Source organism: Variovorax sp. ZS18.2.2 (assembly GCF_024701975.1).
In the GTDB taxonomy this organism is placed as follows: Bacteria; Pseudomonadota; Gammaproteobacteria; order Burkholderiales; family Burkholderiaceae_C; genus Variovorax.
In genome coordinates this window covers 396,979-491,840 of the sequence record NZ_JANLNM010000005.1, presented here as the reverse complement: position 1 = coordinate 491,840, position 94,862 = coordinate 396,979, and the positions used below count along the sequence as shown (strand labels likewise).

Genomic DNA, 94,862 nt, shown 5'->3' with positions numbered 1-94,862 from the left:
ACACCACAGGCGTCTACGAGAGCGACTTCCAGGCCCCTCCGGCGGCGGTGCTGCCGCCGGTGATCCAGTTCATCCCAGATCGCGTGACCAAGGTCGGCCAGCAGGTGTCGTTCCTGGTGGAAGCGTCTAGTCCGCAGGGCACGCCGGTCACGCTGGTGGCGGCCCCCCTGCCCACGGGTGCGAGCTTCACGGCGCAGCCGGCCGATCCAAAGAGTCCGACGGTGGCGCGCGCCTCGTTCAGCTGGACGCCGGGCACGGGTTCGGTGGGCAACTATCTCATCAACTACACGGCCACAGACGGCACGCTGAGCGCCAGCCGCGCGGCGAGCATCAGGGTGGAGAGCGACGAACCGCCGCCAGGGCCGGGCACGCCGACGATCGACAGCCCGCTCTCGGGCGCCTCCGTCACCGGCCTGCGGCCGCTGTTGAAGGTCATGACCTCGGCCGATGCGAGGGACCCGACGACCAAGCTGCAGTTCGAGGTGTATGCCGACGAGGCGATGACGCAAAAGATCGCTTCGGCCGTGGTCGACAAGGCGCCATCCGCGCCGGGCAACGGCGCGGGCACTGTGGTGCAACCCACCGGCTGGCAGGTGCCGGTCGACCTCGGCGACAACACCAAGTACTGGTGGCGCGCCCGCGCCTTCGACGGCAAGACGATCTACAGCCCGTGGGTGAACGGCCGCTTCTTCGTCAACACGGTCAACGATCCGCCGAACAACTTCAATCTGGCGACTCCCGCTGCAGGCTCGGAGGTGATCACGCTCACGCCAACCCTCAGTTGGGCCAACAGCCTCGACAAAGACGGCGATGCGATCACCTACAGCGTTGCCATCTACAAGGACGCCGCGTTGGCCGACATCGTGGTGCAGGTGGAAAACCTGACGGAAACGCCGGGCGGCTCCACGAGCTGGACCGTGTCGAAGCCGCTGACGAACGGCAGCCGTTATTACTGGCGCGTCGTTGCCAAGGACGCAATCGGCGCCCAGACCCCCACACCGGCCCGTCAGTTCACGGTCGTCGTCGGCAATCGGGCCCCTTCGGTGCCCACCATCGTTTCGCCTGCCGTCGGCGGCCAGAGCGCAAGCTCCAACACGGCGCTGACGGTGAGCGGCAGCACCGATCCGGAGAAAGACCCGATCACCTACGTGTTCGAGATCGACACGGTCAACACCTTCAATTCGTCGGCCAAGCAGGCCTCCGGAAAGATCAAGGCGAACAGCGCGGGCGGCGCGAGCTGGACCACCGCGATGTTGGTGGAAAACAAGCGCTACTGGTGGCGTGCGAAGGCGCAGGACGGAAAAACCGAATCGGACTGGGTGGTGGGCGACTTCTTGATGAACGCAGCCAATGATCCGCCGCCCACGCCTACGGTGAAGAACCCGGGCAACGGTGCGTGGGTCGGCTCGACGCAGCCGAGTCTTGAGGTCAACCCCGCGGTCGATCCCGAGGGGGATGCCGTGCACTATGAGTTCTACGGGCAGTACTTCAACTTCGGTTACCCCTTCCGACCGGTAAAGCCGGGCACGCCGACAACGAACCAGACCTGGACGGCGACGTCGTCCACGACCGCTTCGATCGTGCCGATCGAGCTGATCGACAAGAGGGACTATGTCTGGCAGGTCCGTGCGATCGACGCACAGGGTGCCTCCAGTGCGTGGAGCGAGCAGGTGCATCTCTATGTGAGCACCTCCCCATACCAGAACCCGAGCATTGCCGTCACTGCGCCGGCGACGACGATGCCGCCCGACATCCAGAACAGCAACGGCCAGGTAAAGAGCAGCGTGACGATTCGGTGGGAAGGCACGAACCCGAACATGGAACATACCGTGGCGCTCTACTACGGCACCAGCAAGGCCGACTTCAACGGCAACCTGATCCTCGATGGCATTCATGCGCCGGCCGGCACGACGACCGGCGAGTACGTCGTGAACGTGGGCTCCTTGGCGGCGGGGACCTACTATTTCTATGCGGTGATCTATGACGGCAAAGGGATCGGCAAAGCTTATGCGCCCGGAGCGGTGGTGATTTCGGAGGCCCAACCGACCGGTGGCGTTTACGCTGTACAGGGCGGTGTTCCCGACGGATACGTGACAACCGAAAACGGGATGGTTACGCCCCTGCGTCCGGTGCGCGGGATCGCCACTTCCGAAAGCGGAACCAGTGCGGTGGTCGATTTCACATTGGCGAGCAAGCCGACCGCGGAGGTGGTCGTTCCGTTGTCGACGAGCAGCCGAAGCGCCTTGGTATCGCCCGGCAGCCTGGTTTTCACGCCGGAGAACTACTACAAGTACCAACGCGCAACGCTGACAGGGCGCAACAACTGCATTCCCGATGGCGGAACCCGGTATGAGTTGCTGGTGGGCAAGACGAAATCCACCGATCCGAACTACAACGGGATTGTCGGTGCCAAGTCGGTCGTCAGCCCGGACATGAGCGTGCTCAACGCGGACGACAGCAATCTGCCTCCCACGACCGACAACGACAAGCTGCATATCTGCGGATGGACGTTGGTGAGCGAACGCGAGACCGATCAGAAAGCGTGGGAATACACGCTCCGCGCCGAGCTGACCAACACGGGGGAGTCGTTGAAAGGGGTGACTGCTTATCTGGCCGTCAGCAACATGCCCGACGTGAAGATCACGAAGCAATCGCTGGTCTTTGGCGCGGTGGCCGAAGGCGAGACCGTCACGACCACCGACACGGTTGTCTTGCAGTCGAAAACCGCGGTGTCCAAGGAGTCGCTTGTGCAAGGGGGAAATTTCAAATGGCGCGTGGAGCCCAAAAAGCAATGAACTACCAGAGCGTTTCCAGGACGAGTGCCGCTGCAGGCAGGCGCGCTCGGCAAGGTGCAGGGGGCTTCACCCTGCTCGAACTCCTCGTGGTGATCGTGATCATCGGCCTGCTCACCGCCATCGTCGGCCCGCGCTACTTCTCGCAGATCGGAAAGTCCGAGCAGAGCACGGCCAAGGCGCAGATCGATGCGCTGTCGAAAGCGCTCGATGCCTACCGCCTCGACACCGGTCGCTACCCGACCACCGAGCAGGGCCTTCAGGCCCTGGTGGTCAAGCCGAACGGCGAGGCCAAGTGGAACGGCCCCTACATGCAGAAGAAGATTCCGCCCGATCCGTGGGGCAAGGAATACATCTACCGCACGCCGGGGCAGACGGCGGAGTTCGACCTGCTCTCGTACGGCAAGGACGGGCAGGCCGGCGGTGAGAAGGAGAACGCCGATGTGTCCTTTCATTGAGCCGGCAGGTTGTCGATGACGGCTACGGGTGTGCGGCTCCGGGTTCAGGGCCGCGACGGGCAAAGCAGCTGGATGCGCTTTGCCGGGTTGGATGCTGCGGCAGCCACCCGGCAGGCGCGCCGCGACGGCTTGCGCGTGCTCGAGGTCGAAGCCTCGTCCGATGCGGGCGAACCGGCTGGCGATGGATCGAGACACCAGGCCGGCAAGACGGCCGCAGCGACGCGCGGCGCCGTCTTCGACCTGCTGCTGTTCAGCCAGGAAATGCATTCGCTGCTGCAGGCGGGCCTGAATCTGGGCGAGGCGCTCAACACGCTGGTCGAGAAGTCGCAGGGGCCCACGCGTGCGCTGTTGTCCGGCGTCGAGGCGAGCCTGCGCGAGGGCAAGAATTTTTCGGATGTGCTCGAAGCCCATCCACTCCAGTTTCCCGCGGTGTACGTGGCAACGGTCCGCTCCAGCGAGCGCACCGGCAACCTGCCCGAAGCGATGGAGCGTTTCATCGCCTACCAGCAGCAGTTCGACGTGCTGCGCAAGAAGCTGGTGTCGGCGGCCATCTATCCGGCGCTCCTGGTCACGGTGGGCGGGTTCGTCACGCTGTTCCTGCTGGGCTACGTGGTGCCGCGGTTCGCCGCCGTGTATGAAAGCTCGGGCCGTCCGATGCCCTGGGCTTCGGGCGTGCTGCTGTCGATCGGGCACCTGGTCTACGACCACGCGGTGATCGCGATCAGCCTGGTGGCCGCGGTGATCGTGCTGGCGGTGTGGCAATTGCGCCAGGCCGCGACGCGGCAGAAGCTGGTCGAGCTGGCGCTGCGGCTGCCGGGCCTGGCGCCGCGGGCCGACCTGTTCCGGCTGAGCCGCTTCTATCGCGCGCTGAGCCTGCTGCTGTCTTCCGGCATTGCGCTGCCCCGCGCGATGGGCATGGTGGGCGGCTTGCTGAGTTCCGCCCAGCGCAAGGCGCTGGCGGGTGCGCGCGAGCGCATCGAGGAGGGCGGCAGCGTGTCGCAGGCGCTGGTCCAGTTCGGCCTTGCCACGCCGGTCGCGAAGTCGCTGGTCCAGGTGGGTGAGCGTTCGGGCCAGCTCGCGCCGATGTTCGATCGCACGGCGCGCTTTCACGACGAGGAAATGACGCGCTGGATCGACGCCACCTCCAAGCTGCTGGAGCCGGTGCTGATGCTGGCCATCGGCCTGGTCATCGGCCTGGTGGTGGTGCTGATGTACATGCCGATCTTCGAGCTCGCGGGGAGCCTGCAATGAGCACGCCCAACACGGTCGAGCTCGCGCATTCGCTGGGCCTGGTGTGGATGGACATGGCGCGCCTGCGCGAGCTGCGCACGCGCTGGGACGCGGTCGGCTACACCGATGCGGTGGCGCGCAAGATCGCGGTGCTGCAGTCGCCGGTGGACGATCCTGCAGGTGCCAATCAGGTCTACCTTGCGCTGACCGATCACCGCGATGCCGCCGCCGAAACCTGGGGGCTCAACCAATGCCGCCGCCTGGGTATCCGCAACGTGGCGGTCGGGCTCGTCGATGCCGACGACTTCGACGGCCTGCTGGCGCAGCAGGAGCGCCAGATGCGCGCGATGGACGGCTTCCAGGCGGTCGAGTCCGAAGCCGACGACGGCGAACTGGCAGCGCTCATCAGCATGGTCTCGATCCAGCAGGAAACGAGCCCGGTGATCAAGCTGGTCAACTCGACGCTGTACGACGCGCTGAAGCTCAACGCGAGCGACATCCACCTGGAGTGCGATGCGCAAGGGCTGCGCGTGCAGTACCGGCTCGATGGCGTGCTGGTCTCCATCACCGAAGTGTCCGGCGCCGACATGGCCGAGCAGGTGATCCAGCGCGTCAAGGTGATGGCCGAGCTCGACATCGCCGAGCGCCGCATTCCGCAGGACGGACGCTTCAAGGTGCGCGTGAGCGATCGCGACATCGACTTCCGGGTGTCGGTGATGCCGAGCATCTTCGGCGAAGACGCGGTGCTGCGGCTCTTGGATCGCAAGGCCCTGACCGAGCAGGCGCAGAGCCTCACGCTCGAAAGCCTGGGGCTGCGCGAGCAGACCAAGGCCTCGATCCGGCGGCTGGCCAGCAAGCCGCACGGCATGCTGCTGGTGACGGGGCCCACGGGCTCGGGCAAGACGACCACGCTGTACGGAACCATCACCGAGATCCACACCGGCCGCGACAAGATCATCACCATCGAAGACCCGGTCGAGTACCGCCTGCCGCATGTGCTGCAGATCCCGGTGAACGAGAAAAAGGGGCTGACCTTCGCGCGCGGGCTGCGCTCGATCCTCCGCCACGACCCCGACAAGATCATGGTGGGCGAGATCCGCGACGACGAGACCGCGCAGATCGCCGTGCAGGCCGCGCTGACGGGCCACCTGGTGTTCACGACGGTCCACGCCAACAACGTGTTCGACGTGCTCGGGCGCTTCCTTCACATGGGGGTGGACGCCTACAGCTTCTCGGCGGCGCTCAACGGCATCGTGGCGCAGCGGCTGGTGCGCGTGAACTGCCCCGTGTGTTCGGAGCCCGTGGTGCCGACGCCCGAGGCCATGCAGGCCGTGGGTGTCGATGACGCCGCCATCCGCGCCTGGACCCTGCGGGCCGGCAAGGGCTGCGGCCATTGCCGTGGCACCGGATACAAGGGGCGACGGGCCGTGGCCGAGGTGCTGGTGATGAACGACAAGCTGCGCGAGCTGATTGCCGCGCAGGCCTCGATCTCTGTCGTGAAGGAAGAAGCACGGCTGGCCGGCTGGATACCGCTGGCCGACATGGCGCTCGAACTGGTGGCCTCCGGCGAAACGACGCTCGACGAAGTCGCGCGCGTGGCGGGCTAAGTTCATGCCGAAGCCCGTTCTCTACATCTACATCGGCGCCCAACGGCTGCAGGCGGCCTGGGCCGTGCGGCGCGGCGCCGAGTTGCGCATGCTGTTCGACGCGACCTATGAGCAGCCGATCGCCGACGAGCCCCTGGCTTCGATCGACGCATGGCCCGCGGCCGTGTCGAAGGCCATGGAAGCGCTGGGCCGCGGTTGCCAGGCCGAACTCGCATTGCAGCGCGGCGCCGAGCTGCGCGTGCTGGTGTCCGATCAGTGGGTGCCCAGCGCCTCCGTGCCATGGAACGCGGCGCAGTACCGCTCGGGCGCCGCCGTCGCGGCCGCGCGCAGCGAACTTCGCGAAGCGGGGCACGAGGTCCTGTCCGGCGATCTGCTGCGGCTGGACGATGCGCCGCTTCGCCAGCCCCGGCTCGCGGTCTGCTATCCGGCATCGCTGCTCGAACACGTGGACCGGCTGGCTGCGGCGCTGAAGACGCGCCCGCACTCGGTCACGACCTTGTCCGCGCTGGCCTGGCGCGGCAACGATGCGCCCGGGCAGGCGCCCGCGCATTCCGAGCGCGTGTTCGCCATCCTCGAGCCGGGCGACGCATCGGCGCGGCAGGTGATCCTCGTGCGGGGCCAACGGGCCTCGGCATGCATCGACGAGGTGCTGATCCGTCCCTTGCATGCCGGACTTCATCCGGATGGCGCCGGACGGTCCGCGGCGCGCGAGCTGGCCGCGTCCGTCGCGGCCATCGTCCAGCGGCTCGGGTGGAATGCCGTGCCCTCGGCTGCGTCGCCCGAAGTCGCCACGCTGTTTTCCGTGACCGACCTGACGCCGAACGATCCGCTCTCCGGTGCCACCGGCCCGATGGCGTGGTGGGTCACGCCGCAAGGCCGGCGCGATCTGGTGTCGGCGCATGCGCTCGATGCGGTGGCGCGCGCCGCCCGTCCTTCCGCCGTCAAGCTGCTGCTGCTCGCGTGTGTTCTCGGCGGCATCGGCTTGTCGGGTGTGACGCTCTGGCGCAACGAAGCCCGGCTGCAGGAGGCCCTCGACGCGGCCTCGGCGGCCCGTCGCGCGGCCGTGGTGCCCGAAGCGCCGCCGCCGTCCGCGGAGCAGGCCAAGCGGATCGCGGCCGTCAACGCCGTGGTCTCCGAACTCAACATCCCCTTGCCGCGCCTGCTGCGTGCGCTCCAGCCGCCGAAGGACATCCGCGTCGGGCTGCTGGGCCTCGAACTGGTGGCAGGGCGGGAGCGCGGCGCCGGGCCCGGAGGCGCCGTGGATGCGCGCGTGTTGCGCCCAACGCTCAAGGTCCATGCCGAAGCGCCCGCGAGCACCGACATGACGCGCTACGTTGCCTTTCTGTCGGACCGCAAGCCGCTGAATCACGCCTACCTCGTCAGGCACGAGGTGCCGGACAACGCCGCTGCCCAGGCGGGCAGCCCGCGGGCCGCCTACCGTTTCACCGTGGAGGTCGCATGGAAGGACTGACACGCTGGACGCGCCACGCGATGGCCGATGGCTGGTGGCAATGCCGGCGCAGCGCGCATCGGCTCTACCGCATGGCCGGGCCGGACGGCCTTGCGATCCTGCTGGGCCTGCTCGTGATCTGCGGGCTCGCCGCGGCCGTGGTGCAGGTGAGAGAGCAGCGCATCAGTCTGCGAACCGCGGGTGCGGCGGCCGAGACGGGCGAGTCGTTGCCGCGGCCGGTGGCGGAGATGTCCAACCTGCAGAAGTTCGAGCAGGTGCTGCCCGCGCACGACGACATTCCCGAGGTGCTGGAGCGCCTGTTCGAGCTCGGCGTGGAAGAGAAGCTGGTGCTGTCGCGCGGCGAATACCGCGCGCAGAACGACGAGGTCGGCCAGTTCGTGCGCTACAAGATGACCATGCCGATCAAGGGCAACGCGCCCGCGGTCCAGCGCTTCCAGGAGCGTGCGCTGGCCGGCAATCGCAGCCTGGTGTTCGAGTCGGTTCAGTTCAAGCGCGACCGCATCCAGGCCGAGCAGATCGAGGCGATCGTGCAATGGACCCTGATCACCGGCTTGCCCGGCGTGTCCGCTGCGCAGGCGCGCGAGCCGTCCGGCAAGCCGCTGCCGCTGCAAACACCGGAAGGAGGCGCGCCATGACGCAGCGCAGGGTGATGCTGGTGCTGGCCCTCGCGGCCACCCTGCTCGCGGTGTACTTTGCGCCGGCCAAGGAAGATGCCGTGGTGCAGGTCGTCGAACGGCCCGCCGTGTCCGATGCGGCACCGCGTCCGGTGTCGGTGCCGGTTCAGCCTGAAGGCCGACGTTCGGTGGGTGCCGCCGAAGTGCTCGGATTGCGTTCGCGCGACGACCTCGACGGCGACGATTCGAACCTGTTCGCGGCGCTGAGCTGGGAGCCGCCGCCCGCCAGGGTCGAGGCGCCGCCGCCGCCCACGGCCGAATCCGTGGCACCGCGGGCGCCGCCCGCGCCGCTGCAACTGCTGGGCCGCTACCAGGAAGGGGACAGGACAGCCATGTTCGCCACGTTCAATGGCGACAGCGTGGTGCTGTGGCCCGGTGAAAACATCAACCCCGAATGGCGCGTCGACGCCATCGAGGCCGGGCAGGTCGTGCTGACCTATCTGCCGCTCGGGCAGAAGCAAAGCCTGCCGTGGACCGCCTCCCAATGAAAGAAGAAATGACGATGTTCATGCACCCGCGCCCGGAGAAGCGCTGGGCCCGTGTGGTGGGCGCGTGTGCGCCGGCCTGTTTCGTGTTGGCCTGTTTGGTGCTGGCCGGCTGTGCGAGCCAGGTGGCCTTTCGCGACGCCAACCGGCTGCTCACGGAAAACAAGCCCGCCGAAGGAATCGCGAAGCTGGAAGAAGCGGTCAAGCTCGATCCCAAGAACGCCGAGTACCGGGTGGCCTTGTCGACCACCCGTGCCAGCCTGGTCAACCGCTATCTCACGGCGGGCGAGGCCAACCGGCGCGACGGGCGGCTCACCGAGGCGGAGAAGTGGTACCGGCAGGTCATGGTCTACGAACCCGAGAACGCCATGGCGCGCCAGGGCCTGGAGCTGCTGGTCGTCGAGCGCAAGCACCGGCTCGTGGTGGTCGAGGGCGAAGCCCTGCTGAAGAAGGGCAAGCCCGAAGACCTGGTCATGGCGCTGGACATGCTGCGCCCGGTGCTGAACGAGAACCCGCGGCAGCGCGAGGCGCTGAACCTCAAGGAGCGCATCGACGAAGCCCAGAACAAGCTGGCCAAGCCCGAGGCCAAGCTCGCCGAGAGCTTCCGCAAGACGATCACGCTGGAGTTCCGCGACGCGCCGCTGCGCACGGTGTTCGACGTGATCGCCAAGGTGTCGAGCCTGAACTTCTTCTTCGACAAGGACATCCGTCCCGACCTGAAGGCGAACATCATGGCGCGCAACACCACCATCGAGGATGCGGTGCGCCTGCTGATGGTGACGAACCAGCTCGAGCAGAAGATCCTGAACGAGAACTCGGTGCTCATCTACCCGAGCACGCCGCAGAAGCTGAAGGACTACCAGACGCTGTCGGTGCGCACCTTCTACCTGGCCAACGCCGATGTGAAGGCGGTGTCGAACACCATCAAGACCATCGTCAAGACCAAGGACCTGGTGATCGACGAGCGGCTCGGCCTGATCATCATGCGCGACACGCCCGACGCCATCCGCATGGCCGAGCGCATCGTGGCCCTGCAGGACCTGACCGATCCGGAAGTGATGCTCGAAGTGGAGGTGGTCGAGATGAAGCGCTCGCGCCTGCTCGAGCTGGGCATCGACTGGCCCGGCCAGTTGTCGCTGTCGCCGCTGCAGATCGACGGCGCGCCGCTGGTGCTCAGGGACCTGGGCAATCTCAACCGCAGGAACCTCAAGGTGGGAGGGACCCCGAGCGTCTCGATCAATGCGAACAAGGACGACGCGGACGTGAGCATCCTTGCGAACCCCAGGATCCGTGTGCGCAACAAGGAGAAGGCCAAGATCCTGATCGGCGACCGGGTGCCGGTGATCACGACGACATCGAACGTGACCGGCTTCGTGTCGGAGTCGATCAACTACCTGGACGTGGGCCTCAAGCTGGAGGTCGAGCCCACCATCTACCTGGACGAAGAGGTGGCGATCAAGGTCAACCTCGAAGTCTCCAGCCTCGTGAAGGAAATCGTCAGCAAGTCGGGCTCGCAGGCCTACCAGATCGGCACGCGCGGCGCGAGCACCGTGCTGCGGCTGAAGGACGGCGAGACGCAGATCCTGGCGGGCCTGATCAGCGACGAAGACCGTTCCAGCTCGAACAAGATCCCCGGGCTGGGCGAGATGCCGGTGGCTGGGCGCCTGTTCGGAAGCCAGAAGGACGACACGCTGCGCAGCGAGATCCTGCTGTCCATCACGCCGCGCGTGGTGCGCTCGATTCGCCGGCCCGATCTGCAGTCGGCCGAGTTCGAGTCCGGTACCGAAAGCAACATCGGTGCGAGGCCGCTTCAGTTCACGGGCGGAGCGCCCGATGCACCGAAGGCTGTCGCTGCGCCGCCGGCGGCTGCAGCTCCTGTCGGTGCGGGCGCCGCCGCTGGCGCCGTGGCGCCGGGTGCCGGCGCGGCAAGCGCAGTGGCGCCCGTGAACGCTGCGCCGCAGCAGCCCAACAAGGCGGCGCCTGCGCCGCAAGGCGCGCCCGCAACCGGTGCCGTCAGCCTGAGCTGGCAGGCGCCCGCGCAGGTGAAGGTGGGCGAGCAGTTCAGCGCAGTGCTGCGCGTCAACAGCCAGCAGGCCCTGCGCGGCCTGCCGCTGCTCGTGGGCTTCGATCCGCAGCTGATGCAGGTCGTGAGCGCGCAGGAGGGCGACTTCTTCCGGCAGGCCGGCGGCAAGAGCACCTTCAACCAGCGCGTCGACGGCGTGCTGGGCAAGGTGTTCATCGCGGCCCTGCGCGAGAACCCGGCCGGCGGCGAGGCCGGCATCAATGGCACCGGCAGCGTGGCCACGCTCACCTTCAAGGCCGTCAAGGCCAGTGCCGGCGCGAAGCTCCAGTTGCTGTCGGCCACGCCGGAGCCGGCATCGGCATCGCCGGTGGCCGTGCCGGTGGAACAGGTGTTCAAAATTGTTCCGTAGCGCCCATCCTGCGCGTGGCTTCACCTTCGTGGAGCTGCTCGTGACGCTCGCCATCATGGCCGTGCTGGCGACCGTGGCGGTGCCGCTGGCGCAGGTGAGCGTGCAGCGCCAGAAGGAGCAGGAACTGCGGGCCTCGCTGATGCAGATCCGCGAAGCGCTGGACGCCTACAAGCGCGCGTCCGACCAGGGGCGCATTCAGATGAAGCTCGGCGAGAGCGGCTTTCCGAAGTCGCTCGACGACCTCTGGCAGGGCGTGCCCGACCAGCGCAGCCCGAACCAGCAGAAGCTCTACTTCCTGCGGTCGCTGCCGCGCGACCCGACCTTCGCGGACGCCCGGACACCCGCCGCGCAGACCTGGGGCCTGCGCAGCTACAGCTCGCCGCCGGATGCGCCGGCCGAAGGAGACGATGTGTTCGATGTTTATTCCAAGTCGAAGAAGACCGGCCTCAACGGGGTTGAGTACGCGTTGTGGTGATCGTCCGCATCGCCTGGAGACGGAGCGTGCCCGCCCGAATGAAAACTCGATAGGCAACAAACATGTCAAAAACCATTCAAATTTCCGAAGCCCCTTACCTCTGGAGCGTGATCATTGCGACGGCCATCTGCTTGTTGCAGAGCTATTGGAAGGGCAGCGAAAAGCTACTGATATGCGCAGTGCTTATTGCGCCCCTGAGCCTGCTTTTCCTAGGAAAAACGAGCATCGGTCCGCGTTTCATTGCACGTTCTTCTCCCTGGGGGCGGCGGATCATCAGCTGGGGAGAGGTCACCCATATCGAGGTGTTGCCGGGTTGGTACTGGATCGTTTTGCACGGGGAGAACAAGCGACTCGGAATCGTTGGGCCGAGCTTGTTCGAGTGGCAAACACAAAATGAAGACGACGAACTGCCAGCTTGGTATCTGGAGGAGCTTGCGCTGGAAAGGGATATTCCAATCTCGGTCAATTGGTTCGCGTTGTTCAAGCGGTCTCGCGGGACATGACAGTTGCCAAATGCCGGGTGCGTTGTTCGCGCGCGTGCGCGTCCACCGCAAGAAAAGTCGCGCGCCGCGCGGGCTTCACCCTGATCGAACTGCTCGTGGTGTTGTCGATCGTCGCGCTGCTTCTGACCATCGCCGCGCCGCGCTACTTCGGATCGATCGACAAGTCCAAGGACCAGGTGCTGCAGGAGAACCTGCGCGTCGTGCGCATCACGCTGGACAAGTTCTATGCGGACAAGGGGCGCTGGCCGAAGACGCTCGACGAACTGGTCGAGCAGCGCTACCTGCACGCGGTGCCCACGGACCCGGTGACCGAGTCGCGCACCAGCTGGATCCTGCTGCCCTCGCAGAACACCGAGGAAACCGGGATCGCCGGCATCAAGAGCGGGGCGTCCGGCGCCACCAAGGACGGCCGTTCGTATGAGAGCTTCTGACGGTCGATCCCGTGGGACGCCCGCATCCGCGCAGCGGGGGTTCACCTACATCTGGATGCTGCTGCTGATCGCGCTCATGGGTGTCGGCATGACCGTGGCCGCCGATGTGCAGACGACCGTCAGCCAGCGCGACAGAGAGAAAGAGCTGCTCGCCATCGGGCGCCAGTTCCGCACCGCGCTCGCCAGTTACTACGCGGCCCGGCTGCCGACGGCCGGTGCTGCCGGCGGCCTGCCGCTGCCCTCGGGCATGGGGCCTGGCCAACCCGTTTCAGGGCTGCCGCCTGCCGCCGGTGGTGGCGGCGGCGCGAATTTTCCTGGCGCAGGCGGCCAGCCCGCGCTGCCGCCGCAGAACGATCCGAGCGGCTATCCCGCCAGCCTCGAGGCCCTGCTGAAGGACGAACGCTTTCCCGGCATCCGCCGCCATCTGCGCAAGGTGTTCGTCGATCCGATGACCGGCAAGGCCGAATGGGGACTGGTCCAGGTGTCGGGCCGCATCGTCGGCATTCATTCGCTCTCGACGGCCATGCCGATCAAGCAAGCGGGCTTCGAAGGCGACGAGCAGGCCTTCACGGGCGCGCAAAGCTATGCCGAATGGATCTTCGGTCCGCTCGCCCAGATGCCAACGCCGGCCGGAGGCAAGACGATCGGGTCGACCTCCGCCACATCGCTTCCCTCTTTTTCGACGACGCCTTTCTCCGCGTCCCCACGACCTTGAACCGAGCCGAGGTGCCCATGCACAACAGGAAGATTTCTCTCACCCTCACCGTGTCGTTCGCCGCTGCCTTGTCGGCGATGTTGCTTTGCGTGCCTGCGAGCGCGCAGACGGATTCGGGGCTGCCGTCCATCCTGCGGGACATGCCCCAGTCGGGTTCGATGTGCAAGAACGAGCGGCTGCCCGGTGCCGCGTTGTCCGGTAGTGGGCGAGCCGACGGCGGCCTGGAGGCGGGCTGCGCGCTGCCGGCCTCGGCAGCCACCGCCTTCCTGCAAAAGAACGGCGCCACGGTCATCGACACGCGCCACGAGAGCGACTTCCTGCAGTTCCATATCGCGAACGCCATGAGCGTCGACGCGGCAAGCATCCGGCTCAAGACGCACCTGCGCGACAAGCCCTTGCTGCTGGTGGGCGATGGCAAGTCCGACCGCGAGCTCTACGGGGCCTGCGGGCGGCTGCGGGCCCAGGGCTTCAAGTCGGTCCAGGTGCTGATGGGCGGCATGGCCGGCTACCTCGCGAAGGAGCTGCCCGTGAGCGGCCACGGCGCGCCCGATGCCTTCGAGTCCGCGCAACTCGACCCCGCGCAACTGTGGGCGCAGAGCCAGTTTCCCGAAAGCCTGGTCGTCGTCATGAACAGCCCGGCATCGGCCGAACTCCTGCCGCTGGCGCCGCGGGTGTCCATCTCCTCGGACACAGCGCTGCGAGCCCTCGCCGGCGCCGTGGAGCGACGCCGCAAGGAGCAGAAGACGGTGCTTGCCAATGTGACGGTGGTGGTCGACGGTGCGATGTCCGAGGCCACGTTCCGCCAGTACAGCCAGGTGGTGGCTCCCACGCCGCTGCTGGTGTACACGGGCGGCGCCCCCGCGTTGAAGGGCTTCCTGCGCTCGCAGGAGGCCGCATGGGCCGCACATGCCCGCGGACCCAAGCAACCGCGCTGCGGTTGAAGTGGCCATGCAGCGGCGTGCGTGGATCAGGGCGGCCGGCGTACTGGCCGGCGGCGCCCTCATGCCAATGTGCAGCAGCCTTGCCGCGCAGGGGGAGTTGCAGCTTCGCTTCAACTTCGGCATGAACAACCCCGGCGCGACCGACCTGCCGGTCCAGCGGCTCTGGATGTACCTGCCCGTGCGCCGGAACGCCTGGTGGACGCTGGACGGCGTCGAGACCGGCCTGCCGCACGAACTGCAGAGCGATCCGCTGGGGCACACCATCCTCTTCGTTGCCATCGACAGGCTCGGCGCGTACGCGCGACGCGTGGCGGCGCTGACGGTCAACCTGAAGCAAAGCGCGGCGCCGTTGCCCGCGGCCAGGGATGCGCGGGACTGGCTGGCGCCGGAGCGCTACATCGAATCGGACCACGAAGCGATCGCCGCGCAGGCACTGGCGCTGAAGTCCGCGACCGATGCGCAAACCCTGCGCAACATCTACGACTTCGTTGCCGCGAGCATGGATTACGCGGGCTACATGCCGGAGGACTTCGGCGCCCTCTATGCGCTGCGCCAACGGCGCGGAGATTGTTCCGAATACGCCTGCCTCGTCGTGGCCCTGTGCCGTGCATCGGGCATCCCGGCCCGCATGGTCGAAGGCTATGTCACGGACCGCAGCTTCGCGCCCCGGCCGATGGATTTCCACGATTGGGCCGAAGTGCTGGTCGACGGGCAGTGGCGGGTCGTCGATGCGCAGAAGAGAGCCCTGATGGAGCGGGACGCCCACTACATCGCGTTCCGCTACTACCGCGACAAGGCACTGAACGGCGTGGGGCTGGCGCATCGCTACCGCATCGACGGCGAGATGGAATTCAGCGTCTAGCAACGCCGATCCGCAGGGCAAACAGGAGCCCCGCAAAAAAGCGGGGAAAATCCCGCCAGCACTGTCGTTCGGGCACTTCTGCCCGCGACAACTTCATTCTTCTGAAGAACACCAGTTTCATGTTCCCGCACCGGCTGCATGCGTGGCTGCTCGGACACCTCTCGAAATACCGCGCCGCCCCGCTGTGGGCGAACGTGGTGCTGGCCGCTTCCCTCGCCCTCCTGGCGGTCATGATCGTCTTCTTCGGCGGCTCGTCCGCCGCGCCGGGCGTGCCGGCAACGCAGATCACCCATGCCGACTGGCAGGTCACCGAAGCACCGGGCTTTCGAGAACCCTCGATCGTCATGGACAGCCGGGCCTTGCCCGACACCTGGCAGCCCATCGAGCTGCCCCTGTCCCTGCCCATCGCGCTGCTGCGCCAGGCCGACGGCCGCTTCATCGCCAGCGCGACCCGCACCACCTGGCTGCGCGTGTCCGTGCGCGACCTGCCCGTTTCCACCGGCCCGCTTGCGCTGTACGGCGTGCGCATCAAGACCGACGGCACCATCGCGGTGTATGCCGACGGCCGGCTGGTTCATCGCGCGCAGGAAAAAGGGCCGCTGTGGAACAGCACCCGCACCCCGCTGTGGGTGGTGATCGAGAAGACGCCCGATGCGGTGCCGCTCAAGGAAATCCTCATCCGCCTGGAGCACACGCGCAATGCGCAGGTGGCGGTGTCCTCGCTGTGGCTGGGCCCGGTCGATTCGCTGAAGGACCGCTACAACAAGCGCCTGTGGTTCCAGCAGGACCTGCCCGCCATGCTCGGCGCTGCCTTCATGGCCGTGGGCCTGTTCGCGCTGTTCGTGTGGTTCAGGCGCCGGCATGAAACCGGCTACCTGCTTTTCTTCAACCTCGCGACCACCTCGTTCCTGCGGAGCCTGCATTTCTACGTGGGCCTGCCGGTGGCCAACGACTGGTTCGCCTGGTTGACGGTCAACTCGCTGTTCTGGCTGGTCGCGGTGGTGCACTTCGCGCTGCGCCAGTTGCATGGCCATCCGCTCAAGTGGCTGACGTACGGGGTCGTCGGCTGGACCGTGCTGATCGGCGTGCTGACCCTGCCGGGTCTTTCGATACTGAGGAACACGCCGCAGGTCACGCCGCTCATCTACGTCGGCGCGGCCCTCATGGGCAGTGCCGTCGCGCTGGTGGGCGGCGTCAGTGCCTGGCGGCGCTCGAACGAGGGCCGGCTGGTGGCCGTCGGCATCGGCATGTGCGTGCTGCTGGGCCTGTCCGACTGGCTGCTGCAGAACAACTTCGTGAGCCCCGAGGGCTGGTACCTGGGTGCCTACACCAACGCCGTCACCTTCACGGTCTTCGGCGCGCTGATGTACCGGCGCTACGTCAACGCCATCGCGGAGGTGGAGCTGGTCAACGCCAGCCTGGCCGAGCGCCTGCAGGTCCGCGAGGCCGAGCTCGAACAGAGCCACCGCCGGCTGCGCGAGGTGGAGAAGCGCCAGACCATCGGCGACGAGCGCCAGCGCCTGATGCAGGACATGCACGACGGCCTGGGCTCATCGCTCATCAGCGCGATCCGCTCGGTGGAGAACGGGCGCCTCAGCGACGAGAAGGTGTCGCACATCCTCAGAAGCTGCCTGGACGACCTGAAGCTCACCATCGATTCGATGGAGCCGCTCGAGGACGACCTGCTGCTCCTGCTGGCCACGCTGCGCTACCGCCTCGGCCCCCGGCTCGAGGGGTCCGGCGTCACGCTGCGGTGGGAGGTGCAGGAGATTCCCCCGATCGACTGGCTCGACCCGACCAGCGCGCTGCACATCCTGCGCATCGTGCAGGAGAGCATCGCCAACATCCTGCGCCACACCCGCGCCACCGAGATCCGCGTGGGCACCGTGCCCGAGGCCGAGGGTGTGCGCGTGACCATCGAGGACAACGGCCAGGGCGGCTTCGATGTCGACAAGGCGATGGCCGAGGCCGGCGGGCGCGGCATGCAGAACCAGCTGCGCCGCGCGCAGGCCGTCGGCGGGGGCGTCAGCTGGCGCTCGGGGCCGAGCGGCACGCTGTTCACGCTGTGGCTGCCGTTGCAGCGCAAGCCGCGGAAGGCTTGAAGCCCGCGCTCAGTCGGCGCCCGCGTGCCCCTGGTGCTGGGGCAGGTCGTCGTTGATGGTGAACCACGGCGCCTTCGAGCCGACGAAGATGTGCGCGCTGGGGCGGATGGACGGATCGTCCACCAGCGTGCCCAGGGTGACGTGCACGAACATGCCCTCGCGCACCACTGAATACAGGAACGAGCCGCACTTGCCGCAGTGGATGTCGCCGGCGTTTTCCTCGCCGTGGATCAACAGCGTGTCGCCGCCCTGCGTGATCGCCAGCTTGTGCCGCTCGATGCCGGCGAAGGGCTTGAAGGCCGAGCCCGTCGCACGTCGGCAGTCCGCGCAGTGGCAGTTGAGGGCGTAGGTGAACGCGTCGGCCACCGCGTAGTGGACGGCGCCGCACAGGCACTTGCCGGCGAGCGTGCGGACGGTGGTTGTCCCGGGGCTTGTCACCGGTGTCTCTCGTAAGCGAAGAAGGCTTCAGCCCGCCAGGCCCACGTACACGTTCTGCACATCGTCGTTCGCGTCGATGGCCGCCAGGAAGACTTCGACTTCCTCCAGGTCCGCGGCGCTCAGGCTGGCCGGATCGACCGGGTTCTTCGGCTTGTAGCCGAGCTTGGCCGAGAGCACGGTGAAGCCCTGCGCCGGCAGCGCGCGGCTCACGAGGTCCAGGTCGGTCGGGTCGGTCAGGAACACGGTGGCATTGCTTTCGCCGGCCGGCTCGAAGTCCTGCGCGCCGGCTTCGATGGCGGCGACCTCGGGGTCGGCCGTGGCATTCGCGGGCTCGGCTTCGATCATGCCGACGTGGTCGAAGTCCCACGACACCGAGCCCGAGGTGCCCAGTTGGCCCTTGCGGAACAGCACGCGCATTTCAGGCGCGGTGCGGTTCACGTTGTCGGTCAGGCACTCGACCATCACCGGCACGCGGTGCGGCGCGAAGCCTTCGTAGATCACATGCTCGAAATGCACCGCCTCGCCCGTGAGGCCTGCGCCCTTCTTGATGGCGCGGTCCAGCGTGTCCTTGGGCATCGAGACCTTGCGGGCCTGCTCCACCACCAGCCGCAGGCGCGAATTGGAGGCCGGGTCGGCGCCGTTGCGCGCGGCCATCATGATTTCCTTGGCCAGTTTTCCGAACAGGCGGCCCTTGGCATTGGCGGCCAGGTCCTTGTGCTTTGCTTTCCACTGTGCGCCCATGGCGGATGTTCCTTGTATGTTGTGTACGGTGCCTTGCCTGGCGCTCGGGCCTGAACGGCGGGATGACCGGTTTGGGGCGACAACTGTAGCCGGAGCGCGCCAGGGGTGGAACCACAGGCTGCGGACTCCCTGGCGACAGCCGCCGGCCGGGCGCAACCAGATACTTGGTGCATGCACACACAGCCCCTGTTTTCGGTGGAGGCACGGCACGAGCTTCTGCGGCTCATGAGCGCCTATCCCCTGGCGACCCTGGTCACCGTGGCAGACGGCGCTGCAGAGGCCAACCTGCTCCCGCTGGAGGTCTGCGACATCGGCGTTCACGGAACGCTCCGGGGCCATGTTGCAAGAAGCCACGCGCTGTTCACAGGCGTTCCGGACGGCAGCCGGGTGACGGCCGTGTTCCAGAGTCCGAACGCCTACATCTCGCCGCGCTGGTACGTCAACGGACAGCGCAGCGGCCGGCTGGCGCCCAGCTGGAACTATGCGGCAGTCCAGGCACAGGGCGTCCTGCGGTTCGTCGACGACCCGGCCTGGGTGCTGGCCCACCTGGCCTCGCTCACCGCGTCGCAGGAGGCAGGGCGCGCCGAACCCTGGTCGCTGGACGATGCATCGCAGGAATTCGTGCAGGACGCGTCGCAACGGCTGGTGGGCTTCGAGATCGACATCCAGTCGTTGACCGGCAAGCGGTTCCTGTCGCAGCAACGCACCGAGGCCGACCGGCGCAGCCTGATCGAACACCTGGCCCTCGAAAACGCTCCCTCGGCACGCGCCGTGGCGTCGTTGATCGTGCCCTGACGACGCGCAAGCGGTTCACGCCTGGACCGCAGTTTTCTCCAAGTCCTGGATGCAAGGCGCCACTACGCTTGCCTCATTCCTCCACGCATCCAGGTCAATCCGCCATGCCATCCATCGACACACGACAACAGCAGACAGAACACTTCCATCGACTCCACGCCGGCCCCGATCCGCTGGTGCTCGTGAACGCGTGGGACGCGGTCAGCGCGCGCATCGTCGAGCGCGCCGGGGCCAAAGCCATCGCCACCACCAGCGCGGGCATCGCCTGGGCGCTCGGTTATGCGGACGGCGAGCGCGTGCCGGTGGGCGAACTGCTGGCGGCCACCGCGCGCATCTGCCGCGTGACTAGCGTGCCGGTCACGGTCGACATCGAACGCGGCTTCGGCGACAGCACCGAGGCCGTGCGCGACGTGGTGCGCGCGTTCATCGACATGGGCGCGGTGGGCATCAACATCGAAGACGGCACGCTGCCCGGCACGCGGGAGCTCGCGCCGCCGGAAATCCTGTGCGAGCGGATCGAGGCGCTGCGCCGGCTCGATGCGCGCTTCTTCATCAACGCCCGCACCGACACCTACTTCGTCGCCAACGACGACCCCGCCGCGCGCTACGAAGACACGCTGCGGCGCGCCCGTCTCTACGCATCGGCCGGCGCCGATGGCATCTTCGTGCCGGGCATGTCGAAGCTGGAGGAAATCGCGGGTCTCGCTGCGGCGGCGCCCTTGCCGGTGAACGTCTATGCGGGCCACACCCAGGCGCCGCCGGTCGCGGTGCTCGCAGGCGCGGGTGCGCGCCGCATCAGCCTGGGCTGCGGCCCGCTGCAGGCGGCGCTCGGACTGCTCGACCGAATCGCCGCCGAGGCCTTCGACGGCAGCGACGCCGGCTTTCGCGTGATGGGCGCCGGGATGCTGTCCGCAGGCGAGATCAACGCACTTTTTTCCGGCGGGTCCTGAGAAAAAGGCCGCAGGAAAGGCTTGGGGTACAGTGGCGACCCCTTGCCGCAGCCGACCTCCACCGACCCCCTCGTCCCGTACAGCATTCGCCTCGAATCGGTCACGCTGGTTCGCGGCGAACAGCGCGTTTTCGACGGGCTGACGCTCAGCCTCGACGAAGCGCGCATCGGCCTCGTCGGCGACAACGGCGCGGGCAAGAGCAGCCTGTTTCGCCTCATCAGCGGGCTCGACCAGCCGCAGCAGGGGCGCGTCGTGGTGCATGGCTGCGATACGCAGGGGACGCAGGCCGACCGCCGCCAGCTCTCGCAGCACGTGGGGCTGATGTTCCAGAACCCCGACGACCAGATCATCTTTCCCACCGTGGCCGAGGAGCTTGCGTTCAGCCTCACGGCGCGCGGCGAAACACGGCAGGCGGCGCGCGAGCGGGCGCGCGAATTCCTGGCCGAACGCGGACTCGCGGCGTGGGCCGGGCGCGCCATCGGCGAACTGAGCCAGGGGCAGCGGCAGCAGGTGTGCCTGCTCGCGCTGCAGATCGGCCAGCCCGCCACGCTGCTGCTCGACGAACCGTTTGCAAGCCTCGACCTGCTGAGCCAGTCGCGGCTCGCGGCGCAGCTCGAAGCCACCGGCCAGCAGATCGTCGTCTCCACGCACCTGCTCGAGCATGTGTACGACTTCGAGCGCGTGCTGTGGCTCGAACAGGGCAGGGTGCGCGCCGACGGGCCGGGCCGCGAAGTCTGCGAGGCCTATGCCGAGAACGTGCGCCAGCGCGCCGAGGCCGAGCGGGGCGCGCGGCATGCGTAGCCTTTACTCGTCGCATCCGACCTGGATGCATGCGCTGCCGGCGTGGGTCAAGCTCGCGGCGCTTTCGGTGTGCGGCACGCTGCTGGTGCTGGTCGAGCGGCCCGTTCACCTGGGCATCGCCTGCATCGTGGTGCTGCTGCTCTTCGCTTCGCTCGGCCGCACGGCGTGGCTGCGCGTGCGGATGCTGGTGGGCATCGCGATCGGCTGCGCGCTGATCGTCGGCTTTCACTGGTTCCTGGGCACGACCTTGCTTGGCGTGGCGAGCGCGCTGCGCCTGGCCAGCGCGGCCGTGCTCGCGCTGATGCTCACGCTCACCACGCGCTTCGAAGACCTGCTGGCCGTGCTCGAGACCGTGATGCAGCCGCTGCAGCGTTTCGGCGTGCCGACCGAGCGGATCGCGCTCGGCATCGGCCTGATGCTGCGCTTTGCCGAGAACTTCTACGTGCAATGGCAGCGCCTGGACGACGCCTACCGCGCCCGCGCCGGCCATGGCGGCGGGCTGCGCCTCTTGGCGCCGCTGACCATCCGCACGCTGCAGACTGCCGAGCGGGTGGCCGATGCGCTGGCCGCGCGGCTGGGGCGCTAGTGCGCGCGGCGCAGAATCCGACGAACACCCCTCTCCCGAATCCCGACATGACCACCACCGGCTCCATCACCTCGTCCCGCTCGCTCTCGTACATCGCGCTGTTCGCCGCGCTGATGGCGGTGTTCGGCCTGATCCCGAAGGTCGATCTGCCGTTCGGCGTGCCGATCACGCTGCAGTCGCTGGGCGTGATGCTGGCCGGCTGCCTGCTGGGGCCGCGGCGCGGCTTCTTCGCGATTGCGCTGTTCCTGCTGGCGGTGGCGCTCGGGCTGCCGCTGCTGCCGGGCGGGCGCGGCGGGCTGGCGGTGTTCGTCGCGCCGGCCGGGGGCTTTCTGTTCGGCTGGATGTTCGGCGCTTTCGCCTGCGGCCTCCTGATGCGCCGCATGGCGGGCGCGACCGGCAAGGGGTTGCTAGCAGCGGCTTTTCTCGCGTCCGTGGTCGGCGGGATCGTCGTGGTCTATGCCTTCGGCATCGTCGGGCTCTCGCTGATCGCCCACATGTCGCTCACGCAGGCGGCGCTGGCGATGCTGGTCTTCATTCCGGGCGACCTCATCAAGTGCGGCATCTGCGCGATGCTCGTGCAGACGGTGATGCGCGGCATGCCGAGCTGGCGGCTCGACCGCGACTGACCAGCGCTACAGCCCGCGCCGCTTGAACACGGTGCGCGAGAGGTAGTCCTTGCGCGGGCCCTTCACCAGGTGCTCGATGGCGAACGAGCCGTCCGCGCGGAACCGGTAGACGCTGTCGTACTGGTCGGCAACGCAGAGGTGGCCGGCCGATCCGACGAGTTCGTCGCCTTCGCGCGCGATGGCGATGTCATGAAAGAGCCGCAGCGGGACTTCGGCAAAGAAGACCGAGAAGCCGTCGGGGCTGCGTTCGAAGACGTACTCGCGGTGCCCGTCGAACGCCTGCCCGTCGGGCAGCTGGATCCGGCCCTCTTCGCGGTATTTCAGCGGGCCGGCGTCGAGCCGCACGAATCGGGCGGCCCCGACCATCGTGGCCTTGCCCTCGATGAGGCGGTCCAGGTCCCAGGCGCCTTCCAGCAGATCGAAGACCGTGTCCGGCGTGCCCCAGGAAGCAAGGGGCGGGAGAGGCGTCGTTTCCATGCGCGAACTGTAGGTCAAGCCAAAGTTCTCTGACGTTTGAGCATTGATTGTTTCCGTTCTGTGAACGCCGCGGTTCCTTTCGCTAAGGGTTTTTACGTAGATGGCGCCGCACAATACATCCACAGACCGGCCCCCAAGCCGATCTGGGTGAACAGGGCCCCGAGCGAGGTGGCCGCCCCCGGAGGGACGGTGACCCACCCAAGACCGGTTCGAAATCATCCGAAGCAAAAACTGAACTGAATTGAAGGAAATCCAAATGACTGCCTCGAAGATCCTCTCCGCCGTTGCTGTTGCCCTGATGGCTGTTGCCGGTGCCGCCCACGCTGAAAGCTATGACGGCGTGCATCAACTGACCTCGGCCGCCGCCCGCGCCGACGTCGCCGGCCAGGCCGTGGTTGCCGCGCACAGCGCCAACCCGTACGCCACCGGTGCCAATGCAGGCCCTGCGCAAGTGTTCGTCTCGTCGACCAGCCGCGCTGCCGTCCGTTCGGAAGCCGTTGCCGCCGCACACAGCGCCGATCCGTACGCCGAAGGCGCATCGGCTGGCGTGGCCCCGCTGGTCGCCAGCACCGTGGATCGCAATGCCGTCCGCGCCGCAGCCCGCGCTGCCGCCCGTGGCGACGCACTGCCGCTGTAATCCTCGGCGAGCGCAAGCTCCGAAAGCCGGCCATGCGAAAGCATGGGCCGGCTTTTTCTTTGTTGTCTTGTCTTCGGCCGCCCGCGCCATGCAGCGCGACGGATGGATGAAGGCGTGGCCATGAAAAGGGAGCCCGCGGGGCATGCCATGCCGCGCACGGCCGTCTGATAAGCTGCCTTCGCCTCCCACCGACCCGTTCCTTCCACACCCTGTCTGTCCTTGCGAACGCATCGCGCATGTCGTCCGAAGAAACCCTGCGCCGCTGGCGCCTGATCCTCGGCCGCTACGCGGCGCAACCGCTCTCGCAGGCGGAGTTCTCGTCGGGCGACTGGAAGCTCGACCAGGCCCTCGAATACCTCTACGGCCGGGAGTACGAAGGCCGTGGCCTCGCCAGGCCCAGCGGCGGCGGCGGTCCGGGGTCGCTCGACCCCAGCCAGCTGCGTGCGGTCGACTGGCTCAACCGCTCGCGCAAGCTCTTTCCGCAGGACGTGTTCGAGCGCATGCAGACGCAGGCCATCGACCGCTACCAGCTCACCGACCTGCTCAACGACCCCGCTGTGCTGCGCTCGCTCGACGCCACGCCCGGTCTCGCCAAGGCGCTGCTGGGCATGCGCGGGCGGCTCTCCAGCCAGATGCGCGACGCGGTGCGCGAGGTGATCCAGAAGACCGTCGACGAGATCACCCGCAAGCTCAAGAACGATTTCGTCAACGCGCTGGTCGGCCGGCGCAACCGCATGCGCCGCTCGCACATCAAGAGCGCGCAGAACTTCGACGCGCGCGCCACCATCGCGGCCAACCTGAAGCACTACGACGTGGAGCGCAAGCAGATCGTCATCGAGCAGCCGCGCTTCAACGCGCGCGTGAAGCGCAACCTGCCCTGGGACGTGGTGCTGTGCGTGGACCAGAGCGGCTCGATGATGGATTCGGTGATCTACAGCGCGGTCATCGCCGGCATCATGAGTTCGCTGCCCGCGGTGCGCGTGAAGCTGGTGGTGTTCGACACCGCGGTGGTCGACCTCACCCACATGGCGCACGACCCGGTCGAGGTGCTGCTCACCGTGCAGCTGGGCGGCGGCACCGACATCGGCCGCGCGGTGGCGTACTGCGAGTCGCTGGTGGGCAACCCGCAGCGCACGGTGTTCGCGCTCATCAGCGACTTCATGGAAGGCGCGGCGCCGGGGCCGCTGCTGGCTGCGGTGCAGCGCATGGCGCAATCGCGCGTCACGTTGCTCGGGCTGGCGGCGCTCGACGAATCGGCCAACCCGGTGTACGACCGGCAGATGGCGCAGCGCCTTGCCGACAAGGGCATGCACGTGGCGGCGCTCACGCCGACGCACTTCGCGCAATGGCTCGCGGAGGTGATGAACTGATGGCCTGGTACGACGGCTACCGCGCCTACGACGACGACACGCTCGCCACGCTCGCGAACCCCGGCCTGCTGCGCCGCGCCGCGAAGGATGTGGAGGCCGGCAAGGTCGCATGGGCCGAGCAAGGCGAAGCCGGGGGCGTGGCCGGCGTGGCCGGCGTGGTTATGGCCGACGGCCAGCGCGTGCAGCTCGATGCGCGCGGCCCGCAGCAGGCGCGTTGCGACTGCCCGGCGCCGGGCATCTGCAAGCACATCCTCGGCGCGGCGCTGTGGCTGCGCGCGCTGGAGCCGGCTGCAGCGGGAGCGGGCGATGCGATCGCGGCGCAGCAAGAAAACGCAACGCCCGCCGGCCCCGATCCGCTCGCGGAAATCCTCGCGCTCGACGCCGCGGCGCTCTTCAAGGCCGCGGGCGTCGCCGCCGTGCGCCGTGCCGCGGCTGCGGCCAGCGGCGCCGTCGAATGGCGCGTGCAGGGCGGCGCGCTCGTCATGGACCTGCCCGAACTCGGTGCCTCGTGCCGCTGGGTCGCGGGCGCGGGCTATGCGGGCATGGTCTCCGAGGTGCCGGCCGCCGAGCGCAAGGCGGTGCACCTCATCGCCATCGCCGCGCTGCGCAGCGCGCACGGCCAGCCCTTCGCGTGGCCCGAAGGCGCGCAGCCCGCACCGGTCGAAGACACCGCGCGACTGGGCGACCGCGAGCGCGCCTTTCTGCGGCAGGTCGAATCGATGCTGCAGGAGCTGCTGACCGGCGGCCTCTCGCATGTGAGCGAGCTGACCTCGGCGCGCCTGCTCGCGCTCAACATGTCGGCGCGCGGCGAAGGCCTGCCGCGCCTCGCGGCGCTGCTGCGCAACCTTGGCGGCACGGTCGACCTGCTGGTGCGGCGCGACCACCGCGCGGAGGAGCGCGATGCCTTCGCGCTCATGGCGCGCATCCATGCGCTGTGCGCGGCGCTGGCGCGGGCCGAGGGCGATCTGGCCGCGGCCCTGCGCGGCCGGCTGCGCCGCGACTTCGACGAAACCGCCGCGCTCGACCTGCTGCCGCTCGGTGCCCACTGGTGGCAGACGCGCGGCGGCGCGCGCGGCCTCACGGTGGCGTTCTGGGACCTGGCCGGCGCGCGCCTGCTGCAGGCCTCGCTGGCGCGACCCGACGGCACCGACACCGCCTTCACCCGCAGCGGCGCATGGTCCGCGAACGCGCTGTGGCCGGGCGCCGGCGCGGCACAGAGCGTATGCCAGACCGCCGTGCGGCTCGAACAGCCACGCCTGGCCGAAGACGGCCGCCTCGCGCTCGGCGGCGCCACGCGCGCCCAGCCTCTGCCGGCCTGGGACGCCGACGATCCGCGCCTTGCGGCCATCGGCTGCGGCAACTGGGCCGAACTCGGCGACCGCCTGCGCGCCGCCACCGGCCTTGCGGCCGAGCCCTTCGATGCGGTGCTGCTGCGCCCGGCCGACACCCGGCTGCCGGTGCTCGACGAAGCCCGGCAGCGCCTCGACTGGCTGGTGCAGGACGACGCGGGCCAGTGGCTGCGACTGGGTATTCCGGTCGGCCCCGAGCACCGGGAGCGCGTCGACAACCTCGACCGCTTCACCGCGCGCCGCGCGCCGGTGCACGCGGTGCTGGTGCGCATCGAGCGGTCGGCCGCCAGCACCGAGCTCATGCCCATCGCGGTGCTCAGTACCGACGCGAAGAAGAAGCTGCAGGCGGTGTCGCTCGACTTCGCCGACGAAGCCGCGCGCACCACCTCGCTGGCCAACCGCATCCTGCGCATGTTCGAGGCGCGCCAGCAGCAGCGACAAGCCGCGCCGATGGGCGCGCCCACGCTCTCGGCACGCCTGCTCGCGCCGGTGATCGACGTGGCCGAGACCCAGGCCGCGACCGGCCGCATGGCGTTGACGGCGCCGCAGCGCCAGCGGCTGCACGAGGCGCTCGACCGCACCGGCTCGATCGGCCTGGAGGTGCTGGCGAACGCATTGCGCGCGCACCTCGCCGCGCCGGCCGCGGTGCCGCTGCTGAAGCTGGGCTTTCTCTGCCAGCTGCTGGGCGAGCTCGACGGGCTGCCGGAACACCGCGAAGCACAGGCGATTTAGAACCTTTGGTTGCGGGTATTTCCACTGGTCCGGCGGTGGTCAAAGCGTCATCGCCAACTGCCAGAATTGCCGGTTGCTTTGAGGAGAACGCATGGGATTTCTGGACAAGATCTTGGGCGCCGTCAGCGGCGGCGCCACCCCCAGGGCCGAGGGAGGCCTCACGCGCGAGCAAGCCAAGCTGCTGGAAGAGGCCGTCGCCTGCTTCGAGAAGGCGGGCAAGGAACTGCCGGCCAAGGCCACCGCGTTCCTCGTCGACGGCACGCAGGAAACCGTGCTGCTCGACCTGCAGGCCGCGCGCTCCTTCGAGCCCGGCAAGCTGCTCGGCGACCCCGGCCGCCTGCGCTGGGGCTTCAACAACTACCAGAACAAACCGCTCGAGAAGGTCGGCAACGGCAGCCTCGAGCAACGCGGCCGCTTCTACGCCAGCGTGCGCGCCGAGACGCCGCCGCTCGACGCGCTGGTGCGCCTGGGCAAATTGCTCGCGGCGGCCGACGGCGGCCAGTCGCTCGAGCACCCCGGCGCGGCCGTGCCCGACTGGCTGCAGTACCTCGTCAACGACGCCGTGTTCGCCACCTTCAACAAGGGAGGCACCAACAGCGACGAGCGCGACCTCGCCAAGCACCGCCCCGCATGGAACGTGCACCTCGTCGCGGCGCTGCTGGCGCACGAAGGGCTCGATGCGCAACCCCTCGCGCTGCAGGAGATCTTCGAGCGCAAGGGCCTCGACGCCTGGTACCACGACCGGCTGGACGGCATCGTCCAGGCCGAGGCCGTGGCCGACTACATGCGCAGCCACCGCGAAGCCGCCGAGGCGCTGCCCGTGCAGCTCTCGGCCGCGGGCCGCGTGCTGCTGGCCCGGCGCATCGGGAAGGACAAGACGCTGCTGAACGACTTCGCGCCGCTCTTCGTGCGCCTGGCCATCGACAGCAGCAAGACGGTGCGCGCCGAGGCCACGCCGCACATCGAAGGCATCGCCGAGGCGCAACGCCTCGAACTGCTCGGCCAGCTGCTGAAGGACGGCGACACCACGCAGCGCACGCAGGCGGCCGAGCTGCTCGCGCGCCTGCCCGGCGACGCCGCGCGCGCGCTGCTCGCCGCGGCCGCCGAGACCGAGACCAGCAAGGCGGTGCAGCAGGCCATCCGCTCGGCGCTGTCGCGGCTCGACGCGGCGGGCGATGCGGGCGAACTCGCGCTGCCCGAGCCGCCGGCCTGGCAGCCCTTCGAGGACCAGCCGCTCGGCGAAGACGCGGTGCAGTTGCTGATCGCCAACCGCATCGAGCTGCTCGAGAAGAACCGCATCGCGGCGGAGGCCGAGATCGAGGAGAACCGGGTCTCGACGGACAAGTACAAATACAAGTTCCGCCAGGAAAACTACACCGCCCACAAGAAGCTCACCGACGACGACATGCGCGTGGCGGTGCGCGTGCTCAACGGCCAGGCCAGCAAGCACGACCAGAACCGCATGAGGAACGGCCAGCTGCAGCAGGTCGTGAGCTTCGGCAACCGCCTGCAGGCGCTGCCGGCTTTCGGCATGCCGCACCTCATCCGCTGGCTGGGCGTGTCGCGCCACTGGACCAGCTTCTGGTTCGACGACGGCTTCCACAAGTGGCTCGGCCGCCAGCCCGCGGGCTCGGTCGACCTGCGCGCGCTGGCCGAGCTGCTCCAGCGCTCGGGCATGCCGATCGACGACGTGGCCCACACCGCGCTCTTCCAGTACTGGAACCAGGCTTCGGCGGTCGACGTGCTGCCGGCCGACCGCGTGTGGCCCTTCTTTGCCGAACACCCCGAGTACATCGACGAGGGCCTGGGCCTCATCGCTCCGCCCAAGCGCGAAGGCCGCCAGACGCAGCTCGACCTGAACGCCACGCTGCGCACGCTGGCCATCTTCCCGACCGTGCAGGCGCGCTGGCTGCCGCGCGTGATGGAGCTGGCGCTCGGTGAGGGCAAGACGCACCGCGCGGCCGCGCAGAAGGCGCTGTCGATGCTGCCGGACATCGGCCGGCGCGTGGTCGAGTCGCTCGACGCCACCAAGAGCGAAGTGCGCATCGAGGCCGCCGACTGGCTGGCCGAACTGAAGTACGCCGAGGCCCTGCCCGCCATCACCAAGGGGCTTGAAAAGGAGACGCGCGAAACGGTGCGCGCCGCCTACCTCACCGCGCTGGAAGCGCTGGGCGACGACATCTCGCCGCGCCTCGCGCCCGCGATCCTGCTGGCCGAGGCGAAGAAGGGGCTGAAGGCCAAGCCGCCGGCGGGGCTCGCATGGTTCGCGCTCGACGGCCTGCCCGCCTGCAAGTGGCTGGACGGCAGCGCGGTCGAGCCCGAGATCGTGCGCTGGTGGGTGGTACTCGCCTGCAAGCTCAAGGAGCCGGGCGGCAACGCGCTGCTCACGCGCTACCTGGGGCTGCTGGACGCGCCGGGCCGGCAGGCCATCGGCAGCCTGGTGCTGCGCCAGTTCATCGCGCAGGACACGCGCCATCCCTCGCTCGACGAAGGCATTGCGCATGCCAACGCCGTTGCGCCGCAGCGCTACCAGAACAACCAGCAGGGCTATCACAACGCCAAGGCCGAGTACAAGAAGTACTACGAGGCCGACTTCCAGAAGACGCAGGAGCAGGTCTTCGAGGAATGCAAGCGCGAGAAGATGAGCGAGTACCTGGGCAGCGCCATCGGCGAGAAGGGCGTCCTGGCCCTCGCCGCGCAGGCGTCCGGGCACGAGGTGGTGACGCTGCTGCAGCAGTACATGCGCGACCACTACCAACGCCGCTCGCAGATCGAAGCCATGCTCGAAGGCGTGGCGCCGGGCAACGACCCGGTGGTGATCCAGCTCCTCTTGGGCATCTCGCGGCGCTACCGCACCGCCTCGGTCCAGGAGAAGGCGCGCGCGCTGGTGCAGCAGATCGCCGACCGCAACGGCTGGACGCAGGACCAGCTGGCCGACCGCACCATCCCCACCGCGGGCCTGGACGACACCGGCACGCTGGAGCTGGCGTATGGCGAGCGCATCTTCACCGTGGTGCTCGATGCGGCCATGAAGCCCGAGCTGCGCAACGCCGAGGGCAAGGTCGTCAAGACGCTGCCCGAGCCGCGGCAGAACGACGACCCGGCGCTCATCAAGGAGGCCAAGTCGCAGCTCTCGACCAGCAAGAAGGAACTCAAGCAGGTCATCGACCTGCAGACCGCGCGCCTGTTCGAAGCCATGTGCACCGGCCGCGTCTGGCCAGAGGCCGAGTGGCGCGAGTACCTGTACCGGCATCCGGTGGCGGGGCGGCTGATCCAGCGGCTCGTGTGGCTGGAACTGGACGCCGAGGGCAAGGTGCGCGGCAGCTTCCGCCCCACCGAGGACGGCAGCCTGATCGACACCCAGGACGACGAGGTCGAGCTCGCCGACGGCAGCCAGCTGCGACTGGGCCATGCCTCGCTGGTCGACGAGGCCACGGCCACCGCCTGGAACAAGCACTTCAAGGACTACAAGCTCGCGCCGCTCTTCCCGCAGATGACGCGCAAGCCGCCGGCCATCGCCTTCACCGACGACAAGGGCCATGCGGTGAGCGAGATCAAGGACCGGCTGGGCTGGATCAGCGACACCTTCACCCTGCGCGGCAGCTTCGCCAAGCTCGGCTACCAGCGCGCGCAGGCCGAGGACGGCGGCTTCTTCTATCAGTACACCAAGGAGTTCTCGTCGGTGGGCGTGCGCGTGGCCATCGAGTTCTCGGGCAACACCCTGCCGGAGGAGAACGTGCCCGCCGCGCTCAAGACCCTGGGCTTCGAGGACGCCAAGGCCCGCGGCTACGGCGACCGGGCGCTGCCGCTCGCGGGCGTGCCGCCGGTGCTGCTGGCCGAGGCCTATGCGGACTACCTCGCCATCGCCCAGGCCTGCGCCGGCTTCGACGCCGACTGGGAAAAGAAGATGCCGTGGTAGGCCGCAGGGTAGGCTTTTCGGTCGACTCGCCCTGCTGCGCCAAACGGCGCATTGCCTTGCCGGGGTGCATGAATCATGATGGCGGCGCGGTCGGCATGGCCGTCCGGCCGCATGCTTTCGCACTACTGCGCCAATCTGGTGCGAAGGCGCGAAAATGCGGCAGCGCTCCCGCCAGGAAAACAAAGAAAGCATGACCCGTCGCACCTGAGGCGACCTCACAAACCGCATGGCTCTCACACTCGACCCCGAAGATACGCGCAGCCGCATTCACGACCTCGTGTGGTGCGGCTTCTATCCCGATGCCGATGTCGAGTGGATGATCACCGACGAGTACCTCGACCCCGACGAGATCACCGCCGAGGACCGCGCCTGGGTCAAGACGGAAGCCGCGCGCATCTGCGCCGAGAAGCACGCCGCCGAGGTTGATTGGCCCGCCCAGACCGAGTACGACCGGCTCGAGGCCGTGTTCGCCCAGTTGCGCGGCGAGAAGGTCATTGCCCTGCACCGCGCCGGGAACACGCTCTCCGATGGCCATGACGATGTGCGCGAGCACTGGCGCGCGGCGGGGCGGCTGGCCTCGGGCATCCGGGGCTGCTGCTTCTATCACTCGCAAGACCTGGACACGGCGGTGCGCACCGGCCGGCTGCACCTGGCATTCAGCGGCGGGATGATTCCCGAGATCGAGCAGCGCGAGGCCAACACCGTGGTGATCGGCCACCGCATCATCGAGCTGCTGCGCGCGGCCGGCTTCCAGGCGCACTGGAGCGGCAACATCAACGAGCGCATCGAGGCTGATCTCGGCCAATGGCGCAAGCGAGGCCCTTCGGTGTGAGCGTGCGGGCCTGGCAGCCGCCGCGCCGCATCGATGCCATCGATTTCTGGCTGCGCTCCCGGCTGCTGGCCACCGCCCACGCGCTGCGCGAGGCGTTCAGGCCCTCGGCGCGGCGCTGGCAGGGCCCCATACACGACACACACGAGACGCATGCACTGGCCGATGCGCCGGTGCTCGCGCAGTACCGCACTCCGTTGTGGTCCGACGGGCGCGCGGACGAATTTCCCCTGGTGGCCGGCAAGGTGCAGAACCTGCGCGTGGCGCGCCGCGCCTTCGATGCCATCGAGGTGCCGGCCGGCGAACTGCTGAGCTTCTGGCGCCAGCTGGGCCGGCCCAGCGCCTCGCGCGGCTTCGTGCAGGGCCGCGAGCTGCGCGGCGGCTGCGTGGTGCCGACGCTGGCCGGCGGGCTTTGCCAGCTGTCGAATGCGCTGGCCACCGTCGCGGCGCGCGCGGGCTTCGAACTGGTGGAGCGCCACGGCCACACGGCGCGCATCGAGCAGGCCGCCGATGCCGCGGGCGATGCGGTGGATGCGACGGTGTTCTGGAACTACGTCGATCTCAAGCTGCGCGCCAAGCATGCCTGGCGGCTCGAGGTCGAGCTGACGGCGAGCGAGCTGGTGCTGCGCATCCGCGCGCGTTCGCCGCTGGCGATGCCCGCGGTCCCGGTGGCGCTGCGGCGAGCCGGCGAGGCGGGCACGGGCACCGCACTGCCGCTGGCGCGCGGTTGCCTCAGCTGCGACCAGACGGCCTGCTTCCGGCACCGGCCGCCCGCCGAAACCGCGCAGCAGCAGCCAGGGCGCACGGCCGTCCTGCTCGACGCCTGGACGCCCGAGTTCGCGCGCTACCTGGATGCGCACCATGCCGGCGCCGAGCGCATGCAGCCGGTGCCGGTGCAACTCGCGTTCTGGCGCCGGCTGCCCCATTCCGGCTGGCATCGGGAGACGGCGGATTCCGTCCGATCGCTCCGGTGGGCGAGCCTGCGCCGCGCCGTGTGGCAGCGGCTCTGGGCGCGGCATGCGGGCCGGCGGCAGGCCAGCCTGATCGACGGGCAGCGCTGGCTGGCACTGGCCTCTGCCGCGCGCCTCGCAGCCGATCACACGCACCTGGTGGTCGACCAGGCGCTGTTGCCGTACTTGCAGCAGGCCGGCGCGCTCGATGGCCGCCGCGTCACGGTGCTGGCCGGTGCGCTGCCGATGGCGGAGATCGAACGCCGGCTCGACGCTGCCGCCGAGCGCTGGCCCGGCGACGCCACGCTGCGCGACTTTCGCGCCGACCCCGCGCTCGTGCGGGCCGAGGCCGCGGCGTTGGCGCGGGCCGCGGCGGGCGTCACGCCGCATGCGGAGATCGCGCGGCACCTGGCGTCCGTCGCGCCGCAGGCGGCGGTGCTGCGGCTCGATTGGCTGCTGCAACCCTCGATGCCGGCCGCAGCGGATGCGCGCGGCGAACCTCCGCTGATCGTGTTCGCCGCCAGCGCGCTCGCCCGCAAGGGTGCCCGCGAACTCGCCGCCGCGCTGCAAGGCTGGCCCTGCCGCCTGCGCGTGCTGGGTTCGCCATCGGACGACACGCAGATGTGGCGCGGCATCGACCACGTCGAGCACCTGCACTGGCGCGGCCACGGCCTGCAAGGGGCCCGCGTGGTCGTGCTCCCCGCCCACGTCGAACATGCGCCGCGCGCGCTCCTGCGTGCGCTGGCGGCCGGCGTGCCGGTCGTGGCCTCGACCGCCTGCGGCCTCGCGGGCTTGCCGGGCGTGCGAGAGGTCACGGCGGGCGATGTCGAAGGCCTGCGTGCCGCGCTGCAGGCGGCGCTCGCCAGCACCACTACAAAGCCGTTCGGTACACCACCCGCTACGATGGCCGACGCCCGATCCACGGTTCCAGAACCCGCAGTCACCACACCATGAGCACCGGCACCTCCCCGTCTTCTTCCCCCGCCAATCAGGCCGTGCGTCTCGCCCCCGAGGCGCGCTATGCCGACGAACTCGCGCGCCTGCTGGCGGCCGACACCGATGCGCGTCCCACGGGCTGGAAGCTCTCGCCGCGCGCGGTGCGCCGCTTCATCCTCGGCGACGAGAAGCAGCAGGTGAGCCGCAAGTTCTACGGCGACGATCCGCTGGTGGACCGCGCCATCGTCACGCTCATGGGCCACCAGGGCCTGATGCTCGTGGGCGAGCCGGGCACCGCGAAGTCGCTGCTGTCCGAATTGCTCGCGGCCGCGATCAGCGGCGATTCCGGTCTCACGGTGCAGGGCACCGCCGGCACCACCGAGGACCACATCAAGTACAGCTGGAACTACGCGCTGCTGCTGGCCGAAGGCCCGAGCCAGCGCGCGCTGGTGCCTTCGCCGCTCTACCAGGCGATGCGCGCGGGCCAGCTGGTGCGCTTCGAGGAAATCACCCGCTGCCCGCCCGAGATCCAGGACGTGCTGATCTCGCTCATGAGCGACAAGCAATTGATGATTCCCGAGCTCGGCCGGGACGAAACGGACGGTGCACGGCTCTACGCGCAGCGCGGCTTCAACATCATCGCCACCGCCAACCTGCGCGACCGCGGCGTGCACGAGATGTCGTCCGCGCTCAAGCGCCGCTTCAACTTCGAGACGGTCAAGCCGATCCGCGACCACGACTTCGAGGTCGAGCTGGTGATGGCGCAATTGAAGCGTGAGCTGGCCAGCGGCGGCGAGTCGCCGGTCGAGGTGCCGCGCGACGTGGTGGCGCTGCTGGTCACCACCTTCCAGGAGCTGCGCGCGGGCCAGACGCAGGACGGCACCGCCATCAAGGGGCTCGATGCGGTGATGTCCACCGCCGAGGCGGTGAACGTGGCCTACGCGGCGGCACTGCAGGCGCGCCACTTCAACGGCGGCAAGCTCACGGCGCGCGAGATCGCGGGCCAGTTGCAGGGCGTGGTGCTCAAGGACAGCACCGACGACGTGAAGCGCGTGCGCCACTACTTCGACACCGTGGTGCGCGAGCGCGGCAAGCGCGATGCGCAGTGGAAGACCTTCCACGAGGCGGCGCGCGCGCTGTGGCAATAGAGCCCGGTCAGGCGCTCCCCGCCGCGCTGGAGGCCGCGCGCAGCCGGCTGTTCGGCGAGGACGACGAGGTGTTCTTCGTGCCGGTGCGGCACCACAGCCCGGCCTGCGCCTTCGCATTGCGCGGACTGCTGCGCGAGGTGAAGCCCGCCGCCGTGTTGATCGAAGGGCCCGACGACCTCGCTGCGCTGCTGCCGCTGCTGCAGCACGAAAAGACCAGGGCGCCCGTCGCCTGGCTCTGCCAGACCACGCGCCAGGTGCCGGCCGAGGACCCCGAGACGGAAGAGAAGACGCGCACCGAATCGCGCACCTCCTTCTTTCCGTTCTGCGACTACAGCCCCGAGTGGATCGCGGTGCGCGAAGGCGCGGCGCTCGGCGCGCAACTGGGGTTGATCGACCTTCCCTGGAGCGACAAGGCCTGGCACCGCAACAACGAGGAGGAAGGCGAGGCGCGCGATGCCGCGCGCAGCCTGATGGAAGAGCGCTACTTCGCACACAGCCGCTACCTGAACGCACTGACCGCGCAGCTCGGCTGCGTCGATCACCAGGAGCTGTGGGACCGGCTCTTCGAGCTGCGCAGCACCGCGGCGCTGGGCGACTGGCGCGCCTTTTTCTCGGATGTGTTCAGCTGGTGCGCGATGGCGCGGCTCGACTACGAACCCGAGGTGCTCGAAGCCGAACTGAGCCTGCCGCGCGAGCGCCACATGGCCGGTCACATCCGTCGCTGGCGCAACGAGGTGAAAGGGCCGATCGTGGTGGTGACGGGCGGCTTCCACACGCCCGAGCTCGTCGCGCAGTGGCAGAAGGCCAAGCCTTCCAAGGCACCGGCCGCCACCAGGGACGGCGCCGCCGATGCCTGGCTGATCCGCTACAGCTTCGAGCGCCTCGATGCGCTCAACGGCTACGCCTCGGGCATGCCTTCGCCCGGCTACTACCAGCAGGTGTGGGAGCGGTTGGAGGCCGGCGAAGACGACCCCTTCACCGCGGTGACGCTCCACAGCCTCACCCGCTTCGCGCGCCAGACGCGCGCGCAGGACCAGGTCGATGCCGTCTCCACCGCGCTGGTGCAGGCCGCCGCCGCGCAGGCCATGCGCCTCGCGGCGCTGCGCGGCAATGCGGGGCCGGGGCGGCAGGACCTGCTCGACGCCATTCGCTCGTGCTTCATCAAGGGCGCGATCGACGAGGGCACGCGCGGCTTCACGGCCGACCTGCGGAATTTCCTCAGCGGCACGCGCATCGGCGACGTGCCGCCCTCGGCCGGCTCGCCGCCGCTGATCGAGGACGCGCGCCGCCTTGCACGCGCGGCCGGCGTGCGGCTGGACGACAGCACGGCGCGCGTGGCGCGGCTCGACCTGTACCGCAAGCCCTCGCACCGCGAGCGCAGCCGCTTCTTCCACGCGATGGCCTACCTCGATGCGGGGCTCGGCACCTGGCTCGCGGGGCCGGACTTTCTCGGCAACAGCCGGCTGCACATCCTGTTCGAGGAATGGCGCGCCGCGTGGTCGCCGCTGGTCGAGGCGCGGCTCATCGAACTCGCGGCCGATGGGGCATCCGTCGAGGCCGTGTGCATGGCCAAGCTGCGCAAGGAAGAGGTCGCGCTCGCCGACCAGGGCCGCGGGCGCAGCGCGAGCGCGGCCGTGGCGCTGCTGCTGCGCGCCTGCCTGGTCGGGCTGCAGTCGCGCCTGCCGCAGCTGCTGTCGATGCTTTCGACGCACCTGGACGAAGACGCCGCGCTCGGCTCGGTGGTCGATTGCGGCCACCGGCTCGTCACGCTGTGGCGCGCGCGAGAGCCGCTGGGCGTGCAGCAGCATCCGCAACTGCGCAGCCTGCTGGAGCGCGTGTGGCCGGCCGCGCTGTTCCTGCTGCCCGACCTGGGGCCGAGCCCCGAGGAGGGCGAGGCCGGGGCGGTGAAGCAACTGCTGTCGCTGCGTGAACTCGGGCGCCTGCTGGCGTCGCTTGGGGAAGAGTTCGGCGATAGCGACGGTGACGGCGGCCACGCCATCGACCTGGACCTGCTGCGTGCCCAGCTGGAGCGCTTCGCAACCGGCGCGGCGGTGGCGCCGGCCGTGGCGGGCGCGGCATCGGCCCTGCTGTTCCTTGACGGCCACTGGGACGACCATGCGCTCGAAACCGTCGTGCGGCAGCGCTTCGGCGCGGGTGCGCAGCCGCGCGAGGCGGTGCGCTTCCTCAACGGCGTGATGGCCGCGGCGCCCGAACTGCTGCTGCGCCTGCCCGCGCTGCTCGAAGGGCTCGACGGCCTGGTGCGCGGCTGGGACGCCGAGGCCTTCGTGGCGCACCTGCCCGATCTGCGCCAGGCCTTCACCCGGCTCAAGCCGCAGGAGACCTCGGACCTCGCGGGCCGCGTGGCCGGTCTGCACGGGCTGGGCGAGGCAGAGGGCGAATCGCTCTACCAGGTGCACTACGAAACCACCGAACACGACCTGCACGAAGGCGCGCAGCTGCAGCTCGCGCTGGCCGAGTGCCTGCGGCGCGACGGCCTGGCCGCATGGCTCGCGGCACCGGCCGCCGCCACGAACACCGAAAGCGCTTCATGACCATCGACCTCCAGACGCTCAAGTGCGGCGAATGCGGCAGCAGCGTGCTCAAGCGCACCGGCCTCAACGAATACACCTGCGACCACTGCGGCTCGGTCACGCTGGTGGAAGACAAGGTCTCCGACCGGCTCGAGCGCGTGCTGGACCAGGTCAAGAACGAGGCGGGCCGGCGGCTCGCCGCCGAAGAGGCGTTGCGGCAGAAGCTGATGCTGCGCAAGGTCGGCATCGGCATTGCCGTCGTGCTGGCCGTGCTGCTGGTGGCGCGCATCGCCGAGTTGCTGATTGCGTCGCGCCAGCCCGCCGGTGCGACGCCTGCGGTGGCGGCGTTTGTCGACCGCACCATCCCGGTGGAGGGCCTGAAGCTCGGCGAGCCGCGGCAGGTGCTGGTGGGCAGCGGCAGTTCGGCACAACCCAAGCTGCTGGTGGTGGCGCGCAACGAAACCGGCAGGCCGCTGTCGCGCGCGGGCATCCGGGCAACCTACTACGACGGCGACAGCAAGGTCGACGAACGCACCGAGACGCTGCCGATCTTCGTGCTGGAGCCGGGCGAGAGCGCGCCCGCGCTGGTCGACATGCCGAACGGAAAGAACGTGACGCGGCAGACGCTGCAGGTGCAGAAGCTCGCCGAGCCCTACAACGCGGTCGAGGGGCCGCGCATGACCTTCTCGCGCGTGCGCCTGGTGCAGCAGGGCGACCGCGTGCGGCTGGTGGGCCGCATCGACAACACGCGCAAGGACGCGGCCATCGTCGGCGGCATCGACGTGCTGGCCACGCTGTACGACGACGCCGGACAGGTAATCGGCTTCGGCCATGGCTATGCGCAGGCGACCGAACTCAAGCCCGGCGCGCAGACCTCGGTGGACGTGAGCGTCGCCCGCTTCGGCCGCGCGGCGGCGATCGCGGCCTGGGACTACCGCATCGGCTACAACATCGTCGATGCCTCGGGCTCGCGCACGCCGGTGCTCAATGCCGACCGGGTGATCCGCACCGCGGCCGGGCCGGAGAGCTTCAACCCCGACCTGCGTCTGGGCACCGAGGACCTGCTGGCCGAGGACAGCGAGCGCTTCGATCCGAAGGATCTCGAGCTGCTGCCGCTGGTCGATGGGCGCAACAACATCCAGCAGCGGCTGTTTCTGGGCGAGCTGGTGAACCGCAGCACCGATGCGATCGTGCTCGCACCCGGCGGCGTGATCTCGCGCTTCAGCGGCAGCAAGGCGCATGGCACGACCAACATCGCGGGCCTCGCGTACCTCTACCCGGGCGAGCGCTTCCCGATCTTCCTGGAGCCGGAGGACATGGAGCGCTTCACCTCGACCCGCATCGAATGGAAGCCGATGCGCCGCGCTGCATTGCCGGGGCCGCGCAAGCCGCTCGAAGTGAAGGTGACCGGCACCAAGGCCGAGCTGGGCAGCGTGCTGCTCAACTTCAGCCAGCGCTTCACCTACAAGAGCGTGGAGGTCACGGGCAGCGTGAAGAACCCGGGCAACGCCATCATCGGCAAGGTGCGGCTGTGGGTGAGCCTGCGCGACCGCAACGGGCAGCTCACCGGCTTCAAGCTGGTGGAAAACCTGCCGGCCATCGCGCCGGGCGAGAGCGTGCCGTTCCAGGTGGACGTGGAGCAGAACGGCCGGGACTTCGCGAGCGTTTCGACGCTATATCAAACCGAATAGCCCCTGCCGCGGCGGCGTTGGACGGATCGCGCCATGATGGCGCCCATGATTCCGTTCTCGATCCTCGACCTCTCCCCCATCACCGAGGGCAGCGACGCCGCGCAGTCGTTCCGCAACTCGCTCTCGCTGGCGCAGCACGGCGAAAAGCTCGGCTACACGCGCTACTGGCTCGCCGAGCACCACGGCATGCCGGGCATCGCGAGCGCCGCTACCGCGGTGCTGCTGTCGTACATCGGGGCGGGCACCTCGTCGATCCGCATCGGCGCCGGGGGCGTGATGCTGCCGAACCATTCGCCGCTGGTGATCGCCGAGCAGTTCGGCACGCTGGAGTCGCTGTACCCGGGGCGCGTCGACCTGGGCCTGGGGCGTGCGCCCGGCTCCGACCAGCGCACGGCGCGCGCGCTGCGCCGCAACCTCGAATCGGACGCCGACCAGTTTCCGCAGGACGTGGTCGAGCTGATGGACTTCATGTCGAAGACGCCGCAGCAGCCGGTGCGGGCCGTGCCGGGTGAGGGGCTGGAGGTGCCGGTGTGGATCCTCGGCTCCAGCACCTTCGGCGCGCAGCTGGCGGCGCACCTGGGCCTGCCCTATGCCTTTGCCTCGCACTTCGCGCCGCAGCAGATCATGCAGGCCATCCAGATCTACCGCGAGACCTTCAAGCCCTCGGCGCAGCTGAAGAAGCCGTACGTGATGCTGGGCTTCAACGTGTTCGCGGCCGACACCGACGAGGAGGCCGAGTTCCGCGCCACCTCGTGGCAGCAGGCTTTCGTCAACCTGCGCAGCGGCCGGCCCGGCCGTCTGCCGCCGCCGGTGGAGAACTACCGCCAGAAGGTCGGGCCGGCGGAAAACGCGCTGCTCGACTCGGTGCTGTCGTGCTCGGCGGTCGGCTCGGTCGAGACGGTGCGCAAGGGCGTCGAGGCCTTCGTGGCGCGCACCGGGGCCGATGAATTGATGATCACCTCGCAGGTGTTCGACCACCCGGCGCGATTGCGCTCCTACGAGCTGCTGGCCGGCATCCGCTAAAGGCCGATTTCCCCCACGCCCGAGCCCGCTACCTCCGGGCTGGGACAATGGCGGGCTTATGGCAAAGCAACGGATCGTGGTCGGACTGAGCGGCGGAGTGGACTCCGCCGTCACCGCGCACCTGCTCAAGCAGCAGGGGCACGAGGTGGTCGGCATCTTCATGAAGAACTGGGAAGACGACGACGACAGCGAGTACTGCTCGTCGAACATCGACTTCATCGACGCCGCCAGCGTGGCCGACGTGCTGGGCATCGAGATCGAGCACGTCAACTTCGCCGCCGACTACAAGGACCGCGTGTTCGCCGAGTTCCTGCGCGAGTACAAGGCCGGCCGCACGCCGAACCCCGATGTGCTGTGCAACGCCGAGATCAAGTTCAAGGCCTTTCTCGACCATGCGATGCGCCTGGGTGCCGAGAAGATCGCGACGGGCCATTACGCGCGGGTGCGACTGAACGAGGCCACCGGCCGGCACGAGCTGCTCAAGGGGCTCGACGCGTCGAAGGACCAGAGCTATTTCCTGCACCGCCTGAACCAGGCGCAGCTGTCGAAGACGCTGTTCCCGGTCGGCGAACTGCACAAGACCGAGGTGCGCCGCATCGCCGAAGAAATCGGCCTGCCCAATGCGAAGAAGAAAGACTCGACCGGCATCTGCTTCATCGGCGAGCGGCCGTTCCGAGACTTCCTGAACCGCTACATCTCCAAGGAGCCGGGCCCGATCAAGGACGACCGCGGCCGCAAGCTGGGCGAGCACCAGGGCCTGAGCTTCTACACGCTGGGGCAGCGGCAGGGGCTGGGCATCGGCGGTGTCAAGGAGAAGGGCGCGCAACGCGGCTCCGGGGACCATTCGCCCTGGTTCGTGGCGCGCAAGGACGTCGAGAAGAACACGCTGTGGGTGGTGCAGGGGCACGATCATCCGTGGCTGCTGTCGTCGGCGCTGAATGCGGACGATGCGAGCTGGGTGTCGGGCGCAGCGCCCGCGCCGGGCAGCTACGGCTCGAAGGCCCGTTACCGGCAGGCAGATGCGGGCTGCGAACTCTCCGATGGCGCCAACGGCGCTTTCAGTCTGCGCTTCGGCGCGCCGCAATGGGCCGTGACGCCGGGGCAGTCGGCCGTGCTCTACGACGGCGAGCGCTGCCTCGGGGGCGGCGTCATCGTCTGAGAGGCTGCTCGGCCACGCCGAATTGCCTCTCAGCCTCTGAGCGGCGGGGTCCGCACCGATTCGTCGATGTGGACCAGTTCGAGCGGGTGGCGCTGGCCGGCCAGGTAGTCTTCGACGCACTGCAGCAGCAACGGGCTGCGATGCCGCGCCACGCTGGCGCGGATTTCGTCGGGCGTCATCCACAGCGTGCGCACGATGCCTTCGTCGAGCGCACGGCCTTCTTCTTTGGCGCCGAGCACGCCGGTGAAGGCGAAGCGCATGTAGGTCACGTCTTCTCCCTGTTCGGCCTTCGGCTGCGAACGTGCCATGTAGATGCCGACGAGCGCGGTGGGGGTGAAGTGGTGGGCGGTTTCCTCAAGCGTTTCACGGATGCACCCTTCGGCCGGCGATTCGCCGGGGTCGAGGTGACCGGCGGGCGTGTTGAGCATGAGGCCGTCGGCGGCGTGCTCCTCGACCAGCAGGAAGCGGCCGTTCTGCTCGATCACCGCGGCCACGGTGACGTTGGGCTTCCAGCGCGCGGCCATGGCTGGCTGCTTGCTATCGCAGCACGTAGCCGCTGAAGCGCCAGGTGCGGTCGCGGTCGAGGTGAAAGCTCACGAGTTCGCGCAGGGTGCCCTCGGGCTTGTTGGCGAAGCGGGTCTCGTATTCGACGCTGACGTACTGGCCGGCCGTGTCCGCATCGGCGTCGGCCACGACCTGGCGGTTGACCGCCACCCAGGTGCGCTGCCGGGGCGCGCCGAGCGATGCGCGGCTGCCGGCGATCTTGCCCATGAAGTCGGCGCGGGTCACGCGCTGGCGGGTGGCCGGCGTGGCGCCGTCCCAGAGTTCGCCGGCCTTGCCCTGGTCGATCATCTGGATCGCCTGCATGCCGCCGCGCACCATGTCGCTGGCCTCGACGATGTCCTGGGCGGCAGCTAGGCCGGTGAAGCTGCTCCAGAGCAGCGTGATGGCGAGCAGCAGCCGGGTCATGCGGTTCATCGTCTCATTCCTTGTTGCGGGGATGCGGTTCGAGACTGTAGCTCCGCGGAGATTCCCGGCCTGTAGCGTTGGCGCCATCGCGCCGAGGGCTATCGCGAGGCGGTCGCGGTCAGGGTGTTCGCCTCGATCGTTTCGAGCCGGTAGCCCAGTCCGTAGATGGCCAGCAGCAGGAAGCCATTTGCGGGGCGGAGGTCAAGCTTGGTCCGCAGGCGTGACACGTGGGTGTCGAGCGAGCGCGAGAGCGCCTCGACACCCAGCCCCCACACCGCCTCGTGCAGGTGTTCGCGCGAGAGCAGGCGCCCCAGGTTCTGGAACAGGAACAGCGCCAGTTCGTACTCGCGGTTCTTCAGTTCGACCGGCTTGCCCCGGACCTTCAGCAGGCGCGAAGGCGGGTAGAAGTGGTAGGGGCCGAAAACCAGTTCGGACTCGTGCTTCGCCGGATAGGAACGGCGCAGCAGTGCGTTGACGCGGGCCTCGAGCTCGCCCGCGCGGATGGGCTTGGCCATGAAATCGTCGGCGCCGCTGTTGAGGGCCTCGACCATGTCGGCCTCATCGCGCCGGTCGGTCACGAAAAGTATGGGGAGCCGGCTCTTGAGTTCATGCCGGATGGCCTTCACGACATCGAGCCCCTTGATATCCGGAAGACTCCAATCGAGGATCAACAGGTCGAAGGTCTGCCTGCGCAATGACTGCAGCAGCGTTTTTCCTTCGGTGTACATGTGGGACTCGTGCCCGAGTCCCGTCATGGTGTGGTTGATCAACTTGAGCTGTTCCGCCCCGTTGTCCAGTACGGCAATACGCATTCCATCCCCTTTTCCTCCCTTCGCCAGCCTCAGTGAGCGGGCGATTGGTCAGAAGTGTATCTATCTGCGTCTGACGTAAGAAATAGAGATTGCAACTAATGCACGCAAATTGCGTTTTTCGAATGAATGCTAAATAGAGTTAGCTACAGTTAAATACAAATGCTGTTATTCGACATGCTGTCGTTTACGCATCGGCCCTGATCCATGGGTTCTTGATCGGGGTCAAGAAGCCGATCCGGGCTTCGGGCGAGACTGCCGGCTCCGACCGGCAAATACCCGAAGTCGCTATAAATTAGATAGCTATACCGATAGCACGCATGGGGCTTGGCAGGCAAACTCGCTGCGACATTCTCGCGACACGAGCATCTGTAATCTTGCTGTAAGCTCTGCCCGCATTCCGTGCTGCCCCTTCCCCTGAGGAGATCTCTATGCTGATAGGCGTGCCTGCCGAAACCGCGGCTGGCGAAACCCGAGTGGCCGTGACACCCGAAACGGTGAAGAAACTGGTCGCTTCCGGGCACATCGTTCGTGTTCAGTCGGGAGCCGGCGTCGCAGCCAGCGTCACCGATGCGGCTTACCAGACCGCCGGCGCGGAAATCACGGACCAGGCCGGCGCGCTGTCCGCCGACATGGTGCTCAAGGTGCGCACGCCCAGCGACGCCGAGGCCGGGCTGATGAAATCCGGCGCCGTCGTCATCGGCATGCTCAATCCGTTCGATGCCGCCGGCCTGCAGCGCCTGGCGTCGGCCGGCGTGACCGGCTTCGCCCTCGAAGCCGCGCCGCGCACCACCCGCGCCCAGAGCATGGACGTGCTCTCTTCGCAAGCCAACATCGCCGGCTACAAGGCCGTGATGATCGCGGCCGACCGCTACCAGCGCTTCTTCCCGATGCTCATGACCGCCGCAGGCACCGTGAAGGCCGCCCGCGTCGTCATCCTGGGCGTCGGCGTGGCCGGCCTGCAGGCGATCGCCACGGCCAAACGCCTGGGCGCCGTCATCGAAGCCTCCGACGTTCGCCCGAGCGTCAAGGAGCAGATCGAATCGCTGGGCGGCAAGTTCATCGAGGTCTCGTACGACACCGATGAAGAAAAGGAAGCCGCTGTCGGCGTCGGCGGCTACGCCAAGCCGATGCCCCCGAGCTGGCTCGCGCGCCAGCAGGTCGAGGTCGCCAAGCGCGTGGCGCTGGCCGACATCGTCATCAGCACCGCGCTCATTCCCGGGCGCGCCGCGCCGACGCTCATCACCGAGGACATGGTCAAGTCCATGAAGCCCGGCTCGGTGATCGTGGACATCGCCGCCGGCAAAGGCGCCGACGGCGTGGGCGGCAACTGCCCGCTGTCGGAGGCCGACAGGACCGTGGTGAAGCACGGCGTGACCATCGTCGGCGAAACCAACCTCGCGGCGCTCGTGGCGGCCGATGCGTCGGCGCTTTATGCGCGCAACGTGCTCGACTTCCTCAAGCTCATCGTCACGAAGGAAGGTGCGCTCAAGATCGACCTCGAAGACGACATCGTCGCCGCCTGCCGCATGACGCAGGACGGCCAGGTCACGAAGAAGTAAGCGAACAAGCGAGGAGAACAAGCGCCATGGATCCCGTTTCCCACACAGTCATCAACCTGATCATCTTCGTGCTGGCCATCTATGTCGGCTACCACGTGGTCTGGACCGTCACCCCCGCGCTGCACACGCCGCTGATGGCGGTGACCAATGCGATCTCGGCGATCGTGATCGTGGGCGCCATGCTGGCCGCCGCGCTCACCACCACGCCGCTGGGCAAGACCATGGGCGTGCTCGCGGTGGCCCTGGCCGCGGTGAACGTCTTCGGCGGCTTCCTCGTCACGCGGCGGATGCTGGAGATGTTCAAGAAGAAAGAGAAGAAGACAGCCGCTCCCAAGGCTGAAGAGGGAGCTTCCAAGTGAGCATGAACCTCGTCACGCTGCTGTACCTGGTTGCCAGCGTCTGCTTCATCCAGGCCCTGAAGGGCCTCTCGCATCCCACCACCTCGATCCGCGGCAACATCTTCGGCATGACCGGCATGGCGATCGCCGTGCTCACGACCATCGCGCTGATCCACGGACAGGCGCGCTCGCTCAACGTCGACTTCGGTACCGGCATCGGCTACGTGCTCGCGGCCGTGGTGGTCGGTGGCGGCCTGGGCGCCTTCATGGCCAACAAGGTCGAGATGACCAAGATGCCCGAGCTGGTCGCCTTCATGCACAGCATGATCGGCCTGGCCGCGGTCTTCATCGGCGTGGCCGCCGTGGCCGAGCCCTGGGCTTTCGGCATCACCGCCGCGCCCGTGGCCGCGCTCATCGGCGCGCAGACGCCGGACGGCGCCATCATCCTCGACGGCTTCGTGCGCTACGCCATTCCCGCGGGCAACCGGCTCGAACTGTTCCTGGGTGCGGCCATCGGCGCCATCACCTTCAGCGGCTCGGTCATCGCCTTCGGCAAGCTCTCGGGCAAGTACAAGTTCCGCCTGTTCCAGGGCGCGCCGGTGCAGTTCTCGGGCCAGCACATGCTCAACCTGGTGCTGGGCCTCCTGACCGTCGCGCTGGGCCTGGTGTTCGTCTTCACCGAAAGCTGGCCGGCCTTCTTCGCGATGCTGGCGCTGGCCTTCGTGATGGGCGTGCTCATCATCATCCCGATCGGCGGTGCCGACATGCCGGTGGTGGTGTCGATGCTCAACAGCTACTCGGGCTGGGCGGCCGCGGGCATCGGCTTCAGCCTGAACAACGCGATGCTGATCGTGGCCGGTTCGCTGGTGGGCTCGTCGGGCGCGATCCTGAGCTACATCATGTGCAAGGCGATGAACCGCTCGTTCTTCAACGTGATCCTGGGCGGCTTCGGCGGCGAGGCCGCCACGACCGGCGGCGCGGCCAAGGAGCAGCGCCCGGTGAAGACCGGCAGCGCCGACGATGCGGCCTTCGTGCTCGGCAATGCCGAGACCGTGGTGATCGTGCCGGGCTACGGCCTGGCCGTCGCACGCGCGCAGCATGCGGTGAAGGAACTCGCGGTCAAGCTCACCGAGAAGGGCATCACCGTCAAGTACGCGATCCACCCGGTGGCGGGCCGCATGCCCGGCCACATGAACGTGCTGCTGGCCGAGGCCGAGGTGCCCTACGACCAGGTGTTCGAGATGGAAGACATCAACGGCGAGTTCGGCCAGGCCGACGTCGCGATCATCCTGGGCGCCAACGACGTGGTGAACCCGGCCGCGCACACCAAGGGCAGCCCGATCTACGGCATGCCGATCCTGGAAGCCTACAAGGCCAAGACGGTGATCGTGAACAAGCGCTCCATGGCGGCGGGCTATGCCGGCCTGGACAACGAACTCTTCTACATGGACAAGACCATGATGGTTTTTGGGGATGCGAAGAAAGTAGTGGAAGATATGGGCAAGGCCATCGAATAGGCCGACGGTCCGGGCCCGCTGCAACGCGGGCCAGATCTTCGCGGCGCCATCTCGTGCGCCGTTTTCGTTTTCCGTTATCAGACCTGGAGGAGACACATCCATGACCGACCGCCCCTGGCTCAGCAGCTACCCGCAAGGCGTGCCCGCCGACATCGACGCTTCGCACTATTCATCGCTGGTCGGGCTCATGGAAGAGAGCTTCACCAAGTACGCCGACCGCACCGCCTACAGCTTCATGGGCAAGGACGTGAGCTACGCCGAGACCGACAAGCAGAGCAAGGCCTTCGCCGCGTACCTGCAGGGCCTGGGCCTCGTCAAGGGCGACCGCGTGGCCGCGATGATGCCCAACTGCCCGCAGTACCCGATCGCGGTGGCGGCCATCCTGCGCGCGGGGCTGATCCTGGTGAACGTGAATCCGCTCTACACGCCGCGCGAACTGGAGCATCAGCTCAAGGACTCGGGCGCCAAGGCGATCGTGATCATGGAGAACTTCGGCACCACGCTGCAGCAATGCATCGCGGCCACGCCGATCAAGCACATCGTGCTCACCTCGATGGGCGACCGCCTCGGTTTCCTCAAGGGCGCGCTGGTCAACTACGTGGTGCGCAACGTCAAGAAGATGGTGCCGGCTTTCAGCCTGCCGGGCGCCGTGCGTTTCAACGACGCGCTCGAAAAGGGCGCGGGCCGCACGCTGCAGGCCCCGACCATCGGCCCCGACGACGTGGCCGTGCTGCAGTACACCGGCGGCACCACCGGCGTCTCGAAAGGTGCGGTGCTGCTGCATCGCAACGTGATCGCCAACGTGCTGCAGTCCGAAGCCTGGAACGAACCCGTCATGGCGCAGGTGCCGGCCGGCGAGCAGCCCACCAGCGTGTGTGCGCTGCCGCTCTATCACATCTTCGCGTTCACGGTCGGCATGATGCTGAACATGCGCACGGGCGGAAAACTGATCCTGATCCCGAATCCGCGCGATCTCGCGGGCGTGCTGAAGGAACTCTCCAAGCACACGATCCACAGCTTCCCCGCGGTCAACACGCTGTTCAACGGCCTGGCGAACCACCCCGACTTCAACACCGTCAACTGGAAGAACCTCAAGGTCTCGGTGGGCGGCGGCATGGCGGTGCAGGCCGCGGTCGCGAAGCTCTGGCTCGAGAAAACCGGCTGCCCGATCTGCGAGGGCTACGGCCTCTCCGAGACCTCGCCCTCGACCACCTGCAACCCAACGAACAGCAAGGCCTACACCGGCACCATCGGCCTGCCGCTGCCGGGCACCTGGCTCAAGCTGCTCGACGACGACGGCCATGAAGTGCCGATGGGCCAGCCCGGCGAAATCGCCATCAAGGGCCCGCAGGTGATGGCGGGCTACTGGCAGCGCCCCGACGAAACCGCCAAGGTCATGACGCCCGACGGCTACTTCAAGAGCGGCGACATCGGCGTGGTCGACGAACGCGGCTACTTCAAGGTGGTCGACCGCAAGAAGGACATGATCCTGGTGTCGGGCTTCAACGTGTACCCGAACGAGATCGAAGACGTCGTTGCACAGATTCCGGGCGTGCTCGAATGCGCGGCGGTCGGCGTGGTCGACGACAAGACCGGCGAGGCCGTGAAGCTCGTGATCGTGAAGAAAGACGAGTCGCTCACCGAAGCGCAGGTGCGCGAATACTGCAGAGCAAACCTTACGGGTTACAAGCAGCCGCGAATCGTAGAGTTTCGTACGGACCTGCCGAAGACGCCGGTCGGAAAAATCCTCCGCCGCGAACTGCGCGACGCCAAGAAGTAAGGGTTCGGCCCGGGTAGGGCCACGGCATCGATCTTGCATATTCGCGGGTCGATGTTCAGATTCATATTGACCCGCGTGAGCCTGCTGGTGCCGACCTTCATCGGCATGACGCTGCTGGCCTTCTTCCTCATCCGGCTCGTGCCGGGCGACCCCATTGAAACCATGGCCGGTGAGCGCGGGATCGATCCCGCGCGCCATGCCGAACTGCGCACCGCCTACGGCTTCGATAAGCCGATCCTCGTGCAGTACGGCATCTACATCGGCCGCGTGCTGCATGGCGACCTGGGCAAGTCGATCATCACGCAGGACAAGGTGATGAGCGAGTTCCTCGCGCTCTTCCCGGCCACCGTGGAGCTCGGCGTGTGCGCGATCCTTTTTGCGCTGCTGCTGGGGCTGCCCGCCGGCATCCTCGCGGCGGTGCGGCGCAATTCCATCTTCGACCATGGCGTGATGGCCACCTCGCTCACCGGCTACTCGATGCCGATCTTCTGGTGGGGGCTGCTGCTGATCCTGTTCTTTTCGGTGCAGCTCGGGTGGACGCCCGTTTCCGGGCGCATCGCGGTGCAGTATTTCATCGAGCCCGAGACCGGCTTCCTCTTGATCGACTCGCTGCGCGCCGGTGACACCGACGCTTTCTGGTCGGCGCTGCACCACCTGATTCTTCCGGCCATCGTGCTGGGCACCGTGCCGCTCGCGGTGATCGCGCGCATGACGCGCTCGGCCATGCTCGAAGTGCTCGGCGAGGACTACATCCGCACCGCGCGCGCCAAGGGCCTCTCGCGCTTTCGCGTGGTGGGGCTGCATGCGCTGCGCAATGCGCTGATTCCGGTCGTCACGGTCATCGGGCTGCAGGTGGGTGTGCTCTTCACCGGCGCGATCCTCACCGAGACGATCTTTTCCTGGCCCGGTGTCGGCAAGTGGCTCATCGAGGCCATCGGCCGGCGCGACTATCCGGTGCTGCAGGGCGGCATGCTGCTGCTGGGCGGCATCGTGATGCTGGTGAATCTTCTGGTCGACGTTGCCTACGGTGTCATCAATCCCCGTATCCGACGCTGATGAACACGACTTCGACCCCCATCATTCCGACGACCGGCGCGGGCGCCGCGCCGCCCGGCCCCTGGCGCGAGTTCTGGACCGCCTTCTCGGCGAACCGCGGCGCGGTCATCGGGCTCGTGACCATCGTCGTGCTGCTGCTCGTGGCGCTGTTCGCACCGTGGATCGCACCGCACGCGCCCAACGAAACCAACAGCGCCGTCTTCCTGCAGCCGCCTGCATGGCAGCAGGGCGGAACGTGGAGCTACCTGCTGGGCACTGACGCCATCGGGCGCGACATTCTTTCGCGACTCATGTACGGCGCGCGGCTTTCGCTGTCGATCGGCGTGGCGGTGGTGGCGCTGTCGGTGGTGGCGGGCGTGGTGCTCGGGCTCATCGCGGGATTTTTCCGCGGCGTGCTCGAGATCGCGATCATGCGGCTCATGGACATCGTGCTCACGCTGCCTAGCCTGCTGCTCGCCATCGTGATCGTCGCGATTCTCGGGCCGGGGCTCGTCAACGCCATGCTCGCGGTGGCCATCGTGGTGCTGCCGCACTACGTGCGCATCACGCGCGCGGCCGTCATCGCCGAGGTGTCGCGCGACTACGTCACCGCGGCCCGAGTGAGCGGCGCCGGAACCCTGCGCCTGATGTTCCGCGAGGTGCTGCCCAACTGCGCGGCACCGCTGATCGTGCAGGCTTCGCTCGGCATCTCCACCGCGATCCTCGATGCGGCGGCGCTCGGCTTCCTCGGTCTCGGCGCGCAGCCGCCATCGCCCGAGTGGGGGACGATGCTGGCCGATGCGCGCGAGTTCGTGCTGCGCGCGTGGTGGGTCGTGACCTTCCCGGGTCTCGCGATCCTCGCGGCCGTGCTGGCTTTCAACCTGCTGGGCGATGGTCTGCGCGATGCGCTGGACCCGAAGCTCAAGCGCTGATTCAACGCAAAGGAGAGAAACGATGCCTTTGCTGGACATCAAAGATCTGCACGTGGAATTTCCCACGCAAGGCGGCGTGCTGCACGCCGTCGACGGCGTGAGCCTCACGCTCGAAGAAGGCGAGGTGCTCGGCATCGTCGGCGAATCGGGCTCGGGCAAGAGCGTCACCATGATGGCGCTCATGGGCCTCGTCGGCTTTCCGGGCCGCGTGCGCGCGGAGCACATGCGCTTTGCGGGCAAGGACCTGCTCGGCATCTCCGACAAGGCGCGCCGCTCGCTGGTCGGCAAGGAGGTCGCCATGATCTTCCAGGAGCCGACCACCAGCCTCAACCCCTGCTTCACCATCGGCTTCCAGTTGATGGAAGTGCTGCGCCTCCACCTGAATCTCGACAAGCGCACGGCAAAGAAGCGCGCGACCGAACTGCTGGAGCAGGTCGGCATTCCCGCCGCATCGTCGCGCCTCGCAAGCTATCCGCACCAGCTCTCGGGCGGCATGAACCAGCGCGTGATGATCGCGATGGCCATCGCCTGCAACCCGCGTCTCCTGATCGCCGACGAGCCGACCACCGCGCTCGACGTGACCATCCAGGCGCAGATCCTCGACCTGCTGCGCGATCTGCAGAAGGAGCGCGGCATGGCGCTGGTGCTCATCACGCACAACATGGGCGTGGTGAGCGAGATGGCGCAGCGCATCGCCGTGATGTACGCAGGCCAGGTGATGGAGCACCAGCGTGTCGACCGGCTCTTCGCATCGCCGCAGCACCCCTACACCGAGGCGCTGCTCGCGGCATTGCCCGAGCGCGCTGCGCCCGAAGGGCGGCTCGCCACCATCAGCGGCGTGGTGCCCGGCGTGCACGACCGGCCCTCGGGCTGCCTGTTCGCGCCGCGCTGCAGCTACGTCACCACGCGCGCCTGCAACGTGCGCCCTGCATTGCGCGAGTGGCAGGGCGCGGAGGTGCGCTGCCACTATCCGCTCGGCGAGCCGGGCCGCATCGTGGCGATCGAGCAGGACCGGCCGCAGCAGGTGCCCGCGGCGGAGGCGCTGTCATGAACAACGACAAGGGCGCTCCCGGCGACATCGTGGTCGAGGCCAACAGCCTGCAGCGCACCTACGACGTGCGGCGCGGGCTGTTCCGCGCGCCGGCGCAACTGCGCGCCGTGGGCGACATCTCGTTCCGCCTCGAACGCGGCCGCACGCTGGCGGTTGTCGGCGAATCGGGCTGTGGCAAATCGACGCTCGCGCGCATGGTCGCGCTGATCGAGAAGCCAACGGCGGGGCAACTCACGCTCGTCGGTGCCGATGCGGTGAACCCGCCCGCCGAGCGCAAGCGCGAGCTGCGCCAGGCCGTGCAGCTGGTGTTCCAGAACCCCTACGGCTCGCTCAATCCGCGCAAGAAGATATCGGCCGTGCTCGAAGACCCGCTCGCGATCAACACCACGCTGGGCAAGTCGGAGCGCGCAGCAAAGGCGCGCGAAATGCTCGCCCGCGTGGGCCTGCGCCCCGAGTACGCGAACCGCTACCCGCACATGTTCTCGGGCGGCCAGCGTCAGCGCATCGCGATCGCGCGCGCTCTCATGCTGTCGCCGCGCCTGCTGGTGGCCGACGAGCCGGTGTCGGCGCTCGACGTGTCGATCCAGGCGCAGGTGCTGAACCTCCTGGCCGACCTGCAGGCCGAATTGGGCCTCGCATACCTCTTCATCTCGCACGACCTCGGCGTGGTGCGCCACATCGCGCACGACGTGCTCGTGATGTACCTCGGCCATGCGGTGGAGCAGGGCCCGAAGGGGCGCATCTTCGCGCGGCCGCTGCATCCGTACACGCAGGCCTTGCTGGCCTCGACGCCAGGGCTCAGCAGCCAGCGCATCGTGCTCAAGGGCGAGCTGCCGTCGCCGCTGAATCCACCGACGGGCTGTGTCTTCAACACGCGCTGCCAGCATGTGCAGCAGCGCTGCCGTGAAGAGCGGCCCTTGCTGCGCGCGCTCGACGAGCGGCTGGTGGCCTGCCATTACGCAGAGAAGTTCCTCGATGGCGCGCCGCCCGTGCGCGCCGATGTTCCCGTGCTCGCCGTTCCGATGGCGACGAATCCCTAAGCAAGTTCGTTTTTTCAACCGTGTCTGAAGGAGTCCCTATGAAGACCCAACCCTCCGTTTCGCGCCGCTCACGAATGCTGGCGCTCCTGGCACCGACAGCGCTTGCGGCCCTTACCCTGGCCTCGGGCGCCGTGTCAGCCAAGACGCTGGTGTATTGCTCCGAAGGAAGTCCGGAGAATTTCTATCCGGGCATGAACACCACCGGCACGTCGTTCGACGTGACCACGCAGGTCTACAACACCATCGTCGAGTTCGAACGCGGCGGCACCAAGGTCACGCCGGGCCTCGCTGAAAAATGGGACATCTCGGCCGACGGCACGGTCTACACCTTTCACCTCCGCAAGGGCGTGAAGTGGCACACCACGAGCAAGAGCTTCAAGCCCACGCGCGACTTCAACGCCGACGACTTCATCTTCATGCTCGAGCGCCAGTGGAAGGAGAGCGATCCGTTCTTCAAGGTCACGAGCCAGAACCACTCGTACTTCAACGACATGGGCATGCCCAAGCTGCTGAAGACGGTGGACCGCATCGACGACTACACGGTGAAGATCACGCTCAACCAGGCCGAGGCGCCGTTCCTCGCGAACCTGGCGATGCAGTACGCGGGCATCCAGTCCAAGGAATACGCGATCGCGATGCTCAAGGCCGGCACGCCCGAGAAGGTGGACCAGGACCCGATCGGTACCGGCCCCTTCTATCTCGTGCAGTACCAGAAGGACGCGATCATCCGCTTCAAGGCCTTCCCGCAGTACTGGGGCGGCAAGGCGAAGATCGACGACCTCGTGTTCGCGATCACGCCCGATGCCTCGGTGCGTTGGGCCAAGCTGCAGAAGGGCGAGTGCCACGTGATGCCGTACCCGAACCCGGCCGACCTCGACGCGATCCGCAAGGACCCGAATGTGCAGGTGCTGGAGCAGCCGGGCCTGAACGTCGGCTACCTCTCGTACAACACGACGAAGAAGCCCTTCGACGATGTGCGCGTGCGCAAGGCCATCAACATGGCGATCAACAAGAAGGCGATCATCGACGGCGTGTACCTCACGACCGGCGTTGCGGCGAAGAACCCGATCCCGCCGACCATGTGGTCCTACAACGATGCGGTCAAGGACGATCCGTACGATCCCGAAGCCGCGAAGAAGCTGCTGGCGCAGGCCGGCTTCCCCGATGGTTTCTCGACCGATCTCTGGGCCATGCCGGTGCAGCGCCCCTACAACCCGAATGCCAAGCGCATCGCCGAACTGATGCAGGCAGACCTCGCCAAGATCAACGTCAAGGCCGAGATCAAGAGCTTCGAATGGGGCGAGTACCGCAAGCGCCTGCAGGCCGGCGAGCACCAGATGGGCATGCTGGGCTGGACTGGCGACAACGGCGATCCGGACAACTTCATGTACACGCTGCTGGGCTGCGCTTCGGCCAAGTCGGCCAGCGGCAGCAACATCTCGAAGTTCTGCTACCAGCCGTACGAAGACATCGTGGTGAAGGCCAAGAGCACGGTGAAGCAGGCCGACCGCGATGCGCTCTACAAGAAGGCGCAAGTCATCTTCAAGGAGCAGGCGCCGTGGTTCACCATCGCGCACGCGGTGCAGCTCAAGCCGGTGCGCAAGGAAGTCATCGATTTCAAGCTGAGCCCGTTCGGTCGCCACACCTTCTACGGCGTGGACATCAAGTAAGCGGTGGCTGCGCCCATCGCCATCGTCGCGGCGATGCACGAGGAGCTGAAGGCGCTCCTCGCGCAGATGCCCGACGAGCAGCGCGTGCGCATCGCCGGACGCGACTTCTGGGTGGGCCATCTGCAGGGCCAGCCCGTGGTCGCGGTGCTGTCGCGCATCGGCAAGGTGGCGGCAGCGGTGACGGCCACGGTGCTGCTCGAACGGTTCGGCGTGCGGGCCATCGTGTTCAGCGGTGTGGCGGGTGGGCTCGCGCCGGGCGTGAAGGTCGGTGACGTGGTCGTGGCGACCGAGCTGCTTCAGCACGACATGGATGCCTCGCCGCTCTTTCCGAAACACGAAGTGCCCTTGATGGGCATTTCGCGTTTCACGGCCGACGCGGCGATCAGCGATGCGCTGGCGGCTGTTGCCGAAGAGGCGCTGCGTGATCCGGTGGCGTTGGTGGGGCAAGGGGCTGTCGATGAGTTCGGCCTTCATTCACCCAAGGTGCATCGCGGCTTGCTGATCAGCGGCGACCGCTTCGTCTCGACCGCAGCAGAAAGCGAAGCGCTGCGCCGCAACCTGTCGGATGCGCTTGCAGTGGAAATGGAAGGCGCCGCCGTGGCGCAGGTGTGCCACGACTACGGCGTGCCCTTCGCGGCGATGCGGACGATTTCAGACCGCGCCGACGACGAGGCCCATGGCGACTTCGCGCGCTTCGTCGCCGAGGTCGCGAGCCGCTACAGCCTTGCGCTGGCCAGCGCGTGGCTCGCGAGGCAACCGGCTACTTGAGCCAGCCGCGCCGGCGGAAGTACCACATCGGCACCAGCGCGCTGGCCGCCATCAGCACGATGGCATACGGATAGCCCATGGCCCAGTCGAGCTCGGGCATGAACTTGAAGTTCATGCCGTAGATGCTCGCGATCAGCGTGGGCGGCAGCAGCGCCACGCTCGCCACCGAGAAGATCTTGATGGTCTTGTTCTGGTTGATGTTGATGAAACCGACGGTCGCATCCATCAGGAAGTTGATCTTGTCGAAGAGGAAGGCCGTGTGGTTGTCCAGCGACTCGATGTCGCGCAGGATCTGCCGCGCTTCCTCGAACTGCTCGGCGTTGAGCATCTTGCTGCGCATCATGAAGCTGACCGCGCGGCGCGTGTCCATCACGTTGCGGCGGATGCGGCCGTTCAAGTCTTCCTGGCGCGCGATGAGGCCGAGCACCTCGCCGGCCAGCTCGTCGGTGACATTGCCCGAGAGCACCTTCTTGCCCGCCACCTCGAGCTCGTCGTAGATGTTCTCCAGCGTGTCGGCCGAGTATTCGGCGTCGGCGTCGAAGAGCTTGAGCATCACTTCCTTGGCATCTTCGATCAGCCCCGGCGCGCGTCGTGCGCGCATGCGCAGGAGGCGGAACACGGGCACGTCCTCGTCGTGGATCGAGAACAGCACGCCGCGGCTGCGCAGGTCGGTGTTGTGCTGGTTCAGGATGAAGGCGACGCGCACCGTGCGCGGGTCTTCGTCGTCGTCGATCAAGAAGTCGGAGCGGATGTGCAGCTCGCCGTTGTCTTCCTCGTAGAAGCGGGCGGACTCCTCGATGTCCTCGTCCATCGCGTCTTCGGGAATCGAGAGGCCGTAGTACTGCTTGATCCAGCGCTTTTCTTCGAGCGTGGGCGATTCGAGGTCGACCCAGATCGGCTGGAACTTGGAGAGCTCTTCCAGCGCCTCGATCTCTTCCTGGACGAGGCGGCCGTTGGCGAGCGTAAAGATATTGAGCATGGGCTCACTCCCGGGGATGACTGAAACGGTGGGCGAGGGAGGGGCGCTTTCAATTCCCGGGCCCGGCGCGAGACGCGTCAGAAGGGAGTTGAAAGCTGCCGAGACGGGGCGGTTTCCATGGGAGAGTCTCCGGTTGCAGCGAGGCGCGATTATGTCACCGGCCACAAGGCAACGAGGTGGCTGGACTGGACGGACATACAGTAAAGTCGTGCCCCATGCAGACCGCTGCGTCCCCCGTTTTTTCCGCCGCGCCAAAGACTCAAGCCGAGCGTCTGGCCGCGGCGTTGGCCACGCTCAACGACGACCAGCGGGCGGCGGTCGAGCACGGCGTCGGCGCTGCGGTGGCCGACGATCACCGGCCGCTGCTGGTGATTGCCGGCGCCGGCTCGGGCAAGACCAGCACGCTGGCGCACCGCGTGGCGCACCTGATCGCGGACGGAGTCGATCCGCAGCGCCTGCTGCTGCTGACCTTCTCGCGCCGCGCCGCGCAGGAAATGGAGCGCCGCGCGGGCCAGGTGCTGGCGCGCGTGCTCGGGCTGAAGTCGGAGCGTCCGCCCGCGTTGCCGTGGGCCGGTACCTTCCACGGCATCGGGGCGCGCCTGCTGCGCGAGTACGCCGGGCAGATCGGGCTCGACGAGAACTTCACGATCCACGACCGCGGCGATGCCGAAGACCTGATGGGAATGGTCCGGCATGAACTGGGCCTGTCCTCGACGGTCAACCGCTTCCCGCGCAAGGGCACGTGCCTGTCGATCTATTCACGCTGCGTGAACACGCGCGCCTCGGTGGCCGAGGTATTGAAGGACGCCTTCCCCTGGTGCGACGAATGGGAGGCCCAGCTCAAGACCCTGTTCGGCGCCTACGTCGAGGCCAAGCGGCAGCAGAACGTGCTCGACTACGACGACCTGCTGCTCTACTGGGCCGAGATGGTCGCCGAGCCCGCACTGGCCGAGGCCGTGGGCGCGCGCTTCGACCATGTACTGGTCGACGAATACCAGGACACCAACCTGCTGCAGGCCTCGATCCTCCTGGCGATGAAGCCTGACGGGCGCGGCGTCACGGTGGTGGGGGACGACGCGCAATCGATCTACTCGTTCCGCGGCGCGACAGTGCGCAACATCCTCGACTTTCCGGCGCAGTTCAGCCAGGCCGCGCGGGTGGTCACGCTGGAGCGCAACTACCGCTCGACGCAGCCGATCCTGGACGTGTCGAACCGGGTGATCGCGCAGGCGGCCGAGCGGCATGCCAAGACGCTCTGGACCGACAAGCCCTCCGCCGGCAAGCCGCAACTGGTGCTGGTGCCCGACGAAGCAGGGCAGGCGCGCTGGGTGGCCGACAAGGTGCTCGCGCACCGCGAAGGCGGGCTGGCGCTCAAGTCGCAGGCGGTGCTGTTTCGCACCTCGTCGCACAGCGCGGCGCTCGAACTGGAGTTGGCGCGCCGCAACATCCCGTTCGTGAAGTTCGGCGGCCTCAAGTTTCTCGAGGCCTCGCATGTGAAGGACCTGCTCGCGGTGCTGCGCTTCGCCGAGAACCCGCGCGGGCGCATGGCGGGGTTTCGCGTCACGCAGCTGATTCCGGGCATCGGGCCTGTCACGGGCACGCGGTTGCTCGATGCGATGGACCAGGCGATCGATCCGGCCGCGGCCGTGCGGGACTTCGTGCCGCCGTCCGCGGCGCGTGAGCAATGGGCGGGCTTTGCCGAGGCGTATGCCGCGTTGCGCGCGCCGTCGCTGGCGTGGCCGGCCGATGTCGAACTGGCGATGGACTGGTACCTGCCGCACCTGGAGCGCCTCTACGACGACACCTCCGGCGTGCGCCGCCAGGACGTGGAGCAGCTGGTGCGCCTCGCCGCGGGCTACGGCTCGCGCGAGCGCTTCCTGACCGAGCTCACGCTCGATCCGCCCGAGGCCACGAGCGATCGCCCGGGTCCGCCGCTGCTCGACGAGGACTACCTGATCCTCTCCACCATCCATTCGGCCAAGGGCCAGGAGTGGAACTCGGTGCATGTGCTCAACGTGGTCGACGGCTGCCTGCCGGCCGACGTGGCGCAGAGCGCGCACGAACTCGAGGAAGAGCGGCGCCTGCTCTACGTTGCGATGACACGGGCCCGCGACCATCTGCACCTGCTGGTGCCGCAGCGCTTCTACATCACGCAGCAGGCGGTGCGGGGCGACCGGCATCTCTATGCGAACCGCACGCGCTTCATCACGGAATCGGATCTCGCGGGCTTCGAGCAGCAGACCTGGCCGCCGCCACCAGTACAGCCGCCTGCGGTGCCTCCGCCCGCCGCCGTGATCGACCTGCGCAACCGCATGCGCGCGGCCTGGCGCTGAGCGGCTGGCCCTTCGCCCGGCAGGGTCACCGGGCGAGAAACGCGTTAACACTTGCCGGCAAAGCGCCACGAAGGCGGGCCAACATGCACGGGCAGCTATGGATTCAATAGCGGATTGAAGCAGGCTCCGCGCGCGCTCGCCACCCGGAGAACCCAGGTATTGCAATACCGTGACAGCTTGGGCATAGTGAATTGACCGACCCCTCTTTCTCCCCCTTCCTCTTCTCTCCCTCTCCCCCGCACCACACCTGTTTCGCCGGCCACGCTCCATCCCGGAGCGGGGTCATTTCCCCAACCGTCAATTCTCAGGAGGTCATTCATGAATTTGACGATCAGCGGTCATCACCTCGACGTCACCCCTGCCTTGCGCACTTACGTCACGAGCAAGCTGGACCGGATCACACGGCACTTCGACCAGGTGGTCGATGTGAAGGTGATCCTCACGGTGGAAAAGCAGAAGGAAAAGGAACGCCGCCAACGGGCGGAGTGCAACATTCACGTCAAGGGCAATGACATGTTCGCGGAGTCGAGCCACGCTGATCTCTACGCTGCGGTCGATGAACTGGTCGACAAGCTCGACCGCCAGGTGGTCCGCCACAAGGACCGCCTGCAGGACCACCATCACGTGGCGCCCAAGCGCGTGATGTGAGTGAGCAGGGAGCGGGGCCTTTGGGGCCCGCTCGCGCTACAGGCCGCCTTCGGGCGGCCTTTTGCTTTTCCGACTGTGGCCGTGGGACTTTGGGGTTCTGTCCAGGGCAGCGATGCCTCCGGGCAACATGTAAACAGAAAGTAGATAGGGGGACTGGGGGTTTTTACCAACCGGGTGCATAATCGCCCCCGCTCTGCCCCCACCATGAATCGCCTCGCGTCCATCCTGCCGCCCGCCCAAGTGCTTGTGAGCGTTGACGCTACCAGCAAGAAACGTGCTTTCGAAGAAGCTGGCCTTCTGTTCGAAAGCCTTCATGGCTTGGGGCGCGCCCTCATCACCGACAGCCTCTTTGCGCGCGAACGCCTCGGTTCCACCGGCCTCGGCCACGGCGTTGCCATTCCGCATGGCCGCATCAAGGGCCTCAAGGCGCCGATGGCCGCGGTGTTCCAACTGGCCAACCCCATCGGTTTCGACGCTCCCGACGAGCAGCCCGTCGCCCTCCTGATCTTCCTGCTGGTGCCCGAAGCGGCCACGCAGAAGCACCTCGAAATCCTCTCTGAAATCGCCGAGCTGTTGAGCGATGCCGGCCTGCGCGAGCAGATCAAATCCAGCACCGATGCAGCCGCACTCCACGGCCTGATCGCCGGCTGGCAGTCGACCCAAGTCGCCTGAGCGCATGCGTCGGCGTGCGCGGCTGCTGATAAGCTGCGCGACACCTCCTGTCACTCATCACTCCAATGACGGCGCCGAGCGCCGCCTCCTGAACGCATGAAGCCGACCGTCATCAGCGCCGATGCCATGTTCGAGGAGTTCCGCGGGTCGCTCCGCTGGGAATGGCTCGCGGGGCTCGGCGCTTCGGAGCGCCAGTTCGACCCCGAGGTCATCAGCCGCGCCCAGTCGGCCGCCGACCTGGTCGGCTACCTCAACTACATCCACCCGTATCGCGTGCAAATCCTGGGCGCCCGTGAAGTGGCCTACCTCACGCGCGGCAGCCCGGACGACTGCGCACGCCGCATCGCCCGTATCGTCACACTCGAGCCGCCGATGCTGGTGCTGGCCGACGGCCAGGCGCCGCCCGACGAGCTGCTGTCGATCTGCGAGCGCGCCCAGCTGCCGCTCTTTGCCACGCGCGAGTCGTCGGCTTTCGTGATCGACCTGCTGCGCGCCTACCTGTCCAAGCATTTCGCCGAGCGCACCTCGATGCACGGCGTGTTCATGGACATCCTGGGCATGGGCGTGATGATCACGGGCGAGTCGGGCCTCGGAAAAAGCGAACTGGGCCTCGAACTGATTTCACGCGGCAACGGCCTGGTGGCCGACGATGCGGTCGACCTCTACCGCATCAACCAGAACACCATCGAGGGCCGCTGCCCTGACCTGCTGCTGAACCTGCTGGAAGTGCGCGGCATCGGCCTCCTGGACATCCGCGCGATCTTCGGCGAGACGGCGGTGCGCCGGAAGATGCGCCTGAAGCTCATCGTGCATCTGGTGCGCCGCGACAGCTTCGAGCGCGACTACGAGCGCATGCCCTCGGCGCCGCTCACGCAGGACGTGCTGGGCATCCCGGTGCGAAAGGTCATCATCCAGGTGGTGGCGGGGCGCAATATCGCCGTGCTGGTCGAGGCCGCCGTTCGCAATTCGATCCTGCAGCTGCGCGGGATCGATACCTATGCGGATTTTGTGGCGCGCCACCACAAGGCGATGGAAAGCGCCCGGGACGGCGACTGACGCGCCGTCTTTACACGGTTCAGCGCTTCTTTACACAGTCGCCGCAGAGGCCGTAGAGCGACATGGCGTGGTCCTGCAGGATCCAGCCCTTGTCCTTGGCGATCATCTGCTGGCGGCGCTCGATCTCGGCGTCGTAGAACTCCTCGACCTTGCCGCACGAGGTGCAGATCAGGTGGTCGTGGTGCGTGCCCTCGTTGAGCTCGTAGACCGCCTTGCCGCTCTCGAAATGGCTGCGCTCCAGGATGCCGGCCTGCTCGAACTGCGTGAGCACGCGGTAAACGGTGGCAAGGCCGATGTCGGAATGTTCGTTCAGCAAGACGCGAAACACGTCTTCCGCCGTCATGTGCCGCTGGCTGCCGGTCTGGAAGATTTCCAGAATCTTCAGGCGTGGCAAGGTGGCCTTGAGGCCGGTGTTCTTGAGTTCGTCGATATTGGCCATGATGGTTCCTGCGCCCTGTGCTGCGGTCAGGTCCTGAAAAGGCCAGCCGCTACAATGGCCGATCATATCGCTACCCCCTTTTCCTCCCATGCTTGCCATTTTCCAACGCCGTTCCTGGCTGCTGGCTGCTGCCGTCGCCGCGACGCTCTGCCTCGGTGCCTGCAGCGGTTTCAGCGATCGCACGCGTGGCGCGCTGGCCGCGGTCACGCCCTACAAGGTCGAAGTGGTCCAGGGCAATTTCGTGTCGAAGGAGCAGGTCGCGGCGCTCAAGCCCGGCATGTCCCGCCAGCAGGTGCGTGAAATCCTCGGCACTTCGCTGCTGAACGATGTGTTCCACAACAACCGCTGGGACTACGTGTTCACGATCCGCCGCCAGGGCGTCGATCCCCAGGAGCGCCGCCTGACCGTGTACTTCAACGGCGAACTGATGGACCGCTTCGAAGGCGACGAGATGCCCAACGAAGAAGAATTCGTCGCCACGCTCGACACCCGCAAGAAATCCGGCAAGGTGCCCCAGCTCGAGGCCACGGAAGACGAACTCAAGAAATTCGCGCCGGCCAAGGACGAGAAAGCCGCTGCCGCCGCCGCGACGACCGTGCCTCCGCTGCCTGCCGCCTACCCCCCGCTCGAAGCCGCGCGCTGAACGCAGCAGGAGCGGGCGGCGCCCGCCGAGTCAGGCGGCGTCCGTCCGGTGCCCTTCTTGGTTCCCAGTGGCCTGCGGGCCATCCTGAAGACTGAATCCGCGTGACCGAACCTACCTCCTCCTCCCTCTCCGCCCCCCCCGCGCCGCGCCGCATTGCCATCGCCGGCGCTTCGGGCCGCATGGGCCACATGCTGATCGAGGCCGTGCGCAATGCGCCCGACTGCCGCCTGGCCGGCGCCCTCGACATCGCCGGCAGCGAAGCCATCGGCACCGACGCGGCCGCCTTCCTGGGCTTCACGAGCGGCGTGCCCATCGTGGCCGACCTGCGCACGGGCCTGAAAGACGCCCAGGTGCTCATCGACTTCACCCGCCCCGAAGGCACGCTCGCGCACCTGGCGGTCTGCCGCAAACTCGGCGTGCAGGCGGTCATCGGCACCACCGGCTTCAGCGACGCGCAGAAGGCCGAGATTGCCGAGATCGCGAAAGACGTGGCCATCATGCTGGCCCCCAACATGAGCGTGGGCGTCAACGTCACCTTCAAGCTGCTCGAGATGGCCGCCAAGGCGATGTCGACCGGCTACGACATCGAGATCATCGAGGCCCACCACCGCCACAAGGTCGACGCCCCCTCGGGCACCGCGCTCAAGATGGGCGAAGTCATCGCCGACGCGCTGGGCCGCGACCTGAAGGACTGCGCCGTCTACGCCCGCGAAGGCATCACGGGCGAGCGCGACCCGTCGACCATCGGCTTCTCGGCCATCCGCGGCGGCGACATCGTGGGCGACCACACCGTGCTGTTCGCCGGCATCGGCGAGCGCATCGAGATCACGCACAAGTCGTCGAGCCGCGTCACGTACGCGCAGGGCGCCCTGCGCGCGGTGCGCTTCCTGGCCGAGCAGAAGTCTGGCCTGTTCGACATGTACGACGTGCTCGGTCTCCGTTAAGGCCAACCGATGAGCGTCCTCGAACTGCTGACCCATGGCGACGGCGTCAGCCGTTCGGTGGCGGCGCTGCTGCTGGCGATGTCGATCGCAAGCTGGGTCGTGATTCTGTGGAAGGCGTGGCTGCTGCGCGGCGGCACGCGCGACGTGCTGCGCGGCATCGCGGCGTTCTGGCAGTCGGCCACGCTGGCCGATGCCGAACAGAAGCTCAAGGCCTTCGACCGGGCCACGCTGGTGCTGCCCGCGGTCGTCGCCATCAGGAACGCGGCGGCCGTCAGCGTCAATGGCACGCTCGGCGCCACGGGCGACCGCAACCAGCGCCTCACGCGCGCCCTGCGCGACGCGCTGCACGGCGCATTGCGGCGCCTGCAGGCCGGCCAGATCCTTCTCGCCACTGTCGGCGCCACGGCGCCCTTTGTCGGCCTCCTGGGCACGGTCTGGGGCATCTACGGTGCGCTGACGGGCATCGCGGGCCAGACCGGTGGCTTCACCATCGACAAGGTGGCCGGACCCGTCGGCGAAGCGCTGGTGATGACCGCCTTCGGCCTCGCGGTCGCCATTCCGGCTGTGCTGGCCTACAACGTCTTCGGCCGCGTCATCGGCCGCGTCGAGGCCGAGCTCGAAGGCTTCGCGCACGACCTGCTCGGCAGCTTCGGCGAGGCGCCGGCACCCGCCGCGCCGCCGCCTGCGCGGCCGATGCCCGTCTAGAGAGCAGCACGCACCATGGCCTTCGGACGCACTTCGCTAGGCAGCAGCGCCGCAGGCGGTGGACGCGCCACCGGGGCCGGCGGGCAGCGGCCGCTCTCGGACATCAACGTCACGCCGCTGGTCGACGTGATGCTGGTGCTGCTGGTGATCTTCATCATCACGGCGCCGCTGATGGCCAGTTCGATCAAGCTCGACCTGCCGCAGACCGATGCGGGCCAGCCCAACGACACGCCCAAGTTCGTGAGCCTCGCGGTCGATGCATCGGGCAAGGTCTTCCTGAACGACAAGCCCGTGACCGACGAAGAGCTGGCCGCCCAGCTCGAAAAAGCCGCGGCGGACAGCAAGGACACCGAAGTGCAACTGCGCGCCGACCAGACCGTGCCCTACGGCAAGGTGGTGGCGCTCATGGGCATTGCGAACAAGGCGGGGTTGAGCCGCATCGGGTTCGTGACAGAGGCCGAAGCGGCTCCCGAAAAGCCGCGCTGAATTTGTCTTGCTCCTTCCCCCTTTGGGGGAAGGTTGGGATGGGGGCGGGCAGAGCGCTCGATGGATGCGCCGCGTGCCCCCACCCCGGCCCTCCCCCGCAAGGGGAGGGAGAAATACCGAAGACTCAGCCCAGCACCACGGGCTTCGTGTTCCAGATCTCATGCGCGTACTGCGCAATGGTTCGATCTGAAGAGAACGCCCCCATCCCCGCCACATTGAGAATCGCCATCCGCGTCCACGCATCCGAATCGCGGTAGAGCGCATCCACCTCGGCCTGCTTCGCGACATAGCTCGCGTAGTCGGCCAGCAGCAGGTAATGGTCGCCCCAGTTCACCAGCGCGTCGTAGATGCCCTGGTAGCGCGCCGGCTCGCCCGGTGAGAAAGCCCCGTCGCGGATCGCGTCGAGCACCCGTTTGAGTTCCGCGTTTTCCTCGTAGATGTCGCGCGGCTGGTACCCGCGGGCCCGGATGTCCGCCACCTCCGGCGTCGTGTTGCCGAAGATGAAGATGTTCTCCGGCCCCACGTTCTCGCGCATTTCCACATTCGCGCCGTCGAGCGTGCCGATGGTGAGCGCGCCGTTCAGCGCGAACTTCATGTTGCCGGTGCCCGAGGCCTCGGTGCCCGCGGTGGAGATCTGCTCCGACAGGTCGGCCGCCGGCATGATGATCTCGGCCAGGCTCACGCTGTAGTTCGGCAGGAACACCACCTTCAGCAGCTTGCCCACGCGCGCATCGGCGTTGATGGTGCTCGCCACGTCGTTGATGAGCCGGATGACCAGCTTGGCCATTGCGTACGCCGAGGCCGCCTTGCCCGCGAACACCACCACGCGCGGCACGATGTCGACCGGTGCGCCGGCCGCCTGCGCGTCGAGGATGCGGTGATAGCGCGCCACCACGTGCAGCACGTTGAGCAGCTGGCGCTTGTATTCGTGGATGCGCTTGACCTGCACGTCGAACATCGCGTCGGTGTCCAGGTCGATCTTCAGGTGCTGCTCGACCCAGTTGGCCAGCCGCAGCTTGTTCTCGCGCTTGGCGTGGCGGAACGCGCGCACGAAGGCGGGTTGCGCGGCCATGGGCCTGAGCGCCTCGAGCTGCGACAGGTCGCGCCGCCAGCCCTTGCCGATGCGCTGGTCGAGCAACCCGGCCAGCGGCGGGTTGGCCTGCGCCAGCCAGCGGCGCGGCGTGACGCCGTTGGTCTTGTTGTTGAAGCGCTCGGGAAATATCTTGTCGAAGTCCGCAAAGATCGACTGCTTCATCAGCTCCGAATGCAGCCCCGACACGCCATTGATCGAATGGCTCGCGAGCACCGCGACGTACGCCATGCGCACGCGCCGCTCGCCCGATTCGTCCACCAGCGAAAGCCGCCGCATCAGCTCCACGTCGTTGCCGACCTTCTGCGTCACGGTGGCGAGGAACTTCGCGTTCATGTCGTAGATGATCTGCAGGTGCCGCGGCAATATGCGCCCCAGCATCTCCACCGGCCAGGTCTCCAGCGCCTCGTGCATCAGTGTGTGGTTGGTGTAGCTGAACACCTTCTGCGTGTGCGCCCAGGCCTCGTCCCATGCAAGCCCGTGCTCGTCGAGCAGCAGGCGCATCAGCTCGGGCACCGCGAGCACCGGGTGCGTGTCGTTCAGGTGGATGCTGACCTTCTCGGAGAGCTGCTCGAAGGTCTTGTGGTTGCGCAGGTACCGCCGCAGCAAGTCCTGCACGCTCGCGCTGCAGAAAAAATACTCCTGGTGCAGCCGCAGCTCACGGCCCGAGGGCGTGGAGTCGTCGGGGTAGAGCACGCGCGAGACGTTCTCCGACTGGTTCTTGCTCTGCACCGCGCCCATGTAGTTGCCGCGGTTGAAGGCCGAGAGGTCGATCTCCTCGGTGGCGCGCGCCGACCACAGCCGCAGCGTGTTGGTGGCCTGCGTGCCGTAGCCCGGAATGATGGTGTCGTAGGCCACGGCCAGCACGTCGTGCGTGTCGACCCAGTCGGCCGCGCCGTAGGGTGCGTTCTTGCCCTCGCGCTTCTGCACGTGGCCACCGAAGCGCACGCGGTAGTTCACCTCGGGCCGCTGGAACTCCCAGGGGTTGCCGCGTGTGAGCCAGTAGTCGGGCGTTTCCACTTGCTGGCCGTCGACGATGCGCTGGCGGAACATGCCGTATTCATAGCGGATGCCGTAGCCCATGCCCGGCACGCCGAGCGTGGCCATCGAATCGAGAAAACAGGCCGCGAGCCGCCCGAGGCCACCGTTGCCGAGCGCCGCATCGGGCTCGCGCTCGGACAGCGCCGACATGTCGACGCCGAAGTCGGCCAGGGCTTCGCGCACCGTGTCGTACAGGTCCACTGCGAGCAGCGCGTTGGTGAAGGTGCGCCCGATCAGGAACTCCATCGAGAGGTAGTAGACGCGCTTCAGGTCCTGCGCGTAGTTGGCGCGCGTGGTCATCATCCAGCGCTCGACCAGCTGGTCGCGCACGGCCTGCGAGGTGGCGTTGAGCCAGTCGTCCTGGCTGGCCGCCACCGGGTCCTTGCCGACCGCGTAGATCAGCTTGTTGGCCACGGCGCGCTTGAAGGCCGCGACATCGCGGTCGGGATGGTCGTAGGCGAAGTCTTTGATCGTCATGGTGGTGGCGCTCCCGAGGTGAGTGTTTGTGTTTGCCGTGCGTGGATCAGGTGGTGCCCAGCGCCTGCTGGTAGACGGCGATGTATTGGGCGGCGGCCGTGCCCCAGTCGGCTGGACGCCGCATGGCATGGCCGCGCACGCGGCGCCAGTCGGGCGCGCGGTCGTAGAGCGCGAAGGCGCGGCGCAGTGCGCGTTCGTAGTCGTCGGCATCGAAGCGGTCGAACACGAAGCCGGTGGCCTCGCCGCTCGCCATGTCTTCCAGCGTGCTGTCGACCACCGTGTCGGCCAGCCCGCCCACGCGGCGCACCAGCGGCAGGCTGCCGTACTTCAGGCCGTACATCTGCGTGAGGCCGCAGGGCTCGAACAGCGAGGGGACCAGCGTCACGTCGCCGGCGCCGAAGAGCTGGTGCGCGAGCGTCTCGTTGTAGCCGATGGTGACGCTGACCGATTGCGGCGCCGCGGCCGCGCGTTGGCGAAAGGCCTCTTCGAGCCACGCTTCGCCGCTGCCCAGCAGCGCGAGCTGGCCGCCCTGCGCGAGCAGCGCATCGATGCCGCCGAGCACGAGGTGCAGGCCCTTCTGCTCGGTGAGCCGGCTCACCAGGATGAAGAGCGGCGCGTCGGGCCGCTCGGCCAGGCCGAGCTGGTGCTGCAGCACCGCCTTGCAGCGCGCCTTGCCCGCCATGTGGCGGCCTTCGGGCGTGTGATAGCCCTGCACCAGCGCGGCGTCGGCGGCCGGGTTCCAGACCTTGTCGTCCACCGCGTTGAGGATGCCGCTGAGCACGCCGCTGCGCTGGCGCAGCAGGCCGTCGAGGCCGCAGCCCTGCTCGGGCGTCTGGATTTCCAACGCATAGGTCGGGCTCACCGTGGTGATCCGGTCGGCGAAGTAGAGGCCGCCCTTCATGAACGAAATCTGGCCGTGGTACTCGAGCCCGTTGATGTGGAAGGCCGGGGCGGGAAGGCCCAGTTCGGCGAAGTGCCAGGGCGCGAAGATGCCCTGGTAGGCCAGGTTGTGCACCGTGAACACGGTGCCCACGCGCGGCTGGTTCGCCTGCCGCGCAAAGGCGATGTAGACGGGCGCCAGTGCCGCATGCCAGTCGTGCGCATGCACGACCTCGGGCTGCCACGCCGCGTCGAGCCCTTGTGCGAGTTGCGCCGCGGCCCAGCCGAGCAGCGCGAAGCGCCGGTGGTTGTCGGCGTAGGGCTGGCGCGCCGTGTCTTCGTAGGGGTTGCCGGGCCGGTCGTACAGGGCCGGCGCATCGATCACATAGGCGGGAATCGGCGGCGCGCCGTCGATGGCGATGTGCCCCGCGCGCAGGCCGAAGCGCTCGCCCCAGGGCGCATGGAAATCCGCCACCGGCACCAGGTCGCGCACGCCGGCCACGATGGCTGGAAAACCCGGCAGCAGCACCCGTGCGTCCTGCCCTTCGGCCATGAGCGCAATGGGCAGGGCGCCGGCGATGTCCGCCAGTCCGCCGGTCTTCAGGAGGGGAAAGAGTTCGGCGCTGACCTGGAGGATTCGCATCGTCAGAGTTTCACCAATGCGAAAACGAGGGACGTCAGGATGCGGCTTCTTCCAGGAATGCCGCGGAACCGGCTTTGCCGGGCCGCAGGTGTTGCCCCCGGCGAGGGGGTGGGAGGCCACACGAAGTGGGCAAGCCTGGGGGAGAGTTTCATGCTGCCAATCGTTTGAGCATTTCGCGCGTGACCAGCACCACCCCGGTCTCGGTGCGTTCGAAGCGCGCGGCGTCGGCGACCGGATCTTCGCCGATCACCATCTCATCCGGTATGACACAGGCGCGATCGATCACCACGCGGTTGAGCCGGGCGCCGCGGCCCACTTCCACATCGGGCAGCAGCACGGCCTCGTTGATTTCGCAGAACGAATGGATGCGCACGCCCGAGAACAGCACCGAGCTGCTGACCTTGGAGCCCGAGACGATGCAGCCGCCCGAGACGATGGTGTTGACCGTCATGCCGTGCTTGCCGTCGCGGTCGAGCACGAACTTGGCCGGAGGCAGTTGCCGCTGGTAGGTCCAGATGGGCCAGTCGGTGTCATAGATGTCGAGTTCGGGGGTGATCGAGGCCAGGTCGAGGTTGGCTGCCCAGAATGCATCAATCGTGCCCACGTCGCGCCAGTAGGCCTTGGCGCCCGGCCCGCGCGAGGCCCGCGTGACGCAGGACATGCCGAAGGGATGCGCCAGCGCGCGGCCCTGCGCCACGGCGCGCGGGATGATGTCCTTGCCGAAGTCGTGGCTCGAATCGGGGTTGACGCTGTCTTCCTCCAGCAGCTGGTAGAGGTACTCGGAATCGAACACGTAGATGCCCATGCTGGCCAGCGCCACGTCGGGGTTGCCGGGCATGGCGGGCGGATCGGCCGGCTTTTCGAGAAAGGCCGTGATCTGGCGGCCGTCGTCGATGGCCATCACCCCGAAGGCGGTGGCCTCCATGCGCGGCACCTCGATGCAGCCGACCGTGCAGCCCAGGCCGCGCTCGGCATGGTCCTTCACCATGATCGAGTAGTCCATCTTGTAGATGTGGTCGCCGGCCAGCACCACCACGTAGTCGTGCCTGGTCGAGCGGGTCTGGATGATGTCCAGGTTCTGGAACACCGCATCGGCCGTGCCGCGATACCAGTGCTCGTCGCCCACCCGCTGCTGCGCGGGCAGCACGTCGACCATCTCGTTGAGCTCGGCCCGCAGGAAGCTCCAGCCGCGCTGCAGGTGGCGCATGAGCGAATGCGACTTGTACTGCGTGACCACCGCCATGCGCCGGATGCCGGAATTGAGGCAGTTCGACAGTGCGAAATCGATGATGCGGAACTTGCCGCCGAAGTACACGGCCGGCTTGGCCCGCCGGTCGGTCAGCTGCTTGAGGCGGGAGCCCCGGCCGCCGGCCAGCACCAGGGCGATGGTGCGGCGAACCAGTTGGTGGGCCTGCAGGGGTTCCTGCGAGGAGGGCGTGCTGAGCTTGTTGTCCATCCTGTGTCTCCGTTCGTTCGTTGGAATTCGGTCGTCAGAGTTTCTGTAGCGAGGCTAGCACCGCGCCGTGCGCATGGCTTCTACGTTCTTGCAACCCGGATGCTCGAAAAATGCACTTCCGCCGCATCGCCGAGCGCTTGCTGCGAAGCATCGCGATCCTGCGCGGGATTGGTCGAGAGACAGTGGCGCCAGTCGCCCGGAGGCAGCGTGAAATTCACCGTCTCCGCGCCGGCGTTGACCAGCACCAGCCATGCGCCCGCGTCCTCCCTTGCCGCGCTGCTGTTGTTGTCGAAGAGGATCGCAAGGGCCGTGCCCGCATGCCAGTCGTCCGGTGTCATCGGCTGGCCATCGGGGCGCAGCCAGCGGATGGCCGGTGCGCCCTCGGGCGGATCGGCCGGCCACCAGCGCGTGCTGCGCAGCACCGGCGCCTCGCGGCGCAGGGCCGTGAGGCGCGCGACGAAATCGCTCGTGCGCGCCATGTCGCTGGCGGGGTCGGAGGCGCCGATCCATGCGAGCCAGGTGGTCTCGTTGTCCTGGCAATAGGCGTTGTTGTTGCCCTGCTGGCTGTGGCCCAGCTCGTCGCCTGCCAGCAGCATCGGCGTGCCTTGGGAGAGCAGCAGCACCGCGAGCAGCGCACGCTGCAGGCGGCTGCGTTTCGCCAGCACGCCCGCGTCGTCGCTCGGGCCTTCGACGCCGCAGTTGTTGCTCAGGTTGTGGGCGTGGCCATCGCGATTGTTCTCGCCGTTCGCGAGGTTGTGGCGCTCTTCGTAGCTCACGAGGTCGCGCAGCGTGAAGCCGTCGTGTGCGGTGATGAAGTTGACGCTCGCCACCGGCGCGCGGCCGTGGTGGGCGAACTGCGTGCTCGAGGCCGTGAAGCGGTGTGCGAAATCGCCGAGACCGCTCGCGCCGTCGCGCCCTTGGCGCAGCCAGAAGCCGCGTTGCGTGTCGCGGTAGCGGTCGTTCCATTCGAGCCAGCCGGGCGGGAACTCGCCGAGCCGGTAGCCGCCGGGGCCGATGTCCCATGGTTCGGCGATCAGCAGCGTGCGCGAGAGCACCGGGTCTTGCGCGATGGCTGCGAAGAAGGGCGCGCGCGGGTCGAACCCCGTCTTTGCATCGCGCCCCAGTACCGGCGCGAGGTCGAAGCGAAAGCCGTCGACGCCCATCTCGCAAGCCCAGAAGCGCAGGCTGTCCATGACGAGTTGCAGCACGCGGGGCTCGCCGAGGTTCAGGCAGTTGCCGGTGCCCGTCCAGTTCTCATAGAGCGCGCGGTCGTCTTCGCGCAGGTGGTAATACAAGGCGTTGTCGATGCCGCGCATCGAGAGCGTGGGGCCGACCTCGTCGCTCTCGGCGCTGTGGTTGTAGACCACGTCGATCACCAGCTCCATGCCGCGCGCGTGCACCGCATCGACCATTGCGCGGAACTCACTTGCGGGCGTGGTGCCGGGGCGGCCGCTCCAGTAGCGCGCTTCGGGCGCGAACCAGCCGATGGTGTTGTAGCCCCAGTAGTTGGAAAGGCCCATGGCGAGCAGGCGCTGCTCGTCGGCGCGGTGCTGCACGGGCATGAGGCTCAGCGTGGTGACGCCCAGGCGCTGGAGGTGGTCGAGCACGGCGGGTTCGGCGAGGCCGGCGTAGGTGCCGCGCAGTGCGGCGGGGACGGCGGGGTGCAGGCGGGTCTGGCCGCGGACGTGGAGTTCGTAGAGGACGCGGTCGGTGGATGCGATGCGGGCGTGGCCGGGCGATGGTTGGGCACTCGCACTTGCTGTCACGCGCGCCTTGAGTGCGACTGCGCCGTTGTCGCGCCCATCGCGTTGATCGGGATTTGCTGGGTCATGGCCGAGGAACAGGTCGTTGCCGTCGTAGAGGCCGACGATCTCTCGCGCGTACGGGTCGAGCAGCAGCTTGGCGGGGTTGAAGCGCTGGCCTTCGTGGGGTGCCCAGGGGCCGTGGACGCGGTAGCCGTAGACCAGGCCTTCGCGACCGGCTGGGAGTAGGCCGTGCCAGATGCCGTCTGTGCGCGCGGACAGCCTGAGTCGTTGCTGCTCGTTCTGGCCGGTGCTGTCGAAGAGGCAGAGTTCTACGGACTCGGCCGTGGGGGCTGCGATGGCGAAGTTGATGCCTTCTTTGGACGGGGTTGCGCCCAGGGGGAATGGAGTGCCTGGGCTCAGCATTCTTGTTGCCCTTGAGTTTGTTTTTTTTCCGAGGCCGGGTCTCGCCCCGGCAGGCGACCTACCTTTCTTTGCTTCGCCAAAGAAAGGTAGGCAAAAGAAAGGCGACCCCACTGTCTGCGACCCTCCGCTTCGCTACGGGCAACCTGCGGTGCTCGCGTTTCGCGGGGTCTCGCAGAACTCGCTTCGCTCAAACAGCTGCGAGCCCTGATCCGCGAAACGCTGCGCTCCTCGGCGCAGCCAGAGGGGGGGGATACCGAACGGGCCATCGCCTTGCTCGGCTCGCAATCGGGCCTTTGCTTCGCTCGGCCGTTGGACTTGCTCCCTCTCCCCTTGGGGAGAGGGCGGGGGTGAGGGCATCGGCCTTCGCGCGGGCGAGGCAGTGTTTCTGTGCCGCTGGCCCTCACCCCAACCCTCTCCCCAAGGGGAGAGGGAGCAATCCAAGCCGAGCGAAGCGAAGGCCCGTGAGGTGGCCGAGCGTAGCGATGGCCTGCTGGTCCCCAAAGCCCTTCTGTATGCGCCGAGGAGCGGAGCGTTTCGCGGATCAGGGCTCGCCCTTGTTTGAGCGAAGCGAGTTTGGGCGAGACCCCGCGAAACGTGAGCACCGCAGGTTGCCCGCAGCGAAGCGGAGGGACGCAGACAGCAGGGTCGCCTTTTCTTTGCTTACGTTCTTTTGGCGAAGCAAAAGAAAGTAAGTCGCCTGCCGGGGCGAGACCCGGCCTCGGAACAAAAAACGATCCCAGACCCATCAAACCAACACCCACATCACAGTAGCCAACGGCGGCACGCTGACAACAACCGAATCCGCCTTCCCATGCCAGGCCGTGGGAGCACTTTCGACAATCCCGTTCCCCACACCACTCCCCCCATACACCGAACCATCGGTATTGATGATTTCGCGATAAGCCCCCGCAACAGGAACGCCAAGCCGATACGCATGCCGAGGCAACGGCGTGAAGTTGCACACCACCACCACAAACGCCCCGTCGCGCGCACGACGAACAAACGCAAACACCGACTGATCCGCATCGTCATGCACGATCCACTCGAACCCGGCTCCATCGTTGTCCAGCTCATGCAGCGCAGGAAAGTGCCGGTACACGTTGTTCAGGTCCCGCACCAACCGCCGCACCCCCTGGTGCGCTGCGTGCTCCAGCAGGTGCCAGTCGAGACTGCGATCCGCATTCCACTCGGCGACCTGCGCGAACTCACCTCCCATGAACAACAACTTCTTCCCCGGATACCCCCAGAGGTACCCATACAGGTTGCGCAGCCCCGCGAACTTCTGCCACTCGTCGCCGGGCATACGCCCGATCATCGAACCCTTGCCGTGCACCACCTCGTCGTGCGAGAGCGGCAGCACGAAGTTCTCGGTGTGCGCGTACATCAGCCCGAAGGTGATCTGCTGGTGATGGTGCTTGCGGTAGACCGGGTCGGTGCCCGCATAAGCGAGCGTGTCGTTCATCCAGCCCATGTTCCACTTGTAGTGAAAGCCCAGCCCGCCGTTTTCCGGCGGCCGCGTCACGCCCGGGAAGCTCGTCGATTCCTCGGCGAGCGTCACCGCGCCGGGCCGCTCGATGCCCACCACGCGGTTCATGCGGCGCAGGAAGTCGATGGCCTCCAAATTCTCGCGGCCACCTTGCGCATTCGGCACCCACTCGCCGGCGTTGCGGCTGTAGTCGCGGTACAGCATCGACGCCACCGCATCGACCCGCAGGCCATCGACGCCATAGCGCTCCAGCCAGTACAGCGCATTGCCGACCAGGTAGTTGCGCACTTCCGTGCGCGCGTAGTTGAAGATCAGCGTCTGCCAGTCGTTGTGGAAGCCCTCGCGCGGATCGGCGTACTCGTACAGCGCCGTGCCGTCGAACCGGCCGAGGCCGTGCGCATCGGTCGGAAAGTGCGCGGGCACCCAGTCGAGGATCACCCCCAGCCCAGCCGCATGCGCGGCCTCCACGAAATGGCGGAAGTCGCCCGGCGTGCCGAAGCGCGAGGTCGGCGCATAGAGTCCGATCGGCTGGTAGCCCCACGAGCCGTCGAACGGGTGCTCGCTGATCGGCAGCAGCTCGATGTGCGTGAAGCCCATGTCGCGCGCGTAGGGCACCAGCGTGTCGGCCAGCTCGCGGTAGTCGAGCCACTCGTGGCCGTTCTTGCGGCGCCACGAGCCCAGGTGCACTTCGTAGATGCTGATCGGCGCATGGCGCTCGTTGGCCTCGGCGCGGCCTTCGGGCATCTTCACAGCCGCCGGGAGCGGCGCGACCACGCAGGCGGTGTCGGGCCGCAGCCGCGAAGAGAACGCGAACGGATCGGCCTTGCGCAGCACCTCGCCTTCTGCCGAAAGAATCTCGAATTCGTAGCTGTCGCCGGTCGCCACATGCGGCGCGAAGATTTCCCACACGCCGCATTCGCGGCGCAGCCGCATCATGTGGCGCCGGCCGTCCCAGTTGTTGAAGTCGCCGACCACCGAGACCCGGCGCGCATTCGGCGCCCAGACCGCGAAGGCCACGCCCTTCACGCCATCGATCTCGCGCAGGTGCGCGCCCAGCCGCTCCCAAGGGCGCAGGTGCGTGCCCTCGGCCAGCAGCCACACGTCGGTCTCGCCGAGCACGAACGGAAAACGATACGGGTCTTCCAGCCGCGAGGTGTGCGTGCCCCACTCGACCTGGAACGAATAGCCCAGACGCGCTTCCGCCGCCGGCACCAGCCCGCCGAACAGATCGGAGCCCTCCAGCCGCGTGAGCATCGCGAGCGGCCAGCCGGTGCGCGAATGCATCACCGCCACGCTCTGTGCGCCGGGCATCAGCGCGCGCACCTCCAGCCCTTCGCGCGTTTCGTGCGGCCCGAGCACGGCAAAGGGATCGCCGTGTTCGGCGCGCATCAGGGCGCGGACTTCGGAGGCGGGCAGGTGCTTCGGTGGCATGGCGGTCAGCTGTGTCCTTCTTCGTTGGCGGGTGTTCCGAAAAAGACGCCGTAGGGCGCCAGTGCCAGCATGCGCTTTTCGCCATCGCCCTGCACGTCGGCGGTCGCGCCGAGCGGATGGCCTTGCAGTGCCACCAGCGCCTCGCGCAGCGCAAGCGTCACAGGCTCGCCGCCCAGGTTGAAGATCGCCTGGAGCGATGCGTTCCCGTCGCGCCGCTCGAACCACAGCACCGGCTCGGGCGCGTCGATGAACGCGATGGCCCCCGTGCGCAGCAGCGGCTGCGTGCGGCGCCAGTGCAAGAGGGCGCGGCTGAAGGCCAGCATCGAGCCCGGGTCGCCGGCCTGGTTGTCGACGGCCAGCGGCAGGTGCGGGCCGTACACGGGCAGCCACGGCGTGCCGGTGGTGAAGCCGCCGTGCGGCGCATCGGCCTGCCAGGGAATCGGCGTGCGGCAGCCGTCGCGGCCCTTGAACTCGGGCCAGAAGGTGCGGCCGTAGGGGTCCTGCAGCAGCTCGAAGGGCACCTCGGCTTCGGGCAGGCCGAGTTCCTCGCCCTGGTAGATGCTGGCGCTGCCGCGCAGCGCGAGCAGCAAGGCGAGCCAGAGGCGGTCGCGGCGGGTGTCGGCCGGCGCGCCGTCGCTCCAGCGGGTCGCGACGCGCGGCACGTCGTGGTTCGACACTGCCCAGCAGCCCGAGCCGCTGGTGATCGCCAGCGCCTCGTCGAGCGCCTCGACCTGGTGGCGCAGGTGCTTCGCGCTGTGCTCCGCCGTCAGCAGGCTGAAGCTGTAGGCCAGATGCAGGCGCTTGCCGAGCTCGGTGTACTGCGCCATGACGGGCGGCGCGTTCTCGTCGCCGACCTCGCCCAGCGCGACCGCGCCGTAGCCGTCGAGCAGCTGGCGCAGGCGCTCGAGGAACACCAGGTTCTCCGGCTGGCTCTTGTCGTACAGGTGCTGCTGCATCGCATAGGGGTTGTCGGCGCGCACCGTGCTGACTTCGTCGATCGATGCGAGCGAGGCCGGCGGGTTGTCGCGCAGCAGCGCATCGTGGAACTGGTGGTTGCAGGCGTCGAAGCGAAAGCCGTCCACGCCGCGCTCGCACCAGAAGCGCACCTCGCCGAGCAGCGCGTCCTGCACCTCGGTGCAATGGAAGTTGAGGTCGGGCTGCTCGGTGAGAAAGCTGTGCAGGTAGTACTGCCTGCGGCGCGAATCCCATTGCCAGGCCGAGCCGCCGAACACCGAGAGCCAGTTGGTCGGCGGCGTGCCATCGGGCTTTGCATCGGCCCAGACGTACCAGTCGGCCTTGGGGTTGTCGCGGCTCGAGCGGCTTTCGACGAACCAGGCGTGCTGGTCGGAGGTGTGCGAGAGCACCTGGTCGATGATGAGCCTGAGGCCCAGCGCATGCATGCGCGCCAGCATCGCGTCGAAGTCGGCGAGCGTGCCGAAGAGCGGATCGACCGCGCGGTAGTCGGACACGTCGTAGCCGAAGTCCTTCATCGGCGAGCGGAAGAAGGGCGAGACCCAGATCGCATCGACGCCCAGGCTGGCCACGTGGTCGAGCCGGGCCGTGATGCCGGGCAGGTCGCCGATGCCGTCGCCGTTGCTGTCCATGAAGCTGCGCGGGTAGATCTGGTAGATCACCGCGCCGCGCCACCATTCGCTGTCGCTGCTATTGATGCTGCTGCCCATGCCTGCCCCTGTGGTCGGAATTCATTGTGGCATGCGAAATCCGGGCCAGTCATACGCACTTGCGGGCGAACGGTCGCGATTCGGCAGGCCGCGAAGCTTTCTACACTGGGCGCTGTTTCCGGCTCTCCCAAATGACATCAGATTCCGTTTCATCCCTCGCCGCGCTCGAGGCACGGCTCGCCCAGGACCTCGACTATCTCGGCTTTCCCGGCCGCCAATGGATGCCTGTGCGGCAGGTGGCGGGTGAGGCGGTGCTGGATGTGGCCGTCATCGGCGGCGGGCAGGCCGGCCTCGCCGCCTCGGTGGCGCTGGCGCAGCAGGGCATTCGCGCCGTGATCTTCGACAGGTCGCCCGCCGGCAAGGAAGGCCCCTGGGCCACCACCGCGCGCATGGAAACGCTGCGCTCGCCCAAGGAGCTCACCGGCCCCGCGCTCGGCCTGCCGGCGCTCACCTTCCGCGCATGGTTCGAGGCGCAGTTCGGGGTCGAAGCCTGGACGGCAATGGACAAGATTCCGCGCTTGCAGTGGATGGATTACCTGAGCTGGTACCGCCGCGTGATGAACGTGGACGTGCGCAACGACACCGCGGTCACCGGCATCCACCCGCTGCCCGATGGCACGGCGGTGCGGCTCGATTTGCGCACGCCGGCCGGCGTCAGTCGCGTGTTCGCGCGCCGCGTCGTGCTGGCCACCGGCCGCGACGGCCTCGGCGGCCCGGCGGTTCCGGCGTTCGTCAACGCGCTGCCGCGTTCGCAGTGGGCGCATTCGTCCGACGAGATGGACTACGGCCAGCTCGCGGGCCTGCGCGTCGGCGTGGTCGGCGCGGGCTCCTCGGCGATGGACAGCGCGGCCACCGCGCTGGAGGCAGGCGCGCGCAGCGTCGAGCTCTTGATCCGCCGTCCCGACCTGCCGCGCGTCAACAAGGGCAAGGGCGCGGGCGTGCCGGGCCTCACGCAGGGGCACTTCGACCTGTCCGACGAGCGCAAATGGCGCATCCGCCACTACATCAACGTGGCGAACGTGCCGCCGCCGCATGGCAGCACGCTGCGGGTGTCGGCATTTCCGAATGCGTTCTTCAACTTCGGGTGCCCGATCCTGTCGGTCGTGCCGCAGGGCGATTCGATGCGCGTCTCGACACCCAAGGGCGATTTCGAATTCGACTTCCTGATCGTCTCGACCGGCTTCAAGGTCGATTGGCCGAACCGCCCCGAGTTCGATGCCATCGCCTCCCACATCCGCACCTGGAAGGACTGCTTCGTGCCCGCGCCCGGCGACGAGGACCAGGAGCTGGCCGACTCGCCGGACCTCGGGCCGGTCTTCGAATTCCAGCAGCGCGTGGCGGGCGAGTGCCCGGGGCTCGAACGCATCCACTGCTTCTGCTACCCGGCGGCGCTGTCGCATGGCACGGTGTCGGGCGACATTCCCGCGATCAGCGACGGCGCCAAGCGGCTGGCGAGCGGCATCGCGAGCCTGTTCTACCGCGAGGATTTCGACCACCACTTCGCGAACCTCGAGGCCTACAGCGAGCCCGAGCTGTTCGGCGACGAGTGGGTGCCCGCGCCGCCGCCCGGCGAACGCAGCTGAACCTTCTTCTTCAAGGACTCCGAATGACGAATCTCCCCGAGGCGCTGCCGGCTATCGACGTGGTCGATGACGCCGTGCCCCTCGCGCCAAACCAGCCGACCTGGGCGCTGCGGCGGCAGCGCGACAAGGTCGTGGCCGCCACCCAGAGCAGCCACGACGCGATGTTCTCGCACGCGGTCGAGGGGCTGACCCGCACCGAGCGCCTGCTGGTCGCGCTGCACGCCTGCCGCGTCTCGAAGGCACCGAACCTTGCCGCGCACTACCGCGAGGAACTGGCGGCCGAGAATGCCGACGCCGCGGTGGCCGATGCGGTGGAGCGCGGCGACATCGCCTCGCTCGCCGATGCGCGCCTCCGCGCGGTGCTGGACTTCGCGGGCAAGCTCATCGCGCGCCCGATCGAGGGCGACCGCGCCGCCATCGAGGCGCTGGTGGCGCACGGGCTGTCGACGCCAGCGCTCGTGGCGTTGAGCCAGCTGATCGTCTTTCTCTCGTACCAGGTCCGCGTCGTTGCGGGCCTCAAGGCGCTGGCTGCAGCGGAGGCTTCGGCATGACGCTTCCGATTCGCATCCAGGGCTTCACCACCGAGGTGCTGAAGTGGAAGCCGTGGCTCGACACGGTGAACGTCGACACCGCCACGCCTGCCCAATTGACCGCGCTGGACGAGATGAGCCCGCAGGCGCGCACCTCGCCGTATTTCCTGCTGCTCGCGCATCAGCCCGAGATATTGCTGCAGCGTTCCATCGCCTTCAACGCGATCATGTTCGCGCCTGGCGGCATGCCGCGCGCCGAGCGCGAGCTGGGTGCCACGGTGGAGTCGCGGGTCAACGGCTGCGTGTACTGCGCGTCGGTGCATGCGCAGCGCTTCGAGCAGCTGGCCAAGCGCAACGATGTGATCGAGCAGGTGTTCGAGGAACCGGCTTCGGCTGGCACCACGCCGCGCGAGAAGGCCATCGTGGCGTTCTCGATCAAGCTCGGCGCCGAGCCGGACAAGGTGTCGGCCGAGGACATCCGGGCGCTGAAAGAAGTCGGGCTGGACGAGCTGGAAATCCTCGACCTGGTCCATTCGGTGGCCCTGTTCGCCTGGGCCAACCGGCTGATGCTCAACCTGGGCGAGCCGGTCTTTCCCGCCGACGGGTCATAGGCGCGCGAGCAGGCCTGCGACGTTTTCGCTGCGCAGGCCCAGCGGCGCCAGCAGGTCGTTTTGCGCGCGGAAATCGATGCCGTTGACCAGCGAGGCGGCATCGACGATGGTCCGCGTCGCGGGCGTGGGCACGCCAGCGATCTGCCCCAGCGCCTCCACGAAGGCCAGGCCGTAGGGCATGTCCTCGGTCACGTAGCGGGTGTCGGTGCGCACCGGCCCGGGCGGACCGCCGCGCTTGGCGTGCAGCTCGGCCGCGATGTCCTCGAGCCGCGCCGACGCGGTGCCGAAGGAGCGCGCGAAGTGTTCCTCGACGGGGCCGAGCGCGATGCCGAAGGCCTTCGCCACGGCGCGCCGTTCCAGGTCCAGCGCCTCGATCGCGCGCGACACGCCGGGCGTCATGCAGTGGTACTGCGGCCAGCTCTCGGCGCGCTCGATGCGGGTCCAGTTGAACACGGCGAGCGGGCCGTGCGACTGCGGGTTGACGTTGGCGAGCGCGCTTGCGAGCACGCTGTCCTGCGGGAAGAAGCCGTCGCCGAACAGCGCCGTGCAGAGGGCCACGGCCTGCGCGACGTTCACGCCCGGAAGCGCCGACACGCCAACGGCCTTGCGCCGCGTCATCACCCTGACCTGCGTGCCCGATTCGCGGCGCGCGGTCAGCACGGTCGTGCCGAAGCTTGCGACCGTCAGCTGCTTGCCGGCTCGCCGTGCGGCTTCGTGGAGATAGAGCGACGACAGCGAGGCCATCGAACTGACGATCACGGTCTGGCCGTCGCGCAGGAAGGGCAGGAGCGCGTCCATCACCAGCTTGTGGCCGTTGACGGGCAGGGCGAGCATCAGCACGTCCGAGGCGTGGCAGAGCCGGGCCGCATCGTCGGCGACCTCGACCGTCACGGTGCAAGGCTGCACGCCGCCGGCTTCCAGCGGCTGGGTGCGTAGCGCCTCGGCGCCCTGACCGCCCGGCGACCAGAGCGTGACGCCGTGGCCCGCCTGGCGCAGCCATGCGGCGCTGGCCAGCGCGATGGCACCGGTGCCTGCGATGCCGACGCGGTACGTCGAAGCCTCAATCAACTTTGATTCCGCCCTGCTTGATCACCTTGGCCCAGCGCTGGCTGTCCTCTGTCACTACCTTGCCGAGCGCCGCCGCATTGCCGCAGGTGTTGACCGCGCCCAGTTGGGCGAAGCGCTGCTTCGTCTCGGGCAGGTTGCACACCTCGACCAGCGCGGCGGAGAGCTTGTCGATGCCCGCGGCCGGCATGCGCGCGGGGGCCATCACGCCGACCCACACCGGCACTTCCATGCCCGCAAGGCCCGTGGCCTCGCCCACGGTGGGCGCCGTGCCCATGCTGGGCAGGGCCGCACGCGAGAAGGTGCCGAGCACACGCGCCTTGCCGCTTGCGACCATGGGTTCGATCGAGGCGACGCTGGTGACGATCACCGCCACCTGCCCGCCCAGCAGGTCGGTCAGCGCCGGTGCCGCGCCGCGGTAGGGCACGTGCAGCAGGTTCACGCCGCTCGCCTGCGCGAGCAGCGCGCCCGTGAGGTGCGACACCGTGCCGTTGCCGGTCGAGGCGTAGGTGACCTGGCCCGGCCGCGCCTTGGCGTCGCGCAGCACGTCGGCGATGGTCTTGTAGGGGCTTTCGGTGCGCACGGAGAGCGTCATCGGCGTGTCGGCGACCAGGGCCACGGGCACCAGTTCGTGCACCGGGTCATAGGGCAGCTTGGACTGCAGGTGGGGCGCGATGGTGACCGCGCCTCCCGTGGCGAGCAGCACCGTGGCCCCGTCGGTCGCCTTGGCCACCGCATCGGCGGCGACGATGCCGCCGGCGCCGGCCTTGTTGTCGATGATCACCGGCGTGCCGAGCCTGTCGGTGAGCTTGGCGCCCAGGTAGCGGGCAATGACGTCCTGCGCGCCGCCGGGGGCGAAGGGCACGACGATGCGCAGGGGCTTGTCGCTCGCCGGCTGCCCCCATGCAGGCAGGGTGGCGAGGCAGGCGGCGAGGCCCAGGGCCAGGGGTTTCCAGAGCAGTTTCATGGCATTCAGGCAGTACGAAAGCAGACGTTACCCAGGCAACATGCGGGTTGCGTGCCCCAAGTCTAGGGTCCGCCGCGCGGACGGCGCCGCCCGGGCGCGATAATCCGCCTTCCCCGGCCAGCCCGCGCCGGGCTCTTGCCGAACCGCTATGAACCCCAGCTACAAACCCAGCGACGTCGAGTCCGCTGCCCAGGCGCAATGGACCGCCGCCGATGCCTACCGCGTCACCGAGGACGCGAGCCGCAAGAAGTACTACGCCTGCTCGATGCTGCCGTACCCCAGCGGCAAGCTGCACATGGGCCATGTGCGCAACTACACGATCAACGACATGCTCACGCGGTACCTGCGCATGAGCGGCTACAACGTGCTGATGCCCATGGGCTGGGACGCCTTCGGCCTGCCGGCCGAGAACGCGGCGTTGAAAAACGGGGTGCCGCCGGCCAAGTGGACCTACGAGAACATCGACTACATGCGCGGCCAGCTCCAGGCCATGGGCCTGGCGATCGACTGGAGCCGCGAGATCGCCACCTGCGATCCGAGCTACTACAAGTGGAACCAGTGGCTGTTCCTGAAGATGCTCGAGAAGGGCATCGCCTACCGCAAGACCCAGGTCGTGAACTGGGACCCGGTCGACCAGACCGTTCTGGCCAACGAGCAGGTGATCGACGGCAAGGGCTGGCGCACCGGCGCCACGGTCGAGCGCCGCGAGATCCCCGGCTACTACCTGAAGATCAGCGACTACGCCGAAGAGTTGCTCGAGCACACGCAGCACAAGCTGCCGGGCTGGCCCGAGCGCGTCAAGCTGATGCAGGAGAACTGGATCGGCAAGAGCGAAGGCCTGCGTTTCGCCTTCACGCATGACATCCAGGACGCGAGCGGCCAGTTGATCCAGGACGGCCGCATGTACGTGTTCACCACGCGTGCCGACACGATCATGGGCGTGACCTTCTGCGCCGTGGCGCCCGAGCATCCGCTGGCCGCGCACGCCGCCACGCTCGATCCGAAGGTCGCGGCCTTCATCGAGGAATGCAAGAACGGCGGCACCACCGAGGCCGAGCTGGCCACGCAGGAGAAAAAAGGCGTGCCCACGGGCCTCACGGTGAAGCACCCGATCACCGAGGAGCAGGTGCCGGTGTGGGTGGGCAACTACGTGCTTATCGGCTACGGCGACGGTGCCGTGATGGGCGTGCCCGCGCACGACGAGCGCGACTTCGCCTTCGCCAACAAGTACGGCATCGAGATCATCCAGGTCGTGCTGGTCGACGACGAGCCGCACTTCGACTATCACAAGTGGCAGGACTGGTACGGCGACAAGCAGCGCGGCGTGACCATCAACTCCGACAATTTCAGCGGCATGTCGTACAAGGAGGCCGTGGCCGCCGTGGCGCATGCGCTCGGCCAGAAGGGCTTGGGCGAACTGCAGACCACCTGGCGTCTGCGCGATTGGGGTGTGAGCCGCCAGCGCTATTGGGGCACGCCGATCCCGATCATCCATTGCGACGAGCACGGCGCGGTGCCGGTCCCCGAGAAGGACCTGCCCGTGGTGCTGCCCACCGACTGCGTGCCCGACGGCTCCGGCAACCCGCTGAACAAGCACGAAGGCTTCCATGCCGGCGTGGTCTGCCCGAGGTGCGGCAAGCCCGCGCGGCGCGAGACCGACACGATGGACACCTTCGTGGATTCGTCGTGGTACTTCATGCGCTATTGCGATCCGAAGAACGACACCGCGATGGTGGCCGAGGGCGCCGACTACTGGATGCCGATGGACCAGTACATCGGCGGCATCGAGCACGCGATCCTGCATTTGCTTTACGCGCGCTTCTGGACCAAGGTGATGCGCGACCTGGGCTTGGTGAAGGCCGACGAGCCCTTCGCCAAGCTGCTGACGCAGGGCATGGTGCTCAACCATATCTTCTACAAGCGCAGCGAGAAGGGCGGCAAGGACTACTTTCCGCCTTCGGAAGTCACGCCCGTGCTCGACGCGCAGGGCCGCATCACCGGCGGCACCATGGCCGACGGCACGAAGGTCGAGTACGGCGGCGTCGGCAAGATGGGCAAGAGCGAGCGCAACGGCGTCGATCCGCAGGACCTCATCGAGAAGTACGGCGCCGACACCGCGCGCCTGTACACCATGTTCACCGCGCCGCCCGAAGCCACGCTCGAGTGGAACGACGCAGCCGTCGAAGGCAGCTACCGGTTCCTGCGCCGGGTGTGGAATTTCGGCGTGACGCAGGCGGACGTGGCGCCGGCCAAGGCCGGCACGCAGACGTTCGGCAAGGCTGCCCAGGCGCTGCGCCGCGAGGTGCACACGGTGCTGCGCCAGGTCGACTACGACTACCAGCGCATGCAATACAACACCGTGGTGTCGGGCGCGATGAAGCTCCTGAACGCGCTCGAAGGCTTCAAGCCCGACGGCAGCGCGGGCGATGCGGCCGCGCTGCGCGAGGGCTTCGGCATCCTGCTGCGCTGCCTGTACCCTGCCACCCCGCACATCGCCCAGCAGCTCTGGAGCGAGCTTGGCTACGACAAGGACCTGGGCGGCCTGCTCGACGCGGCCTGGCCGACGGTCGATGTCGAGGCACTGGTGCAGGACGAGATCGAACTCATGCTGCAGGTCAACGGCAAGCTGCGCGGCAAGCTGCTGGTGCCGGCCGGCGCCTCCAAGGACGAGATCGAGAAGCTCGCGCTCGCCTGCGACGACTTCGTCGCCTTCGCCGAAGGTGCACCGCCCAAGCGGGTGATCGTGGTTCCCGGCCGTCTGGTCAACGTGGTCCTTTGAACGATAGAAGCATGAACAAACGCAATGCCTCGCTGCCGCGCCGCGGCTTTCTTCTCGGTTTGACGGCCGTGGGCGCCAGCGTGGGCCTGGCCGGCTGCGGCTTCGAGCTGCGCAAGGCGCCGGTCTTCGCGTTCAAGACGCTGTCGGTCGAGGGCAATTCCGCGCTGATCAACCTGATCCGGCGCGACCTGCGCGCGGCCGGCACGGTGACGCTGGTGCCCAAGGAAGACGCCAAGACCGCCGACGCGGTGCTGGTGGTGCTGGGTGAAGACCGCGACCGCTTCGTGATCTCGACCAATTCGGCCGGCGCGCTGCGCGAGCTGCAACTGCGCCTGCGCGTGCGCTTCAGCCTGAAGACGCCCGCCGGCAAGGAACTGCTCGCGGCCTCCGAGGTGTCGCAGACCCGCGACCTGAGCTTCAACGAAACCAACGCGCTCGCCAAGGAAGGCGAGGCCGAACTGCTGTTCCGCGACATGCAGGCCGACATCGCGCAGCAGCTGATGCGCCGTCTGGCGGCCGTCAAGGAACTCTAGGCGCCCCGCGCCGCAGCGATTCCATGCAACTTGCCAGCGCCCAACTCGGGGCCCACCTGCAGAAGGGGCTCAAGCCGCTCTACACGATCCACGGCGACGAGCCGCTGCTCGCGCAGGAGGCAGCCGACGCCATCCGCGCCGCCGCGCGCGAGCAGGGCTACACCGAGCGCAGCTCGTACACCGTGGCCGGCGCGCACTTCGACTGGAGCGCGGTGCTGGCGGCGGGGGGCTCCCTTTCACTCTTCGCCGACAAGCAGATCGTCGAGATCCGCATCCCTTCGGGCAAGCCCGGCAAGGACGGCAGCACCGCCCTGCAGCAGTTGGCCGAGTCCGCGCCCGGCAACGACAGCACGCTCACGCTGGTGATGCTGCCGCGCCTGGACAAGGCCACGCGCACCGGTGCCTGGTTTTCGGCGTTGGAGAACAACGGCGTGAGCCTGCAGGTCGACCCCATCGAGCGCAATGCGCTGCCGCAGTGGATCGCGCAGCGCCTCGGGCTGCAGGGCCAGCGCGTGATGCCGGGCGACGAAGGCCAGCGCACGCTGCAGTTCTTTGCCGACCGCGTCGAGGGCAACCTGCTGGCTGCGCACCAGGAAATACAGAAGCTCGCGCTGCTGCACCCGGCGGGCGAACTGAGCTGGGAGCAGGTCGAGGGCGCGGTCAACAACGTGGCGCGCTACGACGTGTTCAAGCTCTCCGAAGCGGTACTCGCGGGCAACCCGCAGCGCGTGGCGCGCATGCTCGACGGCCTGCAGGCCGAGGGCGAGGCCGAGGTGCTGGTGCACTACACGATCGCCGAGGACATCCGCGCGTTGAAGCGCGTGAAAGACGCCATGGCCGCCGGCCGCCCGCTGCCGATGGCGCTGCGCGAGAACCGCATCTGGGGCCCGCGCGAGCGCGCCTTCGAGCGCGTGCTGCCGCGGCTGGACGACCGCATGCTGGCGCGCCTGCTGCGCGCGGCCCACCTGGTGGACGGCATCTGCAAGGGCCTGAAGCAGCCCGACTGGCCCGCCAGCGGCTGGCAGGCGTTGCAGCGGCTGGCGCTGATGCTGTGCCGCGCGTGCAGCAGCGCCCCGGCCGCCGCGCGCCGCGCCTGATCTTTTTCTTTCTTTGGTGGCTTGAGGCATCAAAAGGCCCGCGTCAGCCGGACCGAAGGTCCGCGTGGGAAAATGCCGACATGAATGCGTTCAACGTCAGCGAGCACATGCAGGCCCTCGGGCTGCAGGCAAAAACCGCTGCTTTCCTCATGGCCCGTGCGGATGCAGCTACTAAAAACATAGCATTGAAGGCGCTCGCCCGGCGCCTGCGCGAAGCCGGCCCGGTGCTGGCGGTCGCCAATCAGAAGGACCTGGAACGCGCCACCGCTGCCGGCCTTTCGGCCCCGATGGTCGACCGGCTCAAGCTCACGCCGAAGGTCATCGAGACCGTGGCCCTGGGCTGCGAGCAGCTCGCCGGCATGGCCGACGTGATCGGCGAAATCATCGGCATGAAGCAGCAGCCCAGCGGCATCCGCGTAGGCCAGATGCGGGTGCCGATCGGCGTGTTCGGCATGATCTACGAGAGCCGCCCCAACGTGACCATCGAGGCCGCGAGCCTCGCGATCAAGAGCGGCAACGCGGCCATCCTGCGCGGCGGCTCGGAAGCCATCGAGTCGAACAAGGCGCTGGCGCTGCTGGTGTCCGAAGCGCTGGCCGAAGCCGGCCTGCCGGTCGAGGCGGTGCAATTGGTGCAGACCACCGACCGCGAGGCCGTGGGCCAGCTGATCGCCATGCCCGAATTCGTCGACGTGATCATTCCGCGCGGCGGCAAGGGGCTGATCGAGCGCATCAGCCGCGACGCCAAGGTGCCGGTCATCAAGCACCTGGATGGCAACTGCCACGTCTACGTGGACGACACGGCCGAGTTCGACATGGCGCTGCGCATCGTGGACAACGCCAAGACCCAGAAGTACAGCCCCTGCAACGCCGCCGAAGGCCTGCTGGTCTCGGAGGTGGTGGCGGAAGATTTCCTGCCGCAGATTGCCGCCATCTTTGCTGCCAAGGGAGTGGAAATGCGCTGCGATCCAGCCGCGGCGCAGATCCTGCGGGCAAGTGGCGCTGCCTATCCGGCCGCCAAGTTGATCGACGCGGTCGAGTCCGACTGGTCCGAGGAATACCTGGCGGCCGTGATCAGCATCAAGGTCGTGGCGGGCGTCGATGAGGCTATTGCGCACATCAACCGCTATTCCAGCCACCACACCGACGCCATCGTCACGCGCGACCATGTGCATGCCCAGCGGTTCCTGCGCGAGGTCGATTCGGCTAGCGTCATGGTCAATGCGAGCACCCGCTTCGCCGATGGCTTCGAGTTCGGCCTGGGGGCCGAAATCGGCATCAGCACCGACAAGTTCCACGCCCGCGGCCCGGTCGGCATCGAAGGGCTGACCTCGCTCAAGTACGTGGTGCTCGGCCAGGGCGAAGTGCGGACGTGATGCACGCCGAAGCTGCGTGTGCGGTCTTGTCATCGGGGCGGACACCCCCAATTCCTACAATTCCGCTCCACCTCTCTGAGAGGCTGAGAGGCAATCCGACATGACCGCTCATCCCCCGCAAATGGCCCCACTCCGCGTTGCAAATGCTCGCCATAGCCCGAGCTATGGCTGCGCTTTGCGCCTTGATTGGGGCCATTTGCGGGGGCTGCTCGGCCACGCCGAATTGCCTCTCAGCCTCTAATACAAATCGAAGAAGGCCGCCGCATGGTTCCGCATCTCGTCACCGCCCTGACCGGCCCGATCAACGAACTGGAGCAGCGGGTGCTCGACTCGATGCCCGCCATCGAGCGCTGGTTCCGCCTCGAATGGATGGAGCACACGCCGCCGTTCTACAGCTCGGTCGACATCCGCAACGCCGGCTTCAAGCTCGCGCCGGTCGACACCAACCTGTTCCCGGGTGGCTGGAACAACCTCACCAAAGAGATGCTGCCGCTGGCAGTGCAGGCCGCGCAGGCGGCCATCGAGAAGATCTGCCCGGAGGCGCGCAATCTGCTCGTCATTCCGGAAAATCACTCCAAAAACACCTTTTATCTCGCCAACATCGCGCAACTTGTGCGCATCTTCCACATGGCGGGGCTGAACGTGCGAATCGGCTCCGTCGATCCGGCCATCAAGTCGCCCAAGAAGATCGAATTGCCCAACGGCGAGACCGTGACCCTGGAGCCGGTGGTGCGCAGCAAGCGCCGGCTGGGCCTGAAGAACTTCGATCCCTGCACAATTTTGCTCAACAACGAGCTTTCGGCAGGAACGCCGGGCATCCTCGAAGACCTTCACGAGCAATACCTGCTGCCACCGCTGCACGCGGGCTGGTCGGTGCGCCGCAAGAGCAATCACCTGCACAGCTACGAAGAGCTGTCCAAGCGCCTGGGCAAGCTGCTGGGCATCGACCCCTGGCTCATCAACCCGATCTACGCGCGCGCCGAAGGTGTCGATATCGCCGAGGGCCGCGGAATCGACGTGCTGACCAGCCATGTCGACGCGGTGCTCACCAAGGTGCGCCGCAAGTACAAGGAATACGGCATCAACGAAAAGCCGTTCGTGGTCGTCAAGGGCGGCCACAGCGGCAGCGGCAGTCCGGGCGTGGTGACAGTGCGCGATGCCAAGGAAGTCGAGGCGCTGATCGGCAAGTCGCGCACCAGCACCTCCTCGGCGGCGAAGACCTCCGCCGGGCGCGACCTTCGCGAACCCACCGAGCTGATCGTGCAGGAAGGCGTGCTCACCAACGAGCGCGTGCACAACGGCGTGGCCGAGCCGGTCGTCTACATGATGGACCGCTACGTGGTGGGCGGCTTCTACCGGGTGCATGCCGAGCAGGCGGCCGACGAGAACCTGAAGCTCCCGGGCGCGAGCTTCGTGCCGCTGGCTTTCTCGGAAAGCACGCACATGCCCCAGCCCGGTGCCAAGCCCGGCGCGAGTGCCCCGAACCGTTTCTATATGTATGGCGTGGTCGGTCGCCTGGCCATGGTCGCGGCCAGCTACGAGATGGAAGCAACCGACCCGGACGCCGAAATCTACGAATGATTGGGGTTGTCGGGTTGCTAGGTCACCGGGCAACGGCAAAATAGCGGCCCCACAGCAACGGAAACAAAAGGGCGGGAGGAGTGACGCGTGGTGGAACGAATGTTCCGCTGCCACGGCGCCCCCGCGTGTCTGACGCGTCGATCCCCAACGGCCAGCCCTTTTCCCCATCGACTTCGTGTCAGCCCCCAAATCAATCTCTGCCGGCCTGATCGTCGGCGCCATCGGCGTCGTCTATGGCGACATCGGCACCAGCGTGCTGTACGCGGTCAAGGAAGTGTTCGGCCACGGCCACGTGCCATTCACCGTCCAGAACGTCTACGGCATCCTGTCGATGTTCTTCTGGACGCTCACCGTCATCGTCTCGATCAAGTACGTGGTGCTGGTGCTGCGCGCCGACAACGAAGGCGAGGGCGGCCTGGTCGCCATGCTCGCGCTGGCCTCCCGCGCGGTGGCCGACAGGCCGCGCCTTCGCCGCGTGCTGCTGGTGATCGGCATCTTCGGCACCTCGCTCTTCTACGGCGACGGCGTCATCACGCCGGCCATCTCGGTGCTGTCGGCGGTCGAGGGCCTGGAGGTGGTGTCGCCGCACTTCAAGCACTACGTGATCCCGATCACCCTGGTCGTGCTGTTCTGCCTCTTCGCCGTGCAGAAGCGCGGCACCGCGGGCATCGGCAAGTTCTTCGGACCGGTCACGCTGGCGTGGTTCGCGGCCATCGCGGTGCTGGGCGTGTGGCAGATCCTGCACCACCCTGAGATCGTCAAGGCGCTGAACCCCTGGTATGCGCTGAAGTTCATCTGGGACAACCCGAGCACCAGCTTCATCCTGCTGGGCGCGATGGTGCTGTGTGTGACCGGTGCCGAGGCGCTGTACGCCGACCTGGGCCACTTCGGCAAGAAGCCGATCCGCATCGCGTGGTTCTCGGTCGTCATGCCGGCGCTGACGCTCAACTACCTCGGCCAGGGCGCGCTGCTGCTGGAGAACCCCGAGGCGGTGAAGAACCCCTTCTTCATGATGGCGCCCGAGTGGGCGCTGATTCCGCTGGTGATGCTGGCCACGCTGTCGACGGTGATCGCCTCGCAGGCGCTCATCACCGGCGCGTTCAGCGTGACGCGCCAGGTGATCCAGCTGGGCTACCTGCCGCGCCTGAACATCGAGCACACCAGCGTGCGCACGGCTGGGCAGATCTACATTCCGCTGGTCAACTGGGGCCTGTTCGTGGCCATCGTGCTGGCGGTCGTGATGTTCCGCACCTCGAGCAGCCTGGCCGCGGCCTACGGCATCGCGGTGACGACCGACATGCTGATCACCACGATCCTGACCTTCTTCGTGATCCGCTACGCGTGGAAGCTGCCGCTGGCACTGTGCATCGGGGCGACTGCTGTCTTCTTCGTGGTCGACTTCTTGTTCTTCGCCTCGAACCTGCTCAAGCTGTTCGAAGGCGGCTGGTTCCCGCTGTTGATCGGCGGCTTCGTGTTCACGCTGATGATCACCTGGAAAGAAGGCCGCCGCCTGATGGGCGAGGCGCAGCACGCCGACGCGATCGACCTCAAATCCTTTCTCGACTCCGTGTTCGTGAGCCCGCCGGCGCGCGTCGACGGCACGGCCGTGTTCCTCACTGCGGAGCCGGGCGTCGTGCCCAACGCGCTCTTGCACAACCTCAAGCACAACAAGGTGCTGCACGAGCAGAACATGTTCGTCACCGTGCGCAACCACGAGGTGCCCTGGATCCCGATGGACAAGCGCATCGAGATCGAAGCGCTCGGCCACCACTGCTGGCAGATCATCGTGCACTACGGCTTCAAGAACGACATCGACCTGCCGCGCGCGCTCGACCATGCGCGCCTGCGCGGCTGCCAGCTGGAGCCGATGGCGACGAGCTACTTTCTCTCGCGCGACGTCGTGATCCCGACGCTCGGCAGCGGCATGGCGCCCTGGCGCGAGAAGCTGTTTGCGCAGATGCACCACAACGCGAGCGGGGCGGCGGCGTTCCTGGGACTGCCGAACAATGCGGTGGTGGAGCTGGGGTCGAAGATCGAGATTTGAGGCAACAGAAGAGGCGGTGGTCTCTTCAGTCGAAGTCGCCGGGCCGTTCTGCCGCGAGTTGCGTCATGTGCGCCGCGATCGCCCCCGGCGTCGTGAACCAGATATCCCCGCGATCCCGCGCACGCGCCAGGTGCGCCAGCGCCGTGCGCAGGTGCCGCAGCCGGTACGGCTGGCCGACGATGTAGGGGTGCAGTGCCAGCCCCATCACCAGCGGCTGCGCGCGCGACTGTTCGAGCATCTCGTCGAAGTTGTCGACCACCATCGCGCTGAAATCCTTCGCATCCATCAGCCGGCCCACGATCATCGGGATATCGTTGAGCTCCTGCGGATAAGGCACCGACCAGATCGAGCCGCCGCCGCGCGTGCGCATTCGCACCGGCTGGTCGTCGTGGCACCAGTTGAGCGTGTAGCCGTAGCCGGTTTCGCGGAGCAGGTCGGGCGTGACGGCGCTTTCCGAGATCCACGGCGACAGCCAGCCCGCGGGCGCCTGCCCGCTTTCGCGCAGCATGCGATCGCGGCAGCGCAGCAGCAGTGCGCGTTCGTGTTCTTCGTCCAGCGCACCCTGGCGCTCCGCGTTGCTGTGGCCGTGCCCGATGAGTTCGTCGCCGCGCGCCACGCAGGCCTCGACCAGTTCAGGGCAGTGGTCGTACAGCGCAGTGTTGATGAGCGCGCCGGTCGGCAGCGCCAGCGCGTCGAACAGTTCGAGGCAGCGCCACGCGCCCACGCGGTTGCCGTACTCGCGCCAGCCATGGTTCAGCACATCGGGCTGCGGCGAGGTCGGGCCGATGCAGGCGCCCAGCCCGTCGCCGAAAGCGAAGTGCTCGATGTTGAAGCCGAGGTACACAGCCAGCCGCGCGCCGTTTGGCCACACGTAGTCGGGACGCCGCGTGATCGGCCGGTAGTCGAAGCGATCGTGCGAGGGCAGGAGGTCGGGCCAGCGTGTCGTCATGCGTTGCGCCTCACAGCACCGCGAGGCCGGCGCGCACCAGCAGCCACTCGGCGCTGTCGTTCCACATGTCCATCTGCACGATGAGCCCGTGGCTCACCACGTAGCGGTCGACGTACCGGTTGCCTTCGAAGGCCGTGCCGTCGGGCCAGGCGCCGTAGAGCGTGCCCAGGCTGTAGACCACGGTGGCTTCGGGCGAGCCGCCGGCCACCGTTTCGGTGCGCTCGATCTTCTTCTTCACCCACGCGTAGCGCTTGGCATTGAAGGCCGAGGTGTCGCCGGGCGCGCGCATCGCGCGGTTGCCGGTGAAGCGGATGCGGATGTCGGGCGCGGTGAAGCGCGAGGCCGATTGCGGGTCGGGGATCATCACGAGGCGGAGGAATTCGTCGACCACCGCGGCGGGATCGAGTGGGGCTGAGGTGTTCATGGGGGTCTCCATCGTTGGGGCCACGGCGGTGCGTGGCAGTGCGTCGCGGGAACCTCCGCAATTCCTGTGCCGAACGGGCCTCGCCCGGGCCTTCGGGCTCCCGGCACAATCGCCCGATGTCATTTTTCAAGGACCTGAGCCTTTCGGCTTTCACCGCGGGTTTCGTTGCCGTGCTCGTGGGTTTCACGAGTTCGGTGGCCATCGTGTTCCAGGCCGCACAGGCCTTCGGCGCCACGCCCGAGATGGCGGCCTCGTGGATGTGGGCGTTGGGCATCGGCATGGGGCTGGCCTCGGCGCTGCCGTCGCTCTGGTGGAAGAAGCCGGTGATGATTGCCTGGAGCACGCCGGGCGCCGCGGTGCTGGCGGTCGCGGGCGTCGGCCACAGCATGGGCGAGGCGGTGGGCGCGTTCATCGTCTGCGCGGTGCTGATCGTGCTGGCCGGCGCCACCGGCTGGTTCGAGCGCGTGATGAACAAAATTCCGATGGCCATCGCCTCGGCGCTGCTGGCCGGTGTGCTGGCGCGCTTCGGCATCTCGGCCTTCGTCGCGGCGCAGACCGCCTTGCCGCTGGTGCTGTTGATGCTCGGCACCTACCTCGTCGCCCGGCGGATGCTGCCGCGCTATGCGGTGCCGTTGACGCTGCTCGTGGCCATCGTCTTCGTGGCCGCGCGCGGCGAGCTGGCGTGGTCGACCGTGCACTTCTCGCTCACCTGGCCAGTGTTCACGATGCCGGTCTTCAGCTGGCAGGCCGTCGTGAGCCTGGCGTTGCCGCTCTTCGTCGTGACCATGGCCTCGCAGAACCTGCCCGGCGTGGCGGCGATCCGCGCGAGCGGCTACAGCGATCTGCCGGTCAGCAAGCTCATCACCGTCAGCGGTATTGCGACGCTGGTGCTCGCGCCCTTCGGCGCCTTCGCGCTGAACCTGAGCGCGATCACGGCCGCCATGTGCATGGGCCGCGAAGCCCATGAAGACCCGGCGCGGCGCTACACCGCGGCCGTGAGCTGCGGTGCGATCTACGTGGTGATCGGGCTCTTCGGCGCGGCGGTCACGGGGTTGCTCACGGCATTTCCGAAGGAGCTGGTCGCGGCCATCGCGGGCCTTGCGTTGCTCGGCACCATCGGCGGTGGACTCGCGGCCGCGGTGCGCGACGAATCGCACCGCGAGGCGGCGCTGATCACCTTCCTTGTCACGCTCTCGGGCGTCACGCTGGCAGGCATCGGCTCCGCTTTCTGGGGCGTGGTGGCCGGGGCGGTGGCGCTGGCTGTACAGCAGGTGGGGCGAAGGCAAAAAGCCCCTGTCGGCAAGGAGATGGCCGCTTCCGGCAACATCGCCCCAGAAACCAACGTGGCCGCCGCACCCGGCGCCGGAAAGAACGTCCCGTGAAAAACATCCTCTTCGTCGCCGACCCGCTCGATCACTTCAAGATCTACAAGGACACCACCTTCTCGATGATGCGCGAGGCCCAGCGGCGCGGCCACCGCATCGCGGCCTGCCTGCCGCAGGACATCCAGTGGAAGTCGGGCGGGCTGGTCACGGCCACGGTGCAGCAGATCACGCTGACCGGCGACGCCAAGGATTGGTACACCGTCGACATCACCGAGTCGAAAGCGCTGAAAGACTTCGACGCGGTGCTGATGCGCAAGGACCCGCCCTTCGACGCCGAGTACATCTATTCCACACACCTGCTGCAGCAGGCCGAGCGCGAGGGCGCGCAGGTGGTCAACTCGCCGCGTGCGCTGCGCGACCACCCCGAGAAGCTCGCGATCATGGAGTTTCCGCAGTTCGTGACGCCCACGCTGGTCACCCGCAGCGCGCAGGCCGTGCGCGACTTCCATGCGGAGCACGGCGACATCATCCTCAAGCCGCTCGACGGCATGGGCGGCATGGGCATCTTCCGCGTGAAGCAGGACGCGCTGAACCTCGGCTCCATCGTCGAGACGCTCAACAAGGACGGCGCCGAGACGATCATGGTGCAGCGCTTCGTGCCCGAGGTGGTGCAGGGCGACAAGCGCATCCTGATCATCGCGGGCGAGCCGGCGCCCTTCGTGCTGGCGCGCATTCCGCAGGGCACCGAGGTGCGCGGCAACCTGGCGGCGGGCGGCAAGGGCGTGGCACAGCCGCTGACCGCGCGCAACCGCGAGATCGCCGAGGCCATCGGCAAGGTGCTCGCGCCGCGCGGGTTGCTGTTGATCGGGCTCGACGTGATCGGCGATTCGGTCACCGAAATCAACGTGACCAGTCCGACCTGCTTTCAGGAAATTACGGAACAGACCGGCTTCGACGTGCCGGCGATGTTCATCGACGCGCTGGAGAAAGCCCTGCGTCCTGCCTGAGCCCGGGAGCCCCCGCGCGGGCTTCGCGCTCGCGCCGGGCCTGCAGGCGCCGTGAGCGCAGCTTGCGCGCCCAGATGACGATGCCGGTGATCGACAGCATCGCCACCACCAGCCCCAGCGCCGACATCATGATGCGGCCCGGCAGACCCAGGATGCGCCCGCCGTGCAGCGGCAATTGCAACTGTGCGAACACATCGGCCGCGGTGCCGTGCCACGGCCGGTTGCTGCTGATGATGTGGCCGTCGCGTCCATCGAGATAGAGGTTCGACAGGCCCATGCCGTCGCTGTCGTCGTGCGTGGCGTGGTCGAAGAACGAGATGTTGTAGAAGCCGCCGCGCGCGTTGTAGAACGCGCCGCCCAGCGGCGTCGTCCAGCCGCGGCGGCGGGCCTCGGCCTCTGCTTGCGCCACGATCTCGCGGAACCCGATGGTGGGTTCGATGCGCGTGCCCAGCGGCGCGAGCGGCACCAGCGCCGAGGGGCCGGGCGTGGTCTTGGAGACCAGCGAGAGCATCGGGTGGAACACCTCCTTGTAGAGGTTCAGCGAGAACGAGGTGAAGGCGACGACGATGATCAGCCCCCAGATCCACAGCCCGCCCGCGCGGTGCAGGTCGAAGTTGAGCTTGTAGCCGCCAGCGGCCCAGCGCACGGTCCACGACGGCTTCCAGCGCTGCCACCAGGCGGCTGCCGGCCGGTGCGTCGGGTGCACGGCCTTGCGCAACCTTCGCGGCATCGTGAGGTAGAGCGCGACGAAGCTGTCGAGCAGCCACACCAGCGCCACCGTGCCCATGATCCACCAGCCGATGCGGTCGGTGCCCCACATCGCGGGCACGTGCAGCATGTAGTGCAGCTTGCGCAGGAACGGCATCAGCGTCTCGGGCTTGAGCGAGACGGCGGTCGAATCGCGGCGGCCGCGCACTTCGGCCGTGACCGGGTCGACGAACACCTGGTTGTAGCCGAGCCTGAAGGGCTTGCCGGTGGCCGGATCGACGCGCGGCTGCACGAAGTAGCCGGCCGCGTGGCCTTCTTCGAAACCGAGCGGCAGGTACGCGATCCGCGCGCGCGGATCGTGCGCCTCGACCGCGGCGGCCAGCTCGAAGGGGTCCTTGAAGGGGCCGCGGCTCTGCGTGTCGTAGAGCTTGCGGTTGAGCCAGCCGTCGATCTCGTGGTCCCACGAGATGACGGCGCCGGTCAGGCCCGAGACGATGAGGAACAGCGCGACCGCCAGGCCCGCCCAGCGGTGGATGGCGGTCGCGAAGGCGCGCATCAGAAGTCGATGGTGCCGCTCAGTGCGAAGGTGCGCGGTGCGCCCATCACCAGGTAGTTGGAGCCCTGCGTGCCACCCACCGAAGCCCAGTACGACTTGTTGAACAGGTTGTCGATGCGCGCGCGCAGCGTGAGC

Annotated in this window: 80 protein-coding genes (1 of these 80 running past the window's edge); 60 read left to right on the top strand and 20 right to left on the bottom strand. The window is 67.8% G+C overall.

The annotated features are described in order from the left end of the window. The 15 genes from NU688_RS21520 to NU688_RS21450 form a co-directional block, all read left to right on the top strand. Nucleotides 1-2,795: hypothetical protein (locus NU688_RS21520; RefSeq protein ID WP_257862825.1), on the top strand; the 2,795-nt coding region annotated here is incomplete at its 5' end. Then, a complete protein-coding gene (gene gspG / locus NU688_RS21515; RefSeq protein ID WP_257862824.1) occupies nt 2,792-3,250 on the top strand; it encodes a type II secretion system major pseudopilin GspG in 459 nt (152 codons plus the stop codon). The genes NU688_RS21520 and gspG, both read left to right, overlap by 4 nt. Before the next feature lie 15 nt (nt 3,251-3,265). Next, on the top strand, nt 3,266-4,501 hold the full coding sequence (locus NU688_RS21510) for a type II secretion system F family protein (protein ID WP_257862823.1): 1,236 nt from the start codon (nt 3,266-3,268) through the stop codon (nt 4,499-4,501). After that, a complete protein-coding gene (locus NU688_RS21505; protein ID WP_257862822.1) occupies nt 4,498-6,087 on the top strand; it encodes a GspE/PulE family protein in 1,590 nt (529 codons plus the stop codon). The genes NU688_RS21510 and NU688_RS21505 overlap by 4 nt, the downstream gene beginning before the upstream one ends. A 4-nt stretch (nt 6,088-6,091) precedes the next feature. Beyond that, complete coding sequence (locus tag NU688_RS21500; protein WP_257862821.1) at nt 6,092-7,558, top strand: hypothetical protein; 1,467 nt, start codon at nt 6,092-6,094, stop codon at nt 7,556-7,558. Next, nucleotides 7,546-8,193, top strand: coding sequence for a hypothetical protein (locus tag NU688_RS21495; protein ID WP_257862820.1), 648 nt, complete (start codon nt 7,546-7,548; stop codon nt 8,191-8,193). Before NU688_RS21500 ends, NU688_RS21495 begins: the two co-directional genes overlap by 13 nt. Further along, nucleotides 8,190-8,720, top strand: a complete 531-nt coding sequence (locus NU688_RS21490; RefSeq protein ID WP_257862819.1) for a hypothetical protein — start codon at nt 8,190-8,192, stop codon at nt 8,718-8,720. Before NU688_RS21495 ends, NU688_RS21490 begins: the two co-directional genes overlap by 4 nt. Nucleotides 8,721-8,728: 8 nt before the next feature. Further along, entirely contained in the window at nt 8,729-11,149 is a 2,421-nt protein-coding gene (locus NU688_RS21485) for a secretin N-terminal domain-containing protein (RefSeq protein ID WP_257862818.1), read from the top strand. After that, nucleotides 11,139-11,624, top strand: a complete 486-nt coding sequence (locus tag NU688_RS21480; RefSeq protein WP_374684670.1) for a type II secretion system protein — start codon at nt 11,139-11,141, stop codon at nt 11,622-11,624. The genes NU688_RS21485 and NU688_RS21480 overlap by 11 nt, the downstream gene beginning before the upstream one ends. Before the next feature lie 62 nt (nt 11,625-11,686). Then, complete coding sequence (locus tag NU688_RS21475) at nt 11,687-12,127, top strand: hypothetical protein (RefSeq protein WP_257862817.1); 441 nt, start codon at nt 11,687-11,689, stop codon at nt 12,125-12,127. Further along, nucleotides 12,124-12,558 carry a type II secretion system protein gene (locus NU688_RS21470; RefSeq protein WP_257862816.1) on the top strand — a complete coding sequence of 145 codons (435 nt, stop codon included), beginning with the start codon at nt 12,124-12,126 and terminating at the stop codon, nt 12,556-12,558. The genes NU688_RS21475 and NU688_RS21470 overlap by 4 nt, the downstream gene beginning before the upstream one ends. Then, nucleotides 12,545-13,273, top strand: a complete 729-nt coding sequence (locus NU688_RS21465; protein ID WP_257862815.1) for a type II secretion system protein — start codon at nt 12,545-12,547, stop codon at nt 13,271-13,273. The genes NU688_RS21470 and NU688_RS21465 overlap by 14 nt, the downstream gene beginning before the upstream one ends. Nucleotides 13,274-13,290: 17 nt before the next feature. Next, nucleotides 13,291-14,214 (top strand): rhodanese-like domain-containing protein, encoded by a 924-nt coding sequence (locus NU688_RS21460; protein ID WP_257862814.1) that lies wholly within the window; start codon nt 13,291-13,293, stop codon nt 14,212-14,214. Beyond that, nucleotides 14,180-15,076, top strand: a complete 897-nt coding sequence (locus NU688_RS21455) for a transglutaminase family protein (RefSeq protein ID WP_257862813.1) — start codon at nt 14,180-14,182, stop codon at nt 15,074-15,076. The genes NU688_RS21460 and NU688_RS21455 overlap by 35 nt, the downstream gene beginning before the upstream one ends. Before the next feature lie 119 nt (nt 15,077-15,195). Further along, nucleotides 15,196-17,178, top strand: coding sequence for an ATP-binding protein (locus tag NU688_RS21450; protein ID WP_374684669.1), 1,983 nt, complete (start codon nt 15,196-15,198; stop codon nt 17,176-17,178). Between the two features lie 9 nt (nt 17,179-17,187). On the opposite strand, the gene NU688_RS21445 is transcribed toward NU688_RS21450, so the two are convergent. Further along, nucleotides 17,188-17,616 carry a GFA family protein gene (locus NU688_RS21445; RefSeq protein WP_257862812.1) on the bottom strand — a complete coding sequence of 143 codons (429 nt, stop codon included), beginning with the start codon at nt 17,614-17,616 and terminating at the stop codon, nt 17,188-17,190. A gap of 27 nt (nt 17,617-17,643) precedes the next feature. Further along, nucleotides 17,644-18,357, bottom strand: coding sequence for a YebC/PmpR family DNA-binding transcriptional regulator (locus tag NU688_RS21440; protein WP_206176824.1), 714 nt, complete (start codon nt 18,355-18,357; stop codon nt 17,644-17,646). Nucleotides 18,358-18,528: 171 nt separating this feature from the next. Between NU688_RS21440 and NU688_RS21435 the strand changes: the two genes are divergently transcribed. From NU688_RS21435 to NU688_RS21415, 5 genes are all read left to right on the top strand, one after another. Continuing rightward, nucleotides 18,529-19,152 (top strand): FMN-binding negative transcriptional regulator, encoded by a 624-nt coding sequence (locus tag NU688_RS21435; protein WP_257862811.1) that lies wholly within the window; start codon nt 18,529-18,531, stop codon nt 19,150-19,152. A gap of 104 nt (nt 19,153-19,256) precedes the next feature. Next, nucleotides 19,257-20,102: an isocitrate lyase/phosphoenolpyruvate mutase family protein gene (locus NU688_RS21430; protein ID WP_257862810.1), complete on the top strand. Its 846-nt coding sequence runs from the start codon at nt 19,257-19,259 to the stop codon at nt 20,100-20,102. Nucleotides 20,103-20,144: 42 nt separating this feature from the next. Then, the gene (locus NU688_RS21425) at nt 20,145-20,903 is read left to right on the top strand and encodes an energy-coupling factor ABC transporter ATP-binding protein (protein ID WP_257862809.1); all 759 of its coding nucleotides are present in this window, start codon (nt 20,145-20,147) and stop codon (nt 20,901-20,903) included. Continuing rightward, a complete protein-coding gene (locus NU688_RS21420; protein ID WP_257862808.1) occupies nt 20,896-21,489 on the top strand; it encodes an energy-coupling factor transporter transmembrane protein EcfT in 594 nt (197 codons plus the stop codon). Before NU688_RS21425 ends, NU688_RS21420 begins: the two co-directional genes overlap by 8 nt. A gap of 47 nt (nt 21,490-21,536) precedes the next feature. Beyond that, the gene (locus NU688_RS21415) at nt 21,537-22,115 is read left to right on the top strand and encodes a biotin transporter BioY (protein ID WP_257862807.1); all 579 of its coding nucleotides are present in this window, start codon (nt 21,537-21,539) and stop codon (nt 22,113-22,115) included. Nucleotides 22,116-22,121: 6 nt separating this feature from the next. Here the strand turns inward: NU688_RS21415 and NU688_RS21410 are convergent, their stop codons facing one another. Then, nucleotides 22,122-22,592, bottom strand: coding sequence for a DUF6314 family protein (locus NU688_RS21410; protein WP_257862806.1), 471 nt, complete (start codon nt 22,590-22,592; stop codon nt 22,122-22,124). Between the two features lie 256 nt (nt 22,593-22,848). On the opposite strand from NU688_RS21410, the gene NU688_RS21405 reads away from it, so the two are divergent. The 11 genes from NU688_RS21405 to mnmA all read left to right on the top strand — a co-directional run bounded on the left by NU688_RS21405 (nt 22,849) and on the right by mnmA (nt 40,866). After that, a complete protein-coding gene (locus NU688_RS21405) occupies nt 22,849-23,229 on the top strand; it encodes a helicase SNF2 (protein WP_257862805.1) in 381 nt (126 codons plus the stop codon). 236 nt (nt 23,230-23,465) lie between these two features. Next, nucleotides 23,466-24,599, top strand: coding sequence for a VWA domain-containing protein (locus NU688_RS21400; RefSeq protein ID WP_257862804.1), 1,134 nt, complete (start codon nt 23,466-23,468; stop codon nt 24,597-24,599). Continuing rightward, entirely contained in the window at nt 24,575-26,680 is a 2,106-nt protein-coding gene (locus NU688_RS21395) for an SWIM zinc finger family protein (RefSeq protein ID WP_257862803.1), read from the top strand. Before NU688_RS21400 ends, NU688_RS21395 begins: the two co-directional genes overlap by 25 nt. A 91-nt stretch (nt 26,681-26,771) precedes the next feature. Beyond that, a complete protein-coding gene (locus NU688_RS21390) occupies nt 26,772-30,599 on the top strand; it encodes a DUF4132 domain-containing protein (RefSeq protein WP_257862802.1) in 3,828 nt (1,275 codons plus the stop codon). A gap of 226 nt (nt 30,600-30,825) precedes the next feature. Next, nucleotides 30,826-31,431 carry a hypothetical protein gene (locus NU688_RS21385; protein WP_257862801.1) on the top strand — a complete coding sequence of 202 codons (606 nt, stop codon included), beginning with the start codon at nt 30,826-30,828 and terminating at the stop codon, nt 31,429-31,431. After that, entirely contained in the window at nt 31,404-33,332 is a 1,929-nt protein-coding gene (locus NU688_RS21380; RefSeq protein ID WP_257862800.1) for a VanW family protein, read from the top strand. The genes NU688_RS21385 and NU688_RS21380 overlap by 28 nt, the downstream gene beginning before the upstream one ends. Further along, nucleotides 33,329-34,462 (top strand): AAA family ATPase, encoded by a 1,134-nt coding sequence (locus NU688_RS21375; RefSeq protein WP_257862799.1) that lies wholly within the window; start codon nt 33,329-33,331, stop codon nt 34,460-34,462. Before NU688_RS21380 ends, NU688_RS21375 begins: the two co-directional genes overlap by 4 nt. After that, entirely contained in the window at nt 34,453-37,014 is a 2,562-nt protein-coding gene (locus tag NU688_RS21370) for a DUF5682 family protein (protein WP_257862798.1), read from the top strand. The genes NU688_RS21375 and NU688_RS21370 overlap by 10 nt, the downstream gene beginning before the upstream one ends. Next, entirely contained in the window at nt 37,011-38,684 is a 1,674-nt protein-coding gene (locus tag NU688_RS21365) for an FxLYD domain-containing protein (RefSeq protein WP_257862797.1), read from the top strand. The genes NU688_RS21370 and NU688_RS21365 overlap by 4 nt, the downstream gene beginning before the upstream one ends. Nucleotides 38,685-38,729: 45 nt before the next feature. Further along, nucleotides 38,730-39,707 (top strand): LLM class flavin-dependent oxidoreductase, encoded by a 978-nt coding sequence (locus NU688_RS21360; RefSeq protein WP_257862838.1) that lies wholly within the window; start codon nt 38,730-38,732, stop codon nt 39,705-39,707. Nucleotides 39,708-39,765: 58 nt separating this feature from the next. After that, a complete protein-coding gene (mnmA, locus tag NU688_RS21355; protein WP_257862796.1) occupies nt 39,766-40,866 on the top strand; it encodes a tRNA 2-thiouridine(34) synthase MnmA in 1,101 nt (366 codons plus the stop codon). A gap of 29 nt (nt 40,867-40,895) precedes the next feature. Here mnmA and NU688_RS21350 read toward each other — a convergent pair whose 3' ends face one another. The 3 genes from NU688_RS21350 to NU688_RS21340 form a co-directional block, all read right to left on the bottom strand. After that, entirely contained in the window at nt 40,896-41,390 is a 495-nt protein-coding gene (locus NU688_RS21350; RefSeq protein WP_257862795.1) for an NUDIX hydrolase, read from the bottom strand. A gap of 13 nt (nt 41,391-41,403) precedes the next feature. Next, nucleotides 41,404-41,844 (bottom strand): DUF4019 domain-containing protein, encoded by a 441-nt coding sequence (locus tag NU688_RS21345; RefSeq protein ID WP_257862794.1) that lies wholly within the window; start codon nt 41,842-41,844, stop codon nt 41,404-41,406. Between the two features lie 89 nt (nt 41,845-41,933). Beyond that, the gene (locus NU688_RS21340; RefSeq protein WP_257862793.1) at nt 41,934-42,647 is read right to left on the bottom strand and encodes a response regulator transcription factor; all 714 of its coding nucleotides are present in this window, start codon (nt 42,645-42,647) and stop codon (nt 41,934-41,936) included. Nucleotides 42,648-43,075: 428 nt separating this feature from the next. Between NU688_RS21340 and NU688_RS21335 the strand changes: the two genes are divergently transcribed. From NU688_RS21335 to NU688_RS21290, 10 genes are all read left to right on the top strand, one after another. After that, on the top strand, nt 43,076-44,206 hold the full coding sequence (locus tag NU688_RS21335) for a Re/Si-specific NAD(P)(+) transhydrogenase subunit alpha (protein ID WP_257862792.1): 1,131 nt from the start codon (nt 43,076-43,078) through the stop codon (nt 44,204-44,206). A 26-nt stretch (nt 44,207-44,232) separates the two neighbouring features. Then, the gene (locus NU688_RS21330) at nt 44,233-44,565 is read left to right on the top strand and encodes an NAD(P) transhydrogenase subunit alpha (RefSeq protein WP_116912477.1); all 333 of its coding nucleotides are present in this window, start codon (nt 44,233-44,235) and stop codon (nt 44,563-44,565) included. Next, nucleotides 44,562-46,061: an NAD(P)(+) transhydrogenase (Re/Si-specific) subunit beta gene (locus NU688_RS21325; protein ID WP_257862791.1), complete on the top strand. Its 1,500-nt coding sequence runs from the start codon at nt 44,562-44,564 to the stop codon at nt 46,059-46,061. The genes NU688_RS21330 and NU688_RS21325 overlap by 4 nt, the downstream gene beginning before the upstream one ends. Before the next feature lie 100 nt (nt 46,062-46,161). Continuing rightward, entirely contained in the window at nt 46,162-47,841 is a 1,680-nt protein-coding gene (locus NU688_RS21320) for a long-chain-fatty-acid--CoA ligase (RefSeq protein WP_257862790.1), read from the top strand. Nucleotides 47,842-47,892: 51 nt separating this feature from the next. Then, complete coding sequence (locus NU688_RS21315; RefSeq protein WP_176660758.1) at nt 47,893-48,897, top strand: ABC transporter permease subunit; 1,005 nt, start codon at nt 47,893-47,895, stop codon at nt 48,895-48,897. Further along, nucleotides 48,897-49,808 carry an ABC transporter permease subunit gene (locus NU688_RS21310; protein ID WP_257862789.1) on the top strand — a complete coding sequence of 304 codons (912 nt, stop codon included), beginning with the start codon at nt 48,897-48,899 and terminating at the stop codon, nt 49,806-49,808. The genes NU688_RS21315 and NU688_RS21310 overlap by 1 nt, the downstream gene beginning before the upstream one ends. A gap of 22 nt (nt 49,809-49,830) precedes the next feature. Then, nucleotides 49,831-50,859, top strand: coding sequence for an ABC transporter ATP-binding protein (locus tag NU688_RS21305; RefSeq protein WP_257862788.1), 1,029 nt, complete (start codon nt 49,831-49,833; stop codon nt 50,857-50,859). Further along, entirely contained in the window at nt 50,856-51,899 is a 1,044-nt protein-coding gene (locus NU688_RS21300; protein ID WP_257862787.1) for a peptide ABC transporter ATP-binding protein, read from the top strand. Before NU688_RS21305 ends, NU688_RS21300 begins: the two co-directional genes overlap by 4 nt. 38 nt (nt 51,900-51,937) lie before the next feature. Continuing rightward, entirely contained in the window at nt 51,938-53,569 is a 1,632-nt protein-coding gene (locus NU688_RS21295; protein WP_257862786.1) for an ABC transporter substrate-binding protein, read from the top strand. A gap of 3 nt (nt 53,570-53,572) precedes the next feature. Then, a complete protein-coding gene (locus NU688_RS21290; protein WP_257862785.1) occupies nt 53,573-54,337 on the top strand; it encodes a 5'-methylthioadenosine/adenosylhomocysteine nucleosidase in 765 nt (254 codons plus the stop codon). Here NU688_RS21290 and corA read toward each other — a convergent pair. Continuing rightward, a complete protein-coding gene (corA, locus tag NU688_RS21285; protein ID WP_257862784.1) occupies nt 54,330-55,316 on the bottom strand; it encodes a magnesium/cobalt transporter CorA in 987 nt (328 codons plus the stop codon). The two genes, NU688_RS21290 and corA, sit on opposite strands and share 8 nt — an antisense overlap. 215 nt (nt 55,317-55,531) lie before the next feature. Here corA and NU688_RS21280 point away from each other — a divergent pair, with 215 nt between their 5' ends. From NU688_RS21280 to hprK, 4 genes are all read left to right on the top strand, one after another. Then, nucleotides 55,532-57,649 carry an ATP-dependent helicase gene (locus NU688_RS21280; RefSeq protein WP_257862783.1) on the top strand — a complete coding sequence of 706 codons (2,118 nt, stop codon included), beginning with the start codon at nt 55,532-55,534 and terminating at the stop codon, nt 57,647-57,649. 318 nt (nt 57,650-57,967) lie between these two features. Then, nucleotides 57,968-58,297, top strand: a complete 330-nt coding sequence (gene hpf / locus NU688_RS21275; protein ID WP_013538898.1) for a ribosome hibernation-promoting factor, HPF/YfiA family — start codon at nt 57,968-57,970, stop codon at nt 58,295-58,297. Nucleotides 58,298-58,501: 204 nt separating this feature from the next. Next, nucleotides 58,502-58,969, top strand: a complete 468-nt coding sequence (locus tag NU688_RS21270; protein ID WP_042581318.1) for a PTS sugar transporter subunit IIA — start codon at nt 58,502-58,504, stop codon at nt 58,967-58,969. A 96-nt stretch (nt 58,970-59,065) separates the two neighbouring features. After that, entirely contained in the window at nt 59,066-60,025 is a 960-nt protein-coding gene (gene hprK, locus NU688_RS21265) for an HPr(Ser) kinase/phosphatase (RefSeq protein WP_257862782.1), read from the top strand. Between the two features lie 19 nt (nt 60,026-60,044). Here hprK and fur read toward each other — a convergent pair whose 3' ends face one another. Next, on the bottom strand, nt 60,045-60,464 hold the full coding sequence (fur, locus tag NU688_RS21260) for a ferric iron uptake transcriptional regulator (RefSeq protein ID WP_056584276.1): 420 nt from the start codon (nt 60,462-60,464) through the stop codon (nt 60,045-60,047). An 88-nt stretch (nt 60,465-60,552) separates the two neighbouring features. On the opposite strand from fur, the gene NU688_RS21255 reads away from it, so the two are divergent. The 4 genes from NU688_RS21255 (at nt 60,553) to NU688_RS21240 (ending at nt 63,242) form a co-directional block, all read left to right on the top strand. Beyond that, nucleotides 60,553-61,107, top strand: a complete 555-nt coding sequence (locus NU688_RS21255; RefSeq protein WP_257862781.1) for an outer membrane protein assembly factor BamE — start codon at nt 60,553-60,555, stop codon at nt 61,105-61,107. Nucleotides 61,108-61,208: 101 nt separating this feature from the next. Further along, nucleotides 61,209-62,051, top strand: a complete 843-nt coding sequence (gene dapB / locus NU688_RS21250; RefSeq protein WP_374684668.1) for a 4-hydroxy-tetrahydrodipicolinate reductase — start codon at nt 61,209-61,211, stop codon at nt 62,049-62,051. 9 nt (nt 62,052-62,060) lie between these two features. Further along, entirely contained in the window at nt 62,061-62,756 is a 696-nt protein-coding gene (locus tag NU688_RS21245; protein WP_257862780.1) for a MotA/TolQ/ExbB proton channel family protein, read from the top strand. A gap of 15 nt (nt 62,757-62,771) precedes the next feature. After that, the gene (locus NU688_RS21240; RefSeq protein WP_176660768.1) at nt 62,772-63,242 is read left to right on the top strand and encodes a biopolymer transporter ExbD; all 471 of its coding nucleotides are present in this window, start codon (nt 62,772-62,774) and stop codon (nt 63,240-63,242) included. A 124-nt stretch (nt 63,243-63,366) separates the two neighbouring features. Here NU688_RS21240 and NU688_RS21235 read toward each other — a convergent pair whose 3' ends face one another. From NU688_RS21235 to NU688_RS21210, 6 genes are all read right to left on the bottom strand, one after another. After that, nucleotides 63,367-65,850, bottom strand: coding sequence for a glycogen/starch/alpha-glucan phosphorylase (locus NU688_RS21235; RefSeq protein WP_257862779.1), 2,484 nt, complete (start codon nt 65,848-65,850; stop codon nt 63,367-63,369). A gap of 46 nt (nt 65,851-65,896) precedes the next feature. Continuing rightward, nucleotides 65,897-67,372, bottom strand: coding sequence for a glycogen synthase GlgA (gene glgA, locus NU688_RS21230; protein WP_257862778.1), 1,476 nt, complete (start codon nt 67,370-67,372; stop codon nt 65,897-65,899). Between the two features lie 148 nt (nt 67,373-67,520). Then, nucleotides 67,521-68,828, bottom strand: coding sequence for a glucose-1-phosphate adenylyltransferase (glgC, locus tag NU688_RS21225; RefSeq protein WP_257862777.1), 1,308 nt, complete (start codon nt 68,826-68,828; stop codon nt 67,521-67,523). Nucleotides 68,829-68,908: 80 nt separating this feature from the next. After that, nucleotides 68,909-70,996: a glycogen debranching protein GlgX gene (gene glgX, locus NU688_RS21220; RefSeq protein WP_257862776.1), complete on the bottom strand. Its 2,088-nt coding sequence runs from the start codon at nt 70,994-70,996 to the stop codon at nt 68,909-68,911. Between the two features lie 745 nt (nt 70,997-71,741). After that, nucleotides 71,742-73,913 (bottom strand): 1,4-alpha-glucan branching protein GlgB, encoded by a 2,172-nt coding sequence (gene glgB, locus NU688_RS21215; protein ID WP_257862775.1) that lies wholly within the window; start codon nt 73,911-73,913, stop codon nt 71,742-71,744. A gap of 5 nt (nt 73,914-73,918) precedes the next feature. Then, nucleotides 73,919-75,595: an alpha-amylase family glycosyl hydrolase gene (locus NU688_RS21210; protein WP_257862774.1), complete on the bottom strand. Its 1,677-nt coding sequence runs from the start codon at nt 75,593-75,595 to the stop codon at nt 73,919-73,921. Between the two features lie 131 nt (nt 75,596-75,726). On the opposite strand from NU688_RS21210, the gene NU688_RS21205 reads away from it, so the two are divergent. The 3 genes from NU688_RS21205 to NU688_RS21195 are packed head-to-tail and all read left to right on the top strand — an operon-like array spanning nt 75,727 to nt 78,319. After that, nucleotides 75,727-77,178: an NAD(P)-binding domain-containing protein gene (locus NU688_RS21205; protein ID WP_257862773.1), complete on the top strand. Its 1,452-nt coding sequence runs from the start codon at nt 75,727-75,729 to the stop codon at nt 77,176-77,178. A 23-nt stretch (nt 77,179-77,201) separates the two neighbouring features. Next, nucleotides 77,202-77,729, top strand: a complete 528-nt coding sequence (locus tag NU688_RS21200) for a CMD domain-containing protein (RefSeq protein ID WP_257862772.1) — start codon at nt 77,202-77,204, stop codon at nt 77,727-77,729. Further along, complete coding sequence (locus tag NU688_RS21195; protein ID WP_257862771.1) at nt 77,726-78,319, top strand: peroxidase-related enzyme; 594 nt, start codon at nt 77,726-77,728, stop codon at nt 78,317-78,319. Before NU688_RS21200 ends, NU688_RS21195 begins: the two co-directional genes overlap by 4 nt. Here the strand turns inward: NU688_RS21195 and NU688_RS21190 are convergent. Together NU688_RS21190 and NU688_RS21185 are read right to left on the bottom strand one after the other, a co-directional pair. Continuing rightward, nucleotides 78,314-79,387 carry an NAD/NADP octopine/nopaline dehydrogenase family protein gene (locus tag NU688_RS21190; protein WP_257862770.1) on the bottom strand — a complete coding sequence of 358 codons (1,074 nt, stop codon included), beginning with the start codon at nt 79,385-79,387 and terminating at the stop codon, nt 78,314-78,316. The two genes, NU688_RS21195 and NU688_RS21190, sit on opposite strands and share 6 nt — an antisense overlap. Continuing rightward, complete coding sequence (locus NU688_RS21185; protein ID WP_257862769.1) at nt 79,380-80,351, bottom strand: tripartite tricarboxylate transporter substrate binding protein; 972 nt, start codon at nt 80,349-80,351, stop codon at nt 79,380-79,382. The genes NU688_RS21190 and NU688_RS21185 overlap by 8 nt, the downstream gene beginning before the upstream one ends. A 148-nt stretch (nt 80,352-80,499) precedes the next feature. Between NU688_RS21185 and leuS the strand changes: the two genes are divergently transcribed. From leuS to NU688_RS21155, 6 genes are all read left to right on the top strand, one after another. Next, complete coding sequence (gene leuS / locus NU688_RS21180; RefSeq protein WP_257862768.1) at nt 80,500-83,130, top strand: leucine--tRNA ligase; 2,631 nt, start codon at nt 80,500-80,502, stop codon at nt 83,128-83,130. 11 nt (nt 83,131-83,141) lie between these two features. Further along, the gene (gene lptE / locus NU688_RS21175; RefSeq protein WP_257862767.1) at nt 83,142-83,663 is read left to right on the top strand and encodes an LPS assembly lipoprotein LptE; all 522 of its coding nucleotides are present in this window, start codon (nt 83,142-83,144) and stop codon (nt 83,661-83,663) included. 23 nt (nt 83,664-83,686) lie between these two features. Next, nucleotides 83,687-84,760 (top strand): DNA polymerase III subunit delta, encoded by a 1,074-nt coding sequence (gene holA, locus NU688_RS21170; protein ID WP_257862766.1) that lies wholly within the window; start codon nt 83,687-83,689, stop codon nt 84,758-84,760. Nucleotides 84,761-84,840: 80 nt separating this feature from the next. Then, on the top strand, nt 84,841-86,133 hold the full coding sequence (locus NU688_RS21165) for a glutamate-5-semialdehyde dehydrogenase (protein WP_257862765.1): 1,293 nt from the start codon (nt 84,841-84,843) through the stop codon (nt 86,131-86,133). 264 nt (nt 86,134-86,397) lie between these two features. Then, the gene (gene gshA, locus NU688_RS21160; protein WP_257862764.1) at nt 86,398-87,714 is read left to right on the top strand and encodes a glutamate--cysteine ligase; all 1,317 of its coding nucleotides are present in this window, start codon (nt 86,398-86,400) and stop codon (nt 87,712-87,714) included. Between the two features lie 175 nt (nt 87,715-87,889). Beyond that, complete coding sequence (locus NU688_RS21155; protein WP_257862763.1) at nt 87,890-89,758, top strand: potassium transporter Kup; 1,869 nt, start codon at nt 87,890-87,892, stop codon at nt 89,756-89,758. A 25-nt stretch (nt 89,759-89,783) separates the two neighbouring features. Here the strand turns inward: NU688_RS21155 and NU688_RS21150 are convergent, their stop codons facing one another. Together NU688_RS21150 and NU688_RS21145 are read right to left on the bottom strand one after the other, a co-directional pair. After that, a complete protein-coding gene (locus tag NU688_RS21150) occupies nt 89,784-90,707 on the bottom strand; it encodes a polysaccharide deacetylase family protein (RefSeq protein ID WP_257862762.1) in 924 nt (307 codons plus the stop codon). Between the two features lie 10 nt (nt 90,708-90,717). Further along, entirely contained in the window at nt 90,718-91,131 is a 414-nt protein-coding gene (locus tag NU688_RS21145; protein ID WP_257862761.1) for a nuclear transport factor 2 family protein, read from the bottom strand. A gap of 116 nt (nt 91,132-91,247) precedes the next feature. Between NU688_RS21145 and NU688_RS21140 the strand changes: the two genes are divergently transcribed. Next, complete coding sequence (locus tag NU688_RS21140) at nt 91,248-92,513, top strand: benzoate/H(+) symporter BenE family transporter (RefSeq protein WP_257862760.1); 1,266 nt, start codon at nt 91,248-91,250, stop codon at nt 92,511-92,513. Further along, nucleotides 92,510-93,463 (top strand): glutathione synthase, encoded by a 954-nt coding sequence (gene gshB, locus NU688_RS21135; protein ID WP_257862759.1) that lies wholly within the window; start codon nt 92,510-92,512, stop codon nt 93,461-93,463. Before NU688_RS21140 ends, gshB begins: the two co-directional genes overlap by 4 nt. Here the strand turns inward: gshB and NU688_RS21130 are convergent. Further along, a complete protein-coding gene (locus NU688_RS21130; RefSeq protein WP_257862758.1) occupies nt 93,426-94,727 on the bottom strand; it encodes a PepSY domain-containing protein in 1,302 nt (433 codons plus the stop codon). The two genes, gshB and NU688_RS21130, sit on opposite strands and share 38 nt — an antisense overlap. Then, nucleotides 94,727-94,862, bottom strand: the 3' end of a protein-coding gene (locus NU688_RS21125) for a TonB-dependent receptor (RefSeq protein WP_374684667.1). The gene runs 2,081 nt beyond the window's last position; the window shows 136 of its 2,217 coding nt (coding positions 2,082-2,217); the start codon falls outside the window, past its right edge — the gene reads right to left on this strand; the stop codon is at nt 94,727-94,729. Before NU688_RS21125 ends, NU688_RS21130 begins: the two co-directional genes overlap by 1 nt.

Excerpts from the sequence above, each read along its gene's own strand:
- gspG (WP_257862824.1), top strand. The coding sequence starts at position 2,792 with ATGAACTACCAGAGCGTTTCCAGGACGAGTGCCGCTGCAGGCAGGCGC.
- NU688_RS21450 (WP_374684669.1), top strand. The coding sequence starts at position 15,196 with ATGTTCCCGCACCGGCTGCATGCGTGGCTGCTCGGACACCTCTCGAAA.
- NU688_RS21150 (WP_257862762.1), bottom strand. The coding sequence starts at position 90,707 with ATGACGACACGCTGGCCCGACCTCCTGCCCTCGCACGATCGCTTCGAC.
- NU688_RS21280 (WP_257862783.1), top strand. The coding sequence starts at position 55,532 with ATGCAGACCGCTGCGTCCCCCGTTTTTTCCGCCGCGCCAAAGACTCAA.
- NU688_RS21305 (WP_257862788.1), top strand. The coding sequence starts at position 49,831 with ATGCCTTTGCTGGACATCAAAGATCTGCACGTGGAATTTCCCACGCAA.
- NU688_RS21495 (WP_257862820.1), top strand. The coding sequence starts at position 7,546 with ATGGAAGGACTGACACGCTGGACGCGCCACGCGATGGCCGATGGCTGG.
- NU688_RS21485 (WP_257862818.1), top strand. The coding sequence starts at position 8,729 with ATGACGATGTTCATGCACCCGCGCCCGGAGAAGCGCTGGGCCCGTGTG.
- NU688_RS21385 (WP_257862801.1), top strand. The coding sequence starts at position 30,826 with ATGGCTCTCACACTCGACCCCGAAGATACGCGCAGCCGCATTCACGAC.
- NU688_RS21240 (WP_176660768.1), top strand. The coding sequence starts at position 62,772 with ATGGCCTTCGGACGCACTTCGCTAGGCAGCAGCGCCGCAGGCGGTGGA.
- NU688_RS21195 (WP_257862771.1), top strand. The coding sequence starts at position 77,726 with ATGACGCTTCCGATTCGCATCCAGGGCTTCACCACCGAGGTGCTGAAG.
- NU688_RS21255 (WP_257862781.1), top strand. The coding sequence starts at position 60,553 with ATGCTTGCCATTTTCCAACGCCGTTCCTGGCTGCTGGCTGCTGCCGTC.
- NU688_RS21455 (WP_257862813.1), top strand. The coding sequence starts at position 14,180 with ATGCCCGCGGACCCAAGCAACCGCGCTGCGGTTGAAGTGGCCATGCAG.
- NU688_RS21300 (WP_257862787.1), top strand. The coding sequence starts at position 50,856 with ATGAACAACGACAAGGGCGCTCCCGGCGACATCGTGGTCGAGGCCAAC.
- gshA (WP_257862764.1), top strand. The coding sequence starts at position 86,398 with ATGGTTCCGCATCTCGTCACCGCCCTGACCGGCCCGATCAACGAACTG.
- NU688_RS21505 (WP_257862822.1), top strand. The coding sequence starts at position 4,498 with ATGAGCACGCCCAACACGGTCGAGCTCGCGCATTCGCTGGGCCTGGTG.
- NU688_RS21415 (WP_257862807.1), top strand. The coding sequence starts at position 21,537 with ATGACCACCACCGGCTCCATCACCTCGTCCCGCTCGCTCTCGTACATC.
- NU688_RS21130 (WP_257862758.1), bottom strand. The coding sequence starts at position 94,727 with ATGCGCGCCTTCGCGACCGCCATCCACCGCTGGGCGGGCCTGGCGGTC.
- NU688_RS21210 (WP_257862774.1), bottom strand. The coding sequence starts at position 75,595 with ATGGGCAGCAGCATCAATAGCAGCGACAGCGAATGGTGGCGCGGCGCG.
- NU688_RS21145 (WP_257862761.1), bottom strand. The coding sequence starts at position 91,131 with ATGAACACCTCAGCCCCACTCGATCCCGCCGCGGTGGTCGACGAATTC.
- glgX (WP_257862776.1), bottom strand. The coding sequence starts at position 70,996 with ATGCTGAGCCCAGGCACTCCATTCCCCCTGGGCGCAACCCCGTCCAAA.
- NU688_RS21330 (WP_116912477.1), top strand. The coding sequence starts at position 44,233 with ATGGATCCCGTTTCCCACACAGTCATCAACCTGATCATCTTCGTGCTG.
- hprK (WP_257862782.1), top strand. The coding sequence starts at position 59,066 with ATGAAGCCGACCGTCATCAGCGCCGATGCCATGTTCGAGGAGTTCCGC.
- lptE (WP_257862767.1), top strand. The coding sequence starts at position 83,142 with ATGAACAAACGCAATGCCTCGCTGCCGCGCCGCGGCTTTCTTCTCGGT.
- NU688_RS21410 (WP_257862806.1), bottom strand. The coding sequence starts at position 22,592 with ATGGAAACGACGCCTCTCCCGCCCCTTGCTTCCTGGGGCACGCCGGAC.
- hpf (WP_013538898.1), top strand. The coding sequence starts at position 57,968 with ATGAATTTGACGATCAGCGGTCATCACCTCGACGTCACCCCTGCCTTG.
- NU688_RS21365 (WP_257862797.1), top strand. The coding sequence starts at position 37,011 with ATGACCATCGACCTCCAGACGCTCAAGTGCGGCGAATGCGGCAGCAGC.
- NU688_RS21475 (WP_257862817.1), top strand. The coding sequence starts at position 11,687 with ATGTCAAAAACCATTCAAATTTCCGAAGCCCCTTACCTCTGGAGCGTG.
- NU688_RS21235 (WP_257862779.1), bottom strand. The coding sequence starts at position 65,850 with ATGACGATCAAAGACTTCGCCTACGACCATCCCGACCGCGATGTCGCG.
- NU688_RS21395 (WP_257862803.1), top strand. The coding sequence starts at position 24,575 with ATGGCTCGCGGAGGTGATGAACTGATGGCCTGGTACGACGGCTACCGC.
- NU688_RS21405 (WP_257862805.1), top strand. The coding sequence starts at position 22,849 with ATGACTGCCTCGAAGATCCTCTCCGCCGTTGCTGTTGCCCTGATGGCT.
- NU688_RS21320 (WP_257862790.1), top strand. The coding sequence starts at position 46,162 with ATGACCGACCGCCCCTGGCTCAGCAGCTACCCGCAAGGCGTGCCCGCC.
- leuS (WP_257862768.1), top strand. The coding sequence starts at position 80,500 with ATGAACCCCAGCTACAAACCCAGCGACGTCGAGTCCGCTGCCCAGGCG.
- NU688_RS21440 (WP_206176824.1), bottom strand. The coding sequence starts at position 18,357 with ATGGGCGCACAGTGGAAAGCAAAGCACAAGGACCTGGCCGCCAATGCC.
- NU688_RS21345 (WP_257862794.1), bottom strand. The coding sequence starts at position 41,844 with ATGAACCGCATGACCCGGCTGCTGCTCGCCATCACGCTGCTCTGGAGC.
- NU688_RS21335 (WP_257862792.1), top strand. The coding sequence starts at position 43,076 with ATGCTGATAGGCGTGCCTGCCGAAACCGCGGCTGGCGAAACCCGAGTG.
- NU688_RS21315 (WP_176660758.1), top strand. The coding sequence starts at position 47,893 with ATGTTCAGATTCATATTGACCCGCGTGAGCCTGCTGGTGCCGACCTTC.
- NU688_RS21295 (WP_257862786.1), top strand. The coding sequence starts at position 51,938 with ATGAAGACCCAACCCTCCGTTTCGCGCCGCTCACGAATGCTGGCGCTC.
- NU688_RS21360 (WP_257862838.1), top strand. The coding sequence starts at position 38,730 with ATGATTCCGTTCTCGATCCTCGACCTCTCCCCCATCACCGAGGGCAGC.
- NU688_RS21185 (WP_257862769.1), bottom strand. The coding sequence starts at position 80,351 with ATGAAACTGCTCTGGAAACCCCTGGCCCTGGGCCTCGCCGCCTGCCTC.
- NU688_RS21245 (WP_257862780.1), top strand. The coding sequence starts at position 62,061 with ATGAGCGTCCTCGAACTGCTGACCCATGGCGACGGCGTCAGCCGTTCG.
- NU688_RS21420 (WP_257862808.1), top strand. The coding sequence starts at position 20,896 with ATGCGTAGCCTTTACTCGTCGCATCCGACCTGGATGCATGCGCTGCCG.
- NU688_RS21460 (WP_257862814.1), top strand. The coding sequence starts at position 13,291 with ATGCACAACAGGAAGATTTCTCTCACCCTCACCGTGTCGTTCGCCGCT.
- NU688_RS21350 (WP_257862795.1), bottom strand. The coding sequence starts at position 41,390 with ATGGCCGCGCGCTGGAAGCCCAACGTCACCGTGGCCGCGGTGATCGAG.
- NU688_RS21140 (WP_257862760.1), top strand. The coding sequence starts at position 91,248 with ATGTCATTTTTCAAGGACCTGAGCCTTTCGGCTTTCACCGCGGGTTTC.
- NU688_RS21465 (WP_257862815.1), top strand. The coding sequence starts at position 12,545 with ATGAGAGCTTCTGACGGTCGATCCCGTGGGACGCCCGCATCCGCGCAG.
- NU688_RS21310 (WP_257862789.1), top strand. The coding sequence starts at position 48,897 with ATGAACACGACTTCGACCCCCATCATTCCGACGACCGGCGCGGGCGCC.
- NU688_RS21165 (WP_257862765.1), top strand. The coding sequence starts at position 84,841 with ATGAATGCGTTCAACGTCAGCGAGCACATGCAGGCCCTCGGGCTGCAG.
- NU688_RS21205 (WP_257862773.1), top strand. The coding sequence starts at position 75,727 with ATGACATCAGATTCCGTTTCATCCCTCGCCGCGCTCGAGGCACGGCTC.
- NU688_RS21390 (WP_257862802.1), top strand. The coding sequence starts at position 26,772 with ATGGGATTTCTGGACAAGATCTTGGGCGCCGTCAGCGGCGGCGCCACC.
- corA (WP_257862784.1), bottom strand. The coding sequence starts at position 55,316 with ATGCTCAATATCTTTACGCTCGCCAACGGCCGCCTCGTCCAGGAAGAG.
- NU688_RS21470 (WP_257862816.1), top strand. The coding sequence starts at position 12,124 with ATGACAGTTGCCAAATGCCGGGTGCGTTGTTCGCGCGCGTGCGCGTCC.
- NU688_RS21435 (WP_257862811.1), top strand. The coding sequence starts at position 18,529 with ATGCACACACAGCCCCTGTTTTCGGTGGAGGCACGGCACGAGCTTCTG.
- mnmA (WP_257862796.1), top strand. The coding sequence starts at position 39,766 with ATGGCAAAGCAACGGATCGTGGTCGGACTGAGCGGCGGAGTGGACTCC.
- NU688_RS21270 (WP_042581318.1), top strand. The coding sequence starts at position 58,502 with ATGAATCGCCTCGCGTCCATCCTGCCGCCCGCCCAAGTGCTTGTGAGC.
- fur (WP_056584276.1), bottom strand. The coding sequence starts at position 60,464 with ATGGCCAATATCGACGAACTCAAGAACACCGGCCTCAAGGCCACCTTG.
- glgB (WP_257862775.1), bottom strand. The coding sequence starts at position 73,913 with ATGCCACCGAAGCACCTGCCCGCCTCCGAAGTCCGCGCCCTGATGCGC.
- NU688_RS21500 (WP_257862821.1), top strand. The coding sequence starts at position 6,092 with ATGCCGAAGCCCGTTCTCTACATCTACATCGGCGCCCAACGGCTGCAG.
- holA (WP_257862766.1), top strand. The coding sequence starts at position 83,687 with ATGCAACTTGCCAGCGCCCAACTCGGGGCCCACCTGCAGAAGGGGCTC.
- glgA (WP_257862778.1), bottom strand. The coding sequence starts at position 67,372 with ATGCGAATCCTCCAGGTCAGCGCCGAACTCTTTCCCCTCCTGAAGACC.
- NU688_RS21340 (WP_257862793.1), bottom strand. The coding sequence starts at position 42,647 with ATGCGTATTGCCGTACTGGACAACGGGGCGGAACAGCTCAAGTTGATC.
- NU688_RS21430 (WP_257862810.1), top strand. The coding sequence starts at position 19,257 with ATGCCATCCATCGACACACGACAACAGCAGACAGAACACTTCCATCGA.
- NU688_RS21200 (WP_257862772.1), top strand. The coding sequence starts at position 77,202 with ATGACGAATCTCCCCGAGGCGCTGCCGGCTATCGACGTGGTCGATGAC.
- NU688_RS21490 (WP_257862819.1), top strand. The coding sequence starts at position 8,190 with ATGACGCAGCGCAGGGTGATGCTGGTGCTGGCCCTCGCGGCCACCCTG.
- NU688_RS21375 (WP_257862799.1), top strand. The coding sequence starts at position 33,329 with ATGAGCACCGGCACCTCCCCGTCTTCTTCCCCCGCCAATCAGGCCGTG.
- NU688_RS21400 (WP_257862804.1), top strand. The coding sequence starts at position 23,466 with ATGTCGTCCGAAGAAACCCTGCGCCGCTGGCGCCTGATCCTCGGCCGC.
- NU688_RS21510 (WP_257862823.1), top strand. The coding sequence starts at position 3,266 with ATGACGGCTACGGGTGTGCGGCTCCGGGTTCAGGGCCGCGACGGGCAA.
- glgC (WP_257862777.1), bottom strand. The coding sequence starts at position 68,828 with ATGGACAACAAGCTCAGCACGCCCTCCTCGCAGGAACCCCTGCAGGCC.
- NU688_RS21380 (WP_257862800.1), top strand. The coding sequence starts at position 31,404 with ATGGCGCAAGCGAGGCCCTTCGGTGTGAGCGTGCGGGCCTGGCAGCCG.